The 85357-nt window shown below is 59.7% G+C and carries 81 protein-coding genes and 3 pseudogenes; 39 read left to right on the top strand and 45 right to left on the bottom strand.

Annotation, left to right across the window (positions count from 1 at the left end):
- Together A8B82_RS19630 and A8B82_RS19625 are read right to left on the bottom strand one after the other, a co-directional pair.
- On the bottom strand, positions 1-515 hold a 515-nt coding region (locus A8B82_RS19630), incomplete at its 3' end, for an FAD-dependent oxidoreductase (protein WP_138069817.1).
- A complete protein-coding gene (locus A8B82_RS19625; protein WP_067296418.1) occupies positions 512-1207 on the bottom strand; it encodes an HAD-IA family hydrolase in 696 nt (231 codons plus the stop codon). The genes A8B82_RS19625 and A8B82_RS19630, both read right to left, overlap by 4 nt.
- A gap of 110 nt (positions 1208-1317) precedes the next feature.
- On the opposite strand from A8B82_RS19625, the gene A8B82_RS19620 reads away from it, so the two are divergent.
- The 8 genes from A8B82_RS19620 (at position 1318) to A8B82_RS19585 (ending at position 10081) form a co-directional block, all read left to right on the top strand.
- Entirely contained in the window at positions 1318-2256 is a 939-nt protein-coding gene (locus A8B82_RS19620; RefSeq protein WP_067296390.1) for a LysR family transcriptional regulator, read from the top strand.
- Positions 2253-3158, top strand: a complete 906-nt coding sequence (locus A8B82_RS19615) for a LysR substrate-binding domain-containing protein (RefSeq protein WP_067296388.1) — start codon at positions 2253-2255, stop codon at positions 3156-3158. Before A8B82_RS19620 ends, A8B82_RS19615 begins: the two co-directional genes overlap by 4 nt.
- A 90-nt stretch (positions 3159-3248) precedes the next feature.
- Complete coding sequence (locus A8B82_RS19610; protein ID WP_067296386.1) at positions 3249-4772, top strand: FAD-dependent oxidoreductase; 1524 nt, start codon at positions 3249-3251, stop codon at positions 4770-4772.
- Between the two features lie 22 nt (positions 4773-4794).
- On the top strand, positions 4795-5637 hold the full coding sequence (locus A8B82_RS19605) for a transporter substrate-binding domain-containing protein (RefSeq protein WP_067296379.1): 843 nt from the start codon (positions 4795-4797) through the stop codon (positions 5635-5637).
- 47 nt (positions 5638-5684) lie between these two features.
- Complete coding sequence (locus A8B82_RS19600) at positions 5685-6431, top strand: amino acid ABC transporter permease (protein ID WP_067296376.1); 747 nt, start codon at positions 5685-5687, stop codon at positions 6429-6431.
- Positions 6428-7228 carry an amino acid ABC transporter permease gene (locus A8B82_RS19595; protein WP_067296370.1) on the top strand — a complete coding sequence of 267 codons (801 nt, stop codon included), beginning with the start codon at positions 6428-6430 and terminating at the stop codon, positions 7226-7228. The genes A8B82_RS19600 and A8B82_RS19595 overlap by 4 nt, the downstream gene beginning before the upstream one ends.
- Positions 7229-7245: 17 nt before the next feature.
- Positions 7246-8004 carry an amino acid ABC transporter ATP-binding protein gene (locus tag A8B82_RS19590; RefSeq protein ID WP_067296416.1) on the top strand — a complete coding sequence of 253 codons (759 nt, stop codon included), beginning with the start codon at positions 7246-7248 and terminating at the stop codon, positions 8002-8004.
- Positions 8005-8047: 43 nt separating this feature from the next.
- Positions 8048-10081: an oxidoreductase gene (locus A8B82_RS19585; RefSeq protein ID WP_201120854.1), complete on the top strand. Its 2034-nt coding sequence runs from the start codon at positions 8048-8050 to the stop codon at positions 10079-10081.
- A 2-nt stretch (positions 10082-10083) separates the two neighbouring features.
- Here the strand turns inward: A8B82_RS19585 and A8B82_RS19580 are convergent, their stop codons facing one another.
- From A8B82_RS19580 to A8B82_RS19525, 12 genes are all read right to left on the bottom strand, one after another.
- Positions 10084-10596 (bottom strand): RES family NAD+ phosphorylase, encoded by a 513-nt coding sequence (locus A8B82_RS19580; RefSeq protein WP_067296364.1) that lies wholly within the window; start codon positions 10594-10596, stop codon positions 10084-10086.
- Positions 10596-10946, bottom strand: coding sequence for an MbcA/ParS/Xre antitoxin family protein (locus tag A8B82_RS19575; protein ID WP_067296362.1), 351 nt, complete (start codon positions 10944-10946; stop codon positions 10596-10598). The genes A8B82_RS19580 and A8B82_RS19575 overlap by 1 nt, the downstream gene beginning before the upstream one ends.
- A 93-nt stretch (positions 10947-11039) precedes the next feature.
- A complete protein-coding gene (locus tag A8B82_RS19570) occupies positions 11040-14135 on the bottom strand; it encodes an efflux RND transporter permease subunit (RefSeq protein ID WP_067296357.1) in 3096 nt (1031 codons plus the stop codon).
- The gene (locus A8B82_RS19565; protein ID WP_067296354.1) at positions 14132-15295 is read right to left on the bottom strand and encodes an efflux RND transporter periplasmic adaptor subunit; all 1164 of its coding nucleotides are present in this window, start codon (positions 15293-15295) and stop codon (positions 14132-14134) included. Before A8B82_RS19565 ends, A8B82_RS19570 begins: the two co-directional genes overlap by 4 nt.
- Before the next feature lie 96 nt (positions 15296-15391).
- The gene (locus A8B82_RS19560) at positions 15392-16132 is read right to left on the bottom strand and encodes a tyrosine-protein phosphatase (protein ID WP_161489482.1); all 741 of its coding nucleotides are present in this window, start codon (positions 16130-16132) and stop codon (positions 15392-15394) included.
- Between the two features lie 5 nt (positions 16133-16137).
- The gene (locus tag A8B82_RS19555) at positions 16138-16944 is read right to left on the bottom strand and encodes a metallophosphoesterase family protein (RefSeq protein WP_067296348.1); all 807 of its coding nucleotides are present in this window, start codon (positions 16942-16944) and stop codon (positions 16138-16140) included.
- Entirely contained in the window at positions 16941-17726 is a 786-nt protein-coding gene (locus A8B82_RS19550) for an ATP-binding cassette domain-containing protein (protein WP_067296344.1), read from the bottom strand. The genes A8B82_RS19555 and A8B82_RS19550 overlap by 4 nt, the downstream gene beginning before the upstream one ends.
- On the bottom strand, positions 17723-18694 hold the full coding sequence (locus tag A8B82_RS19545) for an ABC transporter ATP-binding protein (protein WP_067296342.1): 972 nt from the start codon (positions 18692-18694) through the stop codon (positions 17723-17725). The genes A8B82_RS19550 and A8B82_RS19545 overlap by 4 nt, the downstream gene beginning before the upstream one ends.
- Positions 18695-19516, bottom strand: a complete 822-nt coding sequence (locus A8B82_RS19540; protein ID WP_067296339.1) for an ABC transporter permease — start codon at positions 19514-19516, stop codon at positions 18695-18697.
- Complete coding sequence (locus A8B82_RS19535; RefSeq protein WP_067296336.1) at positions 19513-20457, bottom strand: ABC transporter permease; 945 nt, start codon at positions 20455-20457, stop codon at positions 19513-19515. The genes A8B82_RS19540 and A8B82_RS19535 overlap by 4 nt, the downstream gene beginning before the upstream one ends.
- A 59-nt stretch (positions 20458-20516) precedes the next feature.
- The gene (locus A8B82_RS19530; RefSeq protein ID WP_067296335.1) at positions 20517-22010 is read right to left on the bottom strand and encodes an ABC transporter substrate-binding protein; all 1494 of its coding nucleotides are present in this window, start codon (positions 22008-22010) and stop codon (positions 20517-20519) included.
- Positions 22011-22149: 139 nt separating this feature from the next.
- On the bottom strand, positions 22150-23808 hold the full coding sequence (locus A8B82_RS19525) for a Na/Pi cotransporter family protein (RefSeq protein ID WP_067296333.1): 1659 nt from the start codon (positions 23806-23808) through the stop codon (positions 22150-22152).
- Between the two features lie 534 nt (positions 23809-24342).
- Here A8B82_RS19525 and ugpB point away from each other — a divergent pair.
- Complete coding sequence (gene ugpB / locus A8B82_RS19520) at positions 24343-25647, top strand: sn-glycerol-3-phosphate ABC transporter substrate-binding protein UgpB (protein WP_067296409.1); 1305 nt, start codon at positions 24343-24345, stop codon at positions 25645-25647.
- A gap of 17 nt (positions 25648-25664) precedes the next feature.
- On the opposite strand, the gene A8B82_RS19515 is transcribed toward ugpB, so the two are convergent.
- Positions 25665-26018, bottom strand: a complete 354-nt coding sequence (locus A8B82_RS19515) for a hypothetical protein (protein WP_067296331.1) — start codon at positions 26016-26018, stop codon at positions 25665-25667.
- Complete coding sequence (locus A8B82_RS19510) at positions 26002-26277, bottom strand: ribbon-helix-helix domain-containing protein (RefSeq protein ID WP_067296329.1); 276 nt, start codon at positions 26275-26277, stop codon at positions 26002-26004. Before A8B82_RS19510 ends, A8B82_RS19515 begins: the two co-directional genes overlap by 17 nt.
- A 51-nt stretch (positions 26278-26328) precedes the next feature.
- Here A8B82_RS19510 and ugpA point away from each other — a divergent pair, with 51 nt between their 5' ends.
- The 7 genes from ugpA to A8B82_RS19475 all read left to right on the top strand — a co-directional run bounded on the left by ugpA (position 26329) and on the right by A8B82_RS19475 (position 33105).
- A complete protein-coding gene (gene ugpA, locus A8B82_RS19505; protein WP_067296327.1) occupies positions 26329-27210 on the top strand; it encodes a sn-glycerol-3-phosphate ABC transporter permease UgpA in 882 nt (293 codons plus the stop codon).
- A gap of 8 nt (positions 27211-27218) precedes the next feature.
- Entirely contained in the window at positions 27219-28055 is an 837-nt protein-coding gene (ugpE, locus tag A8B82_RS19500) for a sn-glycerol-3-phosphate ABC transporter permease UgpE (protein ID WP_067296406.1), read from the top strand.
- A gap of 3 nt (positions 28056-28058) precedes the next feature.
- Positions 28059-29060, top strand: coding sequence for a sn-glycerol-3-phosphate ABC transporter ATP-binding protein UgpC (gene ugpC / locus A8B82_RS19495; RefSeq protein ID WP_067296325.1), 1002 nt, complete (start codon positions 28059-28061; stop codon positions 29058-29060).
- A gap of 110 nt (positions 29061-29170) precedes the next feature.
- Entirely contained in the window at positions 29171-30223 is a 1053-nt protein-coding gene (locus tag A8B82_RS19490) for an extracellular solute-binding protein (protein ID WP_067296404.1), read from the top strand.
- 66 nt (positions 30224-30289) lie between these two features.
- The gene (locus A8B82_RS19485; protein WP_067296323.1) at positions 30290-31384 is read left to right on the top strand and encodes an ABC transporter ATP-binding protein; all 1095 of its coding nucleotides are present in this window, start codon (positions 30290-30292) and stop codon (positions 31382-31384) included.
- On the top strand, positions 31377-32240 hold the full coding sequence (locus tag A8B82_RS19480; protein ID WP_443069349.1) for an ABC transporter permease: 864 nt from the start codon (positions 31377-31379) through the stop codon (positions 32238-32240). Before A8B82_RS19485 ends, A8B82_RS19480 begins: the two co-directional genes overlap by 8 nt.
- Positions 32241-32250: 10 nt before the next feature.
- The gene (locus A8B82_RS19475; protein WP_067296317.1) at positions 32251-33105 is read left to right on the top strand and encodes an ABC transporter permease; all 855 of its coding nucleotides are present in this window, start codon (positions 32251-32253) and stop codon (positions 33103-33105) included.
- 52 nt (positions 33106-33157) lie between these two features.
- Here the strand turns inward: A8B82_RS19475 and hemE are convergent, their stop codons facing one another.
- A complete protein-coding gene (hemE, locus tag A8B82_RS19470; protein WP_067296314.1) occupies positions 33158-34198 on the bottom strand; it encodes a uroporphyrinogen decarboxylase in 1041 nt (346 codons plus the stop codon).
- 97 nt (positions 34199-34295) lie between these two features.
- Between hemE and hemC the strand changes: the two genes are divergently transcribed.
- The 3 genes from hemC (at position 34296) to A8B82_RS19455 (ending at position 37529) form a co-directional block, all read left to right on the top strand.
- Positions 34296-35243 carry a hydroxymethylbilane synthase gene (hemC, locus tag A8B82_RS19465; RefSeq protein WP_067296312.1) on the top strand — a complete coding sequence of 316 codons (948 nt, stop codon included), beginning with the start codon at positions 34296-34298 and terminating at the stop codon, positions 35241-35243.
- A 246-nt stretch (positions 35244-35489) separates the two neighbouring features.
- On the top strand, positions 35490-35990 hold the full coding sequence (locus A8B82_RS19460) for a hypothetical protein (protein ID WP_067296310.1): 501 nt from the start codon (positions 35490-35492) through the stop codon (positions 35988-35990).
- A gap of 3 nt (positions 35991-35993) precedes the next feature.
- Positions 35994-37529 (top strand): glycosyltransferase family 2 protein, encoded by a 1536-nt coding sequence (locus tag A8B82_RS19455; protein WP_067296308.1) that lies wholly within the window; start codon positions 35994-35996, stop codon positions 37527-37529.
- A gap of 14 nt (positions 37530-37543) precedes the next feature.
- Here the strand turns inward: A8B82_RS19455 and A8B82_RS24705 are convergent, their stop codons facing one another.
- From A8B82_RS24705 to A8B82_RS19435, 5 genes and pseudogenes are all read right to left on the bottom strand, one after another.
- Complete coding sequence (locus tag A8B82_RS24705; RefSeq protein WP_268873845.1) at positions 37544-37666, bottom strand: hypothetical protein; 123 nt, start codon at positions 37664-37666, stop codon at positions 37544-37546.
- A gap of 61 nt (positions 37667-37727) precedes the next feature.
- Entirely contained in the window at positions 37728-38633 is a 906-nt protein-coding gene (locus A8B82_RS19450) for an IS5 family transposase (RefSeq protein ID WP_082899388.1), read from the bottom strand.
- 138 nt (positions 38634-38771) lie between these two features.
- Positions 38772-38918 (bottom strand): annotated as a pseudogene (locus A8B82_RS19445) (IS6 family transposase); the annotation flags it as partial.
- Positions 38919-38934: 16 nt separating this feature from the next.
- The gene (locus A8B82_RS19440; RefSeq protein ID WP_235604740.1) at positions 38935-39834 is read right to left on the bottom strand and encodes a sugar kinase; all 900 of its coding nucleotides are present in this window, start codon (positions 39832-39834) and stop codon (positions 38935-38937) included.
- 26 nt (positions 39835-39860) lie between these two features.
- Positions 39861-40586: a GntR family transcriptional regulator gene (locus A8B82_RS19435; RefSeq protein ID WP_067296300.1), complete on the bottom strand. Its 726-nt coding sequence runs from the start codon at positions 40584-40586 to the stop codon at positions 39861-39863.
- A 163-nt stretch (positions 40587-40749) separates the two neighbouring features.
- On the opposite strand from A8B82_RS19435, the gene uxaC reads away from it, so the two are divergent.
- The 10 genes from uxaC (at position 40750) to A8B82_RS19385 (ending at position 51017) form a co-directional block, all read left to right on the top strand.
- On the top strand, positions 40750-42156 hold the full coding sequence (gene uxaC, locus A8B82_RS19430; protein WP_067296297.1) for a glucuronate isomerase: 1407 nt from the start codon (positions 40750-40752) through the stop codon (positions 42154-42156).
- Positions 42157-42181: 25 nt separating this feature from the next.
- Positions 42182-43162 (top strand): TRAP transporter substrate-binding protein, encoded by a 981-nt coding sequence (locus A8B82_RS19425; RefSeq protein WP_067296294.1) that lies wholly within the window; start codon positions 42182-42184, stop codon positions 43160-43162.
- Positions 43163-43225: 63 nt separating this feature from the next.
- Complete coding sequence (locus A8B82_RS19420) at positions 43226-43747, top strand: TRAP transporter small permease (RefSeq protein WP_067296291.1); 522 nt, start codon at positions 43226-43228, stop codon at positions 43745-43747.
- Positions 43748-43750: 3 nt separating this feature from the next.
- Entirely contained in the window at positions 43751-45031 is a 1281-nt protein-coding gene (locus A8B82_RS19415) for a TRAP transporter large permease (RefSeq protein ID WP_067296290.1), read from the top strand.
- Positions 45032-45039: 8 nt separating this feature from the next.
- Positions 45040-45345 carry a cupin domain-containing protein gene (locus A8B82_RS19410; RefSeq protein ID WP_067296287.1) on the top strand — a complete coding sequence of 102 codons (306 nt, stop codon included), beginning with the start codon at positions 45040-45042 and terminating at the stop codon, positions 45343-45345.
- A 17-nt stretch (positions 45346-45362) separates the two neighbouring features.
- Entirely contained in the window at positions 45363-46187 is an 825-nt protein-coding gene (kduI, locus tag A8B82_RS19405) for a 5-dehydro-4-deoxy-D-glucuronate isomerase (RefSeq protein ID WP_067296279.1), read from the top strand.
- Complete coding sequence (kduD, locus tag A8B82_RS19400) at positions 46184-46927, top strand: 2-dehydro-3-deoxy-D-gluconate 5-dehydrogenase KduD (RefSeq protein WP_067296276.1); 744 nt, start codon at positions 46184-46186, stop codon at positions 46925-46927. Before kduI ends, kduD begins: the two co-directional genes overlap by 4 nt.
- A complete protein-coding gene (locus A8B82_RS19395; RefSeq protein WP_082899391.1) occupies positions 46917-48332 on the top strand; it encodes a mannitol dehydrogenase family protein in 1416 nt (471 codons plus the stop codon). The genes kduD and A8B82_RS19395 overlap by 11 nt, the downstream gene beginning before the upstream one ends.
- Entirely contained in the window at positions 48329-49501 is a 1173-nt protein-coding gene (uxuA, locus tag A8B82_RS19390) for a mannonate dehydratase (RefSeq protein WP_067296271.1), read from the top strand. Before A8B82_RS19395 ends, uxuA begins: the two co-directional genes overlap by 4 nt.
- Positions 49494-51017: a UxaA family hydrolase gene (locus A8B82_RS19385; protein WP_067296265.1), complete on the top strand. Its 1524-nt coding sequence runs from the start codon at positions 49494-49496 to the stop codon at positions 51015-51017. Before uxuA ends, A8B82_RS19385 begins: the two co-directional genes overlap by 8 nt.
- A 421-nt stretch (positions 51018-51438) precedes the next feature.
- Here the strand turns inward: A8B82_RS19385 and A8B82_RS19375 are convergent, their stop codons facing one another.
- From A8B82_RS19375 to A8B82_RS19360, 5 genes and pseudogenes are all read right to left on the bottom strand, one after another.
- Positions 51439-52131, bottom strand: coding sequence for an IS6 family transposase (locus tag A8B82_RS19375; protein WP_138069816.1), 693 nt, complete (start codon positions 52129-52131; stop codon positions 51439-51441).
- Between the two features lie 82 nt (positions 52132-52213).
- Positions 52214-52339 (bottom strand): annotated as a pseudogene (locus tag A8B82_RS24040) (IS6 family transposase); the annotation flags it as partial.
- A gap of 207 nt (positions 52340-52546) precedes the next feature.
- Entirely contained in the window at positions 52547-53086 is a 540-nt protein-coding gene (locus tag A8B82_RS19370; protein ID WP_067296257.1) for a hypothetical protein, read from the bottom strand.
- A 97-nt stretch (positions 53087-53183) separates the two neighbouring features.
- Positions 53184-53576: pseudogene (locus A8B82_RS19365) on the bottom strand (transposase); the annotation flags it as partial.
- Positions 53577-53637: 61 nt separating this feature from the next.
- Complete coding sequence (locus tag A8B82_RS19360; RefSeq protein ID WP_067296251.1) at positions 53638-54339, bottom strand: IS6 family transposase; 702 nt, start codon at positions 54337-54339, stop codon at positions 53638-53640.
- 515 nt (positions 54340-54854) lie between these two features.
- Between A8B82_RS19360 and A8B82_RS24035 the strand changes: the two genes are divergently transcribed.
- Both A8B82_RS24035 and A8B82_RS19345 read left to right on the top strand, forming a co-directional pair.
- A complete protein-coding gene (locus tag A8B82_RS24035; RefSeq protein ID WP_161489481.1) occupies positions 54855-58100 on the top strand; it encodes a calcium-binding protein in 3246 nt (1081 codons plus the stop codon).
- A 149-nt stretch (positions 58101-58249) separates the two neighbouring features.
- Positions 58250-59182 carry an IS5 family transposase gene (locus tag A8B82_RS19345; RefSeq protein WP_067296245.1) on the top strand — a complete coding sequence of 311 codons (933 nt, stop codon included), beginning with the start codon at positions 58250-58252 and terminating at the stop codon, positions 59180-59182.
- A gap of 93 nt (positions 59183-59275) precedes the next feature.
- Here A8B82_RS19345 and A8B82_RS19340 read toward each other — a convergent pair whose 3' ends face one another.
- The gene (locus A8B82_RS19340; protein ID WP_067296244.1) at positions 59276-59905 is read right to left on the bottom strand and encodes a TetR family transcriptional regulator C-terminal domain-containing protein; all 630 of its coding nucleotides are present in this window, start codon (positions 59903-59905) and stop codon (positions 59276-59278) included.
- 136 nt (positions 59906-60041) lie between these two features.
- Between A8B82_RS19340 and A8B82_RS19335 the strand changes: the two genes are divergently transcribed.
- The 5 genes from A8B82_RS19335 to A8B82_RS19315 all read left to right on the top strand — a co-directional run bounded on the left by A8B82_RS19335 (position 60042) and on the right by A8B82_RS19315 (position 67182).
- Entirely contained in the window at positions 60042-61676 is a 1635-nt protein-coding gene (locus A8B82_RS19335; RefSeq protein WP_067296240.1) for a phytoene desaturase family protein, read from the top strand.
- Complete coding sequence (locus A8B82_RS19330; RefSeq protein WP_067296237.1) at positions 61673-63217, top strand: phytoene desaturase family protein; 1545 nt, start codon at positions 61673-61675, stop codon at positions 63215-63217. The genes A8B82_RS19335 and A8B82_RS19330 overlap by 4 nt, the downstream gene beginning before the upstream one ends.
- Complete coding sequence (locus A8B82_RS19325; protein ID WP_067296235.1) at positions 63214-64401, top strand: aminomethyltransferase family protein; 1188 nt, start codon at positions 63214-63216, stop codon at positions 64399-64401. The genes A8B82_RS19330 and A8B82_RS19325 overlap by 4 nt, the downstream gene beginning before the upstream one ends.
- A gap of 17 nt (positions 64402-64418) precedes the next feature.
- On the top strand, positions 64419-65810 hold the full coding sequence (locus tag A8B82_RS19320) for an aminotransferase (RefSeq protein ID WP_082899390.1): 1392 nt from the start codon (positions 64419-64421) through the stop codon (positions 65808-65810).
- A gap of 307 nt (positions 65811-66117) precedes the next feature.
- Positions 66118-67182 carry an extracellular solute-binding protein gene (locus A8B82_RS19315; RefSeq protein WP_082899387.1) on the top strand — a complete coding sequence of 355 codons (1065 nt, stop codon included), beginning with the start codon at positions 66118-66120 and terminating at the stop codon, positions 67180-67182.
- Between the two features lie 86 nt (positions 67183-67268).
- On the opposite strand, the gene A8B82_RS19310 is transcribed toward A8B82_RS19315, so the two are convergent.
- The 5 genes from A8B82_RS19310 to A8B82_RS19290 are packed head-to-tail and all read right to left on the bottom strand — an operon-like array spanning position 67269 to position 72140.
- A complete protein-coding gene (locus A8B82_RS19310) occupies positions 67269-68045 on the bottom strand; it encodes a methyltransferase domain-containing protein (protein WP_067296226.1) in 777 nt (258 codons plus the stop codon).
- 42 nt (positions 68046-68087) lie between these two features.
- On the bottom strand, positions 68088-69191 hold the full coding sequence (locus tag A8B82_RS19305; RefSeq protein ID WP_138069818.1) for an ABC transporter ATP-binding protein: 1104 nt from the start codon (positions 69189-69191) through the stop codon (positions 68088-68090).
- A gap of 21 nt (positions 69192-69212) precedes the next feature.
- Positions 69213-70028, bottom strand: coding sequence for an ABC transporter permease (locus A8B82_RS19300; protein ID WP_067296220.1), 816 nt, complete (start codon positions 70026-70028; stop codon positions 69213-69215).
- The gene (locus A8B82_RS19295) at positions 70025-70891 is read right to left on the bottom strand and encodes an ABC transporter permease (RefSeq protein WP_067296217.1); all 867 of its coding nucleotides are present in this window, start codon (positions 70889-70891) and stop codon (positions 70025-70027) included. Before A8B82_RS19295 ends, A8B82_RS19300 begins: the two co-directional genes overlap by 4 nt.
- A 34-nt stretch (positions 70892-70925) precedes the next feature.
- Positions 70926-72140 carry an aromatic ring-hydroxylating oxygenase subunit alpha gene (locus A8B82_RS19290; protein ID WP_067296215.1) on the bottom strand — a complete coding sequence of 405 codons (1215 nt, stop codon included), beginning with the start codon at positions 72138-72140 and terminating at the stop codon, positions 70926-70928.
- 319 nt (positions 72141-72459) lie between these two features.
- Here A8B82_RS19290 and A8B82_RS19285 point away from each other — a divergent pair, with 319 nt between their 5' ends.
- Positions 72460-73749: an ATP-binding protein gene (locus A8B82_RS19285; protein ID WP_067296213.1), complete on the top strand. Its 1290-nt coding sequence runs from the start codon at positions 72460-72462 to the stop codon at positions 73747-73749.
- Between the two features lie 390 nt (positions 73750-74139).
- Here A8B82_RS19285 and A8B82_RS19280 read toward each other — a convergent pair whose 3' ends face one another.
- The 12 genes from A8B82_RS19280 to A8B82_RS19225 form a co-directional block, all read right to left on the bottom strand.
- On the bottom strand, positions 74140-74865 hold the full coding sequence (locus A8B82_RS19280) for a Crp/Fnr family transcriptional regulator (protein WP_067296210.1): 726 nt from the start codon (positions 74863-74865) through the stop codon (positions 74140-74142).
- Positions 74862-75434 (bottom strand): c-type cytochrome, encoded by a 573-nt coding sequence (locus tag A8B82_RS19275; protein ID WP_067296207.1) that lies wholly within the window; start codon positions 75432-75434, stop codon positions 74862-74864. The genes A8B82_RS19280 and A8B82_RS19275 overlap by 4 nt, the downstream gene beginning before the upstream one ends.
- Positions 75431-75862 (bottom strand): copper chaperone PCu(A)C, encoded by a 432-nt coding sequence (locus A8B82_RS19270; protein ID WP_067296205.1) that lies wholly within the window; start codon positions 75860-75862, stop codon positions 75431-75433. The genes A8B82_RS19275 and A8B82_RS19270 overlap by 4 nt, the downstream gene beginning before the upstream one ends.
- The gene (locus A8B82_RS19265; protein ID WP_067296203.1) at positions 75859-76455 is read right to left on the bottom strand and encodes an SCO family protein; all 597 of its coding nucleotides are present in this window, start codon (positions 76453-76455) and stop codon (positions 75859-75861) included. The genes A8B82_RS19270 and A8B82_RS19265 overlap by 4 nt, the downstream gene beginning before the upstream one ends.
- Complete coding sequence (locus A8B82_RS19260) at positions 76452-77294, bottom strand: ABC transporter ATP-binding protein (RefSeq protein ID WP_082899386.1); 843 nt, start codon at positions 77292-77294, stop codon at positions 76452-76454. The genes A8B82_RS19265 and A8B82_RS19260 overlap by 4 nt, the downstream gene beginning before the upstream one ends.
- The gene (locus tag A8B82_RS19255; protein ID WP_138069814.1) at positions 77287-77997 is read right to left on the bottom strand and encodes a hypothetical protein; all 711 of its coding nucleotides are present in this window, start codon (positions 77995-77997) and stop codon (positions 77287-77289) included. Before A8B82_RS19255 ends, A8B82_RS19260 begins: the two co-directional genes overlap by 8 nt.
- Positions 77952-78842: an ABC transporter permease gene (locus A8B82_RS19250; protein ID WP_082899385.1), complete on the bottom strand. Its 891-nt coding sequence runs from the start codon at positions 78840-78842 to the stop codon at positions 77952-77954. The genes A8B82_RS19255 and A8B82_RS19250 overlap by 46 nt, the downstream gene beginning before the upstream one ends.
- 81 nt (positions 78843-78923) lie before the next feature.
- Positions 78924-80300 (bottom strand): ABC transporter substrate-binding protein, encoded by a 1377-nt coding sequence (locus A8B82_RS19245; RefSeq protein WP_067296197.1) that lies wholly within the window; start codon positions 80298-80300, stop codon positions 78924-78926.
- Between the two features lie 311 nt (positions 80301-80611).
- Positions 80612-81568, bottom strand: coding sequence for a HEAT repeat domain-containing protein (locus tag A8B82_RS19240; RefSeq protein WP_067296195.1), 957 nt, complete (start codon positions 81566-81568; stop codon positions 80612-80614).
- Between the two features lie 7 nt (positions 81569-81575).
- Positions 81576-81821 carry a 4Fe-4S dicluster domain-containing protein gene (locus A8B82_RS24835; protein ID WP_067296194.1) on the bottom strand — a complete coding sequence of 82 codons (246 nt, stop codon included), beginning with the start codon at positions 81819-81821 and terminating at the stop codon, positions 81576-81578.
- Between the two features lie 11 nt (positions 81822-81832).
- Positions 81833-83575: a fumarate reductase/succinate dehydrogenase flavoprotein subunit gene (locus A8B82_RS19230; RefSeq protein ID WP_067296192.1), complete on the bottom strand. Its 1743-nt coding sequence runs from the start codon at positions 83573-83575 to the stop codon at positions 81833-81835.
- Positions 83576-83604: 29 nt separating this feature from the next.
- Positions 83605-83931 carry a DUF971 domain-containing protein gene (locus A8B82_RS19225; RefSeq protein ID WP_067296185.1) on the bottom strand — a complete coding sequence of 109 codons (327 nt, stop codon included), beginning with the start codon at positions 83929-83931 and terminating at the stop codon, positions 83605-83607.
- Between the two features lie 119 nt (positions 83932-84050).
- On the opposite strand from A8B82_RS19225, the gene fdxA reads away from it, so the two are divergent.
- Together fdxA and A8B82_RS19215 are read left to right on the top strand one after the other, a co-directional pair.
- Positions 84051-84392 carry a ferredoxin FdxA gene (gene fdxA / locus A8B82_RS19220; protein ID WP_067296182.1) on the top strand — a complete coding sequence of 114 codons (342 nt, stop codon included), beginning with the start codon at positions 84051-84053 and terminating at the stop codon, positions 84390-84392.
- Between the two features lie 11 nt (positions 84393-84403).
- Complete coding sequence (locus A8B82_RS19215) at positions 84404-85204, top strand: ferredoxin--NADP reductase (RefSeq protein ID WP_067296179.1); 801 nt, start codon at positions 84404-84406, stop codon at positions 85202-85204.
- The last annotated feature ends 153 nt before the right edge of the window (positions 85205-85357 follow it).

The raw sequence follows: 85357 nt of genomic DNA, 5'->3' as shown, positions 1-85357 counted from the left end.
TAGGCCAGAAGCGGTAATTTCTCTTTTATTAGGGTACTACGACAACCGGTGTCGCCCAGCGTATCGCGGAGCCAGTCGACCTCTTGCCGGGCATGGTCGAACGCCTTGGCGGAATGGGCGCATTTCAGCGCGCCATCCTTGCGAAATCCGGTCTCTTTAAGATCAAGCTTGTCGATGGTGTGGATCAGATGATCAACGCTGCCTGTCGCGATGTCATGCATCCGGCGGGCCATGTCGATCCCTTCGGATCTGGCAATTTCGGCAAAGTCGCGCCTGAACTTGGCGGATACGACGCCGCCGTTCCGACCACTGCCGCCGGTGCCGGGTGTTCCGGCCTCCAGCACCACCACGCTTAACCCTGTCGCCGCGAGGGTCAGCGCGGCGTGCAGGCCGGTATAGCCGCCGCCCACAATCGCGATGTCACAGGAAACATCCCGTGTCAGCGCAGGGTAATCAGCCCCATTCCCGATCTGGTCACGCCAGAGCGATATCGCGGGCGGCGGCAGTCTGGTCATGCTGTTCCAAACACGGCGTCGGCCAGCGCCCCCAGGCTGTGCAGCCGCAGATCGGGTTCGGTGAACGTGGCGGGATCTGGCGTAGCACCGTAACCGGGCTGGTCATGTCGCCGTTCGATCCAGCAGGTTGTGTAGCCCAACGATTTCGCGATGCCGATGTCGTGATGCTGGCTTTGGGCGACATGCAGGATTTCGCTTTGCTTGTAGCCAAGCGCCGACTGACGTCCGCGATTGAAGGCAAAGAATTCGGGGTTTGGCTTGGCGCATTGGGCTTCGTCACAGGTGACGGCATCGTGGAACGGCAGCCCCAACCGATGCGCGTAAGAGGTATAGGCAGTGCGGTCCGCATTGGTCATTGCGACCAGCCGAAAGCGGCTGCGCAGGCGGGCCAGCGCCTCGACTGAATCGGCAAAGGCGGGCCATTCCAGCACCGACAGTTGAAAGTCGCGGGCTGCCTCGGGCGTTGCGTCCAGATCAAGCTCTTTTGCCAGATGCAGATAGACATCGGAAAAGACCTCGCTTGAGCGGCCGTAGTGTTGGTCGCGGCCCGCCATGTAAGGGCCAAAGATATCGTCGTCAGACAGATCCGGGCGCCCGCCGATCCGCCGCACGGCGTCAAGAACGCCTTTTTCGAAATCAATACAGGTGCCGACAATGTCGAACGTCAAAACTTTGAACGGGGTGAAATCCATGAAACCCTCATGCTGGAGGCCCCGCAGGGCGGTTGCGTTGCGGCAAACATGGTGCAGATGCAGTGAATTGGGCAATTGCCAAATTCTGAGGGTTTCCATAATCTGAGGTAATGAATGGTCTCCGTCGCAAACTTCCCTCCGCCAATGCGCTGTTTGTTTTTGAAGCGGCGGCACGGCATGAGAATTTCACACGGGCGGCGGAAGAGTTGAACGTCACACAGCCCGCCGTCAGCCGGGCGCTTGCCGGTCTGGAGGAGCATCTTGGCGCGCAATTGTTCCTGCGCGGCAAACCGGGTGCGCGGCTGACAGAAAGTGGTCAACTGTTGAAAACCGCTGTGGAAACGGCATTTTTGCAGATAGATCGCGTTCTTCACCAGATCGAGGAGCGGCGGACGGGCAAGGTACAGGTCACATTGTCGGTCTCGACCGCCTTTACAACCCATTGGCTGATGCCGCGCATTGCACGGTTTCAGGCGACCTTTCCCGGCGTCGATCTGCGGTTTCAGCTTATTGCCGGTCAGGTGACCGGGCCGACCAATGGCGTGGATATTGCCATGCGTTATGGCGTTGCGCCGGACACCGCCGGGCGGTTTGTCATGCGTGAGTCTTATGTCCCGGTCTGCGCGCCGGGCTATCTGGAACCACCGCCAAAGGACGGTCCCGCCCTGATCCGGCTTGAAGGCGAGGCCTCGGACGAACTGGCCGATCTGATGGTCGGCATGGGTCTGCGGCGCGAGGCACAATTGGGGTTTTCGGATTATTCCGTGGTGATTCAAGCCGCCCTTCTGGGGCAGGGGATCGCTGCGGGCTGGATGAACATCGTCAGCCACTGGATAAACGAGGAGCGGTTGATTCCGGCAGTGAACAAACAGGTATGCCCCGGTCGCGAATGCCGCATTCTGGCGCGGTCGGGGGGCGACCATGCCGATGTGGTGCAGGACGTCAGCAGCTGGCTGGTCAGTGAAATGCAGTCCGATCTGATGGCCATCGCCGCGCGCTATCCGGCGCTGGGGGTCGATGCACTGCTGGAACCAGGAATGGGCAAATGAGGCTGCACCCCTCCATATATGAGGCGTTTCAGATCGTGATGCGTACAGGCACCATTTCAGGTGCTGCCGAAGTTCTGGGGCGCAGCCAGCCTGCGGTCAGTCGGATGATCGACAAGCTGGAAAGCAGCGTCGGCGTCAAGTTGTTCGAGCGGCGCAAGGGGCGGGTTGTGCCCACCCATGCGGCGCATCTGCTGCTGGACGAGGTGGAACGGTTGTTTGTGACCCTGTCGTCGCTGGATGACTTCAGCCGCCGCATGGAAGAAGGCGCGGACGGCGGTGTCAGGATCGCCGCGCTGCCGGCGCTTGGGCTGGACTTTCTGCCCGAGGTCATTTCGCGGTTTTCGCAAGGCAGGCCGCTGGCACGGGTCAAGCTGAACGTCAGAATGTCGGTCAGCGTTGAAAAATGGGTGGCCACACAGCAGGTCGATTTCGGCCTGGCGGAGACACCGTTCCAACTGTCGGGGTTTCACACACGTATTTTTGCCGACACCAGCTATATCACCGCGATTCCGGCGGATCATCCGTTGGCCGAGCGCGAAGTCGTGCGGCCAGAGGATCTGTCGGGCGAGCGGCTGATCGGCTGGACGGTTTCGGTTTCGGCGCGGCGGATCTTTGATGACATCATGCAGGGCGCGGGGATCACGCCATTGCAACTGACCGAGACAACCATGTCCGCTCCGATGTGCAGCATGGTCAAGCGCGGGTTGGGGCTGGCGGTGGTTGACCCTTTCACCGCATGGGCCAATCGCGATCCCAGCATCGTGTTCCGGCCCTTTCTGCCGCAGATCCCGTGCCGATTTGCCCTGCTGGAACCCGACACGCGCACGCCGACTGTTCTGGCGACCGAGTTGATCGGCCATGCGGAAACACTGAGGGACGAGGTGCTTGCCGGGATGGGCTGACAGGCGGCCCGGTTCAATATGCGTGAAACGCATATTGAAAGGTTAACTTTGCATTTTGATTCTAATGGGTGATTGGTTCTAGTACGGTCCATGAACCAGAACCTGCCCCCCGAAAGGAACAAAGAGATTTTCGATGTCGTGGTCGTCGGAGGCGGCGTCAACGGCACGGCTGCTCTGCGCGAACTGGCCGGGGCAGGGTACAAGGTGTTGTTGGTCGAGGCCGAGGATCTGGGATCAGGCGCCAGTGGCAGGTCGTCGCGCATGTTGCATTGCGGACTGCGCTATCTTGAGGGGCCCGATCCGATCAGAAACGCGATCCGGCATCCCATCCGGTTTGCGCGCGCGCTGCATATGGCACGGGATGCGATGCAGGCGCGGGCCGAACTGGCGCAGGACGAAACCGTCGGAACGCGGGCGATTGAGCTGTCATTTCCAATCTGGCGCGACGGCCCGTTTCCGCGCTGGCAGCTTGATGCCGGTCTGCGGCTGCTGCGTCTGATTGGCCCGTCCGGGGTGCCCCTGGATGTCAAATCGCGCGATGCCGATGCCGCAGGGACGCATCCCATTGGCCGACATCTGCGCGATCAGGACGCGTTGCGCGGCATGGTCAGCTTTCGCGAATATCTGTTCACGGAGCCCGAGCGCCTGTGCATCGACAATGCGCTGGACGCAGAGTTGCATGGGGCAGAGTTACGGCTGATGACCCGAGCGGAGTTGCGGGGCAGGGACGTGGCGGGTTTGTGGCGTTTGGGGCTTGAGGGTCCCGGCAGCATCACCGAGGCGCGCGCCCTTGTGGTTCTGAACTTGGCCGGAAGCTGGGCCGACGGGCTTGCCGACTTTGGCAAGCGTCTGGTGCGTGGGACAAAGGGTGCGCATATCATCGTCCGGCTGCCCGAAGGATTTGCCGACCGGGGGATCGCCACAATGCATCGCGGCGGCCATCCGTTTTATGGCCTGCCGCTGGGGCAGGACCGGTTCTATTTCGGGCCGACCGAGACGCCATTTGAAGGGGACGCACGGAACGTTCATGCGGATCGCGATGATCTGGCGTTCCTGCTGGGTGAGGCGAACCATTTGTTGCCGGGTCTGGGTCTGACGGAGAAGCACGTGGAACAATGCTGGGCCGGGGTGCGCCCGCTGACCGAGGATGCAAGCCGCCCGATGGGCGCGCGTGAACGCAGGGTGCATGATCTGGCCCCGCAGGGGTTCGAGAACGTTCTCGCGATGACGGCGGGGCCGGTGATGAGCCTGCGTAGCGCAGGACGCCGCATGTTGTCCGAGGTGGTCGCGCGGATCGGCCCGCCCAAAGCCCGGGCGACGATCAGCCTGGGACAGACCACGCAAGCCCCGACAGACGCTGAGGCGCTCGCTGTGACCCATGAACATGCGCCGGACCTCTATGCGGTTCTGGCGCGCCGCACCGGCGCGGTCTGGTCAGGGATGGTCAGCCGCGAGGATGCAGCGCGGACTGCCGACACATTGGCCCCGCTGTTCGGCTGGAGCGCGGTCAGGAAAGCTTCGGAGATCGAGGCGTTCCTGGCACGACAGGAAACGGAATTCTGTGTGCCGCGGCACAACAGGAAAGAGCCGGATCAACCGGCAATGCAACCATGACAAAACCAACAAGGAGAAACCGATGACCATGATGAAAACACTGCTGAGTACCATCGCCCTGGGCGCGCTGACCGCCACGGCGGGGCTGGCGCAGGAGGTGACCAACGACCGCTTCAAGGAAGTTCTCGAACGCGGTGTGCTGCGTGTCGGCGTGCAGGGCGCGTTCAAGCCCTGGGCATTTCGCGCGCCGGACGGTTCTGTCGAGGGGATTGAGGTGGACCTCGCCCAGACGGTTGCAGATCGCATGGGGGTCGAGCTGGAAACGGTTGTGATTTCCTCGGCCAACCGTATGGAGTTTCTGCAACAGGGCAAGATCGACCTGCTGATCGGTGCCATGTCCGACCGCCCCGACCGTCGCGAGGTGGTGGGGATTGTTGAACCCGCCTACTGGACGTCCGGGCCGACGCTGATGGCCAAGGAAGGCGTGATTTCGTCCTGGGACGACATCAAGGGCAAGCCTGTCTGCGGCAAGCAGGGGGTGTTTTACAACAAGATCGCGGAGGTCGAGTTTGGCGCGGATGTGGTGGCCTTTGGCGGCAATACCGAGGCCAAGGAGGCACTGCGGTCAGGCAAATGTGTTGCCTGGGTCTATGACGACACGTCGATTTCGGCCGATCTCGCCAGTGGTGAGTGGGATGGCTATGAAATGCCGGTGGGCACGGTTTTCTCGAACCCCTGGGGCCTTGCCGTGCCGCTGGAAGAGAAGGACGGTATCTGGGGCACCTTCATGTCCGGTATGGCCTACAACTGGCACAAGGACGGCACGCTGATCGAGCTTGAAGAGAAATGGGGCGTCAAGCCGTCCCCGTGGATCGCCGATATGAACGAAAAGCTGCAGTACGACAGCTCCTATCTGGACAACTGATGACACCGGGGGGGGTACGCCCCCCCGGCCAATGACAGGATTACATCTTGCTGGACCTCATCGCGCCGTTCTTTGAACGGCTCAACGACACCACCGGGCTGAATTTTTCGCCCTTCTACGATTCCTATGACTGGGGTCGTCTGCTGGAGGGCATGTGGGTTTCGATCAAGCTGATCACGGCCATCATCGCGGTATCGCTGGTGATTGGCGTGGTCGGCGCGGGCGCGCAGACCTCACGGGTCAGGCCGGTGCGCTGGCTGGTCGCCGCCTATATCGAGGTTTTCCGCAACACGCCGCCCATCGTGCAGCTGTTGTTTTTCTACTTTGGCCTCGGGGCGATCACCCCGCAGGTCGATATGGGCGGCTGGTATGAGCCGATGATCGGCAGCTTTGGCTGGGCGGTGATCGCCATCGGCATTTTCGGCGGAAGTTACAACGTGGAGATCTTTCGTTCGGGGATCGAGGCGGTGCCTGACTCCACCAAGGAGGCGGCGGAGTCGTTGGGGTTCTCTCAGTTCAAGATCTTTGTCTACATCACCCTGCCGCTGGCGGTGCGCATCTGCCTGCCTGCGCTGACCAACAATATCGTTTCACTCGCCAAGACGTCTTCGCTGGCCTATGTGATTGCGGTTCCCGAAATTACCTATTCCCTCAGCGGGATATGGTCGGACAGCGTCAATGTGCCGGAGATGATGGTGCTGCTGTTCCTGTATTACATCGTGCTTGTCGCCATCATCGCGCGGATCATGTCGGTGATCGAACACAGGCTTGCATTGCCGGGGTATGGCCAATGATACCGAACTGGAAAGTTTCCCGTGTCACCTGGCGCGCGCCTGTTCTTGCCGCCGGTCTGTGCCTTGCCGCCGCCCTTGCCGCCACGGCGCAAGACGGTGGGGCGGCCCGGCCCTCTGCGCTTGCATCGCTGGTGATCTGGATGCCCTTCATCCTCAAGGGTTTCGGGCTGAATCTGCTGATGAGCGTTCTGGCGATGGGTTTCGCCACGGTGATGGGTGTGATCTTGGGGTTCATGCAGATCAGCCCTGTTGCGCTGATCCGTGTGCCTGCAAGGCTTGTAACGCACCTTTTCCGCAACTCGCCCTGGCTGGTGATCCTGTTTGCGATCATGTTGCTGGTGCCGTTTCAGATGACCTTGCCCGGCGTTGGCCGCGTGATGATCCCCGACTGGGTCAAGGCGACCTTCGGCTTTGCCCTGCCGGTGATGGCCAACATATCGGAAATCCTGCGGGGTGCGGTATTGTCGATCCCGTCGGGTCAGTGGGAAAGTGCGGAAAGCCTGGCCTTCACCCGCGGCCAGACACTGCGCCATGTCATCCTGCCGCAATGCATCCGCCGGATGCTGCCGCCCTGGATGAACTGGTATGCGTTGCTGACCCTGATGACACCGATGGCTGCGATCCTCGGGGTGGATGAGGCATTGGGCAACACCCAGGCGGCGATGGAAGCTGCAGGCGCCCGCCCCGAATTCCTGATCCCGTTCTATCTGTTCCTGATGACGATCTTCTTTGTCTTCATCTATCCGCTATCCGTTTACACCCGCCGGCTTGAAAAACGCTTTGCCGTCGCGTCCTGACAGGAGACTTCATGATCATGTCCCCCACCGAAACCTGGTCCCCCGCGCAGCCCATCGTGTCACTGCACGGTGTCCACAAGAGCTTTGGCACCTTCGAGGTTCTCAAAGGCATCGACATCGACGTGATGAAAGGCGAGGTGGTCTGCATCATCGGGCCGTCCGGGTCGGGCAAATCCACGCTGATCCGCACCATCAACGGGCTGACCCCTGTCAGCAAGGGGTCGGTCAAGGTCGAGGGGATCGAGGTCCACGATGCCGGGCTCGACAAGCTGGCGCTGCGGCGCAAGGTCGGGATCGTTTTCCAACAGTACAACCTGTTCCCGCACCGCACCGTCTTGCAGAACGTGATGATGGCACCGCTGCTGGTGCTGAAGGAAAACCGCAAGGAGGTGGAAGCCCGCGCCCGCGCCCTGCTGGAAAAGGTCAAGCTGCGCGACAAGGAAGAGGCCTATCCGGCCGAACTGTCCGGAGGTCAGCAACAGCGCGTCGCGATTGCGCGCAGCCTGTGCATGCGCCCTGACGTGATGCTGTTCGACGAGGTGACCGCAGCACTTGACCCCGAGACGGTCAAGGAGGTGCTGGTGACGATCAAGGATCTGGCGGGTGACGGCATGACCTGCATGCTGGTGACGCACGAAATGGGCTTTGCCCGTGAGATTTCGGATCGGGTCTATTTTACCGATGCAGGACGTATCGTGGAAAGCGGCCCACCGTCGCAGATATTTGACAAGCCGCAGGACCCGCGCACACGGGAATTCCTGTCCAAGGTGCTTTGAGAGGCCCCTCCGCGAAAGACGCACATCAGAACAGGAGATTGCCGTGACCATTCACAGCCCGACCCGCAGCAAGGACCCGCTGCTGCAACCGCTGAAGCTGAAGAAACTGGTTCTGCGCAACCGGATCATGAGCACGTCGCATGCCTGTGGGCTTGAAAAGGACGGTTTCCCCCAGGAGGCCTATCAGGCCTATCACGAAGAAAAGGCACGGGGCGGGATTGGTCTGTCGATGTTTGGCGGATCGTCGAATGTGGACATCGACAGTCCGAACATCTTTCAACAGCTGAATGTCGGCACCGACGGGATCATCCCGCACCTTCAGCAGTTTTCCGAACGGATGCACGCGCAGGGGGCTGCGCTGATGTGCCAGATCACCCACCTTGGGCGGCGGGGCGACCCCTATGCGCAGGACTGGCTACCGCCGATTGGCCCATCGCCGATCCGCGAAACCCTGCACCGTGCCATCCCCCGCGAGATGGATGAACATGACATCGCGCGGGTGGTCAAAGCTTACGGCCAAGCCGCGCGGCGCTGTGAGGAAGGCGGGCTTGACGGGATCGAGACACTGGCCTCGGGGCATCTGATCGGGCAGTTCCTGTCGCCCAAGACCAACCACCGCACCGACCGGTTTGGCGGATCGCTGGAAAACCGCGTGCGGTTTGCGCTGATGGTTCATGATGAGATCCGGCGCAATGTCAGCGACGATTTTATCGTTGGCATGCGCTATGTGGTGGACGAGGGCATCGACGGTGAATTGTCAGCCGACGATTGTCTGGCTGCGGCACAAATTCTGGAACGCGAAGGTGCGGTCGATTTTTTCAATGCGCTGTTCGGCTCGATGGACACCTCCCGTTCGCTGTCCGAAGAGGTGTTTCCCGGCATGGGCACGCCCGCAGCACCCTGGGTTGCGGCGGTGGGCCGGTTCAAGCGCGCGGTCAATCTGCCGGTCTTCCATGCGGCGAAACTGTCCGACATGGCCTCGGCCCGCTTTGCGGTCTCGGAGGGGCATGTGGACATGGCGGGGTTGACCCGTCCGCATATCGCGGACCCGCATATGGTGGCCAAGCTGATGCGGGGCCAAGAGCAACGGATCAGGCCCTGCGTCGGGGCGGGGCATTGCCAGTCGCAGCACCGCCCGAAATGTCTGCACAATGCCTCGACCGGGCGCGAATTGACCATTGGCCACCGGATCGAGACATCATTGACACCGCGCAATGCGGTTGTCGTGGGGGCCGGTCCTGCCGGTCTGGAAGCGGCGCGGGTGCTGGCGGCGCGGGGCCACAGGGTTCGACTGTTCGAAGCGGCGGCACAACCGGGCGGTCAGGTCCTGTTGGCCGCGTCCGACTGGCGGCGCGATCTGATCGGTGTCATCGACTGGCGCCTTAGCGAGCTGGAAGCGTCAGGTGTCGACGTTGAATGCAACCGCTACATGGATATGGAAAGCATCGCGGCCCTTGACCCCGATCTGGTCATTCTGGCCACCGGCGGTGTGCCGCAGACGTCGTTCGGCGCGGGGCATGATCTGGTGCAAAGCGCTTGGGACATTGTCGGGCGGCAGGTTCGGCCTGCGGGTGACGTCCTGATCTGGGACAATACCGGCAGGCATCCCGCACTGCTGGCCGCACAGATGGCGCAGGCCGAAGGTGCAAACCTGCGGCTGGCCACGATTGACGTGACCATTGGACAGGACCTTGCCTATCCGGAATCGACACGCTGGCACAAGGAGTTCGCCAAGTCCGGCCTTTACCCGGAGGGCAACCTGCGGCTGACCGGCGTGACGCGCAAAGGCAACAAGCTTGAAGCGACACTGATGAACGAGCTGACCCATGATGTCACGCATCAGACCTACGATCAGGTGATTGTCGAAATGGGCACATTGCCAATGAACGAATTGTTCGAGGATCTGCGCGGCCAATCTGGGAATGACGGGGTCACCGACCTGCATGCGCTGCGCGACCTTTCGGCGCAGCCGCGAAGGGGCAGGGGGTTTGAACTGCACCGGATTGGCGATGCGCAATCATCCCGCAACATCCATGCCGCTGTTTATGATGCGCTGCGGCTGTGTTCGGTGTCTTGAGCCTACATCCGGGACAGCCGGTCCTCATCGTCCACAACCCGCAGGTCGCATCCCTCGCCCGTCCAGTTCCATAGAACGATATTCAGGGCGTTCTGTGCGGCACCCTTTGCATGGCTTTGAACAAGCAGACCGGCAAAGCCGTCGGCAATCAGGGTGCGCGCGAAATCCTGCGTTGGCACCGCGCGCCCTGCAAGCATCTTCATGCGCCAGCCGAAATCCGCAAGCGCGCTTTCGGACATGCCGCGTCGGGCAAGCTGGTCTGCATCACGGGTGTCGAAAACCGGCCCCAGATCGGCGCTGTAGGAAACAAGCACCGTTGGTTGCAGGCTGCCTGCCTGATTGGCTTCGCGCAGCGCCGTGGTCGGATCAAGCGCCGTGTAAAGCGCAGGGGTTCCCCTGGCATTCAGCCGTCCGCCATAAATCTGTGCGCCACGGCCCGACAGCGGCTCCCGCGCATAGACCGGGTTCAGGGCGCGATAAAGCGGCCCCCGATAACGCCCATCGCGCAGCGGCATCAGGCAAAGACACCTGCATCAATCGCGTCGATATATTCAAGAACCTGCTGCGCCTTGCCTTCCTGCACAAGCTGCATCGCGGTGCGGCCATCGAAACCGGGCAGGGGTTCGGACCTGTACCATGCATAGGCCATCAGTTCCGACCCAAAGCGGTGCTGGACCTTGTTGAGCACTTCGACCAGCTCGCGCAACCGGCGCTGCGTCTTGTCCGAATTGATGCGGGTGCGGCGCTGCAGCGCGTCCTTGCCAAGCCCGACGGTCATGGCGATTTCCTCCGCAGAGGTGCGGAGCGCTGCGGCGATCTTGCGCGGTTCGAACTGTCCGCCATCGGCAAAGTTTCTGATCTGCATGACGTCACCCATATCGGCTATACTGACAGTATATAGCGTCATAAGCGCTGATTTGCAACATCAGCGCAATCTTCTTCCCGCCCATGGCGTGCCTCAGCCTGCCGCGGCGGCGTCAAGCTCCTGTCGGAGGCGTTTTTCCGATTCCGCCTTGGGCACAGAGAACCGGGCCAGCAGCAGGTAGGCGACCGGCGTGAGGTACAGCGTGGACAGCGTTGCCATCCCCAACCCGCCGACGATCACCCAGCCCAATGCCTCGCGCGCCTCGGCACCGGCCCCGGCAGACAGGATCAGCGGCACGCCCCCCAGCACGGTCGAGGTCATGGTCATCATCACCGGGCGCAGCCGGATGGTGGAGGCATCGAGAATCGCGGCATGCACATCCTGCCCCTTGTCGCGCAGCTGGTTGGCGAATTCGACAATCAGAATCCCGTTCTTGGCCATGATCCCGATCAGCATCACCAGACCGATCTGGCTGTAGACATTCAGGCTTTGCCCGGTCAGCAGCAGGGCAAAGACCGCGCAGGCCAGACCCAGCGGCACGGTGGCCATCACCACCACCGCCGAGATGAAGCTTTCGAACTGGGCCGACAGCACCAGGAACACCACGAGGATGGCAAAGCCGAAGGTGACGAAAAGGCCGCCGTTGGTCTGATCCAGGGTTGCTGCTTCGGCCAGCGGCACGATGCGATTCTGTTCGGCCAGCAGGTCATCCGCGATGTCCTGAACCTGCGCCATGGCATCGCCCAGCGACAGTTCCGGGGTCAGACCGGCAGTCAGTTCGACCGACCGGTTCTGCCCCTCGCGGTCCAGTTCCGGGGCAACTGCGCGTTCCTCGAAGGTGACAAAGCTGGACAGCGGGATCATCAGCCCGTTGCCTGCCTGCATAAAGATGTTCTCAAGATCGCCGGAATCGTTCACCGGGTCAGAAGTGGACAGCATCTGCACCCCGAAATTCGTATCGCCGATAAAGACGGATGCGACCTCGCGCCCATCCAGCACCGCCTGCAAGGCCTGGCCAAGGCCGGTGATATCGACGCCAAGGTCGGCGGCCAGTGTCCTGTCGATCTGCACAAAAAGCTGCGGCTGGGTGCGTTCGTATTCCAGCCGCACCTGGCCCATGGCGGGATTTTCGCTGAGCCTGTCCACCATGGCCTGCGCGACCTCGGCCAGTTGGTCATAGTCGTTGCCGGTAATAGCAAAGGCCAGCCCGCGCCCGGCGCCGCGAATGCCCAGCGAATTGGGCTGGATGGCAAAGGCGCGGACGCCGATGATGTCCTTCAGCCCTGCGTTGATGTCGTTCACGATGTCCTGCTGGCCCCGTGTCCGTGCGTCCCATTGGGCCAGGGTGAACACCATGAACCCGCGGTTGGAGGCCCCGAAACCGGTGATCGAAAAGATATTGGTCACTTCGCCCGCGTCCTGCAGGGGTGCAACCGCGTCCTCGATCTCGCGCATCTTGCCCTGGGTGTATTCCAGTGACACCCCCTGCGGCGCGGTCACGCTGAGCAGGGCCACCGCCCGGTCCTCCCGCGGGGTCAGCTCCTGCCGGATGCCGCCCGCCATCAGGGCGGCGGTGGCCGCGACGAATACCGCGATCAGGACAATGATAAAGGGCATGGCCAGCGCGCCGCGCAGGGTTTTTTCATAAAGGGTGAACAGGCGGTTGCCGAGCCAGATCATCGGGCCACGCGGGTTTTTCGGCGGGGCGGCGGTCAGCAGGCGGCTGGCCAGCACCGGACAGAGGCTGAGCGCCACGATGGAGGACAGGAGCACCGCCATCGCCAGGGTAAAGCCGAATTCACGGAACAGCCCGCCCGCCTGACCGGGCAGGAATGACAGGGGCACAAAGACAGCGGCCAGTGTCGCGGTGGTGGTCACCACGGCAAAGAACACCTGCGCCGTGCCGTTGACCGCAGCCGCCCGCGGCCCCATGCCGAGGGTGCGTTGCCGCACGATGTTCTCCAGCACCACGATGGCATCATCCACCACCATCCCGGTGGCCAGCACCAGTGCCAGCAGGGTCAGGATGTTGACAGAGAACCCCACCAGATAAATCGCCGCCAGCGTACCGATCAGGGACACCGGCAGGGTCAGGGCCGGGATCAGCGTCGCGCGGACATCGCGCAGGAAAAGAAAGATCACCGCAACCACGATGGCGACGGCAAAACCGAGCGTCTTGAGCACCTCCTCGATGGAGCCGGAGATGAAGATCGCATCGTCCGAGGTGACAAAGATGTTCACATCCTCGGGCAGGGTCTGGTTCAGCTCATCCACCACGGCGCGCACGTTTTCAGAGATTTCGAGCGTGTTCGACGTGGCCTGCCGGATGACCCCGATGCCCATGCCTTGCTGGCCGTTGGCGCGCAGGACGGTTTCGCCCGGTGCCGGGCCCAGCGAGACGCGGGCGATATCGCCCAGACTCACGTTTTCCCTGATTTCGAGCGCCTCGAACGCCTGCGCGGTCGCCACGCTGGCGGTGGTGCGCACGTTGATCGACTGGCGATCCCCCGACAGGTCACCGGCGGGCGTGTCATAGGCCACATCGGCCAGCCCGCGCTGCACATCGCCCAGGGTCAGACCCCGGCTGGCCAGTTCCAGCAGGTCGATGTCGACGCGAAAGATCTGCTCCCGGTCGCCATAGATCTGCAGGTCGGCCACGCCGTCGACGGAAATCAGCCGGTCCTCGACCCGGTCCTGCACGATCTGGGTCAGTTCCTGCGGCGACCGCCCAGTGGAGGTGACGGCGATGCGCATGACCGGCTGGGCATTCGCGTCGGCCTTGACGATCTGGGGTTGTTCCGCCCCCTCGGGAAGCTGGTTTGCGATCCGGGCGACCGCGTCGCGCACATCGGTCGCTGCCACGTCGATATCGACGGAATCGTTGAATTCCAGCGTCACGCGGCTGCGGCCAAAGCGGGAGTTGGAGGAGATCGACCGCACCCCCGACACGCGGCCCACGGCGCCCTCGATCCGGCCCGTCAGTTCCTGGTCCACGGCCTCGGGCGAGGCACCGGAAAACTGGGTGGTGACCGTGACCACAGGCCGGTCCACGTTCGGCAGTTCCCTGATTTCAGCGCCAAAGAGGCCCGCAAGACCGGCCAGCACGATCAGGGCATTCAGCACAAAGGCCAGGATCGGCCGCCGCACGAACAGCGCGGTTCCCGGTGCGCGAGGTTCCGGCGCGCTCACAGGGTTTCCTTGCCGGTCTGGCCGTCGGTTGTGGCCGGGTTGTTCACCGGGCTGACTTCTGCCCCGTTGCGCAGGGTTTGCACGCCTTCGGTCACGACGTTTTCGCCCGCGTTCAGCGCATCGGCGCGGATCAGGACGGAATCACTGTTGCGCTGCGCGATGGTCACGGCGACCTGCACGCTTTTGCCGTCGCGCACGGCCCAGACATATGGCCCCTCGCTGGACCATTGCAGCGCCAGCGGGGGTATCGACAGGTAGCTGTCGCCGGGAAAGGTCATTGCCACCGAAAACGCCATGCCGGCGCGCAGCCTGTCGTTGCTGTTGGCGACGCGGCCCTGCACCAGCAGGGTCCGGCTGGTCCGGTCCACCACGGTGTCGATGGCCGCCACTTCGCCGGTCAGGACGGTGTCGCGCAGGCCCAGCGGCGTCACGGTGATCTGCTGGCCGGGGCGGATCTTGCCCACCACCCGTTCCGGCACCCGGAAATCTATCAGGATGTCGGACCGGTCGGTGATCGTGGCCAACACGTCCTGCGCATTGACGCGATCGCCGACTTCGACATCGGTGATGCCGACCCGGCCCGAGATCGGCGCGGTGATCTGGCGCTGCGACAGGTCGAACTGGGCCTTGCGCACGGCCAGTTCGGCACTGCGCAGGGCCACTTCGGTTGCGCGCAGGCGCACTTCGGTCACGGCACCGGTGGAGGACAACTGCTTGATCCTGGTCTCTTCGCGCTGCGCCTCGTCGAGGTTGATCTGCGCCTGTTCCAGTGCAATCTCTTCTTCCTCGTCCAGCAGGCGGGCAATCACGGTTCCCGCCTCGACCGCGACACCCGCCGACAGGGTCAGTTCGGTGATGACCCCCACGGCATTGGACCGCACGGTGACCGACCGTTTCGCGCGCCCGTCGCCAATGGCGGTGATGCGGTCGGCGATTGCGGTTTCGCCAACAGCGGCGATCGCGACCTTGGCCGGGCCGCCGCCGCCACGGGGCGTTGCCTGCTGCGGCGCGGCCTCGGCCTGGGACAGCTGGATGCCCAGCAGATCGGGAATGCCGCTGCGCTCAATCAGCGGGCGGGCCGCCGGAACATAGATGATCCAGACATAAAGGCCTGCACAGAGCACAAGCAGGAACAGGATTGTTTGCAGCAGGGCTTTCATCGGCAACTTTGCTATCTCGGGTCAATACGGGCGCAGCTTACCGCGTTCTTTCGGGGTAAGCATCATAATCATTTCGGCAGGGCGTGGTCCGCCGGATCAGGCCCTTGTCAGACGCAGATAGAGCTTTTGCAGATCGGATCGAGGCAGACCGATCTTTTCCAGGTAGCCCGTCACGCCGCCATAGCTTTGGTCGATGTGGTCCAGTGTTGCGGCAATGGCGGTTGCCGGGCTTTCCAGCAGTCTGGCATAGCTTTCCACATCGCCGCCGCGCGCGCGTGACAGGTCCAGGAACTCTTCGACCAGATCGGGGATGAGATCGGCGGTCAGGGCATAGTCTGCGATGATCTGGTCACGGTCCACATCCGCGATGCCCAGCAGCAGGGCGGCGATGATCCCGGTCCGGTCCTTGCCGGCGGTGCAATTGAACAGCACGCCCCCTTCGGGGTGTTCGGCCATCGTGGACAGGACCGTGCAGATTGCCGTGGCCCGTGTTTCCAGCGCTGTCAGGTAGAAGGTCAGCAGGGGATGTGCGTCTGCCACCTCGGCGCGGGACATGGCCTGCGGTGACAGATCGTCAAACAGGGGCAGGTTGGCGAAATGAACATCGGCAAAGGCTGCAAAGGGATTGGGCGCGCTTGCGACTTCCTGCGGCGTGCGCAGGTCGATGACCAGGCGCAGACCCTCGTCATGCAGTCGGGTGACGTCGGAAGGGTCAAGCCGGTGCAGGCTGTCGGCGCGCAGGAAACGCCGCCAGGGGATCATGCCACCGCCTGCGGTGGTGTAGCCGCCCAGGTCGCGGATGTTGTAGGCGCCCCGGACGGGCAGGTGTCGCGACATTGCTCTCATGTGAACGCCAGCAGTCTCTTGCGGTCGATCATGCGCAATTCGCGCGCGGCGGGCGACAGCGGCACAAAGCTGACCGACAGGCCGGAAGCGCGCCATTCGCAGATGCCCATGCCGGTGCCTTCGACAATGCGCAGCCCGTCGGTTTCCAGCAGGTCGACGGTGGAATCCTGGCCGTTGGAAATGACAATCGGAATGCCGTGCCAGTGGTTGACCTGGTTGATGTGGATATGGCCCGACAGGATCCCGGCCACGGTCTGACCTTGCAGCATCTTTGCCAGCCGCTCGGTTGCCGCCATGTCGATGCTGCCCCAGGGCAGGCCGTTTGCATCGACGCGCGGCGGGTGGTGCATGACGATCAGCCGGGGCAGGTCGGTATGCCGCGACAGGGCATTTGACAGATAGTCGAACTGCGCATCGCAGATCGTACCGGCCACATGTCCCGGTTTCATCGTGTCCAGCGTGATCACATGCAGCCCGCCATGCACGGTGTCGTGGAAATAGGGTGCGTCGGAGCCTGCATTGCCCAGCACCTCGTGGAACGGCGCGCGTTTGTCGTGGTTTCCAAGGGCCATCACCAGCGGGGGGACAAGCGGTTCCAGAATATCCTGCAGCAAACGATAGCTGTCGGGATCGCCCATGTTGGTCAGATCACCGCTGGCGACAACAAAGGCGGGTTGCCGTTCCATCGCGTTGATGACCTGCACCACGCGCTTCAGCGTTTCCACCGCGCCGGACTTGTCGCTGGGGTCCGGCGAACGGGGGTGCGAGATGTGCAGATCGGTCAGATGGATGAATCGGGTCATGTGGATACTCCGGCGGCCTTGAGCAGGGTTTGTGTATAGGTATGGGCGGGCTGGCGCAGGATGTGGGCGGCGGGCCCGGATTCAAGTGCCTTGCCATGCTGCATGACCAGCAGATGATCGCAGATCGAGGCGACAACTGCCAGATCGTGGCTGATGAAAAGGATGCCCAGCCCAAGATCGTCCTGCAGATCCATCAGCAGGTTGAGGATCTGCGCCTGCACCGAGACATCCAGGGCGGACACCGCTTCATCCGCGATCAGCAGGGCAGGGCGGGTGACGATGGCGCGGGCAATGGCGATGCGCTGGCGCTGCCCGCCGGAAAATTCATGCGGGTATTTTGCGCCGTCGCGGGGGTGCAGGCCGACCTGCTCCAGCGCCTCGGCGGTGCGGCGGGCGGTATCGGCATCGGTGCCGATGGCGCGCAGCGGTTCCGCAATGGACCAGCCGACAGTGCGGCGCGGGTCGAGCGAACCGAAAGGGTCCTGATAGACCATCTGGAAGTACCGCCGCTGGTGGCGCAGTGCGGCGGCGGGCAGGGCGTGCAGGTTGTCGCCCCGAAACAGGATTTCGCCGGCGTCGGGCCGTTCGAACGCCATGACCATGCGGGCCAGCGTGGATTTGCCCGATCCGCTTTCCCCCACGACCCCCAGCGTTTCGCCTGCGCGGATGGTAAAGCTGATGTTGTCCACCGCCGTCAGCACCGGCGCGGCGCCCAGCAGGGTGCTGCGCGGCAGCCTGTAGCGCCGGGTCAGGCTGCGGGCGTCGAGCAGGGGGGCGGTCATGTGGTCCCCTCCGTCAGCAGATGGCAGCAGGCGCTGCGGCCCCGACCCAGGTCGGTCGGGCCGGGGCGGGCGGTGGCGCAGCGGGCGATCTCTACCGGGCAGCGGCCCGAAAATCGGCAGCCCTGTGGCAGGTCCGGCAGCGAGGGCACGGTGCCGGGGATGGTTGGCAGGCGCGGGCGTTTGCCGCCCGGTACACGGGTCTGTGCGACGGGATCGGGGCGCGCCGCCAGCAGGCCACGGGTATAGGGATGTGCCGGGTTGGCCAGCACCTGATCGGTTGGGCCGCGTTCGACCATGTCGCCGCCATACATCACCACGATGTCACGGGTCGCGCGGGCCACGGCGGCAAGGTCATGGGTGATAAAGACCAGCGCCATGTCGCGCTGTCCGGCCAGCCGCACCAGAAGGTCGGTGATCCGCAGCGCGATATTGGCGTCCAGTGCCGTGGTCGGTTCATCTGCAATCAGCAGCGCGGGGTTGCAGGCCAGCGCCAGCGCAATCAGCACCCGCTGGCGCTGACCGCCGCTCAGCTCATGCGGGAACTGGCGCATCCGCGCGGCGGGATCGGGAATGCCGACTTCTTCGAAGAGATCCAGCACGCGGGCCCTCGCGGCATGGCGGCTCAGGCCTTCATGCACCATGATCGGCTCGGCCACCGTGTCGCCGACCCGCACCAGCGGGTTCAGCGCCGCCATCGGTTCCTGAAAGATCATCGCGACGCGCCTTGCCCGCAGGCTCTGCCAGGCGGTTTCGCTGGCCTGGGTCATGTCCTGCCCGTCGATGCGCAGCGCCCCGGACAGCCGTGCGCCATCGGGTGCCATGCCCATCAGACAGAGTGCCAGCATGGTCTTGCCCGATCCGCTTTCGCCGACGATGCCCAGACGGTCACCGGGCCGGATCGTCAGGCTGGCGCGCCGCAGCGCGGTGGCGGACCCGAAGGCGGCAGAGAGGTTATCAAGCTCGAACATCTACCGCTCCCGCGCCAGTCTTGGGTCGGTCATGTCGCGCAACCCGTCACCCAGCAGGCCAAATCCAAGCACGGCGGTGACGATGCAAAGGCCGGGATAGATCGCGAGATGGGGGGCGAGATACATCAGCGTCTGTGCCTCTGACAGCATGCGGCCCCAGCTTGACGCGGGCGGTTGTGCGCCCAGCCCGAGGTAGGACAGCGCCGCCTCGGCCAGGATCGCGACGGCGAATTCGATGGTGGCCTGCACGATGATTGCGGCGGCGATGTTGGGCAGGATGTGATCGCGGCTGATGGCAAAACGGTTCATCCCCGCCGCGCGGGCCGCTGACACATAGTCCAGCGTCCAGACCTGATTGGCCGATCCCCGCGCCACGCGGGCAAAGACCGGGATGTTGATGAATGCAATTGCCAGCACCGCATTGGTCAGCGAAGGGCCAAAGACCGCCGCCAGCATGATCGCGAAGAGCAGCGCGGGAAAGGCAAAGCCAAGGTCGGCCAGCCGCATCACGCCGTCCTCGACCCAGCCGCCGATGGCCGAGGCCAGCAGCCCCAGCGCAACCCCGACCGACCCGCCCAGCAGCACCGCGATCAGCGCCACCGCCATCGAGTTGCGCGCCGCTGCCATCAGCTGGCTGACCACATCGCGGCCCAGTTGATCGGTGCCCAGCCAATGGACGGCGGAAGGTTCTGCAAATTTGTCGCGGATGTTCATCGCGATGGCATCATGCGGTGTCCAGACCAGCGACAGCGCGGCGGTGCCGACAACCAGCGTCACCAGCACCGCGCCGATGATGAAATTCGCGGGCAGGCGGCGGGTCATGCGCGGGCCTTCAGGCGGGGGTCGATCACCACGTAAAGCAGATCGACCACGAAATTCGCCGTGACCACAATGGCGGCAAAGAGCATCACCAGCGCCTGCACCGTGGGCAGGTCCCGGTTCGAGATGGATTGAAAGATCAGCCGCCCGAGGCCGGGCAGGTAGAAGACGTTTTCGATCACGATGGTGCCGGTCACAAGGGCGGCGAATTGCATCCCCACGATTGTCACGATCGGCACCAGCGCATTGGGCAGCACATGCCGCCACAGCACCCGGCGGCGCGACAGGCCAGAGGCGCGGGCGGTGCGCACGAAATCCTGCCGCATCACCTCAAGCGCCGAAGACCGCGTGACGCGGGCCAGCACCGCCGATTGCACCAGCGCCAGCGCGATGGTGGGCAGGATCAGCGACCGGGCCGCCGCCACCGGGTCTGACCAGCCCGCAAATCCGCCGGGCGGCAGCCAGCGCAGTTTGACGGCAAAGAGGAGCACCAGCAGCATCGACAGCCAGAAGGCCGGGACGGCAATGCCCAACTGGCTGAGGAACATCACCCCCCAGTCGCCGATCCTGCGGTGCCGCGCCGCCGCCCCGATGCCAAGCGTCAGCGCGATGGCAAGTGTCGCGACCATCCCCGCCACCGCCAGCGCGACTGTCATGCCCAGCCGCTCGCCGATCAATTCGGAGACCGGCACGCGGAACGAATGGCTGATGCCGAAATCACCCTGAAGCGCCTGCCAGACCCAGGAAAAATACCGCGTCAGCAGCGGTTCGTTCAGGCCCAGTTGTTCGCGCAGGGCCGCCAGCGCGTCGTCGGTGGCATCCAGCCCCAGGATGGTCAGCGCCGGATCGCCCGGCAGGACGTTCATGACCGCAAAAACCACCACGGACACCGCAAGCAATGTCAGGATGAAACCGGCGGTTCGGCGGAACAGGAAATACCACATTCAGGATAACATTCGGGGCAAGGGGCCGCGCGCGCAAAAGGTCCGCGCGGCCATTCGCTTCAGCCGTTGTTGCTGACCCCCTTGAGGGGCATGTAAAGCACGGGCGAGGAGGACCAGTAGCCTTCGACACCGGTGCGGAACACGCCCAGCAGCGGCAGCTGGAACAGGAAGGCATGGACCGACTGATCGGACAGGTATTGCTGCCCCTGTTTCAGCAGTTCGTCGCGCTTGGCCGGGTCGGCCTCCGTCTCGATGCTGTTCCAGAGGGCGGTGAACTCCGCGTCGTCATAGCCATAGAAATAATCCGGCCCGCGCGCAAAGTTGCCCATGTCGTTGGGCGAGGTATGGGCGATGATCGTCATGTCGTAGTTCTTTTTCTTGTAGACCTCGTCGATCCAGAAACCCCATTCCACGTTCTCGACCTTTGCGTCGATGCCCGCGTTGGACAGTTCCTGCTGGATGATCTCGGCAGAGCGCATGGCATAGGGGAAGGGCGGCACGCGCAGGGTCATGGTGGTGCCTTCGACGCCCGCCTCGGCGAACATGGCCTTGGCTTTTTCGGTGTCATGGGGGTAGGCGCCGGTCAGGTCCACATAGGCGGTGCCGTGGGGCGGATAGAAGCTGCCGATGGGCACGGCCTGGCCGTACATCGCGCCCTCGATGATCTCGTCCCGGTCGATGGCGGTGGCCACGGCGCGGCGCACCTCGATGTTGTCAAAGGGGGGGTTGGCGTTGTTCATCGCCAGGATCACCTCACCCTCGGTGGAGCCGATGTTGACGCGAAATCGCGGGTCAGCCTCGAACTGCGGCAACAGTTCCGGGGCGGGGAAGCCGGGGAAGGCGTCCAGTTCTTCGGCCATCATTGCGGCGGTTGCGGCGGCGGGGTCAGAGATGAAGCGGAATTCGACCTTGTCCAGCGCCACGCTGTCCGCATCGCGGTATTCGGCGTTCTTGACCAGGGTCAGGCGGTCGCCACGGGTCCAGCTGTCCAGTTTGAAAGGGCCGGTGCCGACGGGGTTGGTGTTGTTGGTATCGGCGGATTCAGCGGCGACAATCGAACTGTCGCCCTGTCCCATGTTGAACAGGAAAAACGCATCCTTGTTCTTCAGCGTGATCTCGACCGTTTGCGGGTCCAGCGCGGTGACGGAGGCGATGGGTTTGAAAATGTCCTTGGAGGGGTTCACGCTGTCCTCGGCCATGGCGCGGTCAAAGGAAAACACCACATCCTCGGCGTCGAAACCGGTGCCATCGTGGAATGTCACCCCCGAGGCCAGTTTGAAGGTATAGGTCAGCCCGTCCTCCGAGACCTCCCATTCGGTGGCGAGATTTGGCCCCACCTCGCCGTTCTCGGCCACGATGGTGAGGGATTCGTAGACGTTCATCGTCAGCATGCCGTCGATGGAGGCGGTGGCATCCGCGGTCGGGTCCAGCGAGGTCGGTTCCTGCTGAAGGCCCACCACCAGCGTATCCGCCAGCGCAGACAGGGGGGCGGCCGTCAGCCCGACGGAAAGGGCCAGAATGGACAGGGCGGGAAATTTCGATAAGCCAGGCATGTGCAGAACTCCTTGCTGAGCATGAGGTGCAGGGCGGCAGCCACCCCGCATGACAGCAGTTTGCGCAGCAGGATCGGCGGGGTCAACGGAGATGCACAGGAATCCCGAAATGATCGCAAAGTTGAAACGTGACCGGGGGTCAGCTCAGGCGGCTTTTCAGCAGGTCGCCGGTGCGGGCCAGGATCGGATAGCCGACCATGGAAAATGCCGTGTTGATCTGCTTGAGCGAGCGCAGGGTTTCCTGATGGATGCTGCTGGTTTCGATGCTTTCGGCCAGACCCTCGCGCAGCCTGCCAAGGTGGTTGCGTTGCAGCTTTTGTTCCACCGCGCGGACCTTTTCCTTGGCTTCGACAAGGTCGCGCGCCCCTGCCGGGTTCTGGTTCATCATGACGTTCAGCGCCAGATGGACATTGCCCTGCACGCGGTCCATGAAATTGCTGATCTCTTCGCGCCCGACATCGGAAAACGCGACGCGTTCGCTGTCGCGGCGTTTGGCCAGTGTCAGCAGGCTGCGTACGATGGTGTCTGAGGCCGCTTCGAGCGCGGTCGAGATGCCCGCCAGTTCCATCGACCGCTTGCCCAGATCCTCGTCCAGCCCGGCGCGGCCAAGCTGGGCCAGGTAAAGCTTGATCTCGAAGTGTATGGATTTGATCGCCTTGTCCTGGTCCCGGATCGCAGAGGCGGCGGCGCTGTCCCAGTTGTCATAGAGGGGGCCGGTGGCATTCAGCATCCCTTCGATCTTTTGACCCATCCTGAGAAGTTCACGCGCGGCGGAATCGAGGCCCCGGCCGGGGCGGTCCATGGCGTTCGGGTCCAGTGCGCTGATCTCTGCCAGCGTGGTGGCCTCCTTGTCGGCAGCGCTTGTGACCAGTTTCGCGCTGAGCGCGGACAGCGGGTGGATCAGCCCGAGGGCCGCCACCGCCAGTGCCGCGTTGAAGGCCAGATGCAGGTTGATCGCCTGGCGGCTGGCGTTGGCCCCCAGATAGTGCAGCAGATCCGGCTGTTGGGACAGGACCAGCAGCAACAGCACCGCACCACCGCCGCGCAGCATCAGGTTGGCGCAGATCATCTGCCGCGCCGGGGCGGGGGAGGCAAGCGTGAGGACATAGGCGATGAACCCGCCGCCCAGGTTGGCCCCCAGCACCATGGCGGCGGCACCTTCGACCGGCAGCAGCGATTGCGCGGCAAGGGTCACGAACAGCAGCACCGCCGCGACGCTGGAATGCACCGCCCAGGCAAACAGCGCGCCCACCGCGAAGGCGGAAAAGATATCGCGCCCTAGGTAGGCCATGACCGCCTGCGTGCCGGTGCTGTCGACCATCGGGGCAGTGGCGTCGCGGATCATGTCCAGCGACAGAAAGATCAGCGCCAGTCCGATCAGGATGCGCCCGGTCTGGCGCAGGGTGCCCGACCGCCCGCGCAGGAACAGCGCGACACCGGCCAGCAGCAACAGCGGGATCAGGAAGGACTGCCGGATCAGCAGCAGTTGCGACACGATGGCAGAACCGAGGTCGGCACCCAGCAGGATGGCCAGCCCGATGGCGGGGATCAGGCTGCCCTTGGCGACGAAATTGGCGACCAGCACCGCCACGGCGGTGGAGCTTTGCAGGAATACCGCTGCCAGGGTGCCGGTGCCTGCCGCCAGCATCCGGTTGCCGGAGGCGCGGCGCAGCGACTGGCGCAGCTGGGTGGCAAAGGCGCGCTCGACCCCGGTGCGGACCAACCGCACCGACCAGATCAGCAGCGCGGCAGCCCCGGCGATATGGAGCAGGAAGGAAAGGAGTGCGGGTTCTTGCAAGGTCGTTCTTTCGATGATCGGGGGGAGCGAAGGTGCCCGGAACCGGTATGTAACAGGTTTGTAACGATAGGCCAGATGCGTCAGCTATGTTGGATGCCATGCGAAAGCGACCCAGACCGGACCTTGGGCGCGGGATGGGTCAAGGGCCGGTGAGCGGGACGGGGCGGTCTTACGCCAAAGCCCGGAACAAGCCGAAGGCGCCGGGCCATCGCCTGCCCGCCGGTCGGGCGGGCGATTTGGTGAGGCTGGGTGATACTCTGAGAGGTATCGCCATGGCTGAGAAATCAAGTGGCATGGACAGAGGTCAGTATCGCCCACCCCGGGCAGGCGATGGCCCGGCTTGCGCGTTATGTCCGGTCGAGGGTGTTCCCGGTGGCCAGAGAGACTCTACTGGCTTTGCATAAACCGTCATAAATTCGTTACGGAACAGGAGGATACCTCGCCGCGCGTGAAACATGAATGATGTGTTGCCAGCACAGGTTGTGACCCACTACGCTGGCGATGAAAATCCAGAGGGGGAGAATCCAAATGAAGATGCGAAACACGATGATGGCCAGCGTTGCAGCCATGATGGCGGCAGCACCTGCCATGGCGCAAACCGAGGTCGAGTTCTGGCACGCCTTCACCGGCCGTCTGGGCGAGCTGGTGGCGGAGCAGGTCGAAACCTTCAACAACGCACAGTCCGATTATGTCGTGACCGCGACCCACAAGGGCAATTATTCCGAGACCCTGAACGCAGGCATCGCCGCGTTCCGCGCGGGCGAACAGCCGGACATCCTGATGGTGTTCGAAGTCGGCACCGCAACGATGATGGCCGCCAAGGGCGCGATCAAGCCGGTTTATGAGGTGATGGCGGATGCCGGGGCGGATTTCGATCCCGATGGTTTCATCGGATCGGTCAAGGGCTACTATACCAGCAGCGACGGCGATATGCTGTCATTGCCTTTCAACTCTTCGACGCCGGTGTTGTGGGTCAACCGTGACGCGCTGGCGGCGGCTGACATTGACCCCGATGTGGATCTGAGCACCTGGGAACAAGTGGGTGAGGTGCTGGACACGCTCAAGGCGTCGGGCAATGACTGCCCGCTGGTCACCGCATGGCAAAGCTGGATCCATCTGGAAAACCTCAGCGCCTATCACGACGTGCCCTTCGCCACGCAAGCCAATGGTTTTGCCGGGGTCGATACCGAGCTGTCGCTGAACGGTCCGGTGCAGGTCAAACACGTCGAGACGATGGGCCAATGGGCCAAGGACGGCAAGTTCATCTACACCGGCCGTCGCAACGAGGGTGGCGCGAACTTCCGCAGCGGTGAATGTGCGCTCTTTACCGAAAGCTCTGCCGGCTATGCCGGGATCAAGTCCGAAGCCACTTTCGAATTCGAAGTGCGCCCGCTGCCCTATTGGTCGGATGTCGAAGGCGCGCCGCAGAACACCATCATCGGGGGGGCATCGCTTTGGGTGATGGCCGGTCAGTCGGATGAGGAATACGAGGGCGTTGCGGCCTTCCTGAATTTCCTGTCCTCGCCCGAGATTCAGGCAAAGTGGCATCAGGACACCGGTTATCTGCCAATCACCCAGGCGGCTGCCGATCTGACCCGCGAGCAGGGTTTCTATGAGGCGAACCCAGGCACCGACATTGCGGTCACACAGATGACCACCAATGCGCCGACGGAGAATTCCAAGGGTCTGCGGCTGGGGTCCTTTGACCAGATCCGCGGCATCATCGATGAGGAACTGGAAGCCGTCTGGGCCGGTGACAAGGACGCGCAAGCCGCGCTTGACAGTGCGAAGGCGCGCGGCGACGAGTTGCTGCGCCGCTTTGAGCAGGCCAACCGCTGAAGCGGGCGGGGAGGGGCTCAGCGCTCCTTCCCGGTCAGCCGTGCAAGCATGTGTTGCAGATGATCCTGTCCACCGTGAAAGATCGCCTCGATCTGGATGATCTGGCTCACCTCGTCGAGGGTGAACCAGTAGATCGTTCGTTCGATGGTAAGGTGGCGGTATGTGCGATTATTGCTGAAGATGCGGCCGCCGCGTTCCGGTGCGATAGCGATCCGTTGGCGGTTCTGGACAATGGAATTGATGCGCCCGCTTGCCAGAGAGACTGCAGATGCGGTGTCATGGCCAAAATCGAGATGCGACTGAACCAGATGATCGAATATGACTGCGATATCGCTCTCGGCCGATGGACGAAATTCAACCGTCCAGGCCATACTTCTGCCTTTTCCGAGCAAGCATTGCAGCCACGCGGTTTTCGAACTCTTCACCTGAAATGGTTGGCTCGTTTGCGCGCTTATCGAGCGTCTGGAAGAACCCTGATTTCCATGCCTCGTATGCCTCGTCTTCGCGGCGCTTGGCCTCCAGCGCCTGCTGGATCACGGCGGAGGTTGATGAAAACCGGCCCTCGGCCACCTGTTTGCGGGCGTATTCGGCCTGTTGATCGGAAATGGAGACGGAAATCTTGACGGTCATGGCGGAACTCCTTTTCCTCAAAGTGCTACTCAGTCGCACCGGAGTCAAGTGATGGAAAAGCGCGTCACCTTCAAGGGCATCTGGCTGCCCCTGCTGCTGGTCTTGCCACAGATGGTGGTGACGGCCGTCTTTTTCTTCTATCCGGCGGGGCAGGCGATCTGGCAGTCGCTGTTCATTCCCGACCCCTTTGGCTTGTCCATGCAATATGTGGGGCTGGGCAATTTCGAATACCTGCTGGGCAATGCCTATTACCGGGCGAGCTTTGTCACCACAGCGGTATTCTCAATCGCCGTGACCGTCGTGTCGATGGGGGTGGCGCTGTATCTTGCCGTTCTGGCGGACCGGCTGATCAAGGGGTCGGGCGTGTACCGCACGCTGCTGATCTGGCCCTATGCCGTGGCACCCGCCGTTGCCGGTGTGTTGTGGCTGTTCATGTTCAACACCCGCGTGGGGGTGGTGACCTGGTATCTGGGCATGCTGGGATATGACTGGAACCATGTGTTGAACGGGGAAGAGGCGATGGGGCTTGTTGTTGTCGCATCGGCCTGGGGGCGGATCAGTTATAATTTCCTGTTCTTCCTTGCGGGGCTACAGGCCATTCCCCGCAGCGTGATCGAGGCGGCGGCGATTGATGGCGCGCGGTTCTGGACCCGGTTTCGCACCATTGTCTGGCCGCTGCTGTCGCCGACGACCTTCTTTCTGCTGGTGGTCAACATCGTCTATGCCTTTTTCGAGACCTTCGGCGTGATCCACACCATCACCAGCGGCGGGCCGCAGCAATCGACGACGATCCTTGTCTACAAGGTCTACAAGGATGGGTTTGTGGGGCAGGACCTGGGGTCTTCCGCCGCGCAATCGGTGATCCTGCTGGTGATCGTGGGGGCGCTGACCATCGTGCAGTTCAAATTCATCGAGCGGCGGGTGCATTACTGATGGCGGGCATGGTTGAAAGACGCGGGGCAGGGTACTGGATGACCCATCTGGGGCTGATCATCGGGCTGCTGTTCATCTTTTTTCCAATCTGGCTGGCCTTTGTCGCCTCGACCGTGGCGCAGCCGGAAATCGTAAAGCCGCCGATGCCGCTGCTGCCCGGTGACCACTTTTTCGAGAATTACCGCAAGGCGCTGGTGGCGGGCGTCAATGCGCCGGTGGCGATGATGATGTTGAATTCGCTGATCATGGCCCTGGGGATCACCATCGGCAAGATCGTGATCTCGCTGCTGTCGGCATTCGCCATTGTTTATTTCAAGTTTCCGGGGCGGCGGCTGTTTTTCTGGCTGATCTTCCTGACGCTGATGTTGCCCGTCGAGGTGCGGATTGTGCCGACCTATGAGGTGGTCGCGAATTTCGGGATGCTCAACAGCTATTCGGGGCTGATCTTTCCGCTGATCGCCAGCGCCACGGCGACCTTCCTGTTCCGCCAGTTCTTTATGACCGTGCCGGACGAGTTGGCAGAGGCGGCGCGGGTCGACGGGGCAGGGCCGATGCGGTTCTTCTGGGACATCCTGTTGCCGATGAGCCGGACCAACATCGCCGCGCTTTTTGTGATCCTGTTCATCTATGGCTGGAACCAGTACCTCTGGCCGCTGCTGATCACGACCGATCCGTCGATGAACACCATCGTCATGGGCATCAAGCAGATGTTCCCCAGCGGCGACGACATTGCCGACTGGCCGGTGATCATGGCAACTTCCATCCTGGCGATGATCCCGCCGGTGATCGTGGTGATCAGCATGCAAAAGCTGTTCATTCGCGGTCTGGTAGACAGTGAGAAATAACACATGGCGACAGTCAGCCTGAAGGGCATCAAGAAGACATTCGGCAAGACCGACGTGATTCACGGCATCGACATGGAGATCGAGGACGGCGAGTTCATCGTGATCGTCGGGCCGTCTGGCTGTGGCAAGTCCACGCTGCTGCGCATGGTGGCGGGGCTGGAGACGGTGACGGCGGGCGAGGTTCAGATCGGCGGCGCGCGGGTGAACGACCGCGAACCGATGGAGCGGGACATCGCCATGGTGTTCCAGAACTACGCGCTTTATCCGCATATGTCGGTCTTCGACAATATGGCCTATGGGCTGAAGATCGCGGGGACGCCCAAGGCGGAAATCGCGGAGCGGGTGCAGGAGGCGGCGACGCTTTTGCAGCTGGGGGATTACCTGACGCGGCGGCCGCGAGAGCTTTCTGGTGGGCAGCGCCAGCGCGTGGCCATGGGCCGGGCCATCGTGCGCAAGCCTTCGGTGTTTCTGTTTGACGAACCGCTGTCCAACCTGGATGCCAAGCTGCGCGTGCAGATGCGGCTGGAGATCAAGCAGTTGCAGCGTCGCTTGGGGGTGACATCGCTTTACGTCACGCATGATCAGGTGGAGGCGATGACGCTGGCCGACCGGATGATCGTGATGAACGCGGGCCGCGCGGACCAGATCGGCGAGCCGCTGGAGGTCTACGCCAACCCGCAGACCGAATTCGTTGCCGGTTTCATCGGCTCGCCGCCGATGAATTTCCTGCCCGCCGCGATGGCGGCTGACGCGCCTGCGGACGCAAAGACCCTTGGCATCCGGCCCGAGAACCTGACGCTGGCGGGGCAGGGCACCCCGGCCAGAGTGATTTACAACGAAGCATTGGGGGCGGAAACGCTGGTGCATGTGGATCTTGCGGACGGCACGCGCGCCACGGTGCGGCAGGATGCCTCTGTCCCGATGCCGGCGGAAGGTGCGGCGGTGCATCTCGAATGGCAGGACGCGGATCGGATATTCTTTGACACGGGTGGCAGACGGTGCTGATCATGGCACCATTGAGAACCCATCGTGTGTCACACCGCTGTCATATGTGAACACTACGAACCAGGAAGCCCGGCGCGGCCTGACCGCACCGGCACAATTTGGAGAAAATCATGAAAACCATCCTGACAACCGTTGCCGCCCTGGCGCTCTGCTCTGCCGCGCAGGCGGACACGCTGCGCCTTTTGACCTGGGGCGGCTATGCGCCCGAGAACGTGATCGAGATGTTCGAGGCCGAAACCGGCCATACCGTCGAGGTCACCAAATCCAACAACGAGGAAATGATCGCCAAGCTGCGCGCGACCAATGGCGGCGGGTTCGACCTTGCCCAGCCCAGCCAGGACCGGATCGCGGGCCCGCAGGCGGAATTTGGCATCTACAAGCCGCTGGACATGTCCAGGATCGACACTGCGCTGTTTATCCCATCGATGCTGGAAGCGACCAAAGGCAACACCACTGTTGAGGGTGAAGTCTATGCCGTGCCGCATGTCTGGGGCACCTCCGGGCTGGTGGTGAACACCGCGATGGCGGGCGACGTGAAGGATTACACCGACCTGTGCAATGCCGATGTGGCGGGCAAGGTGTCTTACCGCCTGAAGCGCCCGACCCTGATCGGTTTCGCCTATGCGATGGGTCTGGACCCCTTCGCGGCCTATGGCGACGAGGCGGCCTATAAGGACATCCTAGATCAGGTCGAGGCCAAGCTGGTCGAATGCAAGCCCAACGTCAAAACCTATTGGGATGGCGGGGACGAGTTGAAGAACCTGCTGCGCTCAGGCGAGGTTGTCGCCTCGATGGCCTGGGACACCGGCGGCTGGCAGCTGAACGACGACAACAAGGACATCACCTTTGTCGCGCCCACATCGGGGGCGCTGGGGTGGATCGACACCTTTGTTCTGCCGGCACGGGGGCGGGCAGATGATGCGGCCTATGCCTGGATCAATTTTGTGATGAAGCCGGAAATTGCGGCGATGATCACCGCTTCGGCGGGCAACTTCACGGCCTCGCAGGGGGGTGATGCAGGTGTCGATGACGCGCTGAAGGCCAAGTATCAGGCCAGCTTCCCGCAGGAGGCCATCGACAACATCAAGTGGTATCCGACGGTCCCGGCGGGCCTTGAGGCGCTGGAAGGTGCCGCACTTGACCGGATCAACGCGGCCAATTGAACGGCCTTGACGTGATGCAGGGGGAGCGCGGCATCCGCGCTTCCCGATTTTATTGAAGGCCCTCCTATGTCCGAAACCCCCGACCTCGAATGCCGCGACATTTGCAAAAGCTTTGATGATTTCAGGGCGGTGGACAACGTCAGTTTCGCCGTCCCGCAGGGCAAGTTTTTCTCCATCCTCGGGCCGTCAGGCTGTGGCAAGACCACGCTGCTGCGGATGATCGCGGGGTTCCAGAAACCCACCAGCGGTGATCTGCTGATCAAGGGGCGGTCGGTGGTGGATGTGCCGCCGAACAAGCGGCCCGTGTCGATGGTGTTTCAGCACCTTGCGCTGTTCCCGATGATGAACATCGGGGCCAATGTCGGTTTCGGGTTGCGCCAGCGCGGGGTGAACAAGACCGATGTCAAGAAACAGGTCGAGCGGGTGTTGGAGCGTGTGGGCCTTGGCGGGGTCGCGGACCGCGCTGTCAGCTCGCTGTCGGGTGGCCAGAAACAGCGCGTCGCCATCGCCCGCTGCATGGTGCTGGAGCCGGATGTGCTGTTGCTGGACGAACCCTTGGGCGCGCTGGACCTGAAGCTGCGCGAGCATATGAAGATCGAGCTCAAGCAGTTGCAGTCGGAGTTCAACACCACCTTTGTCTATATCACCCATGACCAGTCCGAGGCGCTGGTGATGTCCGACCAGATCGCGGTGATGAACAGGGGCGTGTTCGAACAGGTCGGTACGGCGAAAGAGCTGTATTATGAACCGCAAACGGCTTTTGTGGCCGGTTTCGTGGGCGAGGCGAACAGGTTTGCCGCCACGGTCGAGGAGACCGGCGACGGCACGCTGACCCTGCGGACCGACGCGGGCAGGATGCTGACGGGTGTCGCGGCGGGGCAGGGGCTGGCCAGGGGCACAGCGGCGCAGGTGTTTGTCCGGCCCGAAGCGGTGCGCCTGTCGCGGGCGCCGCAAGATGCAACCGGCAACGCAGGCGAGGGGACGGTGCAAAGCGTGCTGTTCAACGGGGCCAATTCGCAGGTGTTGCTGCGCGACGGGCAGAGCGGCGCAGAGATCAGCGTGGCCTTGCCGCAGACCGGCGAATTCCGCGACCTGCAACAGGGTGATGCCGTTCATTTCTGCTGGAGCCCCGACCAGACGCGGGTCTATGCCGATGGCTGACCGGTCGAAACTGACATTCTACCTGCTGCTGGCCCCGCTGCTACTGTGGCTGGTGACGCTGATCATCCTGCCGCATGTGGGCATGTTCATCGTATCCCTGCGCGAAAAGGTGGGGGTGCGGGAATATGAGACCAGCTTTGCCAATTATGCGGTATTCTTCAACGAACCGCTGTATTGGAACACTTTCGCGCGCACGGCCTATATGTCGGTTGCGTCGACCGTGCTGACCCTGCTGATCGGCTTTCCCATCGCCTATTACATCGCCAAGCTGACGCGCGGGCGCAGCAAGACCACGCTGTTCCTGATGTGCCTGATCCCGTTCTGGGTCAGCGAATTGGTGCGCACATTCGGCTGGATGATCCTGCTGCGCGAGACGGGGATATTCTCAAGCCTGCTGCAATATGTCGGGCTGGCCGATGCGCCGGTGGAGATGCTCTACAACGATGCGGCGATTATGGTGGGGCTGGTCTATACTTCGATGCTGTTCATGGTGGTGCCGCTGGTCACGACACTGGACAGTCTGGACGACAGCCTGATCGAAGCGGGCTATGACCTGGGGGCCAGCGGCATCGCCATCCTGCGCGAGATCGTGATCCCCCATGCCATGCCGGGCATCGTGTCGGGCTGCATCGTGGTGTTCATGCTGAGCCTTGGCAATTACCTGACCCCGATCCTGCTGGGCGGGAAGGACAGCCTGTGGTTCACCGGGTTGATCTACAGCCAGTTCATCACCCGCTTCAACTGGGAGCTTGGATCGGCCTTTGGTTTTCTGCTGCTGGGGCTGTCGTCGCTGATCGTCTTTGTCGGCCTGAAACTGACCCGGCAGTCGCTGGGCAAGACGATGGCCCAGACATGATGAGGCGGATATGATTACCGGCATCCCCCAAAGCGGCGCGTTCAAATGGACCTATCGGGCCTATGTCGCGCTGTTCTTTATCTTCCTGGCGCTGCCGCTGGTCACTGTCTGTGTCTTTGCCTTCAACGATTCCGTGTTTCCGTCGCTGCCCTGGGAAGGGTTCACATGGGCATGGTTCTTTGGCGATGAGGCACCCTATATCGGCGTCTTTCACGAACGGCCCATCCTGCGGTCCATCGTGACGTCTGGAATCGTGGCCTTCTGGGTGTCGGTCCTGTCGGTGGCGGTAGGGACCTGCAATGCCTTCCTGTTCGTGCGCCACGATTTTCCGGGCAAGGGGCTGCTTTATATCCTGATGCTGCTGCCGCTGATCATTCCGGGCATCATCCTTGGCATTTCGATCCTGGTGTTCTCTTCCTCTGTTGCGAATACGTTGGAGGACGCAACAGGCCTTTGGTTCGACGGGCTGCGCCCCGGTCTGATCCTGGTGGTACTGGGGCAGTTTTCGTTTATCACCACCTTTGCCACGCTGGTGATCTCTGCCCGGCTGCAAAAGTTCGATCCGGCGCTGGAAGAGGCGGCGCTGAACCTTGGTGCGACCCGCTGGGGGGCGGTTCGGGCGGTTACTTTGCCGTTCCTTTATCCGGCGATGGGGGCTGCCGGGGTGGTGGCGGTGTTGATGAGTTTCGAGAATTTCAACACCACCCTGATGCTGGTCGGATCGGACGCGCCGCTGACGATCACCATGTTCGACCGGCTCAAGCTGGGATCGACACCGGTGTTGAATGCGGTGTCCCTGCTGCTGATCGTGGTGTCCGCGCTGCTGGGGCTCGCGTCCCTGCTGTTGGAGAAACGGCAGGATTGAGAGGTGAGGATATGTGGCGCCGGGCCATTGCCTGCCCGGCTTGCGCCTCATATCATCCCCGGCCCTCGCGGACCGTGTCGATCATCAGCTGCACATTTTCGGGGTCGGCGTCGGGTGTGATGCCATGGCCAAGGTTGAAGATATGCGGCCCGCCCGACAGGGCCTTGACGATGCGGCGCGTCTCGCTGACCAGCGCGTCGCCGCCAGTGACCATGTGAGAAGATTTCAGGTTGCCCTGCACGCAGCCTTCGGTCTGGACATGGGTGGCGGCCCATTCGGCCGTAACCCCGTCGTCAATCGCGATACATTCCGCGCCAATGGCCTTGTGCGCGCCCGCGTAACGGGCATCGGCCCCGCGCGGGAAGGCGATGATCGGCACGCCGGGGTGCATCTCGTGCAGGGCGCTGGTGATGCGTTGCATCGGCTTCACCGAGAAGGCGTCAAAGTCCGCCCCTTGCAGCGACCCGGCCCAGCTGTCGAAAATCTTGACCACCTCCGCGCCCGCCTTGATCTGTTCAGAGAGATAAAGGACCGTCGCTTCGGTGATCTTGTCCATCAGCGTCTCGAACACGGGGCGGTTTTCCGCTTTCAGCGCATGGGCCGGGCCCTGATCCGGCGTGCCACGACCGGCGATCATATAGGTGGCCACGGTCCAGGGCGCGCCGGCAAAGCCGATCAATGTGGTTTCTTCCGGCAGGCCCTTGGACAGGAGGCCAACTGTCTCGTAGATCGGGCTCAGCGTGTCATGGATGGCTTCGGCGGGTTTCAGGGCATCGACTTCGGCCTGTGTCGTGATGGTGGACAGGCGCGGTCCCTCGCCGGTGACAAACCACAGGTCGGCCCCCAGCGCCTGCGGCACCAGCAGGATGTCGGCAAAAAGGATCGCCGCGTCAAAGCCATAGCGGCGGATCGGCTGGAAGGTGACCTCGGCGGCGAGTTCGGGATTGTAGCAAAGAGACAGGAAATCCCCCGCCTGGGCGCGTGTCGCCTTGTATTCCGGCAGGTAACGGCCCGCCTGCCGCATCATCCATATGGGCGGGACCGGAAGGGTTTCGCCTGCCAGCGCGCGCAGGATGGTTTTTGTCTTGCTCATGGGGGTACTCTTTGATGGAAGTGTTTCATCTATCATGCTTTTTCAACGGGGGAGAGACAAGAGTTGTCAGCCCGTTAATGCAAATGTACGAAAGGCCATGACCATTGATTTGCCCACCCCGCAGAACCCCCTGAACATCGGCACCCGTGGTTCGCCGCTGGCGCTTGCGCAGGCGCATGAGACCCGCGAAAGGCTGGCGCAGGCCTTTGATCTGCCGCTGGAGGCCTTTACCATTGTCGTGATCAAGACAACGGGCGACAGGATCATCGACCGCCCGCTGAAGGAGATCGGCGGCAAGGGGCTGTTCACCCGCGAGATCGAAGATGATCTGCTGGCAGGCCGGATCGACATCGCCGTGCATTCGATGAAGGACATGCCGACACTTCAGCCGGAGGGGCTGGTGCTGGATACCTACCTGCCGCGCGAGGACGTGCGGGATGCGTTCATTTCGCCCCGTGCAAAGGGGCTGGCCGATCTGCCTGCTGGCACGGTGGTGGGGACCTCCAGCCTGCGGCGGCGGGCACAGTTGAAACTGCGGCGGCCCGATCTTGAGGTGGTGGAGTTTCGCGGTAATTTGCAGACCCGGCTGATGAAGCTGGATCAGGGAGTGGCAGAGGCGACGTTTCTGGCGATGGCCGGATTGAACCGGCTGAAGATGGAGGAGGTTCCGGCGACCGCAATCGAAGTGGAGATGATGCTGCCCGCCGTGGCGCAGGGCGCCATCGGGATCGAGCGTCGGGTTGATGACAGGCGCCTGTCGGACATGCTGGAAGCGATCCATGACCGGACCACCGGCCAGCGGCTGGCGGCGGAACGGGCCTTTCTGCTGGAACTTGACGGTTCCTGCGAGACCCCCATCGCCGGGCTGGCCGTGCTGGAGGGTGCCACGCTGCACCTGCGCGGCGAGGTGCTGCGCCCGGATGGGTCCGAAGCACTGGATGACGCGATCAGCTGCCCGGTGGAGGATGGCGCGAAAGCGGGGCAGGAGATGGCGCGCAGGCTGCTTGCGCAGGCCGGGCCAGGGTTCTTTGACTGGCGGGCGTGAGGGTTAACGCGCCGGATGACCCGACGTCCTGCAACCGCAGTGCGGGAACATAGGCGCTGTGACTTCCGTTACAGTTGTGTAATATCAAACCACGGCAACGTGCTCTTTTGAAGAAATACAAGGAAGAGGGAATGCACCGACCTGATCGCGATGCAGCGATGGTCACTGTTGGCCATTGCAATTTCTGCCGATATAAAGCATCGCCGGAAACCCAAAGGCAGCGGCGTTGTTGTAGTGAGTAAGGTAATGGCATCAAAGCTCGATCGGTATCTCGTTGCGGAGCGGCGTCCGGCCTACCGGCCGGTGGTGGCCGTGGACAAGGATGGTGGCTATTCGGCGGAGGATGTGAACCGTCTGTTGCTGGATGCGGAACACATCTTTGAAGCGCAGCTGCGCAAGGTAGAAGGTCAGATGCGGGCCTTGCGCGAAACGCTGGCGACCCGCGAAAACGAATTGGCTACCCTTGCCAACCTGGCGGATCAGCGCGGCAGCGCGGCAGAGGCGGAACTGACCGCCCGTGCCCTGCGGCTGGACGGACAGGCGGGCGAGATTGCAAAGCTGGACGCGGCATTGAAAGCCGGAGCGGAAGCACTGGCGCAGCAGAAAGACAACAACGCCCGTGAGGCCCAGCAGCAGGCCCAGCAGATTGCCGAGCTTGAACAAACCCTGTCCGACATGCGATCAAGCCGATCCTGGCGTCTGACGCGGCCGCTTCGGCGGCTGGCCGGTGGCAAGGGGCGGGAATAGGCAATGTCACAGGACCCCATCAAGATCATCGAAGACAGCGCGTTTTTCGATGGTGGATGGTATCGCCGGACCTACCCTGATGTCACCTTGTACGACCGATCGGCGGCACATCACTATGCGGTCTATGGGGCGCAGATCGGCCGTGACCCCGGACCGGACTTCAGCACCGCAGCCTATCTTGCCCGCAACCCGGAGGTGGCTGAAGTCGGGCATAACCCGCTGTGGCACTACGAGCTTTATGGCAGGCACGAGGGCAGGGAAACATCGCCGAGCCTGTTATTCGACAGCGCCCAGCCCGATCCGGTGATGCAGTCGCTGATTGACCGCAGCGCAGCAGAACCGCTGCCCGCTGCCGCGCAGGAAACCCTGCAAAAGACATTTGCCGCCAGGTTGGATCAGCGGCCCCATCGGTTGATGACGGAATTCGACCATGTGGCGGCCAGGCGGTTCGTGAATGCGCTGAGCGCGCAGCATGATGCAGAGCTTGTGGCGCGGAACACGACCGTCAGCGTGATCATGGCGACCTACAACCGTGGCGCGACCTTGACGCGTGCGGTGCGGTCCGTGCTGGGCCAGTCGCACCATAACCTGGAACTCATCGTGGTGGACGACGGCAGCACCGATTTCACCGCCGATGTGCTGCGGGGTCTGTCAGCCGATTCACGGCTGATCTGTTGTCACACTGAACATGCCGGGGTTTCTGCCGCCCGTAACGCAGGTCTGGGCCAGGCATCGGGCGAGGTGATTTTTTATCTCGACAGTGACAACCTGTGGACGGCGGATTTCCTGCGCCTGATGCTGGCCGCGCTGGTGACCTCGGGGGCGCGATGTGGTTATGCCGCGAGTCTTTTGCTCAACCGGGAGGGCGCGGTGGCAGGCTACCGGGGGGAACCGTTTGACTGGGCGCATTGCATCGACGGAAACTATGTGGACCTGAACGTGTTCTGCCATCGCGCCGATATGATGCGCGAATTTGGCACCTTCGATGGCCAGTTGCGGCGCATGGTCGATTGGGATCTGATCCTGCGCTACACCAGCGGGAACCAGCCGGTCTATTGCCCTTTCATCGGGTGTCTTTATTCAGACGACGCGCAGGACAAGACGCGGATTTCGACGTCAAAGCCCTATATTTTCGAACGGGTTGTCTCCTACAAGAACGCGCGCGGCTATGCCACGATTGCCGACACGCTGGCCGATCTGCGGTTTTCCATCGCGATCAAGCAGTCGGGCACGCCAGCGGGCGACACGACAAAGGCCCTTGTTGCCGAGCTTGAGAAACGCGGCCATCGCCTGCAGGTGGACGGGCCGGATACATGGGGTGCACGGCATCCACATCAGAATGAGGTTGTGCTGATCCTGCCCGACGCATCGGACTACGTGCCCCATCCCGAACAGTTCAATCTGGCTCTTGGTGTGGTCGCGGATGACCGGGACGATGTGCAGTGTGCCGTCGACGCTTTGGACCGCGACGCTGCAGAAGTTGCCGATGACATTGAGGCGCGGGTCAGCGCATATTTGGAATTTCGTAGACCAGCTTAGAATGTGCCGAAGTTTCAGCCAATAACTACCTCATTGTTTTCTAATAGGATTCGGACTTTAAAGTAGCGCGCACCCGTCGCCTGCATTTGTTGCAACCATTCAGAAATGTCAATGGTTTCGCAAAGCAGAAATGTCATCAAGGGGGCCTTGTTGCACAGATCGGCCGCAACTGGGAACGCGCCCTACCCCAAACGGCATTCATGCGGTGCGTTCAAAACTTGGGCAGCCAAGTCCGGTTATCCGATTGAGAACCCGGACGCCAATCTTGGCCTCTGTTTTCTGATTCTCGAAGTTTCGTGCCTTCAGCTTGGGCCCAATAACTGTATTCCAGCGGCCCATGAGAGTTTCACCTCGGCTGCGTTGATTGTAGCCAGTGGCTTTCTGCCAGGCCATCCGCCCGCGGGCTGCGATCTCGGTGATATGGCAGTCCCGTGCCGTCGGATCTTTGGCCGCATTGGGGCTCAGTATTGCGTTTTTGGGAGGTGGGATCGTGACCTCGATCGTAGATCCGAACCGAGCGGCAAGCAATTCAGATGTTGGTTCTCCGTCGTAAGCTCCATCTGCGAAGAACAGATCAACCGGTCCGTCGACTTGATCCAACAGGTCTGGCAGCGCCGTCGGATCGCCGACGTCACCCTTGGTTAGATCACAGCAGACGATCTCGCCGCTGACAAGATCAAGACCGAGGTGGAGCTTGCGCCAAGAGCGCCGTTTGCGTTTGGTTTTATGCTTTTGCTCAAGCCATTCACCCTCGCCGAGGATCTTCAGGCCGGTACTGTCGACGACCAGTTGGATTGGTGCGCGCATGGTCGGGTTTTGCGTTTCTGCCAAAGTCAGCCCCTTGCCCCGGCGCGACAAGGTGGAAAAATTAGGCACTACGATCACAATACCCAGCATTTTCGCGATGGAGCGCATCAAGCCTTGGGTTTGACGAAGTGGTTGTTTGAAAACCACGCCCAACGTCAGACAAGTCTCAATCGCCAGATCAGAGTAGCGTGACTGCCCGCCTCGCGTCGTTCGGCGCGGCACCATCCACAACCCAAGCGCATCATCGCTGATCCAGACAGTCAGATCACCGCGCCGCTGTAGACCTTCGTTGTACATAGCCCAATTGGTCACCCGGTGCTATTGCTTTGGGATATTGTCACGACGACCGTCGTTGAACTTGTGCGGCATTTACAGCATCCTGAATGGAACAGGCCGCATCAATATCAACGGAACGGCGATCCGTGCAACAAGGCCGCTTACGATGATGCCCCGCGCGGCAAGTAGATCCTCGACATCGCGTAGGCTCAAGGGAAACCGAAAATAAGACCAGACCGCATAGGCAATGATCTCTGGCGGGAGACGGTGGCCCTTGAAGGCACCGGAATGTTTGGCTTTTGCCATGCCGGTCGGTACGATTTCAGATCACGCCCCGCAAGTTGACGATGCCGGTAGCTTGCGGGACCAAAGCACCTCGCGAACGGATGACTTTCCCGGCCAATACTGCACCAGCCGCAGCCGCTTCGGTTTCTGACGCGCCTTGCAGGAGCGCGGCAAGATAGCCCGCGTTGAAACTGTCCCCTGCGGCGGTCGTGTCGACCACAGTGTCGATCTTTTCAGGGCTGATCGTTGTTATCGTGTCGTCTGCATGAATGAGGATCTCGGCCGGTCCATTTTTGACGAGTACAGTTCGCGCTCCGGCCTTCGCGTAGCGCGCGGCGGTTGCGGCGCTGTCGGCATCGCCAAACCATTCTGCTTCGTCTTCGTGCGACGGCAAACTGATCGAGCTGACAGCCGCCGCCTGCATAATCGCGCAGGTCATGTCTTCCTTCGAGCCCCAAAGCTTGGGGCGCAAGTTCGGATCGAAGACCACGGTGCCGCCTGCGGCTTTGAAAGTAGCTAAAACAGCTAGGATTCGGGCGCGATCACCCTCTGGCAAGATTGCTATGGTAATTCCGGAAAAAAAGGCGACATCCGCACCCTTCAGCGCGCTCTTCAGCAGCGTATCGTCTTGTGCCAGCGTCCGTGCGGCGCTCTGCCCGCGCCAGTAGTTGAAGCTGCGTTCGCCATTGTTCAACTGGACCATGTAAAGCCCGACTGTTCGGTCGGCGCGGCGTGTGATGTGGTCCGTGCCGATGCCTGCTTGCTCCAGAAAGCCCAGCATCTGATCCGAGGCGCTGTCGATGCCCACGGCTGTGAAATAGTCGACCTGATGATCGGGGCCAAGAAGGCGGCGCAGATACCACGCGGTGTTCATCGTATCGCCCGCGAACCCCATCTTGTAGGTGTCGACAACGGCCGTAGGGGCCATTTCGACCATACATTCACCAATCGCGAGAATACGTGTCATTCGGCGCCGTCTGTGAACCAGTTGTGGTTTTCCGCTTTGATCTTGGCGATGAGATCGTCGATCCGCGATAAGTGTTGCACAAAGGCGGCCGCCGCGTCTTCGGGTTTGCGTGTGATGATCGCGTCAAGGATGGCAATGTGTTCGTCGAGCGCGAGGCGCTGCGACGTCGCGTCGAGCGAGAGCATGCGGATGCGGTCCATATGCCCCTTGCTGTCGTAGATCAGGTCCCAGACAAAGCCGACACCGGACTGGACGCAGATTTCGCGGTGGAACGCATCGTCAAGGGCATGAAAACGTCGCTTGTCATTTGCCGCTACGGCGGCTCGTTGTTGCGCGATCAGTGCGTTCAGCGCGTCAATTCCTTTTGGGGTGATGACCTCGCACGCGGTGCGACAGGTGTGCACCTCAAGGGCGATGCGGATGAATTTGGCGCGCAACACGTCGCGTTCCGAGATCAGGCTGACCATTGTGCTGGCTTGTGGGCGGATATTGAGGAAGCCGAGCTTTGCCAGGCGTTTGAACGCCTCGCGCACGGGCTGCCGCGACACACCCATTTTCTTTGAAACATCCGCTTCGGAAATCTTGGTTTGGGGTGGCAGTTCGAGCGTCAAGATGCGTTGCTGCAAGGCGTTGAAAACTTGATCGGAAACAGTGGGTTGCGGGGCAGGCTGGATAACCGGCAGCGACACTTCCCTGATGTCGGATAAAGCTGTCTGATCCATCACGTATTCCTCCCTCGGCGTGCTAGCGCTTGATGACATTCTGGCGGATTGCAGGGTAAAATGCAACTAGGATATTAGTTGACAAGGTAATTTTGATAAACTAGGATATCAGTTAGGTTGGCAGCATAGGAGGTGCGGTCAAGCGACCAAACGGGGGGTCAAAATGCCACTTCTTGATGAAAGCCGCTTGTTTCCAACGGACCCGACCGTTCGGGCCTTGGCGCGGGACCTGTACGAGATGATCAAGGATTTGCCCATCATCAGCCCGCACGGTCACACGGACCCCCGCTGGTTCGCCGAAAACAAGGCGTTTTCCGATCCGGCGCAATTGCTCGTCACCCCAGATCACTATGTTTTCCGGATGCTTCATTCGCAGGGGGTTGCGCTTGAGGATCTGGGCGTTCCGCGTGTGGACGGCGGACCTATTGAGCAGGACAGCCGAAAGATCTGGCGTCTGTTTGCCAGCAGGTATCACCTGTTTCGTGGCACGCCGTCGCGCATCTGGATCGATCATGTGCTGCAAGAAGTCTTTGGCGTGACGGAACGCTTGTCGACGCATTCCGCCGATGCGATCTACGACCAGATTGATGCCTGCTTGAAAACCGAAGCCTTCCGCCCACGTGCGCTGTTCGAACGGTTCAAGATCGAAGCGATTTCCACCACTGAAAGCGCCATCGACGATCTGAATTGGCACAAGATGATCCAGGACAGCGGCTGGTCCGGCAAGGTCGTGACGGCCTACCGCCCCGATGCAGTGGTCGATCCCGAATTTGATGGCTTTGCCGACAACGTCGCGAAAATGGGAGAGATGGCGGGCGAGGATGCCACCACATGGACCGGCTATCTGGCGGCCCATCGCAACCGCCGCGCATTCTTCAAATGCTTCGGGGCCACGTCATCAGACCATGGTCATCCCACCGCGCGCACCGAAGATCTGGACCCCTCAGCGGCTGCTGCCTTGTTCGATAAGGCGCTTCAGGGCAAATGCAGCGCGGACGAGGCGGATTGCTTTCGCGGTCATATGCTGACCGAGATGGCGCGCATGTCGCTGGATGATGGTCTGGTCCTGCAAATCCACCCCGGCGCCGCGCGCAACCATTCCGCAAGCATTATGGGCCGGTTTGGTCGCGACAAAGGGTACGACATCCCGACGCGCACCGATTATGTGACCGCCCTGCGCCCGCTTTTGAATGCCGTGGGCTGCGAACCAGACCTGACCGTCATCCTGTTCACGTTGGACGAGACATCTTATGCCCGCGAACTGGCCCCTTTGGCCGGCGTCTATCCGGCGCTGCGCCTTGGCCCGCCGTGGTGGTTTCATGACAGCTACGAAGGGATGATGCGGTTTCGTGAGATGACGACGGAGACCGCAGGGTTTTACAACACTGTCGGATTTAATGACGACACCCGCGCGTTTTGTTCCATTCCCGCCCGCCACGATGTGGCGCGTCGGGTTGATTGTTCGTTCCTTGCCAATCTGGTCGAAACCGGCCGACTGGACAGGGACGAAGCATCTGAGGTCGCGCACGACCTTGCATATCGGCTTGCAAAACAGGCCTACAAGCTCTGATGAGCAATTTCTGGGAGGAAAAATAATGACTTACACGAAAACTCTGGGGGCCGCTCTGTTGGCGAGCGTCGCCTTGGCATCCAGCGCATTTGCCTGCGAAATCACGTTCCGGTCGTCGGACACACACCCCGATGGCTATCCAACGGTTGCCGCAGTTGACGCCATGGGCGACATGCTCGAAGAGCGGTCCGACGGACGTCTGTGCATCGAGGTGTTCCACTCAGCCCAGCTTGGCGAAGAAAAAGACACAATCGAGCAGACCCAGTTCGGCGTGATCGACATGAACCGCGTCTCGCTTGGACCGTTCAACAACATCATCGAAGAAACCCAAGTACCGTCGTTGCCCTATATCTTCCGGTCGGTTGACCATATGCACAAAGTCATGGACGGCCCCATCGGCCAGCAAATTCTGGACGCGTTCAGTGCTCATGATCTGGTTGGTCTGGCGTTTTACGACGGCGGCTCGCGCAGCTTTTACAACTCCGAAAAGCCGATCAATTCGATGGCAGATCTCGCGGGCATGAAGTTTCGCGTGATGCAGTCGGACATGTTCGTTGACATGGTTGCGGCCCTTGGTGCCAACGCCACGCCGATGCCTTACGGCGAGGTTTATTCCAGCATCCAGACCGGCGTGATCGACGGGGCGGAAAACAACTGGCCGTCCTATGACAGCTCGGGTCATTTCGAGGTTGCCAAATACTACACGCTTGACCAGCACCTGATCGTGCCGGAAGTTCTGGTGATGTCCAAGTCGAGCTTCGACAAGTTGTCCGCCGAGGATCAGGAGATGGTCCGCCAGGCCGCAAAGGACTCCGTTCCGCTGATGCGCGAGTTGTGGAACGCCCGCGAAAAGGAATCCGAAGCCAAGGTGCGTGAAGCGGGCGTCGAGATCGTGACCGACATCGACAAGACCCCCTTCATCGAGGCGATGAAGCCGGTTTACCAGAAATACGTGACCTCGGACAAACTCAAGAAAATGGTCGAAGACATTCAGGCGACCGAATAAGCCTCACCCGGCCCGCCTCCGCTTTCGGGGGCGGGTCAACTTCTTGCTCAGGGATCGCCAGTTGTGACCAACCGTATGACCTCCGTTGCCGTGGCCACCGGCCGCCTGTCTCGCCTCGCCCTATGGGTCGCGGGGGGCGGGCTGGTGTTGATGACCGCGCTGATCGCCGCGCAGGTCTTCTGGCGCTACATCCTCAACGACAGCCTTGTCTGGACCGAACCTGCATCGGTCATGATCATGGGCTGGTTCATCTTTCTCGGCGCCGCCGTGGGCATCCGCGAGGGATATCACCTGTCCTTCGACGTGGTCCTCTATCTGCTGCCGCAACGGGCCAAGCTGGTGCTGTTTTCGGTCTCCGATTTCTTCGTGACGAGCTTCGGGGCGGGCATGATCTGGTACGGCTGGCAGCTTGCCGCAAAGACCGCCGGCAACAAGCTGCCCAGTCTCGGCATATCGGGGGCTTTCGATTTCATACCTATCGTCGCCGGGGGCATTTTGATCGTGATCTTCTCGGTCGAGCGCATGGTGCGCCGTGCCGCAGGCCTGCCGACCGCTCGCTTCGGCGATGACCCGATAGAGGATTGACCCTTGGAACTTTACGTACTCTTCGGGACCTTCGTGTTCCTGCTGCTGATCGGCACCCCGGTCGCCTTCTGCCTTGGGGTTTCCAGCTTCGCGACCATCGCCTATCTGGGGCTGCCGCCGGTCGTGGTGTTCCAGCGGCTCAATTCCGGCGTGTCGGCCTTCGCGCTGATGGCCATTCCGTTCTTCATCTTCGCGGGCGACCTGATGGTGCGCGGCGACATCGCGCGCCGCCTCGTGGCGCTTGCCGGGGCCTTCGTTGGCCATTTCCGGGGCGGGCTGGGGCAGGTCAACGTCCTGTCATCCGTGATGTTCGGCGGCGTGTCGGGCTCTGCCGCCGCCGACGCCTCCGCCGTCGGGGGGCTGATGGTGCCGCAGATGAAGGAGCGCGGATACGATGCCGACTACGCGGTGAACATCACCGTCGTCAGCTCGATCATCGCGCTGCTGCTGCCGCCGTCGCACAACATGATCATCTATTCCATCGCCGCAGGCGGGCGCATCTCCATTGCGGATCTGTTCACGGCGGGCATCATCCCCGGCTTCCTGCTGGCGCTGGTCCTGATGATCACCGCCTGGTGGGTGGCAAAGCGCAAGGGCTACCCGGTGCAAAAGTTCCAGGGCTTCCGCATGATCGGCACGCTTTTCATCTCCGCCGCACCGGGCCTGATCCTCGTGGCGATCATCTTTGGCGGGGTGCGGTCGGGCGTCTTCACCGCGTCGGAATCCTCCAACATCGCGGTGGTCTACGCGCTCTTGGTGACCTTCTTCGTCTACCGCAGCCTCAGCTGGCACGACTTCATCGAAGCGACCTTCGCTGCCGTCCGCACAACGGCGATGGTGCTGATGGTCATCGGTTGTGCGGCATCCTTTGGCTGGCTGCTGGCCTATACCCGCGTGCCCGCGTCGATGGTGCAGATGTTGCAGGGCGTGTCGGACAACCCGATCGTGATCCTGCTGTTGCTGAACGTCGTGCTGCTGATCCTTGGCACGTTCATGGATATGTCGCCGCTGATCGTGATCACGACGCCGATCTTCCTGCCGGTCGCCATGGCATTCGGTGTCGATCCCGTCCACTTCGGCGTAATCCTGATCCTCAACCTTGGTATCGGCCTGTGCACGCCGCCCGTGGGGGCGGTGCTGTTCGTAGGCTGTGCAGTGGGGCGCATTCCGATCTGGGACGCGGTGCGCACGATCTGGCCCTTCTATGGTGCCGCCTTTGCGACGCTGATGCTGGTCACTTATATTCCGGCGCTGTCGTTGTGGCTGCCGTCGATGTTCAGATGAGGCAAGACATGCGCTATCCCGTTGTTCCCACCGATCCCGGCGTGACCCGTCAGGTGCTGGCCGAAAACCCCGATCTGATGGTGGTCGCCTTTCGTTTCCACGACGGCGCCGAGGGCAAACTGCACAACCATCCCCACGCGCAGGCCACCTACGTCGAGGCCGGTCGCTTCACCTTCACCGTGGGCGACGTCACCCATGATCTGGGACCGGGCGACAGCATCGTGATTCCTTCCGGTGTGCGTCACGGCTGCGTCTGCACCGCTGCCGGAACCCTGATCGACAGCTTTACCCCCCGCCGCGACGATTTCCTCTGAAAAGAAAGACAAGCCAAATGCTCAAGACCCAGACCCGCCATGCCATCGACCCTGCAACAGCCAAGACGCTCGACACGGACCAGCTGCGCGATCATTTCCATGTGGGAGGTCTGTTCGTTGATGGCGAAATCAACCTTGTCTACAGCCATTACGACCGCCTGATCCTAGGTTCTGCCGTGCCTGCGGGCAAGGCGCTGACGCTGGACAAGGTCGACGCCACAGGCACTGCAACCATCCTTGAGCGGCGCGAAATGGGCATTCTCAACATCGGTGAGGCGGGCAGTGTAACGGTCAGCGGCCAGACCTATGAGCTGGGCAAGGGCGAGGTGCTTTATATCGGCATGGGTGCCGGGCCGGTGACCTTTGACGGGGCAGGGCGGTTCTATGTCCTGTCGGCCCCTGCGCATCAGACCTATCCGACCACGCTGATCACCCTCAAGGATGCGCGCCGGGTTGAGATGGGGGCCCGCGAGACCGCAAACGAACGGGTAATCATCCAGTTTCTGCACCCCGAGGTCTGCAAATCCTGTCAACTTCTGATGGGCTATACGCAATTCGCAGAAGGCTCCGTCTGGAACACGATGCCCGCCCACCTGCATGACCGCCGGATGGAAGCGTATCTGTACTTCCAGCTCCCCGAAGATCAGCGCGTCTTTCACCTGATGGGAGAACCTGACCAGACCCGCCACATCGTCATGGCCAACGAAGAAGCCGTGATCTCTCCGCCGTGGTCGATCCACGCCGGTGCGGGCACGGCGTCCTACACATTCTGTTGGGCGATGGCGGGCGACAATGTTGATTTCACCGATATGGATATGGTCGCCATGGGGGATCTGCGGTGAGCAATCCTTTCGATCTAGCGGGCCGTCGCGCGCTGGTCACCGGCGCCAATACCGGTATCGGTCAGGCCATCGCCGTGGGTCTTGCCCAGGCCGGCGCGACGGTGATTTGCGCCGGGCGCCGGGCCTGTGAGGAAACCGTGGGTATGATTGAGGCTACGGGGGGCACCGCGTCCACCATCCTCGTTGATTTTGCCGATCCGATGGCGGGAAAGGGGCTGTTCGACGGCCAGAATATCGACATTCTGATCAACAACGCAGGCATCATCCGTCGAAACGCCTCAGTCGACTTTACCGAAGCGGATTGGGACGCGGTTATGGATGTAAATCTCAAGGCGCTGTTTTTCACCACGCAGGCCTTCGCCAAGGCGGTGCTGGCGCGCAAGGGGACCGGCGCTGTCGTGAACATCGCTTCGTTGTTGTCGTTTCAGGGTGGCATCCGCGTGCCGTCCTACACCGCGTCAAAACACGGCGTGGCGGGGCTGACCAAGATTTTGGCCAACGAATGGGCCACCAAGGGCATCAACGTCAACGCAGTCGCCCCCGGCTATATCGAGACCAACAACACCGAAGCGCTGCGCGCCGACCCCGAGCGGAACAAGGCGATCCTTGACCGCATTCCCGCAGGTCGCTGGGGGGCGGCGTCTGACATCGCGGGCGCGGCGGTTTTTCTGAGCGCCCCGGCGGCGGGATATGTGCATGGGGCAGTTCTGAACGTGGATGGAGGCTGGCTTGCCCGCTGATCTTGCAAACAATCGCCCCGCGACGGGCATTGTCCATCTGGGGCTTGGGGCGTTTTTCCGTGCCTTTGGATGTGTGTATATCGCCGATGCCATGGCGGCTTCGGGCGGTGACTGGGGCATCATTGGTGTGTCCCTGCGCAGCCCCGACACGCGCGATGCCTTGCGCCCGCAGAATTGGTCGTATACCTCGGTCAGCCTTGGAGCGGATGGGGAAAAACTGCGCAAGATCGATGTACTGAATGATGTTCTGGTGGCCCCTGAAGACCCCGACGCGGTTCTGACTGCGATGGCCGATCCGGGTGTGAAGATCGTGACGCTCACCGTCACGGAAAAGGGATATTGCCACAATCCGTCCACCGGCGCGCTGAACCTCGATCACCCCGATATCCAGTACGATCTGGCCCACGATCTTCCCGTTTCGACCCCCGGATATCTGGTACGTGCGCTGGCGCGGCGCCATGCGGCAGGGGTGCCGCCATTTACGGTGCTGACCTGCGATAACCTGCCCGAAAACGGCAAGCTGGTGCGCGGCATGGTGTTGCAGCTTGCCGAAAGGATCGATCCCAAACTCGCCGCATGGATCGCGGCCGAAGGGCGCTTCCCCTCTACCATGGTAGACCGGATCACACCCGCAACGACCGACGACGACATTCGCCGACTTGCGGCGCAGACCGGCACGTACGATGCGGCCCCCGTGATGCACGAACCTTTCGCGCAATGGGCGGTCGAGGATTATTTCGTCGATGGCCAGCGCCCCGATCTTGGGGCCGCAGGTGCCGAGATGGTCGCGGATGTCACCGCACACGAGCACATGAAGTTGCGGATGCTGAACGGCACGCATTCAGCGCTAGCCTATACCGGCTATCTGGCAGGGCACGAGACCATCGCCGAAACCGTGGCCGATCCGGTCTTTGCCGCCTATGTCCGCGCTTTGTGGTCAGAAATCATGCCCGCCGTCGTGGCCCCCAAAGGCGTGAGCCTGACGCAGTATGCTGACGCGCTTTTCGACCGCTATGCCAACCCTGCGATCCGGCACCGGACCTGGCAGATCGCCATGGACGGCAGCCAGAAACTGCCTCAACGCTTGTTGGGAACGTTGCGGGAAAATTTGGATTCCGCGCGCCCCACGACAGCGATGTGCGTGGCCGTGGCAGGGTGGATGCGCTATGTTTCGGGCGTGGACGAGGCCGGGCAGCCTATAGATGTGCGGGATCCCATGGCTGACCGTCTGCACGCTTTGGCGGCGCAGGCGACGGGTCCTGCGCAGATTGTTGCGTCGCTGCTGGCGGTCGAGGATATTTTCCCCGCCGATTTTGCCCAACGGATGCAGGCGCCAGTTACCCAAGCGGCAGAGCAGATCTGGGCCGACGGCGTGCGCGCCGTTGTGAAAGGAGCCTCATCATGATCGAAAGCTGGCGTTGGTACGGTGAGTTCGACAGCATCCCGCTCTCAGACGTGGCCCAGACGGGCGCGCGCGGGATCGTGAGTGCTTTGCACGCCGTCCCCTATGGCGAGGTCTGGTCGCAGGACGCGATTGCGGCGCGCAAAGACGTGATCACGCAGGCCGGGTTTGACTGGGTCGTGGTCGAAAGCCTGCCCATCCATGAGCGGATCAAGCGCGGTGACGGCGATCTGTCGACGCTGTTTGGTAACTATCGCCAGTCGATGGCCAATCTCGCGGCCCAAGGGGTCAAGACGATCTGCTACAATTTCATGCCGTTGCTGGACTGGACCCGCACGGATCTGGCCGCACCCGTCGCGGGCGGGGCCACTTGTCTGCGGTTCGAGGCCACGCGCATGGCCGCCTTCGAAGTTCATATGCTGGGCCGCCGCGAAGCCGAGGACGATTATCCCACCGATGTGCTTGCGAAGGCCGCCGCGTGGTTTCAGGCCGCCAGTGAGGCAGACCGCGCAAAACTTTTGGCCGCCATCATGGCCGGAATACCCGGCGCGTTCGACCGCTACGATGTCGCGGGCCTCAAGACCGCTCTGGCCGGCTATGACAACATCGGGCGCGACGCCTTGCGCGCAAACTACAAGCGGTTTCTGGACGAGATCATTCCCACAGCCGAAACGTTGGGCATGCGCCTGTGCGTCCACCCCGACGACCCACCGCGCAATATTCTGGGCCTGCCGCGCATCGTGTCGGACGGTGAAGACCTCGACTGGATCTTGAACGCCTATGACAGCCCTGCCAATGGCGTGACACTTTGTGCGGGGTCTTTGGGGGCTAATCCGGTCAATGATGTGCCTGCTATCGCGGAAAAAGTCGCAGACCGCATCCATTTTGCCCATCTGCGCAACGTGCGCAAAGACCCGGACGGCTCCTTCGAGGAGGCCGCCCATCTGGATGGCGACACGGATATGGTCGCCCTTATCCGCGTTCTGCTGGCGGAAGAAGACCGGCGCCGATCGGCGGGGCGCGACGATCACGCGATCCCGTTCCGGCCCGATCATGGCCATCACATGTTGTCCGATCTGACGCGCGACATGATCCCTGGCTACCCGCTGATTGGCCGGTTGCGCGGTCTTGCCGAATTGCGTGGCGTGATCCGCGCGGTGTCCCATGTCTGATCCGCTGATCCTGCACCCCAGCGACACCATTGGTGTGCTGACGGAGCGGGCCAATGCTGGGGATGATCCCTTGGGGTTGGGGGCGCCGCTGGCGGCGTCGGTTTCTTCTGGGCACAAGATTGCGCGCGTGGCGATGCAGATCGGCGCGCCGGTCGTGAAATTCGGGCAATTCATCGGGCAGGCCACCGTGCAGATCGCTGCGGGGGATCATGTGCACACACACAACTGCACCTTCGCAGACCCCAAACAGGACTACCACATCGGCGCAGATCTGGCCGCATCACAGCGCGCAATTCCGCAGACGGAACGCTTGAACTTTAACGGTTACGCCCGCGCGGATGGCCGTGTTGGCACGCGTAACTATATTGCGCTGGTCGCGACGGTGAACTGTTCGGCGACGGTGATACGCCGTGCCGTGTCGGAGATCGAGGCAAGTGGCGCGCTTGAGGCTTATGCAAGTGTCGACGGCATCGTGGCTTTCGCCCATGGCACAGGCTGTGGCATGGCCAACAGCGGGCGCGGCTTTGACATTCTGGACCGTGTCCTTTGGGGCCACGCGACCCATCCCAATGTGGGTGCGACGATTTTCGTGGGCCTGGGCTGCGAAGTGATGCAGATCGCGCGGATGCAGTCGCATTTCGGCGACGCTGGCACCGATCGGTTTCACGCGCTGACCATTCAGGACACCGGCGGCACCCGTGCAACGATCGACGCGATCAAGGCGCATGTGGCGGAAATTCTGCCGCAGGTAAACGCCGTCACCCGCACCCCCCAACCCATGAGCGCGTTGCGCGTGGCGTTGCAATGCGGCGGCTCCGACGGCTTTTCCAGCATCACCGCCAACCCGGCCTTGGGGATCGCAAGTGACCTGATCGTGGGGCAAGGGGGCACGGCCATCCTGTCAGAGACGCCGGAGATTTATGGAGCTGAACAACTCCTGCTGCGACGCGCTGCTGACAAGGATATTGCGGAAAAACTGGTCGCCCAGATCAAGTGGTGGGAAAACTACACCACACAAAATGGCGGCTCGATGGACAACAATCCCAGCCCCGGCAACAAGCAGGGTGGCATTACGACGATCCTTGAGAAGTCGCTGGGCGCGGTGGCCAAAGCGGGCTCGACGCCCCTGACAGCCGTGTATGACTATGCCGAAACAGTTACACAGGCGGGTTTCGTCTTCATGGATACGCCCGGCTATGATCCGGTCTCAGCGACGGGCCAGATTTCGGGCGGTGCGCAGATCGTTGTGTTTACAACGGGGCGCGGCTCGGCCTTCGGGTCCAAACCCGCACCGACCATCAAGGTGGCCACATCCGACCGACTGTTCAATCAGATGCCCGACGATATGGACATGAATACCGGCGATATCGTGTCCGGTGGCGTCAGCATGGCTGACAAGGGCCGCGAGATTTTCGACATGATCCGCGCAACGGCATCCGGTCAGGTCACCAAATCCGAGGCGTTGGGCCTTGGCGACAACGAATTTGTGCCGTGGCAAATCGGAGCGGTGATGTGAGCCGGAAACCAATTACACTCGCGCATATAAGATTAATGGGTCCAGAGCCTAATGTCACAACCCCTATCAATATCGGGGTGTTATCAGGCCGTGAAAAGCGATGTCGGTAACAAAATCCGCGATTTTTTGGCGGGGCAGATTTGTTGTCACCATTCGCGACATACCCAGAAAATATCCAGCCACGATCTCAGGAGTATGTTCTGTCAGTGCGGCGTGGAAAAACCCGTTCTGGATGCCTTCCTGCATGTTTCGGAGGCTAATGTCGCGGAGCTTTTTTGCCCAACGGTTTAATTTGATGCGCTTTGTGCCGCTCAGCTTGCTGAAGGCAGGCTGTAATGTAAGAGGGGGCGTGTCGCTTAGTTGGGCCTGCAGTGTCGCAAAGCTTTCGCTGATCCGAAGTTAGCCCCGCCGTTGGACACACTTATCCAGCGAATGCGGCGAATTGCGCGAATCCGGATTGGCCTGCCTGGCGAAATTGACCTTTCCGGATCATATGCGCGACTTCAATCCCGGCGAGCGTTGCGGAAGCTGAGTTGATCGAATTGAAGGTTTGCATTGGGCGGGTGAGCTTCTTGATGAAGCGGTGGTCGTGCTCAATAATATTGTTCAGATATTTCTTTCGCCGGACGGTGATCAACCAACACCAGCCGCACATGACGAGCAGACAATTCATGTTGAACAGACCAGCTGTATTCGATCCACTTTTGTCGATCACGACCTTGTCTGGCCAGCCGTTATTGCCGACGGCTTTCACGAAGAACGCAGTTGCCGCAGCTTCGTCGCGGCGCTCCGACAGCATGAAATCTAGGGTTTTGCCGTCCTTGTCGATCGCACGGTACAGATAAGTCCACTGGCCTTTGACCTTCACATAAGTTTCGTCCATCCGCCACGAACGCCCCTTTGAGGCCTTTCGATGATGTGCCTGTTCGGCAATTGCGCTCGCATATCTCCCGACCCAGCGATTGAGTGTTGCATGATCGAGATCGAAGCCACGTTCGGCCATGGCCTCCTCAAGGTCGCGATACGAAACGGGAAAGCGAACGTAGAAATAAACGGCGTACAGGATCACCGATTTCGGGTACTGTGCGCCTTTGAAATTGATCAACTCGTCCATCCTAACCTGATATCGGGAAAGAGTGGGGTCTGGATCATCACGCTCGGCAATGCAACCCAAATCCTAAACTTTGCGACAATACCCGTTCCAGCATCAGCTCCTCGACCTCGCGCAGGCTCAAGTTGAACCGGGCGTAGAGCCAGACAACATGAGCAATGATCTGAGGTGAAAACCGGTGGCGCTTGTAGCTGATTTTCAATGCCTGCATCGACACCGCTTACGCCCAGATCAATGCAACGGCAACCTCAGGCCCGTTAACGTGACAACACCCGCTGAGCTTCAGATCCGGATCGCGGTGCTCAACCGCTACACCGCCCTTGGCATACCCGTCACAGAGCCCGTAGGATAAGTCTGTCCGGGGAAAGGGAAAGCGCGCTCAGGCCCCGATTTGTGCAACAAAACCGGGCAAGGGCCATCACATTTCCAACCGCTGTTCTGCAACAAAGCCTTTCCAATAATTTAACGACTTCAAGCTCGCTGTTTCCAATAGCGAATGCTTATATCCATGATCTCTCGCTAGAATGCTCCACTCCATAAGAACGATTGAATCCTCTAAGCGTTCTGGCCTAGCTGTGGCAATGCTTATGCTCATCAAGTCAAAGAGTTGATATATTCTGATTATCTCTATTGATTCATCGGCATACCTAAAACCGTTCATATTCACTTCATTAAGGAAGTATAATAGTGCTTTCCATATTTCAAAATAAGACGTCAGTTCTGGATCGGTATCCGTTGAACGGTACTTGATTGGGTATTCTTGCCGATCAGTCGGTTGGGTTGACGATGAGATGGAAAGAATATCTTCAATTCTAACTAGCGATTCTCTAACATGTTTCCTGGCCTTTACACTGAGGCAGCCTCGCAATTCCGTAAGCGCTTTCGACAACTTGTTGAGCATTTCTTCTCGGTAGTAATTTTCAAAGCTGCCAAAAGTCTGGGGTTTTTGATGGATCATGGTTGTACTCCTTAGGAGGTTTCTGAAGTGATCACGGTTTTAGTAAATTTTCAGTAAATTTATTGGCTAGAAACTGCATATCTAGAGCATCATCCATTTAATCTGCAACATATCGGGCAGCTATGAAGATGTTCCGACATTCTTCTGGTGGGAACAGTTCACAGGTTTGCGCGACAGACTGAAACAATGCGTCGAAGGTGCGTGCTTTGAGCCGTCGTAGGTGTGCTTTGAGCTTGGAATAGGCCATTTCAATCGGATTGAGGTCCGGGCTGTAGGGCGGAAGAAACAGCATCCAATTGCCTTGCGCCTTCAGCACGTTCTGGGCGTATGCGGATTTGTGAGACGACAGGTTATAGGCGATCACGACGTCGCCGGGTTGTAATGTCGGGGCCAGTTGTGTCTCGATATAGGCGTCAAACGCAGCGCGGTTCATGGGGCCGACCAGCACCCAGGGTGCGGCCAGTCCGTCAATGCGCAGTCCGGCGATAAAGGGTGAGGGGGTGTTGTCACGTTAACTCGCCGAGTTTGCAAGTTGGCATGCCGATCGTTGATTAAGCGACGTTTGCCGCAGATTTCCACGCCTCGAATGCTTCTAGCCGATGGTAGCGGTTGGTGAGAGCGGAACGACGGTGGGCTGGTACGGAGAAGAAATTACGGGTTGCAGATTGTATCGAGACGAAGCGTTGTAAACTACCCGGCGATTGGAAACCCTGCATCACCCGCTCTCGTTTTCGAAAAGGGAGATGGCTGTGTTCTGCACGGTTATTGAGCCCCTTGTGGGACCAATGATCAAGGCCGGGCGCGACCTCGCGTTTTGCGGCACCATAGGATCGCAATTTGTCCGTAATGATCCTTTTGGGCAGGGAGCTCCAACGTTTCATCAGCTTGATCAAAAGCTGCTTTGCGGCGCGCTTGTCTCGCCTCGGTTGAAGGACTTCCTCAAGAACGACACCGTGTTGGTCGACGGAGCGCCAGAGCCAGTATGACTGGCTCGCGATCTTCACGACGACTTCGTCCAGATGCCAGACATCGTCGGGGCGCGGCTGCCGTCGCCGTAGAACGTGGGCGATCAGCGGGCCGAACTTGAAAGTCCAGCGCCGGAACGTCTCGAACGAGACGTCCACGCCACGTTCCAGCATCAGATCCTCGACCTCGCGCAGGCTCAAGTTGAACCGGGCGTAGAGCCAGACAACTTGAGCAATGATCTGGGGCGGAAACCGGTGGCGCTTGTAGCTGATATTCAATGCCTGCATCGACACCGCCTACGCCCAGATCAATGCACCAGAAACCTCAGGCCCGTTAACGTGACAACAACCCTCACCCCATTTGTGCAACAAATCCCCACCAACTGGGCCATCGCCGCAGACATCGTAATTCAATACTTAGATAGTCACATCGCCGACTCCACCGGAACCAGTCAGTAGTCGTTCAATTTTTGCCGAACTGCTACCAACTCGGCACGTCTATGAAATCCCGTTGAAAAAGTCTTGAGAACTCCGGACCGTAAATTGGGTCGGAAAAATTCATACAGATATCTAAAAATTTGAATGTCAGATCACAACTAAGACAAAATTGCTAATGACAACTGAAGAGAATACCCGAAATTCCTAAATGAAATCCATAATATGTCTATTGTAGGGCGCTTTTATAACGATAAATTGAAACGGGAGTTTTAGTGCGGTTAAGTCGTGGAAAAATGTATAGCCGATATAATTGCAAGAATTTAGAACGTGGCTGATCAAGAATGGCAATCAACGGAGTGCCATCAATGAGAAGTCTTACCTTAGAAACAATTGTCCAAACTGGTGAAACTGTCAGTCAAGATCATTTCGGTGGAAATCTGATTGGAACCCTCCATGCACCGTCAGGAATTCCAGATAGTGAGTATGCCGAAGCTATTGGTGAGCTCGGTGTAACATCTATTCGGTACCCAGCTGGTGAACCAGACGAGCGATATGTTGATGGGATGGTCATTGAAGGAGCGCTACCGGCCCACTTAATCAATTACATGAACTGGGCGCAGGAGAATGGCCACGAAGTAGTTGTAGTCATTCCAACTTTTGCTGGATATCCTGGAGAGGATGAGTTGCGTGAATTTACACGACTACTCCTGGCAGATTATGGCGATAATATATTGGCATTTGAGATAGGCAATGAGTACTGGCAGGAGCAAGGAGAAACCGCTTATGGCGAAATTGCAAATGAAGCGACGATTGCTATTGGTGATGCTTTACAAGAGGCAAACACCAATATCGATATTTGGGTTCAGATGGGATACGCAGGCGGAATTGCATCCGACTTTCGTAATATTGACGAGGGTTGGATCACTCGCACAATAATGGCAAATGAAGCTATCTTGGATGCACTCTCTCCAGAAGCACAATTACTCATAGACGGGGCTGTGGAACACTACTACTTCCGACAGAGCAACCAGTACTTGGGGGATCTATCAGACGCTGACAATATGATTGGGCTCGATTATTCCATCTGGCAGAGCCATTTTAATCATGAACTAAGTCTAAATATTACGGAATGGAATATAAACAACGGAAACCTCTATAATCTGGGAATGCGGGCCGCATCCGCGCTTATCGCACAATTCCAGTTTATGATAGAGTTGGGCGTTGACACAGCATATGTTTGGCCTCCACGGCATAATACAACAAACGACTTGGCCGGTTCAAATGTGACCATCGTGGACCCGGAAACCGATATCGTGGTGAATACAGTTGGCGGGGCGATTTTTGATATGATGTCATCCCGACTAGTTGGCATGGAGGCATTGGCCACTGGATTCAGTGGAGAAAACTCCTCTGTCCAATCGTACGTCTATTCAGACGATAGTACATTTGTAGTTTATGTCACATCAAGGTCCGAGAATATTGAAGACGTTTCGTTTAGCCTCGGTAATTTCGGGCATGGCGCTTCGCTGTCGTCTGCAACGTTGGTAGGTTATGATCCGGCCACCGCAGATGGACGGCATTGGAATCCTATGGAGCAGGGGTGGACTGCACCAAACTCAACAATCATCAATGGTGAAGTATATTATTTCAACGAACATGACGCGCAGGCCCAAATAACACAATTGGACGTTTTAAATGGGAATCCATTCGGTGTGTTTAACTTCACACTTAACCCATATGAAGTTATTGAATTGGTCTATCAAATTCCAACGGCTGGCACTATAACTGGATCCAATCGATCAGATAGAATTATTGAGGACCATGGCTCGCAAGTGATTCATGGTTTAGATGGTGATGACACAATCCGAACGGGAAGGGGCGAGGATACAATTTTTGGCGGCGATGGAAACGACCATATCGTTGCAGGAGCGCATTCGGACTTTGTTGACGGCGGTCGTGGCAATGACTTTCTGTCTGGTTGGGGTGGAGATGATACAATCTATGGAAGTGGCGGAAACGACAGTCTCTTTGGATTTCAAGGTAATGATGTCTTACGGGGTGATATCGGTCATGATTCCATTGTTGGAGGGGATGGTGATGACCTTCTAGTTGATGGCGCTGGCGAAGACACACTTGAGGGGGGTGATGGGATCGACACCTTTCGATTTGATCATGACAGCTCCGTTGATGTTATTTCAGACTTCGAGTTAGGTATCGATGTAATCGACCTTTCTAATTTTGAATTCTTAAGTGGCCTTGCCGGAGTACAAATCATTTCTAGGAGTTGGGGTGCGACCTTAGAATTTGGAGCCGAGACCTTTGAAATTCGCACTAGGGATGGAAACGCCCTAAACTCAAGCAATTTGACAGTGGAGAACTTCATCTTCTTTGGAAATCCGAGCGATACTCCAATCAGCCCTCCAGTATTCGAGGATGTCCCGGGTGAAATGCCACCTGAGCCGCAAACAATAGCGCCAACCATCTTCCTGGATGCAGCTCCAACTCCGCCGTCAAGGGTTAACATGCCTTTGAGTTATATGGATACTTCGCCAGGTGGCATTCGAGGAACTGCCACCTCTGAAGTTATTAATGGTGATGACCACGATAATCGCATTTTCGGGGGCTGGGGGCGCGACACGATTCATGGCGGTGATGGAGCAGATCAGATCTCAGCCGCTCAAGGAAATGATCTAGTAAATGGCGGTCGAGGGGGCGATCTACTGTTTGGAGGCAATGGATTCGACACGGTTAATGGTGGAAATGGTTCGGATACGATTGATGGTGGTGGAGGAGCGGATTCATTGACCGGAGGTCATGGCAATGATGTGCTACTAGGTTGGTTCGGGTTTGATCAAATTTTCGGTGGAACCGGAAGTGACTCAATTTGGGCCGGAGCTTCCGCTGATCGTGTTTATGGTGGCGAAGGCAATGACTGGATCAGCGCAGGTTCAAACTTCGGATTTTCCGTCGATGGAGTATTTGGTGAAGGAGGCAGTGATACAATTTTTGGCGATGCTGGGTTCGATCACCTTGATGGCGGAGAGGGTGACGACGTTATCGACGGTGGTAACCAGGCGGATAACCTATACGGTGGCGGTGGTAATGATCTTCTAATTGGGGGTGCTGGGCTTGATCGAGTTTTTGGGGGCACTGGCGCCGATGACATAGTTGGTGGCCTGGATAACGATGGGCTCTTTGGTGAAAATGGCGATGACCACATCTGGGGCGGGCATGGGAACGATAGAGTTTTCGGCGGTCAAGGTAATGACTTAATTCATGGTGGGAGCGGTACAGATACAGTATACGCAGGTGCCGGGTTTGATACCATCGAAGGTGGCGAAGGTGACGATTTATTATTCGGAGGCTTTAATGGTGATCGCTTCATATTTAGAGGTGGACACGGACATGATAGAATAGCTGATTTTGATGCGAGCAACTATCAGGAAAGGATCGATTTTTCGAATGTCGATCTTTTCCAAAATTGGACACAGGTTATTGCTGCTGCAAATCAGGTTCGTTGGAATGTTGTCATCGACACTGGGTCGGATAGCTCGATCGAATTAATAAATGTCAACATTAGCGATTTGGGAGTGGATAATTTCCTGTTCTAGATTTGGTTGAAGCCACTTTCTCCGGAAGGTCATTCTTCATTCTCAATTGAGACCGCAGCACTACCGCACCTTTTCCCGCTTGACAGGGCTTTGTTGCACAAATGGGGTGAGGGATTCCCTGTTTGAATCCAGCGTGGTAGCTGGCTTGCATGAGCAGTTGGTCCCCTACGACGTACAAGACTAGGAACTGGCCTTCGTACAACACGGCGCTGCAGCAGCGCGGTTCGCTATCGATCTGGTTTGATGCCGAGATGGATTGGCATGCGCCAGTGACCGGCAAACGCGGTCGTCAGCGCGAGTTCAGCGATGCGGCAGTCCAAGTTTGTCTCACGATGACGGTGTTGTTCGGCAAGCCCCTTCGCCAGACGACCGGGTTCGTCGAAAGCTTGTTGCGGTTGGCAGGGCTTGACTGGAAAGTGCCGGACTTCAGCACCCTGTGTTGCCGCCAGAAGACCCTGAGCGTCGCCATCCCTTACCGCGGAGGAACGGGTCCTTTGCACCTGCTGATCGACGCGACCGGGATCAAAGCCGAGGGCGAGGGAGAGTGGAATGCCCGCAAGCATGGCGGGTCAAAGAAGCGCCTTTGGCGCAAGCTGCATCTCGGTATGGACGAGGAAACACTGGAGATCCGCGCGATCGGCGTCACGACAAGCAACGTCGGCGACGCCCCTATGTTGCCCGACCTGCTGGAACAGATCCCGCCCGACCAAGAGATTGCCACGGTCACCGCTGTCAGGGCCTATTACACGCGCAGATGTCACAATGTGATTGCCGCTCGAGGTGCCGCTGCCGTCATCCCGCCGCGCAAGAATGCCCAACTTTGGAAGCAAACCACGGCGGGTGCTATCGCGCGAAACGAAGCTGTGAGGGCCTGTAAATATCTCGGACGTGCCTTGTGGCGAAAGTTGACCGGGTATCACCGCCGAAGCCACGCAGAGAGGAAGTTGAACTGCGTCAAACTCCTTGGCCAAGGCCTCATGGCCCGAGACTTCGACCGACAGGTTGCTGAGCTCCAGATCCGGATCGCGGTGCTCAACCGCTACACCGCCCTTGGCATACCCGTCACAGAGCCCGTAGGATAAGTCTGTCCGGGGAAAGGGAATGCGCGCTCAGGCCCCGATTTGTGCAATAAAGCCCTTCACGAGTTAACGTGACAACGCCGGGCGACAATATCGTCAGAGCAGCGCCGCGATCATCGCGCGGGTCGAGGCGAGGCAATCGGCGGGCGTCATCCGTTTGGGTTGCAGGTGCAGGTTCTGCCAGAAGCCGTCCGTCAGCGTGTCTATCCACTGGGCCAGGCGGGCAACGTGATCCTCCTCCGCACCGGGCATCAGCGAACGGCAGATGTCGCGGATGACGGCACCGCGGTCCTGGTCAAACTCGCGGCAGATTTCCGCGTATTGCGGGACAAAGTTCTGTTCTCCCCAGAAGGCGAACCAGAGCGACAGCGCTTCGGGTGAACAAACCTCAGTCGCGAAATCTGCCGCTACCAGCGCCATCAGGCGGTCGAACGGCTCAGGACCGGCACTGTCGAGCGCGGCACGCCAATTGTCGGCGTAGGCCTGGTATTGGGCACGCAGGGTTTCGGCCAGCAGCCCGTTCTTGGATTTGAAGTAAAAGACCGCTACGCCCTGCGACAGTCCCGCCTCTGCCGCGACGGTGGCGAGGGTTGTCTTGGCCAGCCCATGCTGGATTACCGAACGTCGCGCCGCGTCCAGCAACTGCCGCCGCCGCATGTCGGCATTGTCCTTTCGCTCCTTGCGGGGCTTTGATGCGCTCTTGGTCTTTTCGTCGGTCAAACCCATTCCTCCACCGGGGTCCGGTAGTTTTTTCACAGACGGGCGAGGTTGTCATGCCAATTGTTTTTATTTGAGCGCTCAAAAAACTTTACGACATTCCGCTGCTTCGCTAAGACTGGGCGAAGGATCAGGGAGGCGATGCATGAGTGTGGCAAAATATGACGCGATCATCGTCGGGGCAGGGCACAACGGACTGACAGCCGGTTGCTATCTCGCCAAGGCCGGGCTGAAGACGCTGATCGTAGAGAAAAACGACTGGATCGGTGGGGCGGCTGTCAGCCGGTCGCTGCATGATGGCTGGACTTATTCCAACTGTTCGTATGTCTGTTCGCTGCTGCGCCGCGAAATTGTGCGCGACCTCGAATTGCCGCGCTTTGGCTTGCAGGTGATCCCCTACGAGGGCGGTGCGACATTTACCCAAGACAATGATTATTTTGCCTACATGTCCGATCACAACGCGCTGGAGCGCGAGATCGCGCGCCATGAGCCCCGCGATGTTGACGCCTACGGGCGCTTTTCGCAGACGGTGATGCGACAGTGCCGTTTTATCCGGCCCTTTCTGCTGCGCAATGCACCGGACCCGACATCGCTGCATCCCCGCGACCTCGGAGAGTTGGCGTTTCTGGTGAAGAAGGCGCACGGGCTGGGGGCAAAGGAACTGGGCGAAACGATCCGTTTCTGGACCATGTCCATCGGTGATTTTCTTGATGAGCATTTCGAGAGTGACCTGATCAAGGCGCATCTTGCAGGTTCGGGCATCATTGGCACCGGTTTAGGGGTCTATTCGCCCGGTACGGCCTATGTGCTGCTGCATCACTACATGGGTGACGTGGATGGTGCCATCGGCGCCTGGGGTTTTGCGCGCGGCGGCATGGGGTCAATCTCCAGGGCGCTTGGCATGGCCTTTGCGGAAGCGGGCGGCGAGATACGTACCGGATCCGGGATCGACAGCTTTCGGGTGAAAGATGGCAAGATCGTTGGCGTGGCGCTGGAGAATGGCGATACCTTCGACGCGCCCATCGTGGCGTCCAACATGGATGTCAAGCGGACGTTCCAGCACCATGTCGATGCGGCCCATGTGCCTGAGGAGTTTACCAGGGCTGTCAATCGGTTCAAAATTCGCGGCTCGTCGGCCAAGCTGAACATTGCGCTGGACCGATTGCCTGATTTCCCTGCGGCCCCCAGGGGCGCGCCGTTTCTGCGCGGTGATCTGCATTGTTCGACATCGCTGGCCGAGTTGGAACGCGGGTATGACGACTGGAAAGAAGGGCGCTGGTCCGCCGAGCCCTATTTCGACATGCTGATCCCCAGCCAGATCGACCCGACGATGGCACCGCCGGGCAAGCATATGATGACGGTCTTCGTGCAATACGCCCCCTATGATCTTGAGGTAGATGGCCTGCGGTCCGGGCAGAACTGGACCGATGCCAAGCGGGCGGAGCTGGCCAATTGCGTTTACGACAAGATTGAACAGGCGATGCCGGACATACGCAACCGGATCGTTCATGCCGAGGTACGCACACCGCTCGACATCGAGAACGAGGTCGGGCTGACCGAAGGCAATATCTTTCAGGGCGAGCTGACGTTTGATCAATTGCTCTTTAACCGGCCAGTGCCGGGCTATTCGGACTATTCAACCCCCATCGAAGGGCTGTTCATGGTCGGGTCGTCCAGTCATCCGGGTGGGGGTGTCATGGCGGCACCCGGAGCGAACGCGGCGCGCGAAATTCTGCGCCGCGCGGGCAAGGGCCGCGCAATGCCGAGGTTCGCGGCATGACCGAACGCTTTGACGTGATCGTAATTGGGGCCGGACATAACGGGCTGACAGCGGCCACCATGCTGGCGCGCAAGGGCAAGCGGGTCTGCGTGGTTGAGAGAGCCGAACAGGCGGGCGGCATGGCGCGGATGGTTGATTTTGCGGAAGGCGCGCGGGGGCCCGACATTGCACATCTGCTCTACAACCTCAGCCCGGCGGTCGCAAAGGATATCGGTCTTGATATCGAGACGCGCAGGCTGCCTACCCTTGCGCTGTCCCCTGACGGCAAGCACGTAGAAATGACCGGCGGTACCCTTTGTTACGCGGATGGCAGCGCGCATCCGGAGGCGGAGGCTTTTACTGCATTACACGCACGGTTGGTGCGGTTCGCCGCCCTGTTGGGCCAGCTCTCCGATGCCCCGCCGCCGTCGCTGGCGGAAGGGTTGGCGAGCCTCGCCAGCCTGCGCGACCTTGGCGGACTGGCAAAGCTGGGACTGAACCTCAAGCGGATGGGCAAGGCGGACATGCGGGAATTCCTGCGGGTCATCCTGTCGAACGCCTATGACTTGCTGCTCGACGATTTGCCGGATGGTCCCGTTGCGGGTGCGTTGGCCGCCGATGCGGTGCGCGGCGCGTTTAGTGGGCCGCGCGCTCCGGGGTCGGTGTTTTCGTTGATGTACCGTATGGGGCAGGGGGGCGAGGTGGCCTGGCCCATTGGCGGGTTCGGCGCGTTCGAGGCGGCGGCCACCGCTGCTGGGGCGACGATCCGCTACGGCACGGGTGTTTCTGCGATCACGGTAAAAGATGACGGGGTGCGCGGGGTTACCTTGCAAGACGGTACGGTACTAGCCGCAGGCGCGGTCCTGTCGAGCATTGGTGCACCGTTGACGATGCAGCTTGCCGGTGCGCAGCATTTCGACATTGAGGCCACACGCCGCCTGCGCAAGATGCGGGCCAGAGGGACGGTGGCCAAGCTGAACCTGGTGCTGAGCGCTGTGCCGGACTTGCCGGGGCTGAGTGATGCACAAAAGGCCGGCCGACTGATCGTGGCACCCTCTGCGACATATGTTGAGCGCGCCTTTAACCCAGTGAAATATGGCCGTGCTTCTGATGCGCCAGTGATCGAGGCCGTGCTGCCGTCGCTGAGTGATCCGTCGCTGTGCACCAAAGGTCAGCAGGTGTTGTCGGCGGTTGTGAGCTATGTGCCGTTTGACCCCGAAGGCGGCTGGACGGATGCAGCGCGGGCAAAGCTGACCAGACGGATCACTGACACGCTGGCAATCTATATGCCGGCTCTCTCAGATATCATCACGCACAGCAGTCTTCTGACACCCGATGATATCGCCGCCAGCACGGGCGCGCCAGGCGGCCATTGGCACCACGGCGAGTTGAGCATTGATCAGTTGCTGACGGTCCGTCCGGTAAACGGGCTGTCGCGCTATGCCTTCGGGGTGCGGGGCTTTTACCTTTGCGGGGCATCAGCCCATCCGGGCGGTGACGTGACCGGATCGCCCGGGCGCAATGCCGCACGTTGCCTCTTGGAAGATGGGATACCGACATGACCCAATCTGCCGCGAAAACCGTAGCCATCGGGTTGATCCCCGGCCCGTTCCACGACCGGCTGGCACCGCTTAGCCTTGCGCAGGGTTGGATGGACTGGGCTGGTTACATCTCTCCTTCCGTGCTCGACACGGCGGAGTTTGAATACTTTGCCATTCGCAACCAAGCGACGCTTTTCGACATCTCGCCGATGCACAAGTACCGCATCACCGGCCCTGATGCGCAGGCGATGATCAACCGTGTTGTCACCCGCGACGTGGCCAAGATCGGTGATGGGCGCGTGGGCTATGTCATGTGGTGTGATGAGGAAGGGATGTTGATCGACGACGGCACGCTGTTCCGCTTTTCGGCCAGGGATTTCCGTCTGTGTTGTCAGGAACGCATGTTCAGCTGGCTGCTGGATGGTGCCTATGGTTTCGACGTTGAGGTGACCGACGAAAGCGACAGTATTGCAGCGCTGTCCCTACAGGGGCCGACGTCTTATTCGCTTCTCAAGGACGCGGGGTTGGATGTCGCGGATATGAAACCCTTTGACTGGCGCGAGGTCGAACCGGGCCTGTGGATTTCGCGGACCGGGTTCACTGGCGATCTGGGCTATGAACTTTGGGTGCCATGGAACGACGCCTTGCCGCTTTGGGACAGGCTTTGGGACGCGGGCGATCATTGGGGGCTGCGGGCAATCGGCTTTGACGCGCTGCATATCGCGCGGATCGAAGCGGGGTTTGTGGCGGCGGGGATGGATTTTCAACCTGCCCATGGTGCGATGCGCTTGCACCGGGGGCGCACGCCGATCGAATTGGGCTTTGGCCGGATGGTGCATTTTGACAAGGGCCATTTCAACGGCCGCCGCGCCCTGCTGGCACAACAGGAAAAGGGCGCGCGCTATCACCTCGTCAAGATTGATCTGGGCGGGTTCAAGCCCGCGCAGGATGCGCTGATATATCACCGGAAGCGACGCGAGGTGGGGCATGTGACCTCGGGTGTATGGTCGCCCACGACCAAGCGCAATATCGCCCTGGCAGAGTTGAAAGCGCCCTACGGGGACAGCAAGATCAATGACCTATGGGCCGAAATCTACGTCAATCAGGAAGGCCGCTGGGAGCGCCGCCTGGTGCCCGTCACCGTCGAGACTAAACCATTTTTCATCAATGCGCGCGCCCGCGCGACACCGCCCGGCGCGTTCTGATGACCAAGGAGAAGACCATGACAACCATCTCGCGCGATATGACCAACTGGCCCTCAGCGGACACGCTGAACGAATGGGACCGCAATCACCAGCTGCACCCCTGGGCCGCGATGGATGCCTGGCAGGAGAGCGATTATCACCCAATCGAGCGCGCCGAGGGTATCTATCTTTGGGACGCCGATGGCAAGCGCTACATCGACGGGCCGGGGGGTATGTGGTGCGTGCAGATCGGCTATGGCCGCAAGGAAATGGCGACGGCGATTGCCGATCAGGTGCTGCGGCTGCCCTATACATCGCCCTGGACGACAACGACCGATCCCTCGACCCTGCTGGCCAAGAAGATTGCCGATCTGGCACCGGGTGACCTGAACAACGTCTTTTTTACGACCGGTGGATCGACGGCGGTCGACACCGCGCTGCGCACCATGCATTTCATGAACAACGCGATGGGGCGGCATAACAAGAAGATCGTGATCGCGCGGGAAAAGGGCTATCACGGGTCCACCTACCTTGCCTCCACCGTCACCGGCAAGGAGCGCGACAAGAGCCGTTTTGACGTCGAGGACCGGCTGGTGCGGTTCCTGCCTGACGTCAATCCATATACCCGCCCGGAAGGCATGAGTGTCGCTGACTGGTGCGATGCCAAGGTCGCGGATCTGGAGAATATGATTGCCGAGGTGGGGCCGGAAAACGTAGGTGCCTTTATCGCCGAACCGATCCTGTGTTCAGGCGGGGTGATTATCCCGCCCCAAGGCTATCACCAGCGCACCCATGGGCTGTGCAAGAAACACGACATTCTTTATATTTCGGACGAAGTTGTGACAGCGTTCGGGAGGCTTGGCCACTGGTTCGCCTCTCAAGAGGTGTTTGGCATCGTGCCTGACATCATCACCTGCGCCAAGGGGCTGACGTCCGGCTATCTGCCGTTGGGGGCCTGCATCATCTCGGACGCGGTGATGGAGCGGATGACAGGGCCGAACGAAAATGTATTGTTTTCCAACGGCTATACCTATTCCGCCCATCCGGTCTGCTGTGTTGCCGCGCTCAAGAACATCGAGATAATGGAAGAGGAGCGCATCCTTGAACATGTGCGCGAGATCACCCCTCATTTCCAGCGCCGCTTGCGCGCATTGGAGCGGTTTCCCATTGTGGGTGACGTTCGGGGTATGGGGCTGCTGGCCTGCATCCAGGGGCGCCCCGATACGCCGGGCACGTCGCTCGCCGTTGAACGCAAATTGGGCGCGCTTCTGGACGAGGCCTGTGACAAGCGCGGGCTACTGGTGCGGCCTTTGATCAACATGGCGGTGTTTTCCCCGCCGTTGATCATAAGCGTGGCCCAGGTCGACGAGATGTTCGATCTGCTGGAAGAGGCGCTTGAGGAAGTATCGACGGCGATGGCCTCAGACTGAAGTTTCGGGGCGGCAAGATCGCAGCATCGCCGCAAGGCTGCGGGGGTAGTGCCAGCCCATGCCGTGGCAATGGGGCATCTGACAAAAAATCGGTTGGGGGCGGTGACAGGTCCCAATTGGAGCGGATGGAACAAGATATCATGGCATGGATCGCGCATGATTTAGCCAATTTCCCCGGCGTTTTGCCTCAATATTATTTGAGCGCTCAAATAAACCTTGTGTCATGTCTCTTTCCCTCGTAGCTTTTTGAGCAGGGGCCTGCCTGAATGTTCGCCAGATGGGCCGACATAAAAACAGGGAGAAACTGATGATTACTCTTAGACTGAAGGGCGCAACGATCGCCGGTGTGGCTGCGTTGCTGACATCGGCGGCCATGGCGCAGGATTCTGAACTGACGGTGTTCGACTGGGCAGGTTACGAAGACCCGGAATTCTACACCGCCTATAATGACAAACATGGTGCCGCGCCGACCTTTGCCTTTTTCGGCGACGAAGAGGAGGCTTTCCAGAAACTGCGGTCGGGGTTCAAGGCCGACGTCGCACACCCCTGTTCGCAGTCGGTGCCAAAATGGATGGAGGCGGGACTGCTGGAGCCGTTAGATCCCTCCAGGATCGACCGCTGGGATGACCTCAATGAGGAGTTCCGCGAGATCGAGGCCTATCAGAAAGATGGCGAATACTACTTTGTGCCGATGGATTGGGGCAACACCGCCCTCACCTATAACACAGAGAAGCTGACCGAGGATCAGGTGAAATCCCTGCAAATCTTTGCCGACCCATCGATGGCGGGCAAGGTGTCGATCGGGGATAGCGTAGACGATGCTTATGCGCTTGGCTTCCTTGCCACCGGCGTTCAGGACTGGACGCAGGCGAGCGATGAGGATTTTCAGAACGCTTCTGATTTCCTCCGCAAGGTACACCAGAACGTCCTGTCCTACTGGGATTCGTCTTCGTCGCTGGCGCAGTTGATGCAATCGGGTCAGGTTGAACTGGCCTGGGCTTGGAACGAGACGTCTTCGACGCTGGGGGCCGAGGGCCTGCCTATCGCAATGAAGCGCGACACGGACGAGGGCGCATCGAGCTGGGTCTGTGGGTACGTCAAGCTTAAGGACGGCGAAGGATCGGACGACAAGTTCTATGATTTCATCAACGCCTGGTTGGAGCCGAAGACCGCAAACTACATCGTGACCGCCTGGGGTTATGGCCACTCCAACGCAGCGGAGATGGCGACGATGGATCAGGAGATGCTGAAGTCAGTGGGCCTTGATAGCAATGAGGCACTGCGCGAAAATACACTTTGGCAGGCACCTCCGGGGTCTGAACTGCGCGAAAAGATGATTGCTGAATTCGAGAACATCAAAGCCGGCTTCTGAAGCCGGTCAAACCAAGATGATCAACCGCCGTGGCCGAAGGGTTGCGGCGGTTTTTGTCTGCGGCGTGAAACGAGCCAAGCAGCGCCTTAGCGTGGTTTCTGCGCCAGCAGGTGATGCGGGCAATGCTCACCGGTTTCCAGCACCTTGATCATCGCCGCCCATGTCTCGATCGACGACGCGATCAGGTCCTCACCATGGGTCATTTCCCAAGCACCGCGGTCTGGCCCGGACAGGCGTGCAAGCTCTTCTCCTGCCACTTCCAGATACCAGCGGTTGCGGTTGGTTAGTACGATGTTCTCGAACCCAGCATCTTTTAGCGCCCTGCGGTAGCGCATGGGCGAGGCCATGGCGAAGTCGAGGTCCTCCAGCGCGATGTAGGCGGCCATCTCGGGCGAAGGGGCGTTATCGTGAGACATCAGCCAGTCGGAGGCTGTAAACCAGCCACCGGGTTTGAGGATACGAAAGACATCGGCGGCCAACGCTTCCTTGTCGGGGATGTGAATGATCGAGTCTTTGGAAAAGACCACGTCGAACGTGGCATCTTCAAATGGCAGGGGGCCGGGGGTGACTTCTTGGATCGTAATGTTCTGGGTCAATCCCGCCGCCGCCACCCGCCGCGTCGCGGCAGCGCAAACGGGGGGTTCCACGTCGACACCTGTAACATGGGCGGCCCCGTGTTCGCGTACCAGCGCGATGGCGATGGCACCCGATCCGCTGCCGATATCAAGCATCCGCGCGCCCGCAACAGGGGCGTGTTTGACGACCCGTGCGACCTCCTCCGGCCCGCCGGGAGAAAGGTAACCGTCGCCCCAGAGCGCCTCAAGCAGGGCGATGTGGCGGGTGTCATAGTTCAGGTCGGTCATGGCGTTGCCTTGTGACGTCTCAGCGTGGGAATGGGCATTGGGTCACTCACCGAAGACGACGATAGATTCGATACCCCAGCCGACTGAGACTGTGCTGCCGGGGGCCACGACGGACCGCCCCGCGGTATTGCGCATTGAAATCGTGAGCGGTTTGTCGTGACCGGGCAGGCGCACCTCGTAATAGGTCATGTCGCCGTAATATTCGGTGTCGACGACTTCGCCCTTCACCTTGTTCTGCGACCGCTCGTCCTGGTCGAACAGCACGGTCAGCATCTCGGGCCGCACGCCGATGGTGTCGATTTTGTCGGGGTTTACGTCTTTGCCCAGCCTGTCGCGCGGGACCTGCGCCTCGCCCAAGGCGGCGATGCCCAGGGTCAGGTGCGTGTCGCTCAGCGCCGTCACGCGCGCGGGCAGGAAATTCATCACCCCGATAAACGAGGCAACGCGCTTGTTCACAGGGTGGCGGTAGAGCCCTTCGGGCGTATCGAGTTGTTCGATCTGCCCGTCGAACATCACCGCGATGCGGTCAGACATGATAAGCGCCTCTTCCTGATCGTGGGTCACCAGGATGAAGGTGATGCCGATGGACCGTTGCAGGCTGCGCAGTTCCATCTGCATCTGGTCACGCAGCTTCTTGTCGAGCGCGGAAAGCGGTTCGTCCAGCAGTATTACCTTGGGCCGCATCACCAGCGCACGCGCCAGGGCCACGCGCTGCCGCTGTCCGCCGGAAAGTTCGTGCGCCTTGCGTTTGCCGTAGTTTTTCATGTCCACGAGGCTCAGCACTTCGGCCACTTCCCTGGCGATTTCAGCCTTGGGCATCTTGCGGGTCTTGAGGCCGTAGCCCACGTTCTCTTCCACGTTCAGATGGGGAAAGATTGCGTAGCTTTGGAACACCATGTTGGTGGGGCGACGGTTGGCGGGGATGCCCGCCATGTCCTTGCCCGCGATGGCGACGGTGCCGCTGGTCGGCGGTTCGAACCCCGCGATGGCGCGCAGCAGGGTCGTTTTGCCACAGCCCGAGGGACCGAGAAGGGAAAAGAACTCGCCTTCGCGTATGTCGGCGGTGATGCCGTGCAGGGCGGTAAATGTGCCGAATTTCTTGATCACATCGCGGATCTCGATCATCGGCTTGATGCTGTCGTTCATGTCATCCTTTCGGGTCATCTGTCATACCCCTGCCAGCGTTGTATCGACACCCTGCCGGGCGGCGCTGCGACGGCGCAAAGCCTCTGCCAAAATGAGCAACAGCACCGACACCGCCAGCAGGATCGTTCCAAGGGCCATGACCGACGGCAGTTTGGCCGGAAAGCGCAGTTGGCTCCAGATGTAGACGGGCAGGGTGACGTCTGTGCCGGTCAGGAAAAAGGCGATAATGAATTCATCCAGCGATATCGTGAATGTGATAAGCAGGCTGGAGATTACGCCCGGCAGCACCAGCGGCAGTGTCACGCGCCGGAAGGTGCCCCAGCGGGACTCCCCAAGGTCAAACGATGCTTCCTCGAGCTCCCGGTCCAGCCCGCGGTAGGCAGAACTGAGGATCGCGATAGAAAAGGGCGTGCAGATCAGCACATGCCCGCCCACCACCGTCCAGAGTGACAGCGGCATGCCCAGTTGGTTCAGCATCACCAGCAGCGCCACGGCCACGATGATTTCTGGCAGGACCAGCGGCAGCATGATCAGCCCCACAATCCCCGTCTTGCCCGGAAAGGCAAAGCGGGCGGAGGCGCGCGCGGCGAAGGCACCCAGCAGGGTGCTGACCAGGGCCGTAGTCACCCCGACAATCATCGAATTGCCAAGCGCCGTGTGCAGCGTGTCGGTGTACCACAGACCCACGAACCATTCTGTTGTGAAACCCGACAGCGGAAAGGCGATAATGGTGGATGTGTTGAAGGCAAATAGCGGGAGCAGGATCACCGGCGCGTAGAGGAAGATCATGTAGACGACGGCATAGACCGTCAGCCATTTGACAGATATCCATTTCATCGCACGCGCCCCCCCAGTTTCTTGCCGACCAGAAAGATGCCCGCGCTGATCAGTCCAATCACCACCATCGACGACACGGCGAGCGCGGCCCCCAGCGGTGCATTGTTCGCCTTGCCAAATTGAATTTGGATCATGTTTGAGATCATCAGCCCATCGGTGCCCCCCACTAGCCGCGGCGTGATGAAATCGCCGACGGTGGGGATCAATACGATCAGGGTCGCGGCGACGATGCCCGGCATGGCCAGCGGCAGCGTAATGCGAAAGAACCGCCGCATCGGACTGTCACCGAGGTCCGTCGCGGCCTCCAGCAGCGAGCGGTCGATCTTTTCCAACGCCACAAAGATTGGCAGGATCGCGAATGGTGCCCAAGCATGTGCCAAGGTTATCACCACGGCGTTCAGGTTGTAGAGGATGAAGGTCAGTGGTTCCTGAATAAGACCCAGTTCAAGAAACGCGGTGTTGAAAACGCCGTTGTAGCCCAGGATTACCTTCCAAAGAAACACGCGCAGCAAGTAGCTTGTCCAGAACGGCACGGTGATCAGGAACAGCCAAAGCGCCTTTCGTTTCTTCACATGGAACGAGAGGTAATAGGCAATCGGAAAGGCCAGCACGACGGTTACGCCCGTAACAATCACCGAAATTTTCAGTGAGCGCCACATCAGCACCTGATAAAGCGGTGTCGTCCATGCCTCGCGGTAGTTGGCAAACGTCGGCGTGGTGTCGATGGTCAGATAATCCTGCGTCCAGAAGCTGAAGGTGATGACCATAAGCAGGGGTGCCGCCAGCATCACCAGCACGTAAAGTAACGTCGGGCTGATCAGCTTCAGACCTTGGCCCGCCTCGCGGTCGAAATGCCACGCCATCAATGCGCCCCCCTGCCAAAGGCGGGTTGCGGACTCATTCGGCGGCGACTTTCTGGGCGAGCAATTCAGCGTTTCGCGCGGCGACTGTGCCACGTATCGGCTCGTCTTCATTCAGGACGGGAAAGTGTTCGCGCAAGCAGTCATGATAGCTACGCACGGTGTTTTCCAGGTCCGACAGGATCACACCGTCATAGCCGCTGGAAAATGCCGCTTCCCAGGACCAGCGGACCAGTTCTTCGTCCTCTTCCGAGGTCAGCCGGTCGATCCGACTGCTGAGATAGCGTGAGAGACGGGTACGGCGGTCTTCGTTGCCAAGTCTATAGGTTGTGCCGCGCTGCATGGTCTTGCCATACTCCACCGGGAATTCCTGGTAGAATTTGACACAATCGGGATAAATGCCAAGCACACAATTGGGGAACAATCCGATGTATAGCCAGGCCTTGGCGTGGCTTTCATCCAGTTCGGGCGGGGCCTCAAGGATCGAGGTATAGGCCCGCACGCTCCACAGCCGGTGATTGGATTCACGGAATTCCGAGTAGGAGCGCGACGCACCGTCCTTGAAATCCTCGTCGTAGTAGTTGGACCCGAACAGGTCCTGTAGACCGGGGTGGGCCATGGGGACATGATATCCTTCGTTGTCCACGTCGCGGATACATTTCCAGTTTACCTCTGCCACATCGGCGTAAAACCCCTCGCCCGAGGGCATCAGCCCTTCGAGGTCGTACTGATCTATCTCTGCGTCAAAGCGTTTGAGCACCTCTGACATTCGCGGCTGCGGGCCGGGGCGAAAGCGCACAAAGACAAATCCGCGCCAGATATCAGTCTCAATTGCTTTGAGGCCGAAGGCCACAGAATCGAGGTTCGGCAGCTTGTCAGGCTGCGCCGCACCGCGCAGCGTGCCGTCAAGATTGTAGACCCAGCCATGAAACGGACAGACGATCGTACCTTTGCAATTGCCCTGTTCGGCGGCGACCACGCGCGAGCCGCGGTGGCGGCAAAGGTTGTGAAACCCGCGCAGCACTCCGTCCTTGCCACGGATCACCAGCGCGCGTTCTCCCACACAGTCAAGTGTCACAAAATCCCCGGGTTCAGGAAGATCATTGACGTGGCAGACAAGCTGCCAATGCGAGCGGAAAAGGAGGTCCTTTTCCATTTCCAGCATCTCAGTGTTGAAGTAACTCCAGGCTGGCAGACCCTTGCGATCATGGTCTTGGGGCAAATCTTGGGCCTGTATGGCAGAGGACGTCATGGGAAACTCCAGATTGATGGCTTCCCGGAACCTTAACAAATTTTATTGAGCGCTCAAACAAATTATTTTGGAATATGCGCGTGCTGTTGGATTAACGCAATCAGACCCGGTACCATGGCCAGATGACAAGGGAACAGTTCCTTGTGCCATTCGGCCTCGAGTCACTCGCAGATCTGCCGGTGCGGGGACAGCTCAACGATGCAGGGTTTGGCGCAGCGTAGAGTGATGAGACTAATGATTGTTTGGTGAGGTATGTATGGGGCAGATAGTGAAAGACCTAATGGACATTTCGTGAAGCTCTTGATAGGCATCTCGTGAAATGAGCGAAATTGATGAATACCTCCCGCGCCATCTGACGCCTGAATTGCAGGAAGCATTGACAACTGCACGAGTTGTCAACCTTGTCGGACCAAGACAGGTCGGTAAGACGACCCTTGTCCGCGACTTGTTTAAGCAAGGCCGCTTCATCACGCTGGACGATACAGCGATCCTGGCGGCGATGGAGGCTGACCCCGAAGGACAGCTGACAAGTCTTGCGAAAGAACAGCCTGATGCGCCGGTTATCATCGATGAGGTCCAAAGGTCTCCGAAGCTCGCTCTGGCCATCAAGAAAATCGTCGATCGTAACCGCCGGAAAGGGCAGTTTGTCCTTACCGGGTCATCCAATGTCTTCACAACGGGGGAGGTCGCGGACTCGCTGGCGGGCCGGATGCAGACGCTCAAACTCTGGCCGCTAACGACCGCGGAGGTCAATCGCGCGTCGGCGAGCCGTTTGATTGATTGGGCGATGCAGTCCGCTCCAACGCTGTCTCAGATATCGGATCCCGCACACTTGGAACGCAAAGACTATGTAGACCTCGTTCTCATGGGCGGGTACCCCGAACTCCGCGCGCTGCCTCCCCGACCCCGGCAGCGGCAGTATCGCGACTACATTGATGCGGTGGTGGATCGAGACGTCGCAGACGTCATGCCGGTTCGGAAACCCGATGCACTTCGGTTTTTGATTGATCAAATGGCGGCACGGACTGCGCAAGAGATCAACACGTCCGAATTGGCAAAACTGGCAAAGCTCAAACGCGAGACAGTTGATCAGTACCTCGACATTCTCATACGTCTCTCACTGGTGACCAAGCTGAGCGCTTGGATGCCAGGGGAGAGCAAACGTGATATCAAGCAACCGAAATTCCATTTTGTGGATAACGGAATTTCCAGTGCGCTTCGCCGGCTTAACGACAGATCGTTTGACATCGGCCATAGTCCTGAAGCCTTGGGTGGATTGTTGGAGAGCTTCGTTGTCGGCGAGCTGCAGCGTGCTTTGCCGATGCAGGACGAAGACTATCGACTGTATCATTGGCGCAGCGCTGACCGTCGAGAAATCGATGTAGTGATCGACGGCGGACATCGGCTGGTTGGGATCGAAGTCAAGGCGGCAACCACGGTTGCGGCCGACGATTTCAAGCACCTGAAATGGTTCGCCCACGATGGGCCGGGAAAAGGGCGCAGCACCATAGGGATCGTATTCTACCTTGGGAGGGAAAAGCTGACTATGGGTGAAGGCAATTTCGCTCTACCGCTCAGTACGTTTTGGGCTGCAGTGGACTTGAACTAGGCGAGCCCAGGCTTGGGAAAGAACTGCAAGTTCCACCGAGAAACAGGTTCTTGGATTTCGCTAGAAGAAGATGTCTGACAGTCTGGCCGGTATCCCGTCGTAGAGATTAAGATCCAGGGGACGGGTCGAACTCTGTGGGCAGACGCCTGATCTCCAACGCTGACATTGGGGCGGTGCGCGACGATCGACCGCAACGAGCCCATAGTGCCGAAAGCTGAACGTTGCGCCAAGATTCTTAATGCATCCTAAGTGGTTATCGAAGTTTGCAATTGCATCATCTCAGGGATAGCCAAAATCCATTATGAGGATTTTGGGATTTATCAGCATCGCAGAGTCTGCCTTATGGTGTAACGCGAACAGTCGCTGGGAAATTTTTCGCATTTGAGTTTTTCAAGAATAGAGCTGGTCCAGCTTCAAAATGGTGATTTCTTTCCGGCTCACTCTTAGAACGCCTTCATTTTGAAGTCGGTCAAGCGATAGCGTCACCCATTGACGGGTGGCACCCACAATGGTTGCTATTTGATCATATGTGATGTCACGATCAACGACGATTTGGCCCTCCTCGTGACGGCCATAAGTTTCGGCCAAAATCACCAGCAACTGCTGGAGCCGTTCAGAAACCGTGCGTGTGCCCAACATCTGAATCAGAGCAGAATAACACTTTCCTTTGTTGACCAAGCCATTGATCACAGCGACCGCAACATCAGGGATTTCGCGCACCAGCCGAAGGAGGCTCGCGCCGGACACAAAAAGCAATTCGCAATCTTCAAGTGCGTCAGCGGACCAGACGTGACGTCCCATCCCGAACACCTCGGGTCCGCCGATAAAATGCCCCACACTCCAATAGGCCAGCGTGATCTCACGCCCTGAGGGTCCAGCATAATAGGTCCTGATGCGCCCTTTTTCGACAACCCACACACCCGTGTGCGGATCACCCTGAAAAAAGACGCCCTCACCTTTGGCCACCTTGCATCTGGTCCCGTATCTGCGCACCTGTTTCTGGTCATCCGGCGATAGCGAGGACAGAAAGCCAGCACCTTCGTTGATCTCAAGCAGGTATTCCGACAGGAAAATCGCACTCGGGTCGGTGTCGGGAATGGGTTTCATTTCTGTCATGGGGACCTTTCCAGCGACGACAAATAGGCGGCGATTTGATCGATTCCATCGCCCATCGCACGGAAGGCTTCCCGGTGCAGATCAGCCGCCGCGCTATGGGTGCGCGCTCCATCGCGAAAATCGTACATTTGTTTCGCCAGATATCCGACGTGCTGGGCCGTGAGGTGGGGCACGTCCTCTGCACCACCTCCGCTATGACAATCCAGGCATCCGGCCTCTGTCGTCAGTTTTTTGCCGATATTATCTGCGGGTGCCACTGACGACGAGGGAGGGTCTTGTTTGGAGAACCATCTGACCACCACGTCAAAATCCTCTGGTTTGAGCTCTGTCACGATGCTCACCATCTGTCCGCCGTCATTGGAACGCTCCCCCGCAAGGAATGCATCGAGCTGGGCGCGCAGGTAGGCAGGCTTCTGTCCGGCCAGGTGTGGGAACTTCGCTGTCCGTGATTGCCCAAACAATCCGTGGCACAACGCGCAGGTCTCATTAGGAGGATAACTGGCCGCGTCGAAATCAGCCGCAGCAGGCAGCGCCACAAGAAACGCACATGACGCGACCAGATATTTCATGATCCGTTGGACCGGGATTTGACTTCGGCCGCCACCTCCAGCGTATCACCATCCGCAAACAACAGTTTTAGTTCAACTGTGTCGCCAACTTTGGACATCGCCTCGGGTCGCATCAGCATGATGTGGTAACTGCCGGGCTCCAGCGAAACGCTTTGCCCCGGTGCGATGTCCAGTTGGTGCACCATAGTCATGGTGGCCACGCCGTCTTTCATCTCGCTGCCGTGCAGATGTGCCATGGCGTAACCGGATGCCTCGACCCCGATCACACTTCGGACTTTATCGGTGGTGTTTTCCAGCTGCATGTATGCTGCCTGCGCCATGGAGCCAGGTGGAGATTGCGGCACATAGGCATCCGTTGCCTTGATGTCCTGCGCAGTGGCTGTGGTGGCTGTCATCAGCAATGCGGCGAAAAGGCAGGATCGGATCATTGGGAGAGTTCCTTGCGGTATGATATTTGGAGGCGCGACAGGAATTCTGCCGTGAGGCCGGGATCAAACGGCGGCTGTAGCTTGGCGCGCAATGTGCCGTCAGGCGCGATGACAGAGACGGCTGATGTGTGCTGAACGTCGTAAAACCCATCCGCATCCGGTGGCATCAGACGGTAATAACCGTCAGAGACCTCGACAAAGGTGTCGATGTTTTCGCGGGTGCCGGTCATGCTGCGAAAGTCGGGATGGAAAAAGGGGCCGTATTCACTGACATACTCCGCATCGCGGTCGGGATCGACGGACAGGAACCAGACTTTTGGCACATTGTCAGGCCGCACGCGCATGCCGGTTTCGGCGACGGCGGCTTCCAGATTGCCCAAGGTGAAGGGGCAGACGTCCGGGCAGGTGAGAAAGCCAATCATGATCAGCGTCCACTGATCGGTTAGATCAGCAGTTTCATAGGTCTGGCTGTTTTCATCGTAGAAAGACAACGCTGGGAGCGCGACGGGTTTGTCCAGCAGGACACCCTGCACCTGCGCTTGTGCCCCAGACCCAAAAGCCAAAGCGACTACGAGCAGAGCAAAGCGTATCATTTGTTCTGCTCCGCAAAGGCTTTGCGGCTCTCGGCCTTGATCGTGTCGAGACAGAATTGCCGTGCTACCATGTATTCCTGTGTGGCGGCCATATCGGTGGATCGGGGGCGTGGCAGCTTGATCCGTACGTCCTCGATGATCCGGCCGGGGGCCGCGCTCATAATCAGCACGCGGTCGGCAAGGAACACCGCCTCGTCCACATCGTGGGTCACAAAGACAACCGTGGTGCCAAATTGGCGCCAGATGTCGAGCAGGCTCTCCTGCATCATCAGCCGCGTCTGAGCGTCAAGCGCTCCAAAGGGTTCATCCATCAACAAGACGCTGGGGTAATTGGCCAGTGCACGAGCAATGCCCACACGCTGCTGCATGCCGCCCGACAGCTCCGCCGGATAGCGGTTTCCAAATTTTTTCAAACCAACAAGGCCAAGGAATGTGTTCGCGACAGAACCTGCTTCGGTCCGGGTCGCCCCCGCCATTTTCGGGCCAAAGGCGACGTTCTCATAGACGGTTTTCCAGGGCAGCAACGAATACTGCTGAAACACCATGCCCCGGTCAGGTCCGGGGCCTTTGACTTCAACGTCGTCAACGGTGACCTTGCCAGTGGTGGGCTCAACGTATCCCGCAATCGCGTTCATCAGCGTGGATTTACCGCAGCCCGAGGGGCCAAGGATACACACGAACTCTCCAGCTTTGATGTCGATGGATGTGGTTTCAACCGCGCGATACTCTGTCGGGCCGCGCCCAAAGGTGATCGAGACATCTTTGATCTTGATCTCGCCTTTGTCGGCTTGGGTGACGGGCCCGCCATCGGGCTTTTTGAACTTCAGAACATCAAGCATGTTTCAGGCTCCCAGAGAGGTGTTGCGGGTTGCGCGTCTTGCGCCACGCCAGATAATGCGCCGTGCACAGCAGTAATCCGAACCCAGCGAGGTTCAGCGCAGGGCCCATGGATTCCAGCGCCAGCGAGGTGGACACGCCAAGACCAAGCATCGCCAGCCCTACGACCCAAGAGGGTGCTGCACAGCAGACAACCCAGCTCATCGTGGCGTTGGTCATGGCGATCAGCACCGTGCCCAAGCCAGTCGTGGCGCGCAGCGTAGTGCCCGTGGCCACATCGCACTGATCTGTACGCAGCAGGCTGAGGCAAAGGGCGACCAAAGCGCCGAGGACAAAGAGGACCATGATGCGGACAGGCACGACGTTCAGACTCCATTCCGAGATGCCCGTGCCGTAGTCATAGTTCATCTTGCCAATCTCGATCAGCCATTCCTGATTGACGATGGGCATGATGTCGCCCCAAGAGGGGGTCGATTTGATGATGTGGATGACGTTGCCAATCCAGTCATATCCGACTGCGTAATTCGGCAGCCCTTGAAACCGTACCATCAGGGCGATCATCATCAGCACCTGCATCAGCAGCGCAAACGTCAGCCCCGTGACAACCATGCGCCGCCAATCGAGGCGCACGGCATGACCAAGTGTTTTCACAACCTCCATCAGCGTGACCTCTTTTGCCATTTCAACATCGGTGACGTTGCGCATTTGACGGCGGCTGTTGAGGCGGTGCCAAGGCCGCCGATCACCAGCATGCCCACGACGATGTCCTGATAGTTGATCAAGCTGTAGGCGTTCCATGTGAAGTACCCGATACCGTATTGACCAGAGATGATCTCCCCCGCGAGAAGGGAGAACCAGCTGACCCCCATGCCGATCGCCAGCCCTGCGGCGATGGAGGGCAAAGCAGCGGGGATCACTACGTGGCGGAACACATCGAGCCGCGAAGCACCCAGCGATTGCACGGCACGAACCAGCACTTCCGGTGTTTGTTCAACCCCGTGCAGGGTGTTGAGAACAATTGGGAAAAGAGCGCCAAGGAAGGTGATGTAGATGATCGAGCTTTCCTCGGTCGGCCACATCAAAATGGCCAACGGGATCCAGGCTACCGCAGGAATGGGGCGGATCACCTCAATATAGGGCATGATAAAGGCGCGTGCGATGCGCGAGCGGCCCATGATCAAACCGATCCCAATGCCCAAAACCACAGCGATTGAATAACTGAATAGAATGCGCCTCATGGAGACGCCGATATGAGTCCAGAAAATCTCGGTCTGGATATGGGCAATGAAGTCAGTAAAGACCTTCAGCGGCGCGGGCACATTGGAAAAGTTGATGTAGAAGTCGAGGTCGATTGCGGTCGCGATGTGCCACAGCACAACACCAATACTGAGAGAGACCAAAGCGATGCCAATGTTTTGCAGAACCTGTGGCGGGATCGCGCGCAGCTTTGGCACCGGTGTAGCAGGTGCCGCTGAAGCCGTTGGTACGACTGTGTCTTTGGCGACATCCGAGGGCGACGCAAGATCGGTTTTTGTTGCAAGTGGCTGCATGACTTCTGCTTTCCGTATGAGGTGCGCGCGTTTAATTGATCCCGGACGGTCCTGCCGTCCGGGACCAGCGTGAAGGCTGTTTCAGCCGTCGGTGGCGTAGGCCGCAATAGCGTCGTCAAACGTCACAACCTGTCCTGCGTTTGCACTGGCGTAGGCCTCGGCCTCGCCCTTGCGCAGGAAGGTGGCGAAGTCGTCGCCCGCCTTGACCCAGAAGGCGGTCTTGCCAAAGAGCTTCAGCCCGCTTTCAACGTCGTAGACATAGGTGGCATTGACCAGTGCTGCGGTCGCGCGGATGTCAGCCATGCCTTTGAGGAACTCAGCGGCTGTCCCATAGGTGCTGATCCCATCGCGGGAGTGCCAGATTTCCATTGGTAGGCCCTCATTGGCGACCTCAGGGTCCACCATCTTGGCTTTGTCCACTTCATAATCGACGCCCATGTCGGCATACGCCGCCTTCAGGTAGTCTTCGGTGATCCAGGCATCGAAATCGAGCGGTGGGATCGCCTTTTCAGCGACCAGAACGCCGTGGTTAAACTTTAGTGCGTCAATCCATTCGGTTTTGATCGACGGTTCTAGCGTCAGGTGACCGCCTTTGGAGAAGTAGAGATACAGCACCTCTTTCTCGACCCCCGTCCAGCTTTCCATTTCGGTCACCGCACGCATGGGATCTTCGCGTATCCACTCACCGGCTTCGTACACGGCCTTGATAAAGGCCTGAACGACCTCAGGATATTCTTCTGCAAAGTCCTGGCGCACGACAACGCCGTGCAAATACGGTACTCCGGTTTCAGACCCGTCATAGATTTTGCGACCGGTTCCGCGGTATTCCATGATTTCGGACCATGGGCAGAAATCAGAGTGCGCGTCGATCTTGCCTGCAGCAATGTTGGCTGCGCCCACAGCCGGGCTTTGGTTCTTCAAGACATACTCAGAGGTTGGAATGTCGTTGTCCTGCATCGCTTTGAGCAACATTCCCCAAGCGGCGGACCCCACAGGTGTGGAGACCTCTTTGCCTTGCAACTGATCAATGGAATAGATGTCACTTTCCACCGGCACGACGATTGCGTTACCAGACCCCTTGAGGTTGTAACCGGTGCCCGCCACATAAACCGTACGCAGGCTGTCGGTCTCCTGGAATTTGGCACCGTTCACGATCAGGGGATAATCGCCCATCACCCCAAAGTTCAGCTTGTTGGCCAGCATCTGATTGGTGATCGGGCCGCCCGAGCTGTAGTCCGCCCAGCTGATGTCATATTCCGCATCGGCGTATTTGCCATCGGTGGGCAGGTGCTTTTCCAACAGACCCAGCTCTTTGATCACGATGCCGGCTGTATAGGTGTCCGTACACATCGACTGGTGACCGATAGCGATTGTGATCTCTTCCGCCTGGGCGGCCAATCCAAGAGGGATCATCGTCGCCGCCAGCAATGCGGATCTTAAACTTGTCTTGAGTTTCATGTCATTTTCCGTTGTTGGGTGGTTTCTTCTATTTATCCCACTCAGTATGCGGACCGATGCGGGATAAATGCAGCGTTTTCAGCGTGGAATTCACCGAAAATTCCGGAAGCCCAAAAGATGAGCAGGAAAAGCATCAACTCGGGTGAAATTTAGACGTATAAAAAGGGGAAATTGAGGGAATGATTAAGAATCGGGCGACTCTTTTTTATTTTTAAAACAATATGTTAGCTGTGTTTTTGCAGACACGGAAAGCACCCCGTGGCAGATGCCAAAGGGTGCATGAATGCAGCTAATTTGATCAGTCTAAGGGGCTATTCGATGCCCATTCTCCCCAAAGCCCAGCGTACGTTTTTGCGTACATCGGGGTCAGGATCGTCTTTGTATTTTTCCAGGAACGGGGCTGTCTCTGGCACGGCCATTTCCCCCAGAACAGCCGCACATTCCTTGCGCAAATTTGGCACTGGAATGTCCATCATTGGCGCAATCTCAATTGCGGTCTCGGTAGCCTTCAGCTTGCCCAAAGACCGGACCGCTTTGACACGTACCTGCCAGAATTCATCTGCCAAAGCCGGACGCAAGGCGGGCACGCAGGCCGCTCCACCGGTTTTGGCCAGCGTTTCCGCTGCGGCCTCGCGCACCAGCCATTCAGGATCTTTCAATCCCTCAACCAACGTTGCCTCAGCGTGTTCGGATTTCGAGAAACCCAACGCAGCCAACGCCGTCCGGCGCACCTGCGTGTCACTGTCCCTTGCCGCATCGCGCAAAGCGGGCAGTGATCCTTCGTCCTGCAGCCAGCCAATCACCCCAACTGCCTCAACGCGCACACCTGAATCGGCATGTTGTAGCGCAGCTATTGCCGGACCCATCGCTTCCGGCCGGCGCAATTCCTTAATCCCAGCAAGGCAGGCGTGCAGTTTAACTGTGTCCGCGTCACCAAGGTGCGGCAGGATTGCATCGCCTGATGCCGGATCTTTCAACTCAGTAAGGCTGATCGCTGCGGCTTCGACCACAGCCGGATCGCTGTCGGTCAGCGCCGAAACCAGCGCCGCTGCGGTCTCTGGCCCATCAAAATCGGTCAGCGCCTGTGCAGCCTGTTTGCGAACGCCGGAATCTTCGTCCGCAATAGCGCGGGCCAAATGGACGATCGCCGCTGGATCAGCACTGTCCGCCAGTTCCATGACTGCCATGATCCGCGAACCAGGCGACGCATCGTCTAGCCCTGCGGCCAGTTCGGCAATTTCGTCAAAGTCTTCAAAGAGCGCGTTCATATCCGTCTCACTTCAACAAAAAGGGCAAGTTTACGGTGACGGCGCCCGTGGGGCAGTCCGCCTCGCAGGGCATACAGTACCAACATTCGTCGTACTTCATATGCGCGGTGACGGGGCTGCCATCGGGCCCTTCGACAATCCGCAAGACATCCAAAGGGCAGACGTCGACGCAGACGGTGCAGCCTTTGTCAGCGATGCAAAGTGCGTCATCCACAACAACGGGAACAATGGTAGGGGTTTGAGCTAAGGGCATGATATTATTCCTTATTCTGCCGCGACCGTTTTGGTCACTCGTTGGTTGTTGTAAGCGTCCTTTTCGTCATCATCGACTTCGACGATGTAGTCATCGACTGCCTTTTTGGCATGTGCCGGCTTGCCGTCATCGCCTTTGGTGAGGATCGTGTGGCAGAACCAATTCTCATCATCACGCTCGTATTCCACGCGATTGTGATACAGCCCCCAACGGCTCTCCGTCCGGTAAAGTGAGGCAGCTGCCGCCATATCTGCGCAATCCATGATTGCGGAGGCCTCAAGTGAGCGCATCAACTCGTGGCTGTCGCGCACATACATCTGATTTTCCATGTCATTGCGCACTTCTTCAAAACGGCGCTGTGCCAACTCCATCTTGGCCGTCACTTTTGGCGGCTGGAGGTAATCGTTCACGAAGCGGCGGGTTTTGTATTCGATCTGGTTTGGCGGGACGCCATCGTCGCGTTTGGTCGGGGCCAACACGCGGGTACGTTCGGCATCAACCTCGGCCATATCAAATTCGGCAAAATCGACATCCTTGACGAAATCAACCGCATCAAGACCCGCAAATGCGCCATTGGTGAAGGCACCCAGCATGTAGTTGTGCGGCACATTCGCCATGTCGCCCGCAGCGTAAAGCCCTTCAATGGTGGTGCGTGCGCGTTCATCTACAAAAACGCCACTGGCGGAGTGGCCAGAGCAGAACCCGATCTCGGAGATGTGCATTTCGATCATATCCTTGCGGTAATCCGTGCCGCGCCCTTTGTGGAAATGCCCGCGTGTGGGGCGTTCCACAATGTGTAATACCCGCTCAATCTCAGCCACGGTTTCTTCGGCCAGGTGGTTGAGTTTGAGGTAAACCGGCCCCTTACCGCCCTGCAGCTCGTCATAGAACTCTTGCATCATCTGACCGGACCAATAGTCACATTCAATGAACCGTTCGCCTTGCGCGTTCGACGTATAGCCCCCCATGGGACCGGCGACGTAAGCGCATGCAGGGCCGTTGTAGTCTTTGATCAGTGGGTTGATCTGGAAACACTCAAGGTTCGCAAGGCCAGCGCCCGCGTGGTAGGCCATGGAATAACCCTCGCCTGAGTTCGACGCGTTCTCATATGTGCCATAAAGATAACCGGAGGACGGCAGGCCCAGACGCCCGGCGGCCCCCAGCGACATGATCACGGCCTTGGCGCGCACCACGAGGAACTCGGCGGTCCGCGTGTTTACGCAAATTGCACCAGCGATCCGGCCCTCACCGGTAAGAAGTCGTGTGGCCATATAACGGTTAACGACATTGATCCGCGCCTTGCGCAACTGTCGGTAAAGTGCCTTTTTGACGGTGTCGCCATTGGGCATCGGCAATACATAGGTGCCGATGTGATGCACCTTTTTGACGTCATATTCGCCGTTCTGGTCCTTTTGAAACCGGATGCCGAACTGATCCAGCTCTTCGATGATGCTGTAGCATTCCTCGGCATAGCGATAGACCGCCTTTTGATCGACGATGCCGTCGTTGGCGATGGTAATTTCCTTGGTGTACTGCTCTGGCGTGGCATAGCCAGGAATGACTGAATTGTTTAGACCGTCCATGCCCATGGAGATCGCGCCTGAGCGTTTCACATTGGCTTTGTCGAGCAAAACGACATTCGCATTGGGGTTCTTGCGCTTGGCCTTGATCGCCGCCATCGGGCCAGCCGTGCCGCCGCCGATGATCAGGATGTCGCAATCAATCTGCGTCGTTCCATCCAGTATTTCGTCCATTAAAAGGCTCCAGTCCTATGAGGTTGTATTCAGCCTGCGCGTTGCTGCGGCGCGGCAGTTGTCAATTGGTTTCCGTATTGGTCGGAAAGTTCGCGAAGGTAGACAAAAGGGTAGACAGCGCGGTCATGACCGTCTGAAAAATGCACGTTTACGCCCGCGGCACCCACCTGCACGAGGTTGGTGATGGTCAATCCATCTGCGACCTTAATCTCGCCGTGATCGATTCGCGCTCTTGTAGAATAAGCGTCACGGGCCTCGCGGCGCAGCATGGCGGCGGGCAATTGCGATGTGGCCCCGTCCTTCCATTCAACGATCAAGGCGCGGCAGTCTGGCGTGGCGGAAAGGCAGTCAATCATAAGAGTCCCCTGTTGTTGGGTTCAGATTGCCGCAATGCAGAATCGCTCAATAGCAATTTGTTTACGGACAGGGATTCTGCGCTGCGGCAAAATGGCGGAAACAACAAAGAGAGAACGCCATGACCTTCGTCGTCACCGACAACTGCATTGCTTGCAAATATACCGACTGCGTATCCGTCTGTCCGGTAGACTGCTTTTACGAGGGCGAAAACATGCTGGTGATCGACCCGGTCGAATGTATCGATTGTGGCGTGTGCGAACCTGAATGCCCGGCTGATGCGATCCGTGCCGATACAGAGGACGGGATGGAGGAATGGGTCACCTTCAACGAAAAATACGCAAAAATCTGGCCCGTGATCACAGAGGCCAAAGACCCCCTGCCCACCGCCGAAGAGATGGACGGTCAGGACGGCAAACTTGAGAGTCATTTCTCAGAAAACCCCGCCGTTGAGACGGTATGAAGGACGCTGACATGAATGTTCAAACCGCGACAGCCACCAAGATCATGCCCGACGCACAGACGGTCACTTCCGTGCATCACTGGACAGAGACGTTGTTTTCGTTCCGGGTTTCACGGCCCCGATCCCTGCGCTTTCGCTCGGGTGAATTTGTCATGATTGGTTTGCTCAAAGACGACGGCAAGCCGTTGTTGCGCGCCTATTCCATTGCCTCGCCCAGCTGGGATGAGGAACTGGAGTTCTACTCCATTAAAGTACCCGACGGCCCCCTGACCTCGCGCCTGCAAATGATCGAACCGGGAGATGAGATAATCCTGCGTCCCAAACCAGTGGGCACGCTTGTGTTGGATGCGTTGCTGCCGGGCAAACGGTTATGGATGGTATGCACGGGCACTGGCGTGGCACCGTTCGCCTCGCTCCTGCGTGATCCTGAGACCTATGAGCAATACGACGAGGTCATCCTTGCCCATACCTGCCGCACCAACGCGGAACTGGCGTATGGCCGTACGCTGGTCGAGGCATTGCCGGACGATCCGCTGATTGGCGAGCTGGTCGGTGACAAGCTGAAATACTACCCCACCACCACGCGCGAACCATCGGATTGCGAAGGCCGGATCAGCGATCATTTGCGCGATGGGCGGGTGTTCGAAGCGCTTGGCACGCCGGCATGGGACAACAGCGAGGATCGTGTGATGGTGTGCGGCAATCTGGCCCTAAACAAGGATATCATGTCGATCTGCGAAGCCCACGGGTTGCTTGAGGGTGCCAATTCCGATCCCAAGCATTTCGTGGTCGAGAAGGCCTTTATTGATTAGGGCGTGTCGACGTTCATGATCTCCATTTGGTTTAAGCTCTGATTGGACGTGTCGCGGTTTGATGCCGCTCCTTTGATAGCATTTATTGTAGCAAAGGAGATGAACTATAGGACTGAAACGAACGGACGAATTCCGTGCTGATGCGGTGCGGAT

This window comes from Sulfitobacter sp. EhC04 (genome assembly GCF_001650875.1).
In the GTDB taxonomy this organism is placed as follows: domain Bacteria; phylum Pseudomonadota; class Alphaproteobacteria; order Rhodobacterales; family Rhodobacteraceae; genus Sulfitobacter.
The sequence above is the reverse complement of the archived record's forward strand: the minus strand, read 5'-3'. Positions and strand labels throughout refer to the sequence as shown.

Excerpts from the sequence above, each read along its gene's own strand:
- A8B82_RS19540 (WP_067296339.1), bottom strand. The coding sequence starts at position 19,516 with ATGACCCGCCGCCTGCCCGCGAATTTCATCATCGGCGCGGTGCTGGTG.
- A8B82_RS19440 (WP_235604740.1), bottom strand. The coding sequence starts at position 39,834 with ATGGTCGAAATGGCCCCTACGGCCGTTGTCGACACCTACAAGATGGGG.
- A8B82_RS19510 (WP_067296329.1), bottom strand. The coding sequence starts at position 26,277 with ATGACCGTCAAGATTTCCGTCTCCATTTCCGATCAACAGGCCGAATAC.
- A8B82_RS19480 (WP_443069349.1), top strand. The coding sequence starts at position 31,377 with ATGGCTGACCGGTCGAAACTGACATTCTACCTGCTGCTGGCCCCGCTG.
- A8B82_RS19410 (WP_067296287.1), top strand. The coding sequence starts at position 45,040 with ATGCGCTATCCCGTTGTTCCCACCGATCCCGGCGTGACCCGTCAGGTG.
- A8B82_RS19555 (WP_067296348.1), bottom strand. The coding sequence starts at position 16,944 with ATGACCCGATTCATCCATCTGACCGATCTGCACATCTCGCACCCCCGT.
- A8B82_RS19240 (WP_067296195.1), bottom strand. The coding sequence starts at position 81,568 with ATGAACGCGCTCTTTGAAGACTTTGACGAAATTGCCGAACTGGCCGCA.
- A8B82_RS19310 (WP_067296226.1), bottom strand. The coding sequence starts at position 68,045 with ATGACCGACCTGAACTATGACACCCGCCACATCGCCCTGCTTGAGGCG.
- A8B82_RS19550 (WP_067296344.1), bottom strand. The coding sequence starts at position 17,726 with ATGACCGCCCCCCTGCTCGACGCCCGCAGCCTGACCCGGCGCTACAGG.
- A8B82_RS19340 (WP_067296244.1), bottom strand. The coding sequence starts at position 59,905 with ATGGGTTTGACCGACGAAAAGACCAAGAGCGCATCAAAGCCCCGCAAG.
- A8B82_RS19425 (WP_067296294.1), top strand. The coding sequence starts at position 42,182 with ATGACTTACACGAAAACTCTGGGGGCCGCTCTGTTGGCGAGCGTCGCC.
- A8B82_RS19255 (WP_138069814.1), bottom strand. The coding sequence starts at position 77,997 with ATGCGCAACGTCACCGATGTTGAAATGGCAAAAGAGGTCACGCTGATG.
- A8B82_RS24705 (WP_268873845.1), bottom strand. The coding sequence starts at position 37,666 with ATGACATTTCTGCTTTGCGAAACCATTGACATTTCTGAATGGTTGCAA.
- A8B82_RS24835 (WP_067296194.1), bottom strand. The coding sequence starts at position 81,821 with ATGCCCTTAGCTCAAACCCCTACCATTGTTCCCGTTGTTGTGGATGAC.
- A8B82_RS19580 (WP_067296364.1), bottom strand. The coding sequence starts at position 10,596 with ATGCCGCTGCGCGATGGGCGTTATCGGGGGCCGCTTTATCGCGCCCTG.
- A8B82_RS19485 (WP_067296323.1), top strand. The coding sequence starts at position 30,290 with ATGTCCGAAACCCCCGACCTCGAATGCCGCGACATTTGCAAAAGCTTT.
- A8B82_RS19275 (WP_067296207.1), bottom strand. The coding sequence starts at position 75,434 with ATGAAATATCTGGTCGCGTCATGTGCGTTTCTTGTGGCGCTGCCTGCT.
- A8B82_RS19575 (WP_067296362.1), bottom strand. The coding sequence starts at position 10,946 with ATGCAGATCAGAAACTTTGCCGATGGCGGACAGTTCGAACCGCGCAAG.
- A8B82_RS19625 (WP_067296418.1), bottom strand. The coding sequence starts at position 1,207 with ATGGATTTCACCCCGTTCAAAGTTTTGACGTTCGACATTGTCGGCACC.
- A8B82_RS19225 (WP_067296185.1), bottom strand. The coding sequence starts at position 83,931 with ATGATTGACTGCCTTTCCGCCACGCCAGACTGCCGCGCCTTGATCGTT.
- A8B82_RS19460 (WP_067296310.1), top strand. The coding sequence starts at position 35,490 with ATGGCATCAAAGCTCGATCGGTATCTCGTTGCGGAGCGGCGTCCGGCC.
- A8B82_RS19455 (WP_067296308.1), top strand. The coding sequence starts at position 35,994 with ATGTCACAGGACCCCATCAAGATCATCGAAGACAGCGCGTTTTTCGAT.
- A8B82_RS19490 (WP_067296404.1), top strand. The coding sequence starts at position 29,171 with ATGAAAACCATCCTGACAACCGTTGCCGCCCTGGCGCTCTGCTCTGCC.
- A8B82_RS19475 (WP_067296317.1), top strand. The coding sequence starts at position 32,251 with ATGATTACCGGCATCCCCCAAAGCGGCGCGTTCAAATGGACCTATCGG.
- A8B82_RS19370 (WP_067296257.1), bottom strand. The coding sequence starts at position 53,086 with ATGATCCATCAAAAACCCCAGACTTTTGGCAGCTTTGAAAATTACTAC.
- A8B82_RS19560 (WP_161489482.1), bottom strand. The coding sequence starts at position 16,132 with ATGTCGCGACACCTGCCCGTCCGGGGCGCCTACAACATCCGCGACCTG.
- A8B82_RS19320 (WP_082899390.1), top strand. The coding sequence starts at position 64,419 with ATGACAACCATCTCGCGCGATATGACCAACTGGCCCTCAGCGGACACG.
- A8B82_RS19435 (WP_067296300.1), bottom strand. The coding sequence starts at position 40,586 with ATGGATCAGACAGCTTTATCCGACATCAGGGAAGTGTCGCTGCCGGTT.
- ugpE (WP_067296406.1), top strand. The coding sequence starts at position 27,219 with ATGGTTGAAAGACGCGGGGCAGGGTACTGGATGACCCATCTGGGGCTG.
- A8B82_RS19345 (WP_067296245.1), top strand. The coding sequence starts at position 58,250 with ATGAGCAGTTGGTCCCCTACGACGTACAAGACTAGGAACTGGCCTTCG.
- A8B82_RS19265 (WP_067296203.1), bottom strand. The coding sequence starts at position 76,455 with ATGATACGCTTTGCTCTGCTCGTAGTCGCTTTGGCTTTTGGGTCTGGG.
- A8B82_RS19335 (WP_067296240.1), top strand. The coding sequence starts at position 60,042 with ATGAGTGTGGCAAAATATGACGCGATCATCGTCGGGGCAGGGCACAAC.
- A8B82_RS19590 (WP_067296416.1), top strand. The coding sequence starts at position 7,246 with ATGTCCCCCACCGAAACCTGGTCCCCCGCGCAGCCCATCGTGTCACTG.
- A8B82_RS19620 (WP_067296390.1), top strand. The coding sequence starts at position 1,318 with ATGAATGGTCTCCGTCGCAAACTTCCCTCCGCCAATGCGCTGTTTGTT.
- A8B82_RS19385 (WP_067296265.1), top strand. The coding sequence starts at position 49,494 with ATGTCTGATCCGCTGATCCTGCACCCCAGCGACACCATTGGTGTGCTG.
- A8B82_RS19535 (WP_067296336.1), bottom strand. The coding sequence starts at position 20,457 with ATGTGGTATTTCCTGTTCCGCCGAACCGCCGGTTTCATCCTGACATTG.
- kduI (WP_067296279.1), top strand. The coding sequence starts at position 45,363 with ATGCTCAAGACCCAGACCCGCCATGCCATCGACCCTGCAACAGCCAAG.
- A8B82_RS19325 (WP_067296235.1), top strand. The coding sequence starts at position 63,214 with ATGACCCAATCTGCCGCGAAAACCGTAGCCATCGGGTTGATCCCCGGC.
- A8B82_RS19245 (WP_067296197.1), bottom strand. The coding sequence starts at position 80,300 with ATGAAACTCAAGACAAGTTTAAGATCCGCATTGCTGGCGGCGACGATG.
- fdxA (WP_067296182.1), top strand. The coding sequence starts at position 84,051 with ATGACCTTCGTCGTCACCGACAACTGCATTGCTTGCAAATATACCGAC.
- A8B82_RS19595 (WP_067296370.1), top strand. The coding sequence starts at position 6,428 with ATGATACCGAACTGGAAAGTTTCCCGTGTCACCTGGCGCGCGCCTGTT.
- A8B82_RS19610 (WP_067296386.1), top strand. The coding sequence starts at position 3,249 with ATGAACCAGAACCTGCCCCCCGAAAGGAACAAAGAGATTTTCGATGTC.
- A8B82_RS19285 (WP_067296213.1), top strand. The coding sequence starts at position 72,460 with ATGAGCGAAATTGATGAATACCTCCCGCGCCATCTGACGCCTGAATTG.
- ugpA (WP_067296327.1), top strand. The coding sequence starts at position 26,329 with ATGGAAAAGCGCGTCACCTTCAAGGGCATCTGGCTGCCCCTGCTGCTG.
- A8B82_RS19230 (WP_067296192.1), bottom strand. The coding sequence starts at position 83,575 with ATGGACGAAATACTGGATGGAACGACGCAGATTGATTGCGACATCCTG.
- A8B82_RS19305 (WP_138069818.1), bottom strand. The coding sequence starts at position 69,191 with ATGAACGACAGCATCAAGCCGATGATCGAGATCCGCGATGTGATCAAG.
- A8B82_RS19605 (WP_067296379.1), top strand. The coding sequence starts at position 4,795 with ATGACCATGATGAAAACACTGCTGAGTACCATCGCCCTGGGCGCGCTG.
- ugpB (WP_067296409.1), top strand. The coding sequence starts at position 24,343 with ATGCGAAACACGATGATGGCCAGCGTTGCAGCCATGATGGCGGCAGCA.
- A8B82_RS19295 (WP_067296217.1), bottom strand. The coding sequence starts at position 70,891 with ATGGCGTGGCATTTCGACCGCGAGGCGGGCCAAGGTCTGAAGCTGATC.
- A8B82_RS19260 (WP_082899386.1), bottom strand. The coding sequence starts at position 77,294 with ATGCTTGATGTTCTGAAGTTCAAAAAGCCCGATGGCGGGCCCGTCACC.
- A8B82_RS24035 (WP_161489481.1), top strand. The coding sequence starts at position 54,855 with ATGAGAAGTCTTACCTTAGAAACAATTGTCCAAACTGGTGAAACTGTC.
- A8B82_RS19315 (WP_082899387.1), top strand. The coding sequence starts at position 66,118 with ATGATTACTCTTAGACTGAAGGGCGCAACGATCGCCGGTGTGGCTGCG.
- A8B82_RS19290 (WP_067296215.1), bottom strand. The coding sequence starts at position 72,140 with ATGACGTCCTCTGCCATACAGGCCCAAGATTTGCCCCAAGACCATGAT.
- ugpC (WP_067296325.1), top strand. The coding sequence starts at position 28,059 with ATGGCGACAGTCAGCCTGAAGGGCATCAAGAAGACATTCGGCAAGACC.
- A8B82_RS19280 (WP_067296210.1), bottom strand. The coding sequence starts at position 74,865 with ATGACAGAAATGAAACCCATTCCCGACACCGACCCGAGTGCGATTTTC.
- A8B82_RS19615 (WP_067296388.1), top strand. The coding sequence starts at position 2,253 with ATGAGGCTGCACCCCTCCATATATGAGGCGTTTCAGATCGTGATGCGT.
- A8B82_RS19300 (WP_067296220.1), bottom strand. The coding sequence starts at position 70,028 with ATGAAATGGATATCTGTCAAATGGCTGACGGTCTATGCCGTCGTCTAC.
- A8B82_RS19360 (WP_067296251.1), bottom strand. The coding sequence starts at position 54,339 with ATGCAGGCATTGAATATCAGCTACAAGCGCCACCGGTTTCCGCCCCAG.
- hemC (WP_067296312.1), top strand. The coding sequence starts at position 34,296 with ATGACCATTGATTTGCCCACCCCGCAGAACCCCCTGAACATCGGCACC.
- hemE (WP_067296314.1), bottom strand. The coding sequence starts at position 34,198 with ATGAGCAAGACAAAAACCATCCTGCGCGCGCTGGCAGGCGAAACCCTT.
- A8B82_RS19250 (WP_082899385.1), bottom strand. The coding sequence starts at position 78,842 with ATGCAGCCACTTGCAACAAAAACCGATCTTGCGTCGCCCTCGGATGTC.
- A8B82_RS19215 (WP_067296179.1), top strand. The coding sequence starts at position 84,404 with ATGAATGTTCAAACCGCGACAGCCACCAAGATCATGCCCGACGCACAG.
- A8B82_RS19450 (WP_082899388.1), bottom strand. The coding sequence starts at position 38,633 with ATGTACAACGAAGGTCTACAGCGGCGCGGTGATCTGACTGTCTGGATC.
- A8B82_RS19515 (WP_067296331.1), bottom strand. The coding sequence starts at position 26,018 with ATGGCCTGGACGGTTGAATTTCGTCCATCGGCCGAGAGCGATATCGCA.
- A8B82_RS19270 (WP_067296205.1), bottom strand. The coding sequence starts at position 75,862 with ATGATCCGATCCTGCCTTTTCGCCGCATTGCTGATGACAGCCACCACA.
- A8B82_RS19375 (WP_138069816.1), bottom strand. The coding sequence starts at position 52,131 with ATGGACGAGTTGATCAATTTCAAAGGCGCACAGTACCCGAAATCGGTG.
- A8B82_RS19330 (WP_067296237.1), top strand. The coding sequence starts at position 61,673 with ATGACCGAACGCTTTGACGTGATCGTAATTGGGGCCGGACATAACGGG.
- A8B82_RS19565 (WP_067296354.1), bottom strand. The coding sequence starts at position 15,295 with ATGAAAGCCCTGCTGCAAACAATCCTGTTCCTGCTTGTGCTCTGTGCA.
- A8B82_RS19530 (WP_067296335.1), bottom strand. The coding sequence starts at position 22,010 with ATGCCTGGCTTATCGAAATTTCCCGCCCTGTCCATTCTGGCCCTTTCC.
- uxaC (WP_067296297.1), top strand. The coding sequence starts at position 40,750 with ATGCCACTTCTTGATGAAAGCCGCTTGTTTCCAACGGACCCGACCGTT.
- A8B82_RS19545 (WP_067296342.1), bottom strand. The coding sequence starts at position 18,694 with ATGTTCGAGCTTGATAACCTCTCTGCCGCCTTCGGGTCCGCCACCGCG.
- uxuA (WP_067296271.1), top strand. The coding sequence starts at position 48,329 with ATGATCGAAAGCTGGCGTTGGTACGGTGAGTTCGACAGCATCCCGCTC.